This window comes from Acidovorax sp. KKS102, assembly GCF_000302535.1.
Taxonomy (GTDB): domain Bacteria; phylum Pseudomonadota; class Gammaproteobacteria; order Burkholderiales; family Burkholderiaceae_C; genus Acidovorax.
In genome coordinates this window covers 4983283-5097267 of the sequence record NC_018708.1, presented here as the reverse complement: position 1 = coordinate 5097267, position 113985 = coordinate 4983283, and the positions used below count along the sequence as shown (strand labels likewise).

General features: G+C 65.6%; 104 protein-coding genes and 1 pseudogene (2 of these 105 cut by a window edge). 55 read left to right on the top strand and 50 right to left on the bottom strand.

Features of this window, described 5'->3' with window-relative positions:
• A protein-coding gene (gene mnmA, locus C380_RS23445) for a tRNA 2-thiouridine(34) synthase MnmA (protein WP_015016330.1) crosses the window boundary here: on the top strand, positions 1 to 1008 show its 3' portion. Its footprint begins 162 nt before the window's first position; only the last 1008 of its 1170 coding nucleotides appear in the window; its start codon lies beyond the left edge, outside the window; the stop codon is at positions 1006 to 1008.
• A 136-nt stretch (positions 1009 to 1144) separates the two neighbouring features.
• On the opposite strand, the gene C380_RS23440 is transcribed toward mnmA, so the two are convergent.
• From C380_RS23440 to C380_RS23425, 4 genes are all read right to left on the bottom strand, one after another.
• Positions 1145 to 1858 (bottom strand): Bax inhibitor-1 family protein, encoded by a 714-nt coding sequence (locus tag C380_RS23440; RefSeq protein ID WP_015016329.1) that lies wholly within the window; start codon positions 1856 to 1858, stop codon positions 1145 to 1147.
• A 104-nt stretch (positions 1859 to 1962) separates the two neighbouring features.
• Positions 1963 to 2538, bottom strand: a complete 576-nt coding sequence (locus C380_RS23435; RefSeq protein ID WP_015016328.1) for a hypothetical protein — start codon at positions 2536 to 2538, stop codon at positions 1963 to 1965.
• Between the two features lie 379 nt (positions 2539 to 2917).
• A complete protein-coding gene (gene ssb, locus C380_RS23430) occupies positions 2918 to 3472 on the bottom strand; it encodes a single-stranded DNA-binding protein (protein ID WP_015016327.1) in 555 nt (184 codons plus the stop codon).
• 126 nt (positions 3473 to 3598) lie between these two features.
• Positions 3599 to 4777, bottom strand: coding sequence for an MFS transporter (locus tag C380_RS23425; protein ID WP_015016326.1), 1179 nt, complete (start codon positions 4775 to 4777; stop codon positions 3599 to 3601).
• Between the two features lie 217 nt (positions 4778 to 4994).
• On the opposite strand from C380_RS23425, the gene uvrA reads away from it, so the two are divergent.
• Positions 4995 to 8084 carry an excinuclease ABC subunit UvrA gene (gene uvrA / locus C380_RS23420; protein ID WP_015016325.1) on the top strand — a complete coding sequence of 1030 codons (3090 nt, stop codon included), beginning with the start codon at positions 4995 to 4997 and terminating at the stop codon, positions 8082 to 8084.
• 25 nt (positions 8085 to 8109) lie between these two features.
• On the opposite strand, the gene C380_RS23415 is transcribed toward uvrA, so the two are convergent.
• The 5 genes from C380_RS23415 to C380_RS23395 form a co-directional block, all read right to left on the bottom strand.
• A complete protein-coding gene (locus C380_RS23415) occupies positions 8110 to 8682 on the bottom strand; it encodes a hypothetical protein (RefSeq protein WP_015016324.1) in 573 nt (190 codons plus the stop codon).
• A gap of 69 nt (positions 8683 to 8751) precedes the next feature.
• Positions 8752 to 9003, bottom strand: a complete 252-nt coding sequence (locus tag C380_RS23410; RefSeq protein WP_015016323.1) for a hypothetical protein — start codon at positions 9001 to 9003, stop codon at positions 8752 to 8754.
• Between the two features lie 176 nt (positions 9004 to 9179).
• On the bottom strand, positions 9180 to 9659 hold the full coding sequence (locus C380_RS23405) for a GNAT family N-acetyltransferase (protein WP_015016322.1): 480 nt from the start codon (positions 9657 to 9659) through the stop codon (positions 9180 to 9182).
• Entirely contained in the window at positions 9656 to 10405 is a 750-nt protein-coding gene (locus C380_RS23400) for a tRNA-uridine aminocarboxypropyltransferase (RefSeq protein ID WP_015016321.1), read from the bottom strand. Before C380_RS23400 ends, C380_RS23405 begins: the two co-directional genes overlap by 4 nt.
• The gene (locus C380_RS23395; protein WP_015016320.1) at positions 10402 to 11010 is read right to left on the bottom strand and encodes a class I SAM-dependent methyltransferase; all 609 of its coding nucleotides are present in this window, start codon (positions 11008 to 11010) and stop codon (positions 10402 to 10404) included. Before C380_RS23395 ends, C380_RS23400 begins: the two co-directional genes overlap by 4 nt.
• A 159-nt stretch (positions 11011 to 11169) precedes the next feature.
• Between C380_RS23395 and C380_RS24155 the strand changes: the two genes are divergently transcribed.
• Complete coding sequence (locus tag C380_RS24155; protein ID WP_148280011.1) at positions 11170 to 11439, top strand: hypothetical protein; 270 nt, start codon at positions 11170 to 11172, stop codon at positions 11437 to 11439.
• Here C380_RS24155 and C380_RS23385 read toward each other — a convergent pair whose 3' ends face one another.
• The gene (locus C380_RS23385; protein ID WP_015016318.1) at positions 11440 to 11823 is read right to left on the bottom strand and encodes a VOC family protein; all 384 of its coding nucleotides are present in this window, start codon (positions 11821 to 11823) and stop codon (positions 11440 to 11442) included.
• A 326-nt stretch (positions 11824 to 12149) separates the two neighbouring features.
• On the opposite strand from C380_RS23385, the gene C380_RS23380 reads away from it, so the two are divergent.
• Complete coding sequence (locus tag C380_RS23380) at positions 12150 to 12746, top strand: flavin reductase family protein (protein WP_015016317.1); 597 nt, start codon at positions 12150 to 12152, stop codon at positions 12744 to 12746.
• A 132-nt stretch (positions 12747 to 12878) separates the two neighbouring features.
• Entirely contained in the window at positions 12879 to 14216 is a 1338-nt protein-coding gene (locus C380_RS23375; RefSeq protein ID WP_015016316.1) for an MFS transporter, read from the top strand.
• A gap of 36 nt (positions 14217 to 14252) precedes the next feature.
• On the opposite strand, the gene C380_RS23370 is transcribed toward C380_RS23375, so the two are convergent.
• On the bottom strand, positions 14253 to 15008 hold the full coding sequence (locus C380_RS23370; protein WP_015016315.1) for a tyrosine-protein phosphatase: 756 nt from the start codon (positions 15006 to 15008) through the stop codon (positions 14253 to 14255).
• A 131-nt stretch (positions 15009 to 15139) separates the two neighbouring features.
• Between C380_RS23370 and C380_RS24150 the strand changes: the two genes are divergently transcribed.
• The gene (locus C380_RS24150) at positions 15140 to 15973 is read left to right on the top strand and encodes a helix-turn-helix domain-containing protein (protein ID WP_015016314.1); all 834 of its coding nucleotides are present in this window, start codon (positions 15140 to 15142) and stop codon (positions 15971 to 15973) included.
• On the opposite strand, the gene C380_RS23360 is transcribed toward C380_RS24150, so the two are convergent.
• From C380_RS23360 to C380_RS23345, 4 genes are all read right to left on the bottom strand, one after another.
• Positions 15949 to 16272 carry a DUF2834 domain-containing protein gene (locus C380_RS23360; protein ID WP_015016313.1) on the bottom strand — a complete coding sequence of 108 codons (324 nt, stop codon included), beginning with the start codon at positions 16270 to 16272 and terminating at the stop codon, positions 15949 to 15951. The two genes, C380_RS24150 and C380_RS23360, sit on opposite strands and share 25 nt — an antisense overlap.
• 120 nt (positions 16273 to 16392) lie before the next feature.
• Complete coding sequence (locus tag C380_RS23355) at positions 16393 to 16737, bottom strand: DUF4124 domain-containing protein (protein ID WP_015016312.1); 345 nt, start codon at positions 16735 to 16737, stop codon at positions 16393 to 16395.
• Positions 16738 to 16769: 32 nt separating this feature from the next.
• A complete protein-coding gene (locus tag C380_RS23350; RefSeq protein ID WP_148280010.1) occupies positions 16770 to 16991 on the bottom strand; it encodes a hypothetical protein in 222 nt (73 codons plus the stop codon).
• Positions 16988 to 19897, bottom strand: a complete 2910-nt coding sequence (locus C380_RS23345; protein ID WP_015016310.1) for a DNA topoisomerase III — start codon at positions 19895 to 19897, stop codon at positions 16988 to 16990. Before C380_RS23345 ends, C380_RS23350 begins: the two co-directional genes overlap by 4 nt.
• A gap of 119 nt (positions 19898 to 20016) precedes the next feature.
• Here C380_RS23345 and C380_RS23340 point away from each other — a divergent pair, with 119 nt between their 5' ends.
• Genes C380_RS23340 through C380_RS23325 form a run of 4 tightly spaced genes read left to right on the top strand, consistent with a single transcriptional unit; the run spans position 20017 to position 23014 of the window.
• Positions 20017 to 20607 carry an SET domain-containing protein gene (locus tag C380_RS23340; RefSeq protein WP_015016309.1) on the top strand — a complete coding sequence of 197 codons (591 nt, stop codon included), beginning with the start codon at positions 20017 to 20019 and terminating at the stop codon, positions 20605 to 20607.
• A complete protein-coding gene (locus tag C380_RS23335; RefSeq protein WP_015016308.1) occupies positions 20604 to 21464 on the top strand; it encodes a biotin--[acetyl-CoA-carboxylase] ligase in 861 nt (286 codons plus the stop codon). The genes C380_RS23340 and C380_RS23335 overlap by 4 nt, the downstream gene beginning before the upstream one ends.
• A gap of 46 nt (positions 21465 to 21510) precedes the next feature.
• Positions 21511 to 22248 carry a hypothetical protein gene (locus C380_RS23330; RefSeq protein WP_015016307.1) on the top strand — a complete coding sequence of 246 codons (738 nt, stop codon included), beginning with the start codon at positions 21511 to 21513 and terminating at the stop codon, positions 22246 to 22248.
• Positions 22249 to 22270: 22 nt separating this feature from the next.
• Positions 22271 to 23014: a DUF6882 domain-containing protein gene (locus C380_RS23325; RefSeq protein ID WP_051022759.1), complete on the top strand. Its 744-nt coding sequence runs from the start codon at positions 22271 to 22273 to the stop codon at positions 23012 to 23014.
• A gap of 31 nt (positions 23015 to 23045) precedes the next feature.
• Here the strand turns inward: C380_RS23325 and C380_RS23320 are convergent, their stop codons facing one another.
• The 5 genes from C380_RS23320 to C380_RS23300 form a co-directional block, all read right to left on the bottom strand.
• Entirely contained in the window at positions 23046 to 24050 is a 1005-nt protein-coding gene (locus C380_RS23320; RefSeq protein WP_015016305.1) for an MBL fold metallo-hydrolase, read from the bottom strand.
• A gap of 127 nt (positions 24051 to 24177) precedes the next feature.
• Positions 24178 to 25629, bottom strand: coding sequence for a sensor histidine kinase (locus tag C380_RS23315; RefSeq protein ID WP_015016304.1), 1452 nt, complete (start codon positions 25627 to 25629; stop codon positions 24178 to 24180).
• 80 nt (positions 25630 to 25709) lie between these two features.
• On the bottom strand, positions 25710 to 26384 hold the full coding sequence (locus C380_RS23310; RefSeq protein WP_015016303.1) for a response regulator transcription factor: 675 nt from the start codon (positions 26382 to 26384) through the stop codon (positions 25710 to 25712).
• A gap of 127 nt (positions 26385 to 26511) precedes the next feature.
• A complete protein-coding gene (locus C380_RS23305) occupies positions 26512 to 27447 on the bottom strand; it encodes an N-formylglutamate amidohydrolase (RefSeq protein WP_015016302.1) in 936 nt (311 codons plus the stop codon).
• 142 nt (positions 27448 to 27589) lie between these two features.
• Complete coding sequence (locus C380_RS23300; protein ID WP_015016301.1) at positions 27590 to 28555, bottom strand: tripartite tricarboxylate transporter substrate binding protein; 966 nt, start codon at positions 28553 to 28555, stop codon at positions 27590 to 27592.
• 109 nt (positions 28556 to 28664) lie between these two features.
• Between C380_RS23300 and C380_RS23295 the strand changes: the two genes are divergently transcribed.
• Complete coding sequence (locus tag C380_RS23295; protein WP_043565806.1) at positions 28665 to 29612, top strand: LysR substrate-binding domain-containing protein; 948 nt, start codon at positions 28665 to 28667, stop codon at positions 29610 to 29612.
• On the opposite strand, the gene C380_RS23290 is transcribed toward C380_RS23295, so the two are convergent.
• Complete coding sequence (locus tag C380_RS23290) at positions 29585 to 30106, bottom strand: MarR family winged helix-turn-helix transcriptional regulator (RefSeq protein ID WP_015016299.1); 522 nt, start codon at positions 30104 to 30106, stop codon at positions 29585 to 29587. The two genes, C380_RS23295 and C380_RS23290, sit on opposite strands and share 28 nt — an antisense overlap.
• 139 nt (positions 30107 to 30245) lie before the next feature.
• Here C380_RS23290 and recA point away from each other — a divergent pair, with 139 nt between their 5' ends.
• Complete coding sequence (recA, locus tag C380_RS23285; RefSeq protein WP_015016298.1) at positions 30246 to 31322, top strand: recombinase RecA; 1077 nt, start codon at positions 30246 to 30248, stop codon at positions 31320 to 31322.
• An 84-nt stretch (positions 31323 to 31406) separates the two neighbouring features.
• On the top strand, positions 31407 to 31865 hold the full coding sequence (gene recX, locus C380_RS23280; RefSeq protein WP_015016297.1) for a recombination regulator RecX: 459 nt from the start codon (positions 31407 to 31409) through the stop codon (positions 31863 to 31865).
• 53 nt (positions 31866 to 31918) lie between these two features.
• On the opposite strand, the gene argC is transcribed toward recX, so the two are convergent.
• A complete protein-coding gene (gene argC / locus C380_RS23275) occupies positions 31919 to 32851 on the bottom strand; it encodes an N-acetyl-gamma-glutamyl-phosphate reductase (RefSeq protein ID WP_015016296.1) in 933 nt (310 codons plus the stop codon).
• 203 nt (positions 32852 to 33054) lie between these two features.
• Between argC and sucC the strand changes: the two genes are divergently transcribed.
• The 11 genes from sucC to tfpZ all read left to right on the top strand — a co-directional run bounded on the left by sucC (position 33055) and on the right by tfpZ (position 47003).
• Complete coding sequence (gene sucC, locus C380_RS23270) at positions 33055 to 34215, top strand: ADP-forming succinate--CoA ligase subunit beta (RefSeq protein ID WP_015016295.1); 1161 nt, start codon at positions 33055 to 33057, stop codon at positions 34213 to 34215.
• A 15-nt stretch (positions 34216 to 34230) separates the two neighbouring features.
• A complete protein-coding gene (gene sucD / locus C380_RS23265) occupies positions 34231 to 35127 on the top strand; it encodes a succinate--CoA ligase subunit alpha (protein WP_015016294.1) in 897 nt (298 codons plus the stop codon).
• A gap of 144 nt (positions 35128 to 35271) precedes the next feature.
• Positions 35272 to 35958, top strand: a complete 687-nt coding sequence (locus tag C380_RS23260) for a TerC family protein (RefSeq protein ID WP_015016293.1) — start codon at positions 35272 to 35274, stop codon at positions 35956 to 35958.
• A 269-nt stretch (positions 35959 to 36227) separates the two neighbouring features.
• On the top strand, positions 36228 to 38861 hold the full coding sequence (locus C380_RS23255) for a CHASE2 domain-containing serine/threonine-protein kinase (RefSeq protein ID WP_043565803.1): 2634 nt from the start codon (positions 36228 to 36230) through the stop codon (positions 38859 to 38861).
• Positions 38862 to 38878: 17 nt separating this feature from the next.
• Complete coding sequence (locus C380_RS23250) at positions 38879 to 39667, top strand: Stp1/IreP family PP2C-type Ser/Thr phosphatase (RefSeq protein ID WP_015016291.1); 789 nt, start codon at positions 38879 to 38881, stop codon at positions 39665 to 39667.
• A gap of 41 nt (positions 39668 to 39708) precedes the next feature.
• Positions 39709 to 40359: an FHA domain-containing protein gene (locus C380_RS23245; protein ID WP_015016290.1), complete on the top strand. Its 651-nt coding sequence runs from the start codon at positions 39709 to 39711 to the stop codon at positions 40357 to 40359.
• 72 nt (positions 40360 to 40431) lie between these two features.
• Positions 40432 to 42696 (top strand): CHASE2 domain-containing protein, encoded by a 2265-nt coding sequence (locus C380_RS23240; RefSeq protein ID WP_015016289.1) that lies wholly within the window; start codon positions 40432 to 40434, stop codon positions 42694 to 42696.
• A 10-nt stretch (positions 42697 to 42706) separates the two neighbouring features.
• A complete protein-coding gene (locus C380_RS23235; protein ID WP_015016288.1) occupies positions 42707 to 43495 on the top strand; it encodes a 3',5'-cyclic-nucleotide phosphodiesterase in 789 nt (262 codons plus the stop codon).
• Positions 43496 to 43811: 316 nt separating this feature from the next.
• Positions 43812 to 44351 carry a pilin gene (locus tag C380_RS24740; protein ID WP_015016287.1) on the top strand — a complete coding sequence of 180 codons (540 nt, stop codon included), beginning with the start codon at positions 43812 to 43814 and terminating at the stop codon, positions 44349 to 44351.
• Between the two features lie 77 nt (positions 44352 to 44428).
• Positions 44429 to 46090, top strand: a complete 1662-nt coding sequence (locus C380_RS24735; RefSeq protein WP_015016286.1) for a PglL family O-oligosaccharyltransferase — start codon at positions 44429 to 44431, stop codon at positions 46088 to 46090.
• A gap of 154 nt (positions 46091 to 46244) precedes the next feature.
• Positions 46245 to 47003 (top strand): TfpX/TfpZ family type IV pilin accessory protein, encoded by a 759-nt coding sequence (tfpZ, locus tag C380_RS23225; protein ID WP_015016285.1) that lies wholly within the window; start codon positions 46245 to 46247, stop codon positions 47001 to 47003.
• A gap of 43 nt (positions 47004 to 47046) precedes the next feature.
• On the opposite strand, the gene moaC is transcribed toward tfpZ, so the two are convergent.
• A complete protein-coding gene (moaC, locus tag C380_RS23220; RefSeq protein WP_015016284.1) occupies positions 47047 to 47538 on the bottom strand; it encodes a cyclic pyranopterin monophosphate synthase MoaC in 492 nt (163 codons plus the stop codon).
• 196 nt (positions 47539 to 47734) lie between these two features.
• On the opposite strand from moaC, the gene C380_RS23215 reads away from it, so the two are divergent.
• Positions 47735 to 49195, top strand: coding sequence for a M48 family metalloprotease (locus tag C380_RS23215; protein WP_015016283.1), 1461 nt, complete (start codon positions 47735 to 47737; stop codon positions 49193 to 49195).
• Here C380_RS23215 and C380_RS23210 read toward each other — a convergent pair.
• The 3 genes from C380_RS23210 to C380_RS23200 form a co-directional block, all read right to left on the bottom strand.
• Positions 49163 to 49516, bottom strand: coding sequence for a phage holin family protein (locus C380_RS23210; protein ID WP_015016282.1), 354 nt, complete (start codon positions 49514 to 49516; stop codon positions 49163 to 49165). The genes C380_RS23215 and C380_RS23210 overlap by 33 nt on opposite strands.
• Before the next feature lie 74 nt (positions 49517 to 49590).
• Positions 49591 to 50049: a hypothetical protein gene (locus C380_RS23205; RefSeq protein WP_015016281.1), complete on the bottom strand. Its 459-nt coding sequence runs from the start codon at positions 50047 to 50049 to the stop codon at positions 49591 to 49593.
• A 91-nt stretch (positions 50050 to 50140) separates the two neighbouring features.
• Positions 50141 to 50896 (bottom strand): TerC family protein, encoded by a 756-nt coding sequence (locus tag C380_RS23200; RefSeq protein ID WP_015016280.1) that lies wholly within the window; start codon positions 50894 to 50896, stop codon positions 50141 to 50143.
• A 523-nt stretch (positions 50897 to 51419) separates the two neighbouring features.
• Between C380_RS23200 and C380_RS23195 the strand changes: the two genes are divergently transcribed.
• Positions 51420 to 51866 (top strand): DUF3717 domain-containing protein, encoded by a 447-nt coding sequence (locus C380_RS23195; RefSeq protein WP_015016279.1) that lies wholly within the window; start codon positions 51420 to 51422, stop codon positions 51864 to 51866.
• A gap of 47 nt (positions 51867 to 51913) precedes the next feature.
• Complete coding sequence (locus C380_RS23190; protein WP_015016278.1) at positions 51914 to 52219, top strand: putative signal transducing protein; 306 nt, start codon at positions 51914 to 51916, stop codon at positions 52217 to 52219.
• Positions 52220 to 52304: 85 nt separating this feature from the next.
• On the opposite strand, the gene C380_RS23185 is transcribed toward C380_RS23190, so the two are convergent.
• Positions 52305 to 52865 carry a YaeQ family protein gene (locus C380_RS23185; RefSeq protein ID WP_015016277.1) on the bottom strand — a complete coding sequence of 187 codons (561 nt, stop codon included), beginning with the start codon at positions 52863 to 52865 and terminating at the stop codon, positions 52305 to 52307.
• 101 nt (positions 52866 to 52966) lie between these two features.
• Positions 52967 to 54346 carry an adenylosuccinate lyase gene (purB, locus tag C380_RS23180; protein ID WP_015016276.1) on the bottom strand — a complete coding sequence of 460 codons (1380 nt, stop codon included), beginning with the start codon at positions 54344 to 54346 and terminating at the stop codon, positions 52967 to 52969.
• A 131-nt stretch (positions 54347 to 54477) separates the two neighbouring features.
• Between purB and C380_RS23175 the strand changes: the two genes are divergently transcribed.
• The 8 genes from C380_RS23175 to C380_RS23140 all read left to right on the top strand — a co-directional run bounded on the left by C380_RS23175 (position 54478) and on the right by C380_RS23140 (position 61928).
• Positions 54478 to 55092 (top strand): glutathione S-transferase N-terminal domain-containing protein, encoded by a 615-nt coding sequence (locus tag C380_RS23175; protein WP_015016275.1) that lies wholly within the window; start codon positions 54478 to 54480, stop codon positions 55090 to 55092.
• A 105-nt stretch (positions 55093 to 55197) separates the two neighbouring features.
• Complete coding sequence (locus tag C380_RS23170; protein WP_015016274.1) at positions 55198 to 55914, top strand: TetR/AcrR family transcriptional regulator; 717 nt, start codon at positions 55198 to 55200, stop codon at positions 55912 to 55914.
• A 213-nt stretch (positions 55915 to 56127) separates the two neighbouring features.
• Positions 56128 to 56712, top strand: a complete 585-nt coding sequence (locus tag C380_RS23165) for a TRAP transporter small permease (RefSeq protein ID WP_015016273.1) — start codon at positions 56128 to 56130, stop codon at positions 56710 to 56712.
• 27 nt (positions 56713 to 56739) lie between these two features.
• Entirely contained in the window at positions 56740 to 58020 is a 1281-nt protein-coding gene (locus C380_RS23160; RefSeq protein ID WP_015016272.1) for a TRAP transporter large permease, read from the top strand.
• A gap of 55 nt (positions 58021 to 58075) precedes the next feature.
• Positions 58076 to 59080 carry a TRAP transporter substrate-binding protein gene (locus C380_RS23155; RefSeq protein WP_015016271.1) on the top strand — a complete coding sequence of 335 codons (1005 nt, stop codon included), beginning with the start codon at positions 58076 to 58078 and terminating at the stop codon, positions 59078 to 59080.
• Between the two features lie 129 nt (positions 59081 to 59209).
• Positions 59210 to 60070: a shikimate dehydrogenase gene (locus tag C380_RS23150; protein WP_043567043.1), complete on the top strand. Its 861-nt coding sequence runs from the start codon at positions 59210 to 59212 to the stop codon at positions 60068 to 60070.
• A gap of 37 nt (positions 60071 to 60107) precedes the next feature.
• Positions 60108 to 61007 (top strand): VOC family protein, encoded by a 900-nt coding sequence (locus C380_RS23145; protein WP_015016269.1) that lies wholly within the window; start codon positions 60108 to 60110, stop codon positions 61005 to 61007.
• Between the two features lie 15 nt (positions 61008 to 61022).
• Complete coding sequence (locus tag C380_RS23140) at positions 61023 to 61928, top strand: sugar phosphate isomerase/epimerase (protein WP_015016268.1); 906 nt, start codon at positions 61023 to 61025, stop codon at positions 61926 to 61928.
• Between the two features lie 15 nt (positions 61929 to 61943).
• Here the strand turns inward: C380_RS23140 and C380_RS23135 are convergent, their stop codons facing one another.
• From C380_RS23135 to glnE, 15 genes are all read right to left on the bottom strand, one after another.
• On the bottom strand, positions 61944 to 62399 hold the full coding sequence (locus C380_RS23135) for a nuclear transport factor 2 family protein (RefSeq protein ID WP_015016267.1): 456 nt from the start codon (positions 62397 to 62399) through the stop codon (positions 61944 to 61946).
• Between the two features lie 6 nt (positions 62400 to 62405).
• Complete coding sequence (locus C380_RS23130) at positions 62406 to 63188, bottom strand: SDR family oxidoreductase (RefSeq protein WP_015016266.1); 783 nt, start codon at positions 63186 to 63188, stop codon at positions 62406 to 62408.
• Positions 63185 to 63724 (bottom strand): DUF3833 domain-containing protein, encoded by a 540-nt coding sequence (locus C380_RS23125; protein WP_015016265.1) that lies wholly within the window; start codon positions 63722 to 63724, stop codon positions 63185 to 63187. The genes C380_RS23130 and C380_RS23125 overlap by 4 nt, the downstream gene beginning before the upstream one ends.
• A 20-nt stretch (positions 63725 to 63744) precedes the next feature.
• Positions 63745 to 65037 (bottom strand): MFS transporter, encoded by a 1293-nt coding sequence (locus C380_RS23120; protein ID WP_015016264.1) that lies wholly within the window; start codon positions 65035 to 65037, stop codon positions 63745 to 63747.
• Positions 65034 to 65567, bottom strand: a complete 534-nt coding sequence (locus tag C380_RS23115; RefSeq protein ID WP_015016263.1) for a chalcone isomerase family protein — start codon at positions 65565 to 65567, stop codon at positions 65034 to 65036. Before C380_RS23115 ends, C380_RS23120 begins: the two co-directional genes overlap by 4 nt.
• A gap of 61 nt (positions 65568 to 65628) precedes the next feature.
• On the bottom strand, positions 65629 to 66852 hold the full coding sequence (locus tag C380_RS23110; protein ID WP_043567039.1) for a cyclopropane-fatty-acyl-phospholipid synthase family protein: 1224 nt from the start codon (positions 66850 to 66852) through the stop codon (positions 65629 to 65631).
• A 23-nt stretch (positions 66853 to 66875) separates the two neighbouring features.
• Positions 66876 to 67679: a DUF1365 domain-containing protein gene (locus C380_RS23105; protein ID WP_015016261.1), complete on the bottom strand. Its 804-nt coding sequence runs from the start codon at positions 67677 to 67679 to the stop codon at positions 66876 to 66878.
• Positions 67676 to 68986, bottom strand: a complete 1311-nt coding sequence (locus C380_RS23100; protein ID WP_015016260.1) for an NAD(P)/FAD-dependent oxidoreductase — start codon at positions 68984 to 68986, stop codon at positions 67676 to 67678. Before C380_RS23100 ends, C380_RS23105 begins: the two co-directional genes overlap by 4 nt.
• Before the next feature lie 244 nt (positions 68987 to 69230).
• Positions 69231 to 69815 (bottom strand): glutathione peroxidase, encoded by a 585-nt coding sequence (locus C380_RS23095; RefSeq protein ID WP_043565794.1) that lies wholly within the window; start codon positions 69813 to 69815, stop codon positions 69231 to 69233.
• A 343-nt stretch (positions 69816 to 70158) separates the two neighbouring features.
• Entirely contained in the window at positions 70159 to 71370 is a 1212-nt protein-coding gene (locus C380_RS23090; protein ID WP_015016258.1) for an HD-GYP domain-containing protein, read from the bottom strand.
• A gap of 108 nt (positions 71371 to 71478) precedes the next feature.
• Entirely contained in the window at positions 71479 to 74613 is a 3135-nt protein-coding gene (locus C380_RS23085; protein WP_015016257.1) for an efflux RND transporter permease subunit, read from the bottom strand.
• Positions 74614 to 74625: 12 nt separating this feature from the next.
• The gene (locus C380_RS23080; RefSeq protein WP_015016256.1) at positions 74626 to 75840 is read right to left on the bottom strand and encodes an efflux RND transporter periplasmic adaptor subunit; all 1215 of its coding nucleotides are present in this window, start codon (positions 75838 to 75840) and stop codon (positions 74626 to 74628) included.
• A gap of 111 nt (positions 75841 to 75951) precedes the next feature.
• A complete protein-coding gene (locus C380_RS23075) occupies positions 75952 to 77337 on the bottom strand; it encodes an efflux transporter outer membrane subunit (RefSeq protein ID WP_015016255.1) in 1386 nt (461 codons plus the stop codon).
• Positions 77334 to 78065: a TetR/AcrR family transcriptional regulator gene (locus C380_RS23070; RefSeq protein WP_015016254.1), complete on the bottom strand. Its 732-nt coding sequence runs from the start codon at positions 78063 to 78065 to the stop codon at positions 77334 to 77336. Before C380_RS23070 ends, C380_RS23075 begins: the two co-directional genes overlap by 4 nt.
• Positions 78066 to 78179: 114 nt before the next feature.
• Positions 78180 to 80936, bottom strand: coding sequence for a bifunctional [glutamate--ammonia ligase]-adenylyl-L-tyrosine phosphorylase/[glutamate--ammonia-ligase] adenylyltransferase (glnE, locus tag C380_RS23065; RefSeq protein WP_051022604.1), 2757 nt, complete (start codon positions 80934 to 80936; stop codon positions 78180 to 78182).
• Positions 80937 to 81079: 143 nt separating this feature from the next.
• Here glnE and C380_RS23060 point away from each other — a divergent pair, with 143 nt between their 5' ends.
• The 4 genes and pseudogenes from C380_RS23060 (at position 81080) to C380_RS23045 (ending at position 88828) form a co-directional block, all read left to right on the top strand.
• The gene (locus C380_RS23060) at positions 81080 to 85237 is read left to right on the top strand and encodes a YhdP family protein (RefSeq protein WP_015016252.1); all 4158 of its coding nucleotides are present in this window, start codon (positions 81080 to 81082) and stop codon (positions 85235 to 85237) included.
• Positions 85234 to 86049 carry a carbon-nitrogen hydrolase family protein gene (locus C380_RS23055; RefSeq protein ID WP_015016251.1) on the top strand — a complete coding sequence of 272 codons (816 nt, stop codon included), beginning with the start codon at positions 85234 to 85236 and terminating at the stop codon, positions 86047 to 86049. Before C380_RS23060 ends, C380_RS23055 begins: the two co-directional genes overlap by 4 nt.
• Positions 86028 to 88113: pseudogene (locus C380_RS23050) on the top strand (nitrogen regulation protein NR(II)). Before C380_RS23055 ends, C380_RS23050 begins: the two are co-directional and overlap by 22 nt.
• A gap of 85 nt (positions 88114 to 88198) precedes the next feature.
• Entirely contained in the window at positions 88199 to 88828 is a 630-nt protein-coding gene (locus C380_RS23045) for a response regulator transcription factor (RefSeq protein WP_015016249.1), read from the top strand.
• 35 nt (positions 88829 to 88863) lie between these two features.
• On the opposite strand, the gene C380_RS23040 is transcribed toward C380_RS23045, so the two are convergent.
• Both C380_RS23040 and C380_RS25385 read right to left on the bottom strand, forming a co-directional pair.
• On the bottom strand, positions 88864 to 89514 hold the full coding sequence (locus tag C380_RS23040; RefSeq protein ID WP_015016248.1) for an OmpA family protein: 651 nt from the start codon (positions 89512 to 89514) through the stop codon (positions 88864 to 88866).
• A gap of 204 nt (positions 89515 to 89718) precedes the next feature.
• Complete coding sequence (locus C380_RS25385; RefSeq protein WP_015016247.1) at positions 89719 to 89865, bottom strand: hypothetical protein; 147 nt, start codon at positions 89863 to 89865, stop codon at positions 89719 to 89721.
• Here C380_RS25385 and C380_RS23035 point away from each other — a divergent pair.
• On the top strand, positions 89798 to 91021 hold the full coding sequence (locus C380_RS23035) for a murein transglycosylase A (RefSeq protein WP_015016246.1): 1224 nt from the start codon (positions 89798 to 89800) through the stop codon (positions 91019 to 91021). The two genes, C380_RS25385 and C380_RS23035, sit on opposite strands and share 68 nt — an antisense overlap.
• A gap of 80 nt (positions 91022 to 91101) precedes the next feature.
• Here C380_RS23035 and C380_RS23030 read toward each other — a convergent pair whose 3' ends face one another.
• Positions 91102 to 91584, bottom strand: a complete 483-nt coding sequence (locus tag C380_RS23030) for an Lrp/AsnC family transcriptional regulator (RefSeq protein WP_015016245.1) — start codon at positions 91582 to 91584, stop codon at positions 91102 to 91104.
• Positions 91585 to 91772: 188 nt separating this feature from the next.
• On the opposite strand from C380_RS23030, the gene C380_RS23025 reads away from it, so the two are divergent.
• The 5 genes from C380_RS23025 (at position 91773) to C380_RS23005 (ending at position 101427) form a co-directional block, all read left to right on the top strand.
• Complete coding sequence (locus C380_RS23025; protein WP_015016244.1) at positions 91773 to 95342, top strand: indolepyruvate ferredoxin oxidoreductase family protein; 3570 nt, start codon at positions 91773 to 91775, stop codon at positions 95340 to 95342.
• Between the two features lie 300 nt (positions 95343 to 95642).
• Positions 95643 to 95978 carry a preprotein translocase subunit YajC gene (gene yajC / locus C380_RS23020; protein ID WP_015016243.1) on the top strand — a complete coding sequence of 112 codons (336 nt, stop codon included), beginning with the start codon at positions 95643 to 95645 and terminating at the stop codon, positions 95976 to 95978.
• 105 nt (positions 95979 to 96083) lie between these two features.
• Positions 96084 to 97967 (top strand): protein translocase subunit SecD, encoded by a 1884-nt coding sequence (gene secD / locus C380_RS23015; protein WP_015016242.1) that lies wholly within the window; start codon positions 96084 to 96086, stop codon positions 97965 to 97967.
• A gap of 92 nt (positions 97968 to 98059) precedes the next feature.
• Positions 98060 to 99010, top strand: a complete 951-nt coding sequence (gene secF, locus C380_RS23010) for a protein translocase subunit SecF (protein WP_015016241.1) — start codon at positions 98060 to 98062, stop codon at positions 99008 to 99010.
• Positions 99011 to 99027: 17 nt separating this feature from the next.
• Entirely contained in the window at positions 99028 to 101427 is a 2400-nt protein-coding gene (locus C380_RS23005; protein WP_015016240.1) for a DUF1631 domain-containing protein, read from the top strand.
• Between the two features lie 124 nt (positions 101428 to 101551).
• Here the strand turns inward: C380_RS23005 and dprA are convergent, their stop codons facing one another.
• Together dprA and C380_RS22995 are read right to left on the bottom strand one after the other, a co-directional pair.
• Complete coding sequence (dprA, locus tag C380_RS23000) at positions 101552 to 102718, bottom strand: DNA-processing protein DprA (RefSeq protein WP_015016239.1); 1167 nt, start codon at positions 102716 to 102718, stop codon at positions 101552 to 101554.
• 79 nt (positions 102719 to 102797) lie between these two features.
• Entirely contained in the window at positions 102798 to 104000 is a 1203-nt protein-coding gene (locus tag C380_RS22995; RefSeq protein WP_015016238.1) for a LysM peptidoglycan-binding domain-containing protein, read from the bottom strand.
• A gap of 199 nt (positions 104001 to 104199) precedes the next feature.
• Between C380_RS22995 and def the strand changes: the two genes are divergently transcribed.
• From def to C380_RS22945, 10 genes are all read left to right on the top strand, one after another.
• Complete coding sequence (def, locus tag C380_RS22990; protein WP_015016237.1) at positions 104200 to 104709, top strand: peptide deformylase; 510 nt, start codon at positions 104200 to 104202, stop codon at positions 104707 to 104709.
• On the top strand, positions 104706 to 105215 hold the full coding sequence (locus C380_RS22985) for a hypothetical protein (protein WP_015016236.1): 510 nt from the start codon (positions 104706 to 104708) through the stop codon (positions 105213 to 105215). Before def ends, C380_RS22985 begins: the two co-directional genes overlap by 4 nt.
• Before the next feature lie 63 nt (positions 105216 to 105278).
• Positions 105279 to 106253 carry a methionyl-tRNA formyltransferase gene (gene fmt, locus C380_RS22980; protein WP_015016235.1) on the top strand — a complete coding sequence of 325 codons (975 nt, stop codon included), beginning with the start codon at positions 105279 to 105281 and terminating at the stop codon, positions 106251 to 106253.
• The gene (locus C380_RS22975) at positions 106250 to 107074 is read left to right on the top strand and encodes an AzlC family ABC transporter permease (protein ID WP_015016234.1); all 825 of its coding nucleotides are present in this window, start codon (positions 106250 to 106252) and stop codon (positions 107072 to 107074) included. The genes fmt and C380_RS22975 overlap by 4 nt, the downstream gene beginning before the upstream one ends.
• Complete coding sequence (locus C380_RS22970) at positions 107071 to 107406, top strand: AzlD domain-containing protein (protein WP_015016233.1); 336 nt, start codon at positions 107071 to 107073, stop codon at positions 107404 to 107406. Before C380_RS22975 ends, C380_RS22970 begins: the two co-directional genes overlap by 4 nt.
• Before the next feature lie 83 nt (positions 107407 to 107489).
• Positions 107490 to 108686, top strand: a complete 1197-nt coding sequence (locus C380_RS22965) for a phosphoglycerate kinase (protein ID WP_015016232.1) — start codon at positions 107490 to 107492, stop codon at positions 108684 to 108686.
• A 116-nt stretch (positions 108687 to 108802) separates the two neighbouring features.
• Positions 108803 to 109627 carry an orotidine-5'-phosphate decarboxylase gene (pyrF, locus tag C380_RS22960; protein ID WP_015016231.1) on the top strand — a complete coding sequence of 275 codons (825 nt, stop codon included), beginning with the start codon at positions 108803 to 108805 and terminating at the stop codon, positions 109625 to 109627.
• Positions 109628 to 109734: 107 nt separating this feature from the next.
• A complete protein-coding gene (locus C380_RS22955; protein ID WP_015016230.1) occupies positions 109735 to 110631 on the top strand; it encodes a LysR family transcriptional regulator in 897 nt (298 codons plus the stop codon).
• A gap of 166 nt (positions 110632 to 110797) precedes the next feature.
• Positions 110798 to 111772: a tripartite tricarboxylate transporter substrate binding protein gene (locus C380_RS22950; RefSeq protein WP_015016229.1), complete on the top strand. Its 975-nt coding sequence runs from the start codon at positions 110798 to 110800 to the stop codon at positions 111770 to 111772.
• Entirely contained in the window at positions 111769 to 112761 is a 993-nt protein-coding gene (locus C380_RS22945; protein ID WP_015016228.1) for a succinylglutamate desuccinylase/aspartoacylase family protein, read from the top strand. The genes C380_RS22950 and C380_RS22945 overlap by 4 nt, the downstream gene beginning before the upstream one ends.
• A gap of 48 nt (positions 112762 to 112809) precedes the next feature.
• Here C380_RS22945 and C380_RS22940 read toward each other — a convergent pair whose 3' ends face one another.
• The gene (locus tag C380_RS22940) at positions 112810 to 113781 is read right to left on the bottom strand and encodes an EamA family transporter (protein WP_015016227.1); all 972 of its coding nucleotides are present in this window, start codon (positions 113779 to 113781) and stop codon (positions 112810 to 112812) included.
• Positions 113778 to 113985: the 3' end of an acyl-CoA thioesterase gene (locus tag C380_RS22935; protein ID WP_015016226.1), read on the bottom strand. 233 nt of this gene lie beyond the right edge of the window; 208 of the gene's 441 nt are visible here — the last part of the coding sequence; its start codon lies beyond the right edge, outside the window; its stop codon occupies positions 113778 to 113780. The genes C380_RS22940 and C380_RS22935 overlap by 4 nt, the downstream gene beginning before the upstream one ends.

Genomic DNA, 113985 nt, shown 5'->3' with positions numbered 1-113985 from the left:
GACTTTGTGGATGCCGCCGCTGTGGCCGATGTGATCGGCATCGAGATCGAGCACGTCAACTTCGCGGCCGACTACAAGGACCGGGTGTTTGCCGAGTTCCTGCGCGAGTACCAGGCAGGGCGCACGCCCAACCCCGACGTGCTGTGCAATGCCGAGATCAAGTTCAAGGCATTTCTCGACCATGCCATGCGTCTGGGGGCGGAGAAGATCGCCACCGGCCACTATGCGCGCGTGCGCCACAACCCGGCCACGGGCCTGCACGAGCTGCTCAAGGGGCTGGACCCAAGCAAGGACCAGAGCTACTTTTTGCACCGTCTGAACCAGGCGCAGCTGTCCAAGACGCTGTTCCCTGTGGGCGAGCTGCACAAGACCGAGGTACGCCGCATCGCCGAAGAAATCGGCCTGCCCAATGCCAAGAAGAAGGACTCCACCGGCATCTGCTTCATCGGTGAGCGGCCCTTCCGCGAGTTTTTGAACCGCTACATCAGCCATGCACCCGGCCTCATCCTGGACGACCGGGGACGCAAGCTGGGCCAGCATGTGGGCCTGAGTTTCTACACCCTGGGCCAACGCCAGGGCCTGGGCATTGGCGGCGTGAAAGAAAAGGGCGCGCAGCGCGGTGGCGGCGCGCACGAGCCTTGGTTCGTGGCCCGCAAGGACCTGGAGAAGAACACGCTGCGGGTGGTGCAGGGGCATGACCACCCCTGGCTGCTATCGCACCGCCTGGTGGCGCAGGACGTGAGCTGGTGCGCTGGCCAGGCCCCGGCACCTGGCACCTATGCCGCCAAGACGCGCTACCGCCAGCAGGACGCCGCGTGCGCGCTGGAGGCTGTGCCCGACGGCTTTGCGCTGCAGTTCCCGGACGCCCAGTGGGCCGTGACGCCGGGGCAGAGCGCGGTGCTGTACGACGGCGATGTCTGCCTGGGCGGTGGCGTGATTGCGGCCGTGGAAGGGCTGCCGCAGCCCACCGGCAATGCGCCTGCTGTGCAGCCGGCCATGGCCCGTTGATACTTCAAAATTGATAGCTGTTAGGGCAATGGAATCTAGCGCTTGCGCCTGATTTGTCTTGAAACTCTCTTTCCAGATGCAAAAAAGCCGGGGCGGTGATCGCTCCGGCTTTTTTGTGGGGCGGTGCCCTGGCGTGTCAGTCGTCGTTCATGGCCAGGCTGATCAGGATGCGCAGCACGTACCAGAGCATGAGCGCAATCGATGCGAACAGGTGCAGCGCTGCGCCGGCGGGGCGGTCTGCAGGGTAGTCATGGATGATGCGCGAGGTGTCGTACAGCACACAGGCGCCCGCAAACAGCACCATGAGTCCGGAGAACCAGATGCCCAGCTTGAAGCCGAAGATGGCGCCCGCGATGATGGTGCCCAGTGCCACCAGGCCCGCCACCTTCAGGATGCCGCCCAGGAACGAAAAGTCGGTCTTGCTGCTGAACGCCGTCCAGGTGAGCGCTGCCACCAGCAGCAGCGTGATGAAGGCGGCAGCGCCAATGGCGCCGGGCACCAAAAGCTGGGCAATGCCGAACATCGGGGCAAAGATGAGCCCTTCCGCCAGCACGTAGAGGCCCAGGCCCATCAGCTGTGTCTGAGGGTTGTCCGAGTTGTCGGCCAGGTGCGATGCCAGCCAGCCCACGAGCATGAAAGCGCCCATGACCCCCAGCCACAAGAATTTGCTGCCGCTGGCCATGAGCATCTTGGCCGCGGCGGTGGAAAGTCCGCTCACCATCAGCACCGCCGACAGCACGACAAAGGCCAGAATGGCCACGCCCAGGTGCTTGTAGGTGGAGACGATGAAATCGCGCCGCTCCATCGGAGCGCCCGCAGGGGTTTGTGGCGAAAGTGCGTTGGGGTTCATGGTGTGGTCCTCCGTAGTGAGCGCTCAGGTTGGCGCAAACGATGGGAGGAGCGCGCCCCGGGCGCTGCCCCTCCCTCCCTCTCTCTTTTTATGGGGTATGGCCGTCAGGCGGCGGCCAGCTGGTGTGCTTCGTCGGCGGCGCGCAGCTTGCGGTTGGACCACACGCCGGCAGCCCCTACCAGGGTCAGCAGGATGGCGAAGATCCAGGTGCCTGCGCCGCTGAAGGATTGCGCGGAGGAGGTGGCTTCGGCCTGCAGGCGCTGCTTGGTGGTGTCGTAGCTGATGACGGTCGCGCCACCGGTCGAGACTTCATAGACTAGGTCATGGTCGCTGCCGTCCACCAAAGCGGTTACTTTTTCATCGATCAGGTTGCCCACCAGCTGCTGTGGTGTGCTGTAGTCGATGCGCAGCTTGCGTGCCTCGGCGCCTGCGGTGTCGGGCTGGACCGTGATTTCGTAGTATTTCTTGGTCGCGCGGCGCTTGCGCTTGACGGTGACTTCAGAGGCCTGGGTCACCGTGCCGGACACGGTTTTCAGGCTTTCGCGTGCCACATAGGCGTGGCCGTCTTCCGCCTTCCAACCGCTGTACACCGACAGTGCGATCAGCCCGGGGCCAGCCAGTAGCAGCAGCCACGCATAGCCAGTGACAAATATCAAAATCTTGCGCACGAACCCAGGCATCACGACCCTCTCTCTCTTTGGAATATTGGTTTTTGGTAATTGCTGGCCGCCGGGCTTTGCACCTCTTTGGCGCGCCAGGCAGCGATGATCTTTGATATTTCCGTATCGGATGTAAGGAATTGTTGGTGTGTGGCGCCTGCGCCGAACTGGACAAAACTGAGAAGCGGCGCGCACCAGCGCCGTTGTAAAAGTCATCACCTCCAGGCGCTGGTTAGCCTTGGTAAGTTGGGTTGACTCCAGCACCTCTTGTTGCGAGTTGCTACGTTTTGACGCCCACAAGCGACGGTTTCTAGGGGGTTACCGGTGCGTGGCGCACAGGCAAAAAAAAGCCCGCACCTTGCGGATGCGGGCTTTGGATTGAATCCGGTGCCGGAGGCTGTCAGAACGGGATGTCGTCGTCCATGTCGTCGAAGCCGGAGGCCGCGCGCGGTGCCTGTGCCACAGGGGCGGGCGCCGGGCGCTGTGCGGGGGCGGCCATGGGGCGTGGCGCGGGCGCGGCACGGCGCGGTGCCTGATCGTAGCCGCCCTGGTCGCCACCGTAACCGTCGTCGTATCCGCCACCTTGTTGTCCGCCGCCCTGGCCGCCACCGCCCATGCCCTGGCGGCTGCCCAGCATCTGCATCTGGTCGGCGCGGATTTCGGTGCTGTACTTTTCGACGCCGCTCTGGTCGGTCCACTTGCGGGTGCGCAGGCTGCCTTCCACATACACCTGCGAACCCTTGCGCAGGTACTGGCCGGCGATTTCTGCCAAGCGGCCGTTGAAAACCACGCGGTGCCACTCGGTGGCTTCCTTCATTTCGCCGGTCTGCTTGTCTTTCCACTTGTCGGTGGTGGCAATCGTCACGTTGGCCACCTGGTCGCCACTGGGGAAGGTGCGCATTTCAGGGTCGCGGCCCAGGTTGCCGACGATGATGACTTTGTTTACGGATGCCATGGTGCTGTCTATGCCTTTAAGGGAGGAAAGCGCCGGATTTGGAGAGAGATTCCAGGCGCCAAACGCGTCATTGTGCCGCAACCCCGGGGGCAATGGCAGCCCGTGCGGGACGGCAGGGTCTGCCGTTCAGTGCCCGCCGCGCCCCACGGGCCGCAGCGGCCAGGTCAGCACCAGCCACAGGGCTGTGAGCGCCGTGGTCACCGCAAACAGGCCCGGAGCACCTGCCCACTTGACCAGCGCACCACCCAACGCACCGCCCGCAAACAGGCCCAGCGACTGCAGGGTGTTGTAACTGCCCAGCGCCGCGCCGCGCAGATGAGCCGGCGCCATGCGCGATACCAAGCTGGGCTGGCTGGCCTCCAGCGCATTGAATCCGCAGAAAAAGACGAACAGCAGCGGCCCCAGCACCCACAGCGTGGCCGCCATGCCGCTGGCTGCCAACAGGCCCAGCCCGGCCTGTACCACCAGCACCAGGGCGATGGCACCGAGCAGGGCAGCGCGCAGGCGGCCCGCGCGTTCCAGCCCAAACAGCCCCCCCATGGCGGCAAACGACAGCACCACGGCGGGCAGGTACACCTGCCAGTGGTGGTCCTTCGTGAGTCCCGCCTGCACCAGCATGGCCGGCACAGCCACCCACATGGACAACTGCACGGTGTGCAGCACAAACACGCCCAGGTTCAGGCGCAGCAGATCGGGGTGGCCCCACACATCGGCCAGGCGGCCCCGGGGGGCGTTTTGGTGCTGCAGCGGCTCCGGCGGCACCCACCACACCACCACCGCCACACCGGCCAGGGCCAGCGCACAGGTCAGGCCAAACAGCCCCGACAGGCCGATATGGGCGGCCAACACCGGGGCAGCCACCAACGCCACAGCAAACATCAGCCCGATGCTGCCGCCCACCAGCGCCATGGCCTTGGTGCGCACGCTGTCGCGGGTCTGGTCGGCCAGCAGCGCCGTCACAGCAGCCGAGACTGCGCCGGCACCCTGCAGCGCCCGGCCCACCAGCAGCCCGGTCAAAGAGTCCGCCAGCGCGGCCAGCAGGCTGCCGCCCGCAAAAACAAGCAGACCGAGCACGATCACCCGCTTGCGCCCGAAGCGGTCAGACGCGATGCCCAGCGGCAGCTGCAGGACCGCCTGCGTGAGGCCATAGATGCCCATGGCCAGCCCCACCAAAGCCGGGTCGTCCCCGCCGGGGTACTTGCGCGCCTCCAGGGCAAACACGGGCAGCACCAGGAACAGGCCCAGCATGCGCAGCGCAAAGATCAGCGCCAGGCTGACGCTGGAGCGGCGCTCCAGTGGGGTCATCTGGCTACTGGGGGTGGTTGGCCGGGAGGCGGCGGTGGCTGACAGGGAAGAAGAATCCGGCACGGTGGTGCGCTAAGGCCCGAAGAAGCAAAACCAGGATTTTCGCCGATTGGCTGGGCGGCTGCTCAGAGGCCATCAAAGCGTGGCCTGCAGTGAGTCGGTGCCACCGTGGAGGGTAATGCAGGAGGGCTGCGCGAGAAAGCTTGGGTGTCCTATCATGGTGGGTTTTCCTGCACAGAGCCCGCCCGTGACCCCTCCCCCTGTTGCCGACGACCGATCCGCCGATGGTGTCTACCTCGCCCGCGCCCTGCGCGAGCAGTGCATCAGCATCCGTGGCGCGCGCACGCACAACCTCAAGAACATCGACCTGGACATCCCGCGCAACCAGCTGGTGGTGATCACGGGGCTGTCGGGTTCGGGCAAGTCGAGCCTGGCGTTTGACACGCTGTATGCCGAGGGGCAGCGGCGGTATGTGGAGAGCCTGTCTGCCTATGCGCGGCAGTTTCTAGGGCGGCTGGACAAGCCCGATGTGGACCTGATCGAGGGCCTGTCGCCGGCGATTTCCATCGAGCAAAAGGCCACCAGCCACAACCCGCGCTCCACCGTGGGCACGGTGACGGAGATTCACGACTACCTGCGCCTGCTCTATGCCCGCGCAGGCACGCCGTTTTGCCCCGACCACGGCCTGCCGCTGGCAGCGCAGACGGTGAGCCAGATGGTGGACGCCGTGCTGGCGCTGCCCGAGGACACCAAGCTGATGATCCTCGCGCCCGTGGCGCGCGAGAAGAAGGGCGAGTTCACCGAACTGTTTGCGCAGATGCAGGCGCTGGGCTACATCCGCTTTCGCTTGGACGGGCAGATTTACGAACACGAGAACCTGCCGCAGCTCAAGAAAACCGAGAAGCACGACATTGACGTGGTGATCGACCGCGTGAAGGTGCGGGCCGACCTGCAGCAGCGCCTGGCCGAGAGCATTGAGGCGGCCTTGCGCGTAGGTGGCAACGAGGGCAATGGCCGCGTTCTGGCACTGGAGATGGACACGGGGCAGGAGCATCTGTTCAGCAGCAAATTCGCGTGCCCGGTGTGCAGCTATTCGTTGGCCGAGCTGGAGCCGCGCCTGTTCTCGTTCAACTCGCCGATGGGCGCCTGCCCGGCGTGCGACGGCATTGGCCAGCGCGAGGTGTTCGACCCGGCGCGTGTTGTGGCCTTCCCGTCCCTCAGCCTGGCCAGCGGGGCCATCAAGGGCTGGGACCGGCGCAATGGCTACTACTTTGCGATGCTGGAGAGCCTGGCGCGGCACTACACCTTCGATATCGAGGCGCCGTTTGAGTCACTGCCCGCGCCGGTGCAGCACGCCATCCTGCATGGCTCGGGCGAGGAGGAGATTGCCTTCAGCTACATCCTCGACAGTGGTGCGCAAAAGGGCAAGACGGTCACCAAGAAGCACCCCTTCGAGGGCATCATCCCCAACATGGCCCGCCGCTACCGCGAGACCGATTCGGTGGTGGTGCGCGAAGACCTGGCGCGCTTTCGCAGCACCCAGCCCTGCCCCGAATGCCACGGTGTGCGCCTGCGCCGCGAGGCCCGCCATGTGAAGGTGGGCGAAGGCGAGCAAGCCCGCGCCATCTACGAGGTGAGCCATGCCACGCTGAGCGATGCCCATGCGTGGTTCCACGCGCTGAAGCTCACCGGCGCCAAGGCCGAGATTGCTGACAAGGTGGTGCGCGAGATCGCCACGCGCTTGCAGTTCTTGAACGATGTGGGCCTGAGCTACCTGAGCCTGGACCGCAGCGCCGAAACGCTCTCGGGCGGGGAGGCGCAGCGCATTCGCCTCGCGTCGCAAATCGGCTCGGGCCTGACGGGGGTGATGTACGTGCTCGACGAGCCCAGCATCGGCCTGCACCAGCGCGACAACGACCGGCTGATTGCCACGCTGCAGCACCTGCGCGACATCGGCAACAGCGTGATCGTGGTGGAGCACGACGAGGACATGATGCGCGCCGCCGACCATGTGATCGACATGGGCCCCGGCGCGGGCGTGCACGGCGGGCGGGTGATGGCGCAGGGCACGTACGACGAAGTGCTTGCCAATGCGCAGTCGCTCACCGGCCAGTACCTGTCGGGCACGCGCACGATTGCCGTGCCCAAGCGCCGCACGCCCTGGCTGCCGGTGCTGGACCAGCCTGCGCCCGTGGTGGAGGCCAAGGCCAAGTCGCGCTTTCCGCAGACCGAAGCCAGCAAGCGCCGTGCCGAACGCATGGCCGAGCACCATGCGCGCCAGGGCGCCGTGCAGGCGCTGCGCGTGGTGGGCGCCACGGGCAACAACCTCAAGGGGGTGACGGTGGACTTCCCCGTGGGCCTGCTCACCTGCGTGACGGGCGTCTCAGGCTCGGGCAAGAGCACGCTGGTCAACGACACGCTGTATGCCGCCGTTGCACGGCAGGTACACCGTGCGCACGAAGAGCCGGCCGAGCACGAAGAGATCGTGGGCATCGAGTATTTCGACAAGGTCATCAACGTAGACCAGAGCCCCATTGGCCGCACGCCGCGCAGCAACCCCGCCACCTACACAGGCCTGTTCACCCCCATCCGCGAGCTGATGGCCGAGACCAATACCGCCAAGGAGCGCGGCTATGGGCCGGGGCGCTTTTCCTTCAACGTGTCGCAGTCTTCGGGCGGCGGCCGCTGCGAGGCCTGCCAGGGCGACGGGGTGGTAAAGGTGGAGATGCATTTCTTGCCCGACGTGTACGTGCCCTGCGACATCTGCCACGGCCAGCGCTACAACCGCGAGACGCTGGAAGTGCTGTGGAAGGGCAAGAACATTGCGCAGATTCTGGAGCTGACGGTGGAAGACGCTGCGGCCTTCTTCCAGGACGTGCCCACCATCGCGCGCAAGCTGCAGACCTTGCTGGATGTGGGCCTGAGCTACATCCGCCTGGGCCAGGCGGCCACCACGCTGTCGGGCGGGGAGGCGCAGCGCGTGAAGCTGGCGCAGGAGCTGAGCAAGCGCGACACCGGCCGCACGCTTTACATCCTGGACGAGCCCACCACCGGGCTGCACTTTGCGGACATCGACCTGCTGCTGAAGGTGCTGCACCAGTTGCGCGATGCGGGTAACACCATCGTGATCATCGAGCACAACCTTGACGTGATCAAAACGGCAGACTGGCTCATCGACATGGGGCCGGAAGGCGGCGCGGGCGGTGGCACCGTGGTGGGTGTGGGTACCCCAGAAGAGCTGGCTGCCAACCCTGCCAGCCACACGGGGCGGTATCTGGCGCCGTATCTGAACAAATCGCCCGCCTGAGCGCGCGGGCGCCCAGGGCAGGCGCTCAGGGCGCCTTGCTCACAAACGCCACGGTCAGCCCCTTGGCCGTCACGGTGATGGGCCCGGGCTGCAGGCCCAAGCCGTCGAACACCGCCGTGTCTTGCGGGCGCAGCTGGTGCAGCGTGACCTCGCGCAGCGACTGCTCGGCCAGCTGTGGGCCGTAGGCATTGAGCAGCTCGTTCACCGCCGGGCGCAGGCCGGGAAACTCCATGCGGCCCAGCTGGATCTGGTGGGCGCGCAACGTGCGGTCGCTGGCCTCGTAGCGCAGCGCAAATTCCACATCCAGGCTGCCTGGGTAGCTGCGCCGCAAAGCCGGGCCTGCCACGTCGAGCGCCATGGCCGCGCCCAAGCGGTTCACCTCGGGCAGCAGGCGCAAGTGCGGCGTCTGCACGGTCAGGTTGAACAGGCCCTGCACCGGCACGCTGCGGGGAAATTTGGGGTCCACCATGGACTGCAGCTGCGCCAGGGGCACGGTGTAGCTGGGCTGGGCCTGTGCGCCCCGCGCCGCCAGCACTGCCGCGCCGCCCAGGGCGAGGCCACGGGTCGTAGCGGTCAGGAATCGTCTGCGATGCAGCATGGGCGTTCTCCGGCAAAAAAACCGGTGTGACTTCGAGGCCGCGAAAAGGTGCCCCGGCGCAGATTGCGCTCAGCGCCCCACCACCGACCAGCCCGCCCGCTGGTTGTTCTTGTCGTTCTCGTACTCCCACGCGGTGCCGCAGCGGTCGCACACGTAGCGGGTGATGGTGACGGTGCCGTCGTCACGGTCTTCCTTGCGGTTGCCGCGCTGCACCAGCTCGGCGTGGCCGGGCGCCTTGCGCCAGTTGCGCTGGATGCCCTGGCAGGGCTCGCACAGGGCCATGGGTTGCAGTTCGCGTTGGCGGGCCAGGTCTTTGGTCATGGTGTGGGGCGGCCGGGCTGGCCGTGAAGAGGGTCTGTGGGAGGGGGCGGTGGGGCGGCTACTGTAAGGCAATAGCGGTCTGTTGGGGTGTGCTCTGGGTGCGATGGACAGCAGAATTGCTAGCAAGCGCAGAGAGAATAAGCACAAATAGCTATCAAATGCGTAGCAAATTGCCGCTAGCTCAGCGACTTGCCCATGCGCGCGTTGTGCAGCACGATGCCTGCGCGCTCTACCGCCTGGCGTTCTTCCACGACAAAACCCTGGGCAGTAAAGAAGGGTTCGGCCGCTAGGCTCACATAGGCCTTCAGGTGCAGCAACCCCTGCTGTGATGCCTGGGCATGCAGGCGGTCCATCAGCGCCCTGGCGACTCCTTGGCGCGCAAAGGCAGGAGCCACAAAAAACATGTCGATGGTGCCGTCCGACTGCAGGTCTGCAAAGCCCGCGATGGCACCGTCGGCAGTCTCTGCGACCCAGGGCCGGTTGGTGCGCATGCGCTCGGACCAGGCCTGGATGTCGTAGTCGGCAGGTGCCCAGGCCTGCAGCTGCGCGGGCGTGTAAAAGGGGTGTGCCAACCCGTGCACCGAAGCATGGAACACCTTGCGCAGGGCCGCCTCGTCACCCACACAAAAAGGGCGGATCTGCCATGCCTGCGTCATGTCGCCTCCCCCTGCAGAACGCTACGCAGCCGCAGGTGCGTCGTATCGTCCGCCGCCACCGGCAACTGGTGCTTGGCCTGCAGATAGTGGTGCGTGAACACGTCCAGGTACGCCTCCAGCGCCTGTGCGGCTTGCAGCTCGCCCGCCAGCTCCAGGCACAGCGCGCCGACCTCGGAGGTGCAGAAGTGGTCCATGCGCGTGGACCGGCGCAGGTGGTAGCGCGAGAGCTGCTCGGGCTGCAGGCTCAGCACGGGCAGGTGGTTGAGGTAAGGGCTCTTGCGGAACATCTTGCGCGCCTCGGGCCAGGTGGCGTCGAGCAGCACGAACAGCGGGCGTTTGCCCTCGACCATCGCCACCTGCGTGACCACGCGCTCGGGCGCCACGAACTCGCCGGGGAACACCACATACGGCTGCCATTGCGGGTCGGACAGCAGTGCCAGCAGGTCGGGGTGCACCTCGGTGCGCGCCCAGCCAAAGGCATAGGTGTCGGCCACCACATCGGCAATCAGCCAGCCGGTGTTGCTGGGCTTGAGGGGCTCGATGTCCGCCATCAGCAGGCACATGCCCGCGCGGGTGGGCAGCTTGGGGCGCAGCGCACAGATGCAGTGGCTGGGCACCAGGCGGCAGCCCGCGCAGCGCTCACCCTTGGGGCCGCCGCGGGCCAGAAAGGGCTTGGCACTGCGGGCCAGGCGCTCGGCGCGCAGGCGGGCTACCGCATGGGGGGCCGGGGGCGTGGAGTCGTTCACTGGCCGCCTGCCTGCTCCAGCGCAAACAGCGGCACCTCCGCCTTGCGGCTGAGCCACACGCCGCCGCCCAGCTCGATGGCGCCCTCTTGCAGCCCGCGCCGGTAGAGGTCGGCTCGGTGGCGGAACACGCGGTTGTCGGTGATGTCTTCGTCGATGATGTCGCGCTCGTAGTCCTCGCGCGAGACAGCTTCGATGTACAGCGCGCCCCGGCTCAGGCGGCCCAGGTTGTGCAGGGCGGCCTTCAGGTCGGGCGGGCTCAGGTAGGGCAGCACCCCCTGGCAGATCACAAAGTCGAACGGCTCCCTTGCCGCATAGTCCACCACCGAGCCCTGCTGCCAGCCAAAGCGCTCGCACAGGTAGGGACTGAACTCCACGCCCTGGTAACTGGCGGCGGGAAAGTGCTGCGCCATGATGTCCCTCCACAGCCCGATGCCGCAGCCCACGTCCAGTACGCGATTCACCGGCACACGCAGGTATTTGAGGTAGCTGCACACGAAGGTGCCCAGGCGCTCCATGTGCTGCGGGTCCACCACGCTGGTTTTCTTGTCGAAATAGAAGCGCTGGTAATAGGCCTCGTCGAAGGTAGTGGCACTGGCGGATTTCAATGGACGGTCCTTGTGGCGGAGAAAGCAGCAAAGCGCCAGAGTATCCCGCACCCGGCCGGGTGCCTGGCATGGTGGTGCTCGCTCGCGCGCATTTGCTGGCGGCGGTGTGGCATCGCCTGCGCAAGCCGGCCGGGCCCGTGGGCATGGCAGCCTGGTCCTTTGGGGTGGCCATGGTGCACGGTGCCGGGCTGGCGCTGGTGCCTGCGCTGGCACCGCTGTGCGGGGGCGATGGCGCAGCCGGTGGGGCGGCTCCAGCGGGTGGCGGGGCTCTCCACCCCCTTGCTGCTGGCGTTGGCTGCGCTGGGTGTTCACATCCTGGTCATGCTGGCCGTCACCGGGGCCATGGCCGCTGCGGCCTGCCAAGCTGTGCAGGCCGCCCAGCGCTGGCTGCAGCGCCACCGGCGTTGCTGTGGCGGCCCTTCCCGCTGATCAGGCCTTGGCCGGGCGGTGCAGGGCGCAGATCTTGTTGCCGTCCGGGTCGCGCAGGTACGCCAGGTACAGCTTGCCGCCGGGGCCTTCGCGCCAGCCGGGTGGGTCTTCGCAGGTAACGCCGCCGTTGGCCACGCCAGCGGCATGAAAGGCGTCGGCCTGCTCGGGCGACTGCATGGCAAAACCGATGGTGCCGCCGTTGGCAAAGGTGGCGGGCTCGCCGTTGATGGGGGTGGTGATGCCGAAGGTACCGGTGGGGCCGCGATAGAAGTAGCGGTTCTTGTTGGCCACCCCGGGCGGTACACCCAGCGTGCCCAGCAGCGCGTCATAAAACTTCTTGGACCGCTCCAGGTCGTTCACACCGACCATCACATGACTGAACATTCATCGTCTCCTGTAAGCCCCTCAAGGGGCGGGTTGTGGCCAACGGTTGGCGGTGGCATGTTAGCGGGTGGCTATCGCCATCACAGGGGCGTGCCACAAGCCCCTGTGCGGCACTCTGGCTGGGGCGCCTTTTGGCGGCAGCCTCTGTGGCCCCCGGGCGTCCACACAGGCTGCATGGAAGCCGTTTTGAGGCAAAAATGCGCCATAGCGCTAGTACAACATGCCTGAATAGCTATCTAATTTATAGCAAACATCCTCAGCGCCAATAGCTTCCGCGCTCCATCTCATACCCCTCGTATCGCCCTTTGAACAAGCCATCACACCCCATGCTGCCCACTGCCTCCCCGCCCCACTTCACCCCGGTGCCCCTCGACAAGGCCTACCGCCTGCTCAACCACGGCCCCGTCGTGCTGGTGTCGGCCACCCATGCAGGCCAGCACAACGTCATGGCCGCATCGTGGGCCTGCGCACTGGACTTTGCGCCGCCCAAGGTCACCGTGGTGCTCGACAAGGCGACGCGCACGCGCGAGCTGGTGGAGGCCAGCGGCTTCTTTGCACTGCAGCTGCCCACCGTGCCCCTGGCAGCGCTGACCGTTGCCCTGGGCACCGACACCGCCAAGACCACGCCCGACAAGCTGCAGCGCCATGGCGTGGCGTTTTTTGAAGCCCCCGGTCAACCTGCGCAGACCACACCCCCGCTGGTGCAAGGCTGCGCCGCCTGGCTGCTGTGCCGCGTGGTCCCCGAGCCCCACAACCAGCAGGCCTACGACCTCTTCATCAGCGAAGTGGTGGCCGCCTGGGCCGACGACCGTGTGTTCCGTAACGGGCACTGGGAGTTCGACACCGCGCCGGATGACTTGCGCACGTTGCACTACGTGGCGGGTGGGCAGTTTTATGCGACGGGGAAGTCGGTGCGGGTGTGAGGTCCGGCGTCCTCTGCTTGTTCCAGGCCCGGCCGGGTGCCCGGCAACCCGTGGGGTCGGCGCAGAACGGTGCCTGTCTGCAGAAGCGTACGTCGTGCCCAGGCCGGACACTGGTTCGGGTAAATTGCTTCAATGCCCCACCCCTCCCCAGCCACAACCGCCGCCGCTAGCGCAGCGGCACCTGCTTCCCTCATCGACTCCCGCCAGGCCGCGTGGCGCCTGCTGACCACGCTGGGCCTGGTGGTGCTGGGCAACAGCAGTATGTATGTGGTGTCGGTGGTGCTGCCCGCCGTGCAGGCTGAGTTTGGCGTGGGCCGTGCCGATGCGTCGCTGCCCTACACGCTGATGATGGTGTGCCTGGGGCTGGGCGGCATCTGGACGGGGCGCATGGCCGACCGGCATGGGCTGATGCCGGTGCTGTGCGTGGGCGCGGTGGCCGTGTGTGGCGGGTTTGTGTGGGCTGGGCTGTCGGGCAGCATCTGGGGGTTTGGGCTGGCGCACGGACTGATGGGGCTGATTGGCAGCTCGGCCACATTTGCGCCGCTGATGGCCGACACCGCGCTGTGGTGGAACAAGCGGCGCGGCATTGCGGTGGCGATCTGCGCCAGCGGCAACTACATTGCGGGCGCGCTGTGGCCGCCCATCGTGCAGCACGGCATCGAGCTGATCGGCTGGCGCCACACCTATGTGCTGCTGGGCCTGGTGTGTGGCGTGGGCATGCTGCTGCTGGCACTGCGCATGCGCCAGCGCGCACCCATGGTGCAGATGGATGCAGTCCCTGCACCGGCTGCACCCGCTGCATCGACGCAGGGTGCGTCAGCCGGTGTGGCGCCTGCAGCGCTGTCGCTCGACCGCAGCCGCCCGTTTGGCCTGCGTCCATTGCATGCGCAGCTGCTGCTGTGTGTGGCGGGTGTGGCCTGCTGCGTGGCCATGGCGATGCCGCAGGTGCACATCGTGGCGTATTGCACCGACCTGGGTTTTGGTGCGGCGCGCGGGGCCGAGATGCTGTCGCTGATGCTGGCGTGCGGCATCGTCAGCCGCCTGGTGTCGGGCGTGATCTGCGACCGCATTGGCGGCGTGCGCACGCTGCTGCTGGGCTCGGCGTTGCAGGGCGTGGGGCTGGCGCTGTTTTTGCCATTTGACGGGCTGGTGCCGCTGTATGTCATCTCGGCCATGTTCGGGCTGTTCCAAGGCGGCATCGTGCCCGCCTACGCCATCATCATCCGCGAGTATTTCGCGCCGCAAGAGGCGGGCGCGCGGGTGGGCGCGGTGATCATGGCCACGCTGATCGGCATGGCGCTGGGGGGCTGGATGTCGGGCTGGATCTTTGACCTGACGGGCAGCTACCGCGCGGCATTTTTGAACGGCATGGCGTGGAACCTGCTGAACCTGTCGATCGTGGGCTGGCTGTTCTGGCACGTGCGCCAACAGCGCTCTGTGACAGTGCGGCCGCAGCACAGCGCGGGGTAAGCCGGGCAGGCGCCGCCGGCGGGCACCATCAGCGATTTAGGCCGTCTGCAGATACCGCCCTGCCAGTTCCTTCTGCGCGGCAGCGTCAACACCCAGCACGTCCACCAGATACGCCTGCAGCCCGCCAAAGTCGTTGTCCACCATGTGCAGGGCGGCGTCCAGAAACTCTTCCTGCACACGCCACAGCACGCGCAGCACTTCTTCCGGCGCGTGGCTGCCCATGCCGGGTGGGCGCTGGTACAGCGCGTTGGTCAGCAGGTAGTCGTGCATCACCACATCGCGCGGCACGCCCAGCGTCAGCAGGATGAGGGCGGCGGCAAAGCCGGTGCGGTCCTTGCCTGCGGTGCAGTGAAACACCGTGGGCGCATCGCTGGCCAGCAGCAGGCGGAACAGCTCGGCAAAACGCGGGGCGTTGTCGTGCACAAAACCCCGGTAGGTGTCCTGCATCAGGCCCACGGCGTCTTGGGCGGTGAGCTGGCGGCCGGTGCGCTGTAGCTCCAGCGCACGCTGCACCACCGTGGGTTCGATGTGCAGCGGGTGGTACTGCACACCGGGCAGCGTGTAGGCATAGGCGGCGCTTTCGGCCTGGCCGCGAAAGTCCACCGCGCGGGCGACGCCCAGGTCGGCCAGCAGGGCCTGGTCTTCGGGCGTCAGGCCTGCCAGGTGGTCGGAGCGGAAGATGCGGCGCCATTTCACGGCCTGCCCACCATGGCCCACATAGCCGCCGAGATCACGGAAGTTGGTGGCGCCTGCGAGAGGGAGGGATCGGGTGGGAGTGTGCGCTTGCTGCATGGTGCGTGGTACGGAGATGCGATGGGTGGGTGGGGTGCTGAGCCACCAAGGATAGACCGGCGGTGCGTCAGGCACATGTCGCACGGGTGGCTGGTTCGGCCACTGGCTGTCGCAGTGTGCAGAATCTGGCCATGCAGCGTTTCGTGCCCGTTCCCCCTGATCTGCAACCGTGGCTGATGGCTGCGGTGGTGGTTGATACCCCTGCGACGCTGGCGCAGTCGCATTTCCCGGCGATGGTGTCGAGCATGCTGGTGGTGCGGTTGGCGGGGCAGGTGCATTGCCGGGGCGCGCTGGTGCCACCTTCGGCATGGATCAGCGCCAGCACCACGCCCACCGTGTACGAGCACGGCGGGCCTGTGCAAGCAGTGGTGCTGGTGCTGCAACCCGGGGCCGCGGCGGCGCTGTTTGCCGCCGCGCTCGGGCAGGTCAACACTTTGCGCCCGATGGCGGATTTGGCAGGCCCGAGGTGGGCCGAAGTCGTATGCGCTGTGAGGGGCGCGGCGGATGATGGCGCGCGGCTGGAGGTGTTGTGCCAGTTTGTCCGGCAAAACTTTGCACCGCCGTCGCCCTGTGAATCGCGACGGCTGCAGGGGCTGGCCTTGCTGGCTGCGATGGGCCATCGCATGGGCCTGGGCCAGCGGCAATTCGCACGGCGCTTTGTGGCGCACTGGGGCATGGCGCCCAAGCAATTTGAGGTGATTGCGCGCATGAACAGCGCGCTGGGGCATGCGCTTGACACGCCAGGCAGTGCTGTTTCAGTGGCAGAGCTAGCGGCCGACGAAGGCTATTACGACCAGTCGCACATGGGGCGCGATGTGCGCAGGCTGGCGGGCCATCCGTTGCAGGCTTTGGTGCAAGGCGCGCGCACCCCTGTCAGTGCGCAATGGCCCTTGAAGGTGGGTGTGCAGGCGCAGCAGGCGCTGGCACACCTCCAAAGCGATCAGGAATCTGCCCGCAGGCGCTGAGCCAAGTACAGCGGCATGGCGAACGCCAGGCCCAGGCCCCAGCAGGCGGCGATGCAGGCCCAGCGCCACGCGCCCAGGGCTCGGTCTGCGGCAACCCAGGCGGTGAAGGCCCCAGCCGCCAAGTACACATCCAGGGTGATGGCCGTGGTCAGCGGGTTGGCAAAGGCATCGCGCCAGAAAACGCCTGGCATCACGCTGCCCCCCGCCAGGAAATACACCGCATTGAAATACCAGGGGACGGCGAGGCCGACAAGAGCCAGCAGAAGAAAAAAGGTGCGAAGGTACCGGTGGTCGTGCATCGTTGCGGTCGACCTCTCACAGAGAAAGGCCTTGGAAGGTGATCAATGCACTGATTGAATCCCAGCGCCCTGTGGAGAGCTAGGAAAAAAGCGACATGCCCGCAGGCGCCCGCCGTGAAACTATTGCGCGCTGGGGAGCGAGGTGACGGCGCCGTCCACCGGCTGCTCCTGGGCCCCCTTGGGGCAAGGCTGGTCGGTGTAGGTAGTGCGGCCGTGTTGCACGCACTTGCGTGGCTGCGGCGCGGCGGGCGTGGACGTGCCGCTGCGCGCGGGCTGCGCCTGGGCGGGCCGCTTGTCGGGCGGCAGGGTGTCGGGGCCCGGGCGGGTGATCTTTTTCCACATCTGCTCGGACCACGGCCCTGCGTGGGGCAGCCAGCTATCGCGCGTCCACCACGCAGCGGCGGCGGCAGCAACCACCACGACCGCGATGGCGGTGAGGACGGTGCGTTCAGTGCGGCTGCGCATACGGATGCGGTGAGAGCGCTGGAAAAGGCTTGTCAGCGTGTGCGCTCGCGCGTCACGTTCACGTCGATGTCACCAAACACGGTCACGCCGCTCGCGCCCTGGGGCTGCTGCTGGCTGGCCGGGTCGCTGGAGCGCGCGGAGCCTGTGGTGGTGCAACCCCCCAGCGCAGCGGCAACCGCGATGGCCACCAGCGAAGTGCGGCAGACGCTGCCTGCCATCGACGCGGTAGGTGCCCTGTTCAGCGGCTTCATCATTCGCCGCCCAGGTGGTTGCCCAGAATGCCGGCCAGCTCGAACATGCCTGCGCTGTCCTTGCCGAACACGGCGCGCAGCTTGTCGTCGGCGACGATGGTGCGCTTGTCCTTGGGGTCCTGCAGGTTGTGGGCCTTGATGTATTCCCACATCTTCTTGACGGCCTCGGGGCGCGCCACCGGCTCGTTGCCAATCACTGCGGCCAGGGCGGCGCTGGGGGCCTTGCCTGCGGCGGCCTTGCGCGGGGCTTTGGCGGCAGCGGTTTTGGTTGCGGCCTTCTTTGCAGGGGCTTTTTTGGCAGTAGCGCTAGTGGCTTTTGCCTTGGCTGCTATTGTTTTTGCAGCGGCTCCTGGGCGAGGTGGGAACTTGCTGGGCGCAAATTCAAAGTTGACCTTGCCCGCCTCCTTGTCCCACGCCAGGTGGGCCTTGAAGTTGCGGCGCGTGCGCATGCTGACGAACTTGTCGAGCAGGTCGGTCTTGCCTGTCTCCAGCAGCTTGTGCATCTGCTCGCGTTCCACGGGCTGCTGCAGGATGATCTTTCCGCTCTTGAAGGTGCAGCTGGGCGTGGGCTGGGCGGCCGTGGGCACGGCCTTGCTGCACACGTAGTTGCTGCCGTGCTCGTGCACTTCCGATCCGCAGATGGGGCAGGCACCCAGCGATGCGTCTTCAAACTCCACCAGCTCGCCGGATTCCTCGGCGTTCTTGTCATCGCCAAAGTCGAATTCGAGCTTGTAGTTGTGCGCCTCGTCGTCGTACTTGATGACGATTTCGGACGTGAACGGCCAGCCCGCCTTGGAGCGGAAGCCCTCCAGCGGGCCGATCTTCTTGTCGCGCAGCAGCTGTTCGGCCTCGGCCGTTTCAAACGTGCGGCCGGCGGGCGACTTGCCAAAGCTGAAGCCACAACCTTCTGCGCCCGGCTTGCCCACGCAGGCATACCTGCGGTAGTTTTCCTTCACCACGCCACCGCAGTTGGGGCAAGGGGATTCAAGCGTGGCGTAGTCGCCGGGGATGGTGTCGCGGTCGTATTCCTTGGCCTTCTTCACCATGCGCTCGGTCATGGCGGCAATCTCTTGCATGAAGGCTTCGCGGCTGAGTTGGCCCTTCTCCATCTGCGAGAGCTTGTACTCCCACTCGCCCGTGAGTTCGGCACGGCAGAGCTCTTCCACCTCCAGCCCGCGCAGCAGCGTCATGAGCTGGAAGGCCTTGGCCGTGGGGATGATCTCGCGGCCTTCGCGCAGCATGTACTTTTCAGTCAGCAAGCCTTCGATGATGGCCGCGCGCGTGGCAGGCGTGCCCAGGCCCTTTTCCTGCATGGCTTCGCGCAGCTCGTCGTCGTCGATCTGCTTGCCGGCGCTTTCCATGGCGCCGAGCAGCGTGGCTTCGGAGTAGCGGGCGGGCGGCTTGGTCTTGAGGCCCTTGGGATCGACCTGCAGGGTGTTGACCATTTCACCGGGCTTCACAGGCACCAAGTTCTGGCCCTTGTCGCCGTCCTTGCCGCCTTCGACTTCGTCGGCGGCTTCCTTGCCGTAGATGGCCAGCCAGCCCGGCTTGACCAGCACCTTGCCTTCGGTCTTGAAGCTGTGCGGGGCCACGGTGCTGATGCGGGTGGTGACGGTGTATTCGGCACTCGGGAAGAACACGGCCATGAAGCGGCGCACGACCAGGTCGTACAGCTTTTGCTCAGCCTCGCTCAAGCCCGACGGGGCTTGCGTGGTGGGGATGATCGCAAAGTGGTCACTCACCTTGCTGTTGTCGAAGATGCGCTTGGATGGGCGGATGTAGTTGTTGTTCAGCGCGGTGAGCGCGTGCGGCGCCAGGTGGCGCATGCCGCTGTCGGCCAGCATTTCAAAAGTTTGCTTGGCCACGGGCAAATAGTCTTCGGGCAGCGCGCGCGAATCGGTACGCGGGTAGGTCAGGGCCTTGTGGCGCTCGTACAGGCTTTGCGCCAGGGCGAGCGTGGTCTTGGCAGAAAAGCCGAACTTGCCGTTGGCCTCGCGCTGCAGGCTGGTCAGGTCAAACAGCAGGGGCGATGCCTGGGTGGTGGGCTTGCTCTCTTCGGTGACGGTGGCCTGTTTGCCGCGCACGGCGTTGGCAATGGCTTGCGCTTCAGCGGCCGACCATACGCGGTCGGCGCGGGCTTCCACGTCCTCGCCTTTTTTCCACTTGGGGTCGAACCACTTGGCGGGGTACTCGCCCGCCTGGGCGCCGAAGGTGGCGTGGATTTCCCAGTAGTCGCGGCTGATGAACTTGCGGATCTTTTCCTCGCGCTCCACCACCAGCGACAGCGTGGGCGTCTGCACCCGGCCCACGGTGGTCAAGAAGAAGCCACCGTCGCGCGAGTTGAACGCCGTCATGGCGCGCGTGCCGTTGATGCCCACCAGCCAGTCGGCCTCGGAGCGGCTGCGGGCCGCACTGGCGAGGCCTGCCATCTGCTGCTCGCTGCGCAGCGCATCAAAGCCGTCGCGGATGGCCTGGGGCGTCATGGACTGCAGCCACAGGCGTTTGACGGGTTTGCCCAACGGTTTGCTGCCTCCAGCGTACTGCTCGATCAGGCGGAAGATCAGTTCCCCCTCACGGCCCGCGTCACAGGCGTTGATGAGTTCGGTCACGTCCTTGCGCTTGGCCTGCTTGACCACCGCGTTCAGGCGGCTCTTGGTCTTGTCCACGGGCTTCAGGTCAAAGTACGGCGGGATCACGGGCAGGTGCGCAAAGCTCCACTTGCCGCGCTTGACGTCAAACTGCTCGGGGGCCTGGATCTCCACCAGGTGGCCCACGGCGCTGGTGACGACATAGCGGTCGTTCTCGAAGTGGTCTTCGTGCTTCTCGAACTTGCCCGCCACGGGGGTCAGTGCGCGCACGATGTCTTGCGCCACCGAGGGTTTTTCTGCAATTACCAGGGTCTTGGTCATTTTTTGGTTTCTCGCCAGTCTGGCTGTCCGGCATCCGGCCGGTCGCTTCTACAATCCGTTGCCTCACGCGTACACGCGCACGCGCATGTGTGCATATTCAAGTTAACAGAGTTTTTGCCATGCCCCGCACCGCACCGCCTGCAACCCCGACCCCTGCGCAGGGGCGTCGCATCCAGACCCGGCGCTCGGGCGTGCACGGCAAGGGCGTTTTTGCCGTGCAGGATATTGCAGAGGGCGAAGTCCTTGTTGAATACACGGGTGAAGTGATCGGCTGGCAGGAAGCGCAGGACCGGCACCCGCACGACCCCTTGCAGCCCAACCACACGTTCTACTTCCATGTGGATGAAGACCATGTGATCGACGCAAAGTTCGGCGGCAATTCGTCGCGCTGGATCAACCACAGCTGCAACCCCAACTGCTACGCCGACGAGCGCGACGGCCGCATTTTCATCACCGCGCTGCGCAACATCAAGGCGGGCGAAGAGCTGAACTACGACTACGGCCTAATCATCGAAGAGCGCTACACCCCCAAGCTCAAGGCCGAGTACCCCTGCTGGTGCGGCAGCCCCAACTGCCGGGGCACGCTGCTGGCGCCCAAGCGCGGCTGGGCACCGCCGGTGCCGCTGCCACAGTCCAAGCCGTCTTCTGCCAAGGCGAAGAAGGCCGCCAAGGCTCCCCAGAAGGCCAAGCCGCGAGGCCGCAGCCAGTGAGCGCCACATCCCCGATCCGCTGGCCCGCCGAGGCCATCTGGGAGGCGGTATCCCCGCTGCTGCCGGGCTTCACTGTGGAGGTGCTGCCCACCATCGACTCCACCAACACCGAGCTGATGCGCCGTGCGCGCAACGGCCAGTGCGAGCCCACCCTGCTGGTGGCCGAGCAGCAGACCGCCGGGCGCGGGCGGCTGGGGCGGGTATGGCAAAGCGATGTGGGGGCTTCTCTGATGATGTCCTTGGGCTTGCCGCTGGCACCCCAGGATTGGTCTGGCCTGTCGCTCGCCGTGGGGGTGAGCGTGGCCGAGAGCCTGCAGCCCGTGCTGCCACCGCTGGGCGCGAACCAGCCGGCTCGCGTGGGACTCAAGTGGCCCAACGACCTCTGGCTGGGCGGTGCGGCGGGCGACCGCAAGCTGGGCGGCATTCTGGTGGAGACCGCGAGTTTTGTGGCGCCCCAGGCCGTTGCCCCGCAGACGAACACCAGCACCGCGCGCTATGTGGTGGTAGGCATCGGCATCAACGTGCTGCCCCGCAGCCCCGAGGGCATGAGCATGCCCCCCGGCAGCCTGCAGGAGGTGGAACCGGGCCTGGACGCGCCCACCGCGCTGCAACGCATCGTGCCGCCGCTGGTGGCCATGCTGCAGTCGTTTGCGGGCTATGGCTTTGCGCCCATGCAGCCCCGCTTTGCGGCGCGCGATGTGCTGCAGGGCCGCGCCGTGACGCTGAGCGACGGCCACACGGGCACCGCGCATGGCGTGGGTGATGACGGGGCGCTGCTGGTGCACACGGCGGGTGGCATGCAGGCCATCACCAGCTCCGAAATCAGCGTGCGGCCGACAGCGGTGCCACCGGTGTGAGCCCGCTTTTCCTTCCGATGCGAGTGTTCTTGAAAGGCCGCGCCCCATGCTCCGTCTTGCCGTGATCGTGCTGCTCCTGGCCAACGCGGGCTATTACGCGTGGTCACAGGGCCTGCTGCGCCAGTTGGGCTACGCGCCGCAGGAGCAGTCGGAACCCCAGCGCATGAACCAGCAGATCCGGCCCGAGACGCTGCAGATCCTAAAGGTCAACCCCAGCAAGACCTCCTCCGCTGCGCCTCCCGGTTCCACGTCCACCCCCACTTCCCCCTCCCAGGCCACCGCCGCCAACGACTCCCCCGCCCCCCCCACCACACCGGCCGCCTCGGCCCCGGCAGACTCTGCGGAGTGCCTGCAGGCCGGCGTGTTTGACGACCGCCAGGCCGAGGCGCTGCGCACAGCGGCTGCCGGGTTGCCCGCCGGCAGCTGGATGCTGGAGCCCACGCCCATCCCAGGCCGCTGGATGGTCTACATGGGGCGGTTTGACGATATCGAAACCCTGGACCGCAAACGCGCCGAGCTGCGCGCCCGCAAGGTGGACCATGACCGCGCCGGGGGCACGCTTGAACTGGGCCTGTCGCTGGGCCGTTTTGCCTCCAAGGAGGCGGCCGAGCGCGAGCTGACCAACCTGGGCACCAAGGGCGTGCGCACCGCCCGCGTGATCCAGGAGCGCGCCGAAGCCCCCGGCTTCACGCTGCGCCTGCCCGCCGTGAACGACGCCTTGCGTGCCCAGCTGGATGTGCTGCGCACGGCCATGGCGGGCAAGACGCTGCGTGCCTGCGGCTGACGCCCTTTTGCACATGGCCACCATGAATGAAGAGCCAACGTCCATCCATTGCGGCGAGCACGGCGACGCCGCGCCCACCTACGTGTGTGGTCATCTGTGCCGCCACCCGGTGCAGCGCTGGTTTTGCGATGCGCCCTCGCCCGACACCCCCTACCCGGACGCATGGTGCGCCAGCTGCAATGCCGAGCTGCTCAAGACGGGCGGCGAGTGGAACGAACACAACGCGGACTGCCTGGACCTCCAGATCCTGTGCCACCACTGCTACCAGGACGCCATGGCGCGCAGTGTGGAGGCGCTGGATGGCGACACCCAAGCCGCCTGGATCGAGGCGGTGACGCAGGGCCACCACGCGCTGCGGGACAAGCAGCGCGCGCTGGAGCAGGACTACGGCATCGCCAGCTTTGAGCGCTGGGACTACGACCAGTCCGCCGGCACTTTGACCTTTTCGGCCGGAGGGGTGCCCCGGGTGGTGGCCGACATCGAGTTCATCGGATCGGTGTCGGAGGCCAGTGGCACCTGGCTGTGGGCCTGGGCCAATTTCCACAACGAAACCCCGGTGGTGTCGCGCATCGCGGCCGTGCGGGAGTGGGGCGAAGCCCAGGGCTTTCTGCACCTCACGGTGCCGCTGTGGAAGGGCGATGCCGTCGATGGCTGGGAGCTGTCGGGCGTGGCCGCGCAGGTGCTGGGCGCCCAGGGGGTGTACCGAGTGCCCATGGACCGGGGCTTTTTGTACATGGCCCTGATGTCGGTGCAACGCGTGGCGTGAGCACGGTTGCTGCGCCCACCCGGGTGCAGCGCTATGGCAACGGGATGGCGCGCGTCTCGCCCTGCCGCAGGAGCCAGACGCGGTCCAGCGGCAGGCCCCGCTGCGCCAGTGCGGTGGCCAGGTCGCGCGGCGGGTGGTCGAAGGCCTCCTGCGTCAGCATGAACGTGCCCCAGTGCACGCCCATGGCTTGCCTGGCCTCCACATCCAGCATCAGCTGCACGGCGTCCTCGGGGTTCACGTGCATGGGCTTCATGAAGTCGCGGGGCAGGTAGGCGCCGATGGGCAGGGCCAGAAAGTCCACCGGCCCCAGGCGCTGGCGGATGGCCTTGAAGTCGTCGCTGTAGCCCGTGTCGCCCGGGAACAGAAAGCGCCAGGGCGCAGCCGCCTGCGGGCGCGCCCATTCCAGCAGGTACCCACCCCACAGCGAGGCATTCGTATCCCACGGGGTGCGGCGGCTCCAGTGCTGCGACGGTGTGAACACCACGCGCACGCCGGGGGCGATGTCGGCGTGCTCCCACCAGTTCAGCGCGGTGACGGGGCCCATGCCCCGCTGTGTGAACCAGTCGGCCAGCCCCAGCGGCACCACAAAGCGGGGCGACTGGCCCGCGTCGCGCAGGCGGCGCAAGGTGCCGTAGCACAGGTGGTCGTAGTGGTTGTGCGAGATCAGCACCACATCGATGGGCGGCAGGTCCTCGGGCGCCAGGGGCACGGGCACCCGGCGCGGGGCGCCAAAGCGGCCCAGGGGGCCCGCAAAACCGCACAGCGTGGGGTCGATCAGCACGTTGAGGCCCGCCACCTGCAGCAGCATGGAGACATGGCCCAGCCAGGTGATCACGGGCGCCTGCTGGCGCTGCGCTAGGCGGGCAGGGTCCACGGGCTGCGTCCATTGCCGGGCAAAGGCCGCGTAGCCACCCGCCGGTTCGCTGCGGGGCTTGAAATCGCCGCGCAGCGAGCGCCAGACCATTTCGTACCAGGGGAAGTTGCCGATCACCACGTCAGGGTGCGTATTGGCAAAGCGGCGGGGTGGTGAGGTCATGGGGGCTGCGTCCGTGCAAAAAGATCGGGCCAAGCGACGAGGCCGCATGATGCCGGATGCCCGGTGCTGTGGCGGGCTGCCGGCGCATCAACCCTGCGGCGTGCCGGCCTTGTCTTCTGCCACAGGGTCAGCTGCCCGCCACCACGTCCCGCGCCGCAAACCGCACGCTGAAGCGCGCGCCGGGCGGGGTCTGGCCAGGGCGCGCGTCTTCGAGCGTGACCTCGGCATCGTGCTTGCTGGCAATCTCCAGCACGATGGGCAGGCCCAGCCCGGAGCCATCGGCCTCGCTGCCCAGGGCGCGGTAGAACGGCTGGAACACCAGCTCGCGCTCGGCCTCGGGCACGCCGGGGCCGGAGTCTTCGACCTGCAGCAGCAGCACATGGCCGAAGGTGTCGGCCAGCACGCGGGCGGTGACCACGCCGGGTTTGTCCGGCGTGGAGGGGGTGTAGTTGATGGCGTTGTCCACCAGGTTGCGCACCAGCTCCTTGAGCAGCGTGGGGTTGCCGTCGATCAGCACGCCCGGCGATCCCGGTTCAGCGCCGTCGTAGCCCAGGTCGATGTGCTTGTCGAGCGCGCGGGGCACCGAGTCGCGCACCACCTCGATCACCAGGCGTGCCAGGTCGCAGGGCTGGCGGGCAATGCCCACGCCGCTGCCTTCGGCGCGCGCCAGCGCCAGCAGCTGGTTGACGGTGTGTGTGGCGCGGATGCTGGAGCGGCCGATCTGCTGCAGCGAGCGCTTGAGCTCTTCCGTGCTGGTGCCTTCGCGCTGGGCCAGGTCGGCCTGCATGCGCAGGCCCGCCAGCGGGGTCTTGAGCTGGTGGGCGGCGTCGGCCAGAAAGCGCTTTTGGGTGGCCAGCGAATCGTTCAGGCGCGTGAGCAAGTCGTTCACGGACGACACCAGCGGCGCCACTTCGAGGGGCACGGTGCGGTCGTCCAGGGGCGAGAGGTCGTCGGGGTTGCGCGCGCGGATGCGCTGCTCCAGCTGGTTGAGCGGCTGGATGCCGCGCGCCAGCGCCAGCCACACCAGCAGCACCGCCAGCGGCAGGATGACGAACTGCGGCAGCATCACGCCCTTGATGATTTCGGTGGCCAGCACGCTGCGCTTTTCGCGCGTCTCGGCCACCTGGACCAGCGCCACCGGCGTGTCCTTGAGCGGCAGGCGCACCCAGATATAGGCCACGCGGATGTCAATGCCGCGCATCTCGGCATCGCGCAGCCGCACCTCGCCCGACAGGGGCACCTCGTCGCTCGGGGGCTCGGGCAGCTCGCGCTCGCCCGAGAGGAACTCGCCGCCCGGGCCGATGACCTGGTAGTACACGATGTCGGAGTCGTCGGCCCGCAGGATCTCGCTGGCGGGCTGGGGCAGGTTGAACTGGGCCTTGTCGCCCACCACGCTCACCAGCTGCGCGAGTGCGTGGGCGTTGTATTCCAGCGCCCGGTCAAACGGCTTGTTGGCCAGGCCCTGGGCCACCAGCCAGGTCAGCGCCAGGCTCACCGGCCACAGCAGCAGCAGCGGCGTGAGCATCCAGTCGAGGATTTCGCCGAACAGGGAGCGCTGCTCGCGCTGGAAGATCTTCACAGCGCCCGCCGAGGCAGTTTAGAAGCCAAAACACCCGATAGCGCTGGATTCATATGCGCGAGCAGCTATCGTTTTGATAGTTAACTGGGGATCTTCTCAAGGCAGTAGCCCAGGCCGCGCACGGTGGCGATGCGGATGGGCCCGCCCTCGATCTTCTTGCGCAGGCGGTGGATGTAGACCTCGATGGCGTTGTTGCTCACCTCTTCGCCCCACTCGCACAGGCGCTCCACCAGCTGCTCCTTGCTCACCAGGCGGCCGGCGCGCTGCAGCAGTACTTCCAGCAGGCCCAGCTCGCGGGCGGAAAGTTCGATCATCTTGCCGTCGATGGTGGCCACGCGGCCGGCCTGGTCGTACACCAGCGGGCCGTGCTTGATGGCGCTGCTGGTGCCGCCCATGCCCCGGCGCGTGAGGGCGCGCACGCGGGCTTCCAGCTCCTGCAGGCTGAAGGGCTTGGCCATGTAGTCGTCGGCGCCAAAGTCCAGCCCCTTCACGCGCTCTTCCACGCTGTCGGCGGCGGTGAGGATCAGCACCGGCAGGGCAGAGCCCCGGCCGCGCAGCTTTTTCAGCACTTCCAGCCCATGCATCTTGGGCAGGCCCAAGTCCAGGATGAGCAGGTCGAACTCGTTGTTGGTCATGAGCGCCGCGTCGGCCTCGCTGCCGCTGGCGACATGGTCCACCACGGCGCCCGAGGCACGCAGCGTGCGCAGCAGGCCATCGGCCAGCACCTGGTCGTCTTCGGCAATGAGGATGCGCATGCGGGTGTCTCCTGGTGGGTGGCAGCGGTCTGGCGCCGCGCCTGTGCGTCGATTTTAGGCGGCGCCGCGCCCCGCTGCGCCGAGAAAACGGCGCCCTTTGCGCGCGCAGCGCCCAGGCCCGGGGCTGTCAGCGCGGGTCGTGCGCCAGCAGCTTGTGTACCAGGGCTTGCAGGTCGGCCTGCAGGCGGGCCATGCCCTCGGGGTGCTGGGCGAGCGTCTGCTCGTCCATGTAGAGCTTGCGGTTGATCTCGACCTGGATGCTGTGGCGCTGCTGCGCGGGGTGGCCGTAGCGGCGCACCAGTTCCACGCCCTTGTAGGGGTGGTTGTATTCGACGCTGTAGCCGCACGCGCGCAGGTGCTCGCAGATCAGCGCCGACAGCGCCGGGCTGGCCGTGGTGCCGTCGCGGTCGCCGATCACAAAGTCCGCATGCTCCAGCCCTGGAAACTCGGTGGCAAAGCGCCCGGCCACGGCGGGCATGGAGTGGCAGTTGAGGTGGATGCTGTAGCCATGGCGCGCGTGGGCGGCATCGATGGCTTGTGCCACGGCGGCGTGGTACGGGCGCCAGCAGCGGTCGATGCGCGCACGCACCTCGACCACAGTGAGCTGGCGCTGGTAGATGGGTTCGCCCTGGTCGGTGAACTTCCAGATCAGCCCCTTGCCCAGGCGCACCTTGCTGAGCACCTTGGGATCGGTGGAGATGGGGTCGGGCCAGTCGCCGTCCAGCAGGCTGGTGTCCAGCTCGGTCGTATCGCGGTTGGCGTCCAGGTAGATGCGGGGGAAGTGGGCCTCGACCCAGGCCACGCCGAGCGCGGGGGCAAAGTCGTAGATCTTTTCGACGTGGGTGTCTTCGGCCCGGCGCAGCGTGGCCAGGTCTAGGGCGGAACCAAAGTCGTCGGGGTACCGGGTGCCGCTGTGGGGGGAGTCGAGGACCAGTGGTGTGCTGCCGGGCACCGCAGTGACGGTGGCGGTGCTGGAGGGTTGTGTGGCAAGCCCCGGCGAGCCGGTGACGCCGGGCTGGGCCTGCTGGAAGCGGTGGTGGATCAGTTTCAAGGCTGCATGCATAGGCAGAGTGTGCGCAAAGGAGGGCGGCTGGCCTAGCCGCCCAGACCGGGATGTGACTATGGTTATCCCTGAGGGGCATCCGCGTCGTTTCGTCATCCCGGCTGTGGCCGTCCCCGGGCCCAGGGCCCGGGGGGGAATCAGGTCAGTCGAGCACCACCTTGGCGTAGGCGGCAACGCCCTTCATTTTCTCGATCTCGTGGGCGATCTGCGCGGTGAACTCTTTGGACGTTGTGCCCGATGGGTACAGGCCCTGCCCCGCGAGGCGCTCCCGCACGGTGGGTTCCTTCAGGGCCTGGGCCACGGCCTGCTGGATGCGTTCCACCACGGCGGTGGGTGTGCCCGTGGGGGCGACCATGCCAAACCACGAGGGTTCGTTGGCCTGCTTGTAGCCCAGCGCGGCGTAGGTGGGCACGTCGGGCAGCACGTCCAGCCGCACGGGCCAGGAAACGGCCAGCGCCCTGAGCTTGCCCGCCTTGATGTACGGCAGCGATGAGGCCACCTGGTCAAAGTACACCCCTACCTGGCCCGCCAGCACATCGTTGATGGCCGGGCCCGCGCCGCGGTAGGCGATGTGGACCATGGAGGTGCCCGATGCGCGCTTGAACAGCTCGCCCCACATGTGGCCGATGGTGCCGTTGCCGGGGGTGGCGTACGACACCTTGCCGGGGTTGGCCTTGAGGTATTTCACCAGCTCGGCGAGGTCTTTGACGGGCAGTACCGTCGGATTCACCACGATCACGCCAGGCGCCTTGACGATTTCGGTCACGCCCACAAAGTCCTTGGTGGGGTCGTACGGCAGCTTGCTGTAGACGGCGGGGTTCACCCCATGGGTGGACAGCGTGGCCACCCCCAGGGTCAGGCCGTCTGCGGGAGCCCGCGCTACTTCGGCCATGCCGATGGAGCCGCCTGCGCCGCCCCGGTTCTCCAGCACCACGGGCTGCTTGAGGATGCGCGCCAGCGGCTCTTGCAGGCTGCGGGCCGTGATGTCGGTCGCTCCGCCCGGGGGGAAGGGCACGATGATGCGCAGGGGCTTGCCCTCTTGCGCCAAGGATATTCCAGGAACGAAAGATACAGCGGCCAGCGCTGAGAGCATATGACGGCGTTGCATGGAGGATTCTCCTATTGGGGAGACTCAAGGTTACGGAGGCTGCTCCCAATCAACAAGCAATGGTTGGGCCTGATAACATTCCATACTGGAATGTTCAAGCGCTGAGCCCATGTCCTCCCTCCGCCGGTTGTCGCCCCCTTTGCACCTGTTGCGCGCGTTCTCTATGGTCACGCGGTTTGGCAGCGTCTCCCGCGCGGCCGACGCCCTGCACCTCACCCAAAGCGCGGTCAGCAAGCAGGTCAAGGAACTGGAGGGCTGGGTGGGCGTACCGTTGTTCGAGCGCAGCCGCAAGCGCCTGGCGCTGACCCCCGCGGGCGAGCGCTACGAGAAGGCCGTGCGCGGCGTGCTGGCGCAGCTGGAGGCGGCCACACTGGAGCTGATCACCAGCGATGACGGCGGCGGCGCGCTGCACCTGTCCAGCCTGCCCACGTTTGCCGCCAAGTGGCTCATCCCGCGCCTGCCCCAGTTCCAGCAGCAGCATCCGCAAATCACGCTGCACTTTGTGCCCTATGTGCACAGCTACGACTTCACCCGGCCCGAGCTGGACTGCGCCATTCTGTTCGGCGACGGCCACTGGCCCGGCGCGCACGCCCACCACATCACTGGCAACGAGGTGGCGCTGATTGCCCCCCGCACCAAGGTGGCCGACTGGCCCATCCACACCCCGCGCGATGTGGCCCGCTACACCCTGCTGCGCCACGTGACCGTGCCTGAGGCGTGGCTGCGCTGGAGCGAGACACACGGGGTGGAGGGCCTCATCGACCCGCTGGCCGGGCCGCAGTTCGACCAGTTCCAGACCATGATCCGCGCCGTGATGGCGGGCATGGGCCTGGCGCTGGTGCCGCGTTGCCTGGTGCAGGACGAAATCACAGCGGGCCTGGTGCGCGAGCCCCTGCCCGATGCCGACCTGCGCGGCGGCTACCGCAGCGATGTGGGCTACTGGTTCTGCTACCCCGAAGGCCGCACGCAACTGCACGCGCTGCAGTGCTTCAAGGAATGGTTGCTGGCGTGCGCCGAGCCGGTGGGGGCTCAGACACCCGTATCTCCGCCCGCATAGGCTTCCAGCCCGATCGCCACCACAGTGGCTACGTCTTGGCCCACCTCGGCGCGGAACTCTGCCTCGGCCTGCGCCACTGCATCCCGGAACGCTTGCAGCCACGCCAGGCCGGTGGGCGTGAAGCACACGCGGCGCGCCCGCGCATCCAGCGGGTCTACCTGCCGTGTGACCAGCCCCCAGGCCTCGCACTGGTCCACCAGGTTGGCCATGGCCTGCTTGGTCATGCCCGCGCGCTGGGCCAGGTCGGTCAGCCGGTCGCCCTGCAAGGCCAGGTGGCGCGTGATGTGCACATGGGCGGCCGTCACCTGGTCGCGCGCCGCGAGGTTGGACAAGGCTAGAGGCACCTCCACGTTGCGCGCCATCAGCTGCAGCACCCGCGCGTCGAAGCGGCGCAATGCACTGCCCATCAGGCGGCCTAGGTGGGTTTGGCGCCAGCGGTCGTCCGCTCCCGGGGTGGGCGTGGCGGAGACGGTGGCAGGAGAAAAATCGGCCATGCGATATTGTCAGGCAAACTGACTAAAAATCGCTTTATCTGGATTTCATTGCTCGCATAAACTACTGTTCAAGCATCCAGCCTGTGATTAACCGCAGAGCGATGCAAGCATCCAACCTGTTGTTTTCAAGGAGTTTCTCATGGACGTCGCAGTCAAAGGCACCAACCCCGCATTGCCAGTGAACACCGAAAAGGCCAAGGCCCTGGCCGCCGCGCTCGCCCAGATCGAGAAGCAATTTGGCAAGGGCACGATCATGCGCCTGGGTGAAGGCGAGGTGATCGAGGACATCCAGGTGGTCTCCACCGGCTCCTTGGGCCTGGACATTGCCCTGGGCGTGGGCGGCCTGCCCCGCGGCCGTGTGGTCGAGATCTACGGCCCGGAATCGTCGGGCAAGACCACGCTCACGCTGCAGGTGGTGGCCGAGATGCAAAAGCAAGGCGGCACCTGCGCGTTTGTCGATGCCGAGCACGCCCTCGACGTGCAATACGCCCAGAAGCTGGGCGTGCAGCTGTCCGACCTGCTCATCAGCCAGCCCGACACCGGCGAACAAGCCCTGGAAATCGTGGATAGCCTCGTTCGTTCCGGGGCCGTGGACCTGATCATCGTGGACTCGGTGGCCGCACTCACGCCCAAGGCCGAAATCGAAGGCGAAATGGGCGATGCCCTGCCCGGCCTGCAGGCCCGCCTGATGAGCCAGGCGCTGCGCAAACTCACCGCCACGATCAAGAAGACCAACTGCATGGTCATCTTCATCAACCAGATCCGCATGAAGATCGGCGTGATGTTCGGCTCGCCCGAAACGACGACCGGCGGCAATGCGCTGAAGTTCTATGCCTCGGTGCGCCTGGATATCCGCCGCACCGGCACCATCAAGAAGGGCGACGAAGCCATCGGCAACGAGACCAAGGTCAAGGTGGTCAAGAACAAGGTGAGCCCGCCCTTCAAGACGGCCGAGTTCGACATCCTGTTTGGCGAAGGCATCAGCCGCGAAGGCGAGATCATCGACATGGGCGTGAACGCCAAGGTCATCGAAAAGAGCGGCGCCTGGTACGCCTACAACGGCGAGAAGATCGGTCAGGGCCGTGACAACGCCCGCGAGTTTTTGCGTGAAAACCCCGACCTGGCCCGCGAGATCGAGAACAAGGTGCGCGAAGGGCTGGGCATTGCGCTGCTGCCTGGCGCACTGCAGGCTCCAGCAGCGGCTGCCGACGAGTGATTGACGGTTTTTGAAGCCAAATGGCCTGCAGGCGCACATTCCATATGCGCCTGCAGCTATTGAAAATATAGCGTTTGGTCAGCCATGGGATTCATTGCGCTCTCGCTCAAAGGCCGTGCACTGCGGCTGCTGAGCCAGCGCGAACATTCGCGGGCCGAGCTGCAGCGCAAGCTCAGCCCCCATGTGCAAGAGGGCGAAGACCTGGAGGCCGTGCTGGACGACCTGCAGGCCCGGGACTTCATCAGCGAGGCGCGGGTCGTGGAGTCGGTGCTGAACCGGCGCGCCGGTCGCCTGGGTGCATCGCGCATCCGGCAAGAGCTGCAATCCAAAGGGCTGGGCGCAGAGGCCGTGCAGCAGGCCGTGGCCCAGCTGCAGGGCAGCGAACTGGAGCGTGCCCGCGAGGTGTGGCGCCGCAAGTTTGGCGAGCCCGCCGCAGACCCACAAACCCGCGCCAAACAGATGCGCTTCTTGCTGACGCGGGGGTTCTCAGGCGATGTGGTGCGGCGCGCCGTGCAGGGCGCCGACGATTCCGACGAGGGGTGAGCGCACTGCTCACAAGCAGGGCTTTCGCCCCCTTCTGAAGCGCTGGGGTATGGTTACACGCCCAGCATCAACTGCAGGTTCTGCACGGCGGCACCGCTGGCGCCCTTGCCCAGGTTGTCCAGGCGCGCAATGACCACGGCTTGCCGGTATTGCTCGTTGGCAAACACGCGCAGTTCCAGCTTGTTGGTGTCGGTCAGCGTGTCGGCCGCCAGCTTCAAATCGCCGGTGGGCGGCAGCACGCTCACCCATTGTTCGGGCGTGTTGGTGCGGCTGTAGTGGGCAGCCAGCGCGTCGTGCAGGTCGCTGGCCTTGGGGGCGCCGGGCAGCAGGTCCAGGTGTAGCGGCAACTGCACCAGCATGCCCTGGCGGAAGTTGCCCACGGCGGGGATGAACACCGGGCGGCGCGTGAGCCCGGTGTAGCGCAGGATCTCTGGGATGTGCTTGTGCGACAGGCCCAGTGCATACGCTTCATAAGGTGCTGCCGTACCTGCCTCGTACGCTTCGATCATCGTGCGGCCACCGCCGGAGTAGCCCGACACCGAGGGCAGGCTCAAGGGGTAGTCCGCAGGGATCAGGCCCGCATCGACCAGCGGGCGCAAGATGGCAATGGCCCCCGTGGCGTAGCAGCCGGGGTTGGAGACGCGGCTGGCTTCGCGCACTGCCTGTGCCTGCGATGCGGCGAGTTCTGGAAACCCGTACACCCAGCCATCGGCCGTGCGGTGCGCGGTGCTGGCATCGATGACCTTGACTTTGCGGCCCGAACTGCGCTCGATCTCGTCCACCATGGCCACGGTGTCGCGCGCGGCGTCGTCGTGCAGGCACAGCACCACCAGATCCACCCCCGCGATCAGGTCGCGCTTGGCGGCAGGATCTTTGCGCAGCTCGGGCGCAATGCTGACCAGCTCGATCTGCGGCATGGCCTGCAGACGCTCGCGGATCTGCAGGCCTGTGGTGCCGGCTTCGCCATCAATAAAGACTTTGGACATGGAGGTGCTCCTGCAAAAAAGGACGGCAGCGTCTGCCGGCAAAAGGAATGGGAAAGGCTGCGACGCCAACCCTGGATGTAAGCCAGGCACAAGGATGGTGCGTTGCAGCATGATACAGTCGCGGGTTGCCATGTCCCAAGCCCGCGGCCAGACAACTGTTCATGGTAAACGGGTAACTACCACCCTTCCCTGAGAGAGACCTCATGAAGATTCACGAATACCAAGGCAAGGAAATCTTGCGCAATTTTGGTGTGCCCGTTCCGCGTGGCATTCCCGCATTCACGGTGCAAGAAGCCGTGGAAGCAGCCCAGAAGCTCGGCGGCCCCGTGTGGGTGGTCAAGGCCCAGATCCACGCCGGTGGCCGTGGCAAGGGCGGCGGCGTGAAGGTTGCCAAGACCATTGACGACGTGAAGGCTCGCGCCAGCGAAATCCTGGGCATGCAACTGGTCACGCACCAGACCGGCCCTGAAGGCCAGAAGGTCCGCCGCCTGTACATCGAAGACGGCGCCGACATCAAGAACGAACTGTACGTTTCGCTGGTCACCGACCGCGCCACGCAGAAGGTCGCCCTGATCGCTTCGAGCGAAGGCGGCATGGACATTGAGGAAGTGGCCCACTCCACGCCCGAGAAGATCGTCACCGAGATGATCGACCCGCTGACCGGCATCACCGAAGCGCAGAGCCGCAAGGTGGCAGCCGCCATCGGCCTGACCGGCGCTTCCATCGATCAGGCTGTGGACATCTTCGCCAAGATCTACAAGTGCTACATGGACACCGATGCGTCGCTGGTGGAAATCAACCCGCTGAACTGCGACTCCAAGGGCAACCTGATGGCCCTGGACGCGAAGTTCAACTTTGACGCCAACGCCCTGTTCCGCCACCCCGAAATCGTCGCCTTCCGCGATCTGGACGAAGAAGATCCCGCCGAAGTGGAAGCCTCCAAGTTCGACCTGGCCTACATCAGCCTGGACGGCAACATCGGCTGCCTGGTGAACGGCGCTGGCCTGGCCATGGCCACCATGGACACCATCAAGCTGTTCGGCGGCGAGCCCGCCAACTTCCTGGACGTGGGCGGCGGCGCCACCCCCGAGAAGGTGACCGAAGCCTTCAAGATCATGCTCAAAAACCCCAAGGTCAAGGGCATTCTGGTCAACATCTTCGGCGGCATCATGAAGTGCGACACCATCGCCACCGGCGTGATCACCGCCTGCAAGGCCGTGAACCTGAACGTGCCGCTGGTCGTGCGCATGAAGGGTACGAACGAAGAGCTGGGCAAGAAGATGCTGGCCGAGTCCGGCCTGCCCATCATCGCTGCAGACACCATGGCCGAAGCTGCGACCAAGATCGTTGCTGCCGTCAAGTAAGCCCGGAGAACACACATGTCGATCTACATCAACAAAGACACCAAGGTCATCACCCAGGGCATCACGGGCAAGACGGGCCAGTTCCACACCGAGAAGTGCCAGGAATACGCGAACGGCAAGAATGCCTTCGTGGCAGGCGTGAACCCCAAGAAGGCTGGCGAGTCCATCTTCAACATCCCGATCTATGCCTCCGTCAAGGAAGCTGCCCAGCAGACCGGCGCTACCGTGTCGGTGATCTATGTGCCTCCAGCAGGTGCTGCGGACGCCATCTGGGAAGCCGTGGAAGCCGACCTGGACTTGGCCATCTGCATCACCGAAGGCATTCCCGTCAAGGACATGCTGATGGTGCGCAACAAGATGAAGGCCAAGGAAGCTGCTGGCGGCAAGAAGACGCTGCTGCTGGGCCCCAACTGCCCCGGCCTGATCACGCCTGACGAAATCAAGATCGGCATCATGCCCGGCCACATCCACCGCAAGGGCCGTATCGGCGTGGTGTCCCGCTCGGGCACGCTGACGTACGAAGCCGTGGCCATGCTGACCGAAGTCGGCCTGGGCCAGTCGAGCGCCGTGGGCATTGGTGGCGACCCCATCAATGGCCTCAAGCACATCGACGTGATGAAGGCCTTCAACGACGATCCAGACACCGATGCCGTGATCATGATTGGCGAAATCGGCGGTCCTGACGAAGCCGAAGCCGCCCAGTGGTGCAAGGCCAACATGAAGAAGCCCGTGGTGGGCTTCATCGCTGGCGTGACCGCTCCTCCCGGCAAGCGCATGGGCCACGCAGGCGCCCTGATCTCCGGCGGTGCTGACACGGCCGACGCCAAGCTCGCCATCATGGAAGAGTCGGGCTTCGTCATCACGCGCAACCCGTCTGAACTGGGCAAGCTGCTCAAGGCCCAGCTGAAGTAAGTTGCCTGGCCCCGCCGCGACCGTAAGCACAATTACGGACGCGGCGCTCGGCACAGACCGCTAGACTGGCGGCTCCAACAAAAAGAGAAGCGCTCGGAACCCCGGTTCCGGGCGCTTCTTGCATTCATAACAGTGGAGTCAGTCATGGAGTTTCTGCAAAGCGCCGATTTCTGGATCGGCCTGGTGAAGATCGTCTGGATCAACATCATTCTTTCGGGCGATAACGCAGTGGTCATCGCGCTGGCCGCCCGGTCCCTTCCCCCCCATCAGCAAAAGAAAGCCGTGTTCTGGGGCTCCGGCGCTGCCGTGGTCCTGCGGATCTTACTGACGGTGGTGGCGGCCAAGCTGCTGGAGCTTTCGTTCCTGCAGATCGTGGGCGGTTGCCTGTTGCTGTGGATTGGTTTTCAGCTGCTCAGCGACGACGAGGAGGAAGAGGGCGAGTCCAAGACCTATGGCAGCCTGATGGCCGCCGTTCGCACCATCCTCATTGCCGACCTGGTGATGAGCCTCGACAACGTGATCGCCGTGGCGGCTGCGGCGCAGGGCAACGTGGTGCTGCTGGTGCTGGGCTTGGCCATCAGCATTCCGCTGGTCATCTTTGGCAGCACCCTCATGATCAAGCTCATGGAGCGTTTCCCCATCATCGTGGTGCTGGGGGCTGCCCTGATTGGTTGGGTGGGTGGTGAAACCATCGCCAGCGATGCCATCTTGCACGACTATGCGGTGGCGCATCCCGCACTGCACTATGTGGCGGCCGCACTCGGCGCAGCGCTGGTCGTGGGCGTCGGCAAGTTCTGGCGCAAGGGGTCGAACAGCGCCTCCGCCACTTGACGGCTGGAGCTGCGGCCGGGGCTTGCGCGCAGGCCTCGGCCGTTGCGTCAGATACAAAGTGTGACAAAAATGGCACGGCAGTCACTTCCTATGGAAAGGCTGCGTGACAAGAACGGCACCTGGCGCTGCCCCGGGGAGCGATTCGCCGCCCATCCCCTTGTCTCTGCTGTCCCGACTGCCTGTGTTTGCCTGGGCGCGGTTATTGCTTGAAATCCACCCAATACTGAGTGGAAAAACAGCAAGTGGGACGAAAAACCTCGGCGCGGCGGATGGGTGGATGGCGTACCGATGGCTTGTGGGGCGGATTGGTGGCATTGGCTGTTGCAGGCCTGTGCGCAGTGACGGGCGCATCGCTCACGCTTGAACACAAGCTCTACGACGCAGCCATCCGCACTGCGTCACCCGCCCCGCTGGCCGACGTGGTGATTGTGGGCATCGACGATGCCAGCCTGGCTGCACTAGGCCCGTGGCCCTGGTCGCGCGACATCCATGCCCGATTGATTGATCGCCTGTCCGCAGCCGGCGCCCAAACCGTTGTTTACACCCCCGCATTCACGCAGCCCCAGAGTGACAGGGGGCTGGCCTATCTGCGCAAAATCCGCGACACCCTGTCAGCTTCGACAGAAACAACCCCGCTGACAGCCGAACTGGGCCGCGTGGTGGGAGAGGCAGAAGCCGCACTGGACGGAGATGCGCGTCTGACGGCATCCATCCAGCGGGCGGGCAATGTGTTCCTGGCCTCGCGGTATGAAAATGCGGGTGCTGCAGCCCCTCTGCCCGCGTACGTACGCCGCAGCACGGCACCCGACCCGGGTACGACTGCCACCACGCTGCAATCCGCGCAGCACCCCATCCCGTCGTTGGGAACGGTGGCTGCGGGAGTGGGGCATGTGTATGCAGAGCCCGACAACGACGGCCGTGTGCGCCAGATTCCTCTGCTGCTTCGCTACGACAGCGTCGGGGTGCCGTCCTTGGCGTTGCTGGCGGTACAACACAGCCTACACCTGGGCCTGGATGACCTTCGTGCGCTGGATGCGTCGGAGGGCTTGCGCCTGGGCGGGTTGAATATTCCCACCAATGCAGGAGTCATGCTGCGCCCTCGCTGGCAGGTGTCCGGTGACGGTGCAGGTACATTCCCAACGCTCTCAGCTGCAAGTGTGCTCGATGGAACGGCTCCCGCCGGCAGCCTCAAGGGCAAGATCGTGCTGGTGGGCGAAATGACAGATGCGCCGGGCGCTGCCGCAGTCAGGGGGGGAGAGCGCCTCGTCCATCCCGTGGAGGTGATTGCGCAAGCCGTGTCATCCATGCGTCTCGGATTGGGGGTGGTCGAACCAAGCTGGGCCATGCCGGTCACCTGGCTGGTGTTAGCGCTGGCGTTGCTCTATGTGGTGCTGGTGGCGCCCCGTTTGGCGCGCCCCTTGGTGGTGGCTGTGGGGGCTGGGCTCGTGCTTGCGGGTGTTGCCACGGAGTGGACTCTTTTGCGTTACGGCGGTTTGTGGCTTTCGTTGCTGTCGCCCGTTCTGGCCGTACTGACCGGTACCACCGTCGTAGCACTTTTGCACCAAGGGCAGCGCAGCGAAACCTCCGCGCGCTCTGCCGAAGCCGCCGAAGCCGACCGCATGATGGGCTTGGCCCTGCAAGGCCAAGGGCAGCTGGACATGGCCTTTGAGCGCTTGCGCAAGGTGCCTGCCAGCGGCGCGCTTCTGGACAATCTCTACCATTTGGCGGAGGACTTCGAACGCAAGCGCCACTTCGGCAAGGCGCAGGCGGTATACGAACATATCCTGCGCCACGACCGACACTACAAGGACGCTCGCAGCCGCTACAAGCGTGCCAAGGCACAGGCCCAAGGGGGGGCGCAAGCTTCGTTAGGCGCTGCAGACTCTTTGCCAAGCGCCTCCGCCGGAGCACCCCGCCTGCCCGGTGACGCGAGCGTGGGCGTGCCCATGCTGGGGCGCTACCAGATTGACCGCGAAATTGGCAAAGGTGCCATGGGGGTGGTGTATCTGGGGCGTGATCCCAAGATCGGCCGCGTCGTGGCCATCAAGACGCTGGCCTTGGGACAAGAATTTGAAGGCGATGCCTTGATTGATGCGCGCGCGCGGTTTTTCCGCGAAGCCGAAACTGCGGGGCGATTGCAGCATCCGAACATCGTCACCATTTTTGATGCCGGCGAGGAGCATGACTTGGCCTACATCGCCATGGAGTTCCTCAAAGGCCAGGACCTGACCCATGCTTGCGGCCAGGACCGGCTGCTGCCAGTCCCCACCGTGCTCTCCATTGCGGCCAGGGTAGCCGATGCGCTGGACTATGCCCATGCCCACAACGTGGTGCACCGCGATATCAAGCCGGCCAACATCATGTTTGACCGCGGCACCGACGCGGTGAAGGTGACGGACTTCGGCATTGCGCGCATCACGGATTCGAGCAAGACCCGCACGGGGCTCGTTCTGGGAACGCCCAGCTTCATGTCCCCGGAGCAATTGGCCGGAAAGAAGGTCGACGGGCGTTCGGATCTTTATTCGCTGGGCATCACCCTCTTCCAGTTGCTGACGGGTACGCTGCCGCTGCGGGGTGCGTCCATGACCGAGCTGATGCACAAGATTGCGAGCGTGGAGGCTCCCGATGTGCGGCAGCTGCGTCCTGAACTTTCAGCGGCTGTGGCCAAGGTGGTGGCGCTGTCCTTGCAAAAGCGCCCGGAGGCACGCTATCAGACCGGGCGGCAGTTTGCGGCGGACCTGCGGCAGGCCTTGGCGGGCGACGCGCAATCCAGCCCTGAGGCAGTCGTCTATGATGCGGACCGCGATGCAACAGGGCAAGAAATGGCGGATTTTCAGGAAACCGTGATGGAGCCCCCCGCCGTGCGGGGTGCGGCAGCCCCGCCGATTTCGGGCGCCCCATGACGCACGCCTCCACATCCATGACCTACGAATTCACTGCGCGGACCGATAAGGGCCGCGTGCGTTCCAACAACGAAGACGCGGTCGCCGTTGACCGCGATGCGCAGGTCGCGATACTGGCCGATGGCATGGGCGGTTATAACGCGGGTGAGGTGGCCAGCGGCATGGCCACCACCTTCATTCGTACCGAGATGGCCCGCTGGCTGGCCCAAGCGGGCGCAAGTCCCCAGTCCACGGACGTGCGCCGGGCGCTGGAAATCTGTGTCGAGAATGCCAACCACGCCATTTTGGGGGCGTCGCTCTCCAATCCGCAGTACGCGGGTATGGGTACGACGCTGGTGGTGGCGGTGTTCCATGGCAGCCGCCTGATCCTGGGGCATATCGGCGATTCGCGCTGCTACCGCCTGCGCGATGGTGCTTTGCAGCAAATCACGCGCGACCATTCCTGGTTGCAGGAGCAGGTCGATGCAGGTCTGCTGACGGCACAGCAGGCGGCCCTGTCTTCCAATCGCAATCTGGTGACGCGGGCCTTGGGTGTGGAGCCCAATGTGCTGATGGAAGTCAACGAGTTCCAGGTGGCGCCGAATGACCTGTTCCTGCTGTGCTCCGACGGGCTCACCGACATGGTGTCCGATTCGGATCTGGCGGAGCTGGTACGGGCGCCCATGCCTTTGGAAGAAAAAGCGACACTGCTCATTGACACCGCCAATGCCAACGGTGGTCGTGATAACGTGAGCGTGCTGCTGGTGCAGGCTGCCGCAGGAGGCAAGAAGCGCGGCCTCATGTCCCGATTGCTAGGGGCCTCTTGAACGGCCCGAACTACAACAATTCATCACATCAGGAGTGGATCATGCCGAGAATGATCGTTTCAATCGACGGCGTTGTTATCAAGGAAGTGCAGCTGACCAAGGAGCGGACTACGCTGGGTCGGCGCCCATACAACGACATCGTGATCGACAACCTTGCGGTGAGCGGCGAACATGCGGTGCTCCACATGGTGGGACACGATGTGGAGATTGAGGATCTGGGCAGCACGAACGGTACCTACGTGAATGCCAAGGCCGTCAAGCGCCAGGAGCTGCGCAATGGCGACACGGTCGAGGTGGGCAAGTACAAGATTCGCTTTTTGCAGGATGCCGAAGGTCAGAATTTCGAAAAGACCATGATCTTCAAGCCCGGCATGGTGCCGCCTGCAGTGGCCGCCGCCAGGCCCGCGCCAGCCGCCCCTGCGCCCGCTCCGATTTCAGCGGTAATTCGTGTCATGTCGGGCGCAGCAGCGGGGCGCGAGGTGTCCTTGCAGAAGGTCGTGACCACCATTGGCAAGCCTGGCGTGGCTGTGGCATCCATCACCAAGCGGCACCAGGGTTTTGTCTTGGCTCACGTGGAGGGGCCTGAAATGCCCCTGCTCAACGGTGCGGCCATTGGTGCTTCGCCCGTTCCTCTCAAGCACGGCGATCGCCTGGAACTGGCTGGCACCGAGATGCAGTTCGAACAGACTTGACCTCTGGCATGGGCCCGCGTCATGGCTGCGGGCCTCTGCTGACCTGAACCTTCTCTCCTTGCGCGCGGACCCATGCTGCAGTCCCTGTCGCACCTGTTCCGCCGACGCTGGCGGCGCATTGCAGTCACGCTGATACCGCTGGTTTTTGCACTGCTGCATGTTGCCGATGTGCTCCACCTGCAGGTGTTGGAACGACTGGACAACATCATCTACGACACCCGCCTGCGGGTGACTATGCCTCGAACGCTGGACGAGCGCATCGTCATTGTCGATATCGACGAGAAAAGTCTGGGGCGTGTGGGCCAATGGCCCTGGCGCAGGGACAAAATGGCAGCGCTGGTGCGCGAACTGTTTGAGCGCCAGCAAGTGTCGGTCGTCGGATTTGACGTTCTGTTTGCCGAGGCCGACGAGAGTTCAGGTCTCTCTACGTTGCAAGAGCTGGCCCAAGGCCCTTTGCGCAGCCAGCCGGCCTTCCAGGAGCAACTGAAAAGACTGGCACCGTCGCTGGACTATGACGCGCTTTTTGCGCAGTCCTTGCGTGGGCAGCCCGTGGTGCTGGGTTACTACCTGTCGGGCGAAGACCGCGACGGCATCACGAAAGGCATGCTGCCGGACCCTGCGCTCCCGTTGGAGCGCTTACGGGGCCTGCCGCTGGGAGCAACCACCTGGCGCGGCTATAGCAGCAATATCGAGGCGCTGACCCGCGCAGCCCCTGCAGCGGGGTTCTTCAACTCCATCACGGACGAGGACGGGGTCGTTCGCTCCTTGCCTTTGTTGGCCGAGTACCAAGGGCAGTATTACGAGTCGCTGGCGTTGGCCATGTTCCGCACAGCCATCGGGCTGCCAGAAATCCATCCGGGCTTTGTGAATCCCACACCGGTTGGGACGCATGATTTGCTGCAAAGCATCGTGTTGCGACAGGACGGTCGCACTCTGGCGCTCCCTGTAGACCAGCAACTGGCCACCCTCATTCCTTATCGGGGACCGGGAGATGCCAAAGGGGGCTCCTTTCGGTACATCTCAGCGTCGGACGTTCTGGATGGCGTGCTCCCACCTGGCCAGCTCAAGGATCAATTGGTGCTGGTCGGGTCCACCGCGCCTGGCTTGCTCGATTTGCGTGTGACGCCAGTGGGCAGAACCTACCCTGGCGTAGAAACCCATGCCAACGTGTTGTCGGCATTCCTGGATGGCAAAAGCATCGTTCGGCCCGACTATGCCGCCGGGTTCGATGTGCTGCAGCTCCTCTGCGCAGGGCTACTTTTGGCGGTGGCATTGCCACTCTTGTCTGCATCTTCAGCGGTCTTGCTGAGCGCCGGCGTGGTTTCTGCGCTAGTGGGGCTGAACCTGTGGATGTACATTGCGCAAGGTTTGGCGTTGCCACTGGCTACGGCGGTGGTGATGTCCATGCTGGCCTTCGCGCTCAACATGGCCTACGGTTATTTTGTGGAGAGCCGGTCCAAGCGCGAACTCGCAGCGCTGTTCAGCGCCTATGTGCCTCCAGAGCTGGTGGCCGAAATGGTCAAGCAGCCAGAGCACTACAGCATGCAGGCCACCAACCGGGAGCTGACGGTGATGTTCTGCGACATGCGCGGCTTCACCGCCATGTCTGAGAGGATGGAGCCTTTGCAACTGCAAGGGTTGCTGAATGAAGTGTTCAGCAAGCTCACCCATATCATCCGCAGCCACCGCGGCACCATCGACAAATACATGGGCGACTGCGTCATGGCGTTTTGGGGTGCGCCCGTGGCGACGCCAGACCACGCGCAGCTGGCGGTGACTGCGGCCCTGGAAATGTCGCAGGCCATTGGGCAAATCAACGCCGATCATCGCCAGCGCGGCCTGCCTGAGATCGGAGTGGGCATTGGGCTCAATACGGGCGTCATGTGCGTGGGCGATATGGGCTCGGACATCCGGCGCAGCTACACGGTCATCGGGGATGCGGTCAACCTTGGCTCGCGGCTTGAGGGGTTGTCCAAACACTACGGCACGTCGATCGTGGTGAGTGAATCTGCCATGCAGCTCGCCCCTCAGTTTGTTTGGCAGGCCATGGATCGCGTTCGCGTCAAGGGCAAGGCGCAGGCCGTACCGATTTACCAGCCGCTGGCGCCCCGGGATCAGCTACACGCCGAACTCGCTGAAGAACTGGTGATATGGGAGGGTTTTTTGCGAGCCTATGCGGCGCAGGAATGGGCACAATGCGACAAGCTGATGGCTCAGTTGCGAGGCCTCAGACCTCGTTGCACTCTCTACGATTTGTATGCTGCACGGGTCGAAGGCCTGCGTGGGTTGCCTTTCAATCCTGACTGGGACAGCGCCACCAATTTCGATACCAAGTAGAGGGTTCTACATGAAGGTTCGCGTGCTGGGGTGTTCCGGCGCTATTGCCAAGGACTGTCGCACGACATCGTTCTTGATTGGTGACAGCATCTTGCTTGATGCCGGCACCGGCGTGGGCGACCTGACGCTGGAAGAGATGGGCAAGATTGACCATGTGTTGCTGACCCATTCCCACCTGGACCACATCGCCGCGCTGCCCCTGATGCTCGACGCGGTGTCGTCGCAGCGCCGGCACCCGGTGCAAGTGCATGCCCTGGCTGCCACCATCTCTGCGCTGCAGACGCATGTCTTTAACAACGTCATCTGGCCGGATTTCAGCGCGATACCGTCTGCTGCATCACCGTTTCTGCAGTATCAAGCTTTTGTATCGGGCGACGTATTGAGCATCGCAGGTGTTCAAATCGAGGTGCTACCGGCCCACCATACCGTTCCCGCCGTGGGGTTTGCGGTGCTGGGTGATACAGGCTGGTGGGTTTTCAGCGGGGACACCGAACGCAACCCGCCATTCTGGAATCGCATCAACACATTGAAGGTGACTTGTTTGGTGATCGAAACAGCCTTCAGCAATCGTGAAAGCGATCTAGCCCGACGGAGCCTGCACCTCTCCCCCGAGACCTTGGCGCAGGAACTGGCTCATATCCCGGCAGCTAACCATTACCCCATCTATATCACGCACACCAAGCCGTCGGAGACCTCGCTAATCATGGACGAGATCAGTCTGCTCGACTGTACTGCCCGCACCCACCTCAGCCCGCATGACATCCGCTGGTTGAGTGCAGGGGAGACGATGGAGGTATGAGGATTTGGCTGGCAGTAGTGACAATATTGGGCGACAAAAATGTAATTTCTGATGACTGCAAGGTTGTTGTGCGTGCGCGTATTCGCATCTGCGGTTGAGTGCATTGGGCGGGTTCTCCAACAAGGGCTAAAAAGTGATCTTTTCTGCCAAATTTTTGGTGGAGTTGCTTGACTTTTGATTGTGCAGTCTGAAATTGCCAAGCTTTTAGCTCGTCCATCGGGTTCACGATGGGTTCGCTTGATCGAGAACCGTTCTGGTAAGTGGGCACGCCGATTGCTTCAACACCATGCATTTGCAACTGTCCTAGGAGTTCTTCATGAAGCGTTCTCTCCAAAAGGGTTTTACCCTGATCGAATTGATGATCGTGGTCGCGATCATCGGTATCTTGGCTGCTGTGGCTCTGCCTGCTTATCAGGACTACACCATGCGAGCAAAGATGTCTGAGGCAGTCTTGGCGGCCTCCGGCTGCCGTACTTCCATTACTGAAACCGTTCAATCTGCTACTTCCACCTTGCCGGCCGCCAACGGATGGGGCTGCGAGGCTGGTATCACTGATGCCTCAGGTAACGTCTCCGGAAGTCCCTCGACGTATGTTCAGAAGATTGAAACCACAAACACTGGCAAGATTTTGGTTACTACCCAGGGTTTGAAAAATAGTAATGCCACCCCCCCGGCTGTTGGCGGAGTTGTTACCCTAGTTCCTTTGAAAAACACTAACACAGGGACTGGTGCTGCCACCCCTGCGGAGCTTACAAATACGGATACCGGTCTGACCATCTATTCATGGCGTTGCGGCTTGCCAGCTGACGGCACAACTGTTTCATCAAAGTTCCTGCCAGGTTCTTGCCGCGGCTAATGCGTGTGAATGCATAGATTATTCATCAATGCTATAAAAACGCCCCCTCGGGGGCGTTTTTATTTAGTTTTCACTGCATGAACTATGTACTTGGCTTGAGTTTGCTGATGTGCTGTTTTCTCCAAAGCTTTAGCGCGCTTCCGTGGAGATCCGCACACAGTGAACTCTTCGCATTCTTCGCCGTATTGGCATGGGCCTGGGGTGTCGCGCGTCGTATTGGAGTTTTTCAAGTTCGATTGAGCTCGCCGATTCTTGTATTGCTTGGCTTGAGTGTGTTGATTTCGATTCAATACGTCAGTGGACAAATTGAATTTGGTGGAGATGCAATAATTTTATTGCTTTACGTTTTTTTATGCATCAGTGCACTTCTTGTTGCCCAATGGCATGGCGATGATGCAGTGTGGCCCGTTGCCTTGGCATTGGCATTGCTTATAACAGCCCTGGCGTCTACCCTTATTGCACTTACACAGGCACTGGGCGTGTGGGGTGAGGCGGGCTGGATTGTTCAATATTCAGGATTCCGCAGGCCGGGAGCAAATCTAGGGCAACCAAACCATTTGGCCACGCTCTTGGTCATGGGCGCTGCCAGTTTGATTTATCTGAATCAACGCCTGTCTGTCAGTCGCCCCGTAACAATTTTGTTGAGCCTTGTGCTGTTCGTGGGCATGGGCGTTGCAGAGTCGCGCACTGGGCTGCTCAGCGGTCTCGCCTTGTGCTTTTGGTGGTTTGCACGTAGGCGGGTATTGGTCCGTGCCTTGTATTGGCCATGGATTGCGACGTGTGCGCTGGCGCTCATCGCCATCATGTGGGTATGGCCACCTTTGATTTCGCACATTCATGAGGCAGGCACACCGCAAAAAGGGGTGACGATAAACACTTCCGCCGGTATTCGTGTGGAGGTTTGGCAACAGCTATGGGACGCCATGTGGATCAAACCATGGCTGGGCTGGGGTTTGCGGGGTGTATCCACGGCGCTAAATGCAGTGCAACACAATTATGTTCATAGCTCACCATTTACCTATGCGCACAACATCATCTTGGACATGATGATTGGTATGGGTATCCCTTTGACTGCGCTTGTTGTGTGCGCCGCATCGGTGTGGATGTGGCAGCAGGTAAGAAATGTTGAGACGACACGATCCTGGTATGCAGTAGGCTTGCTGATTCCATTAGGTATTCATAGTCTATTCGAATACCCTTTTGCCTATGCTTACTTTTTGGTGCCTGCCATGCTGGCTATTGGAATGTTGGGGCAGCAAGTTGAACGTTCTATGACGAAAATTGTTTCATCAAGAATCTTATATGGGATGTTTTTCCTGTTTGGATTGGTATTGGTTTGGTTGAGTGTGGAGTATTTAAATATAGAGGAAGATTTTCGCATTGCTAGATTCGAGAGTATCAATTTGGGTCAGACACCAGCTGGCTACGAGCAGCCAAATACTCTGTTACTGACACAGCTTAAGGCAATGATCGCAGCAACCAGAACTGTGCCACGGCCGCTTATGGCTGCTGAGGAAATTGATCTGCTCCGCGCAGCTACACTGAGATTTCCTTGGGTGCCAGTGCAAAATACTTACGCGCTTTCTCTTGCACTGAATGGAAACTCACCAGAAGCCATCAGGCAACTAAAGGTTCTGCGGGCCGCACACGGAGAAAAGGTGTACGAAGGAGTCAAAGCAACTTGGGTGGAGCTGGCGCAAACCAAATTCCCCCAATTAAAGGTTCTTGCTTTGCCTTAGCATCCTCAGCGAGCTGCGACGGCCATGCAAGGGCTGGCCGCTTTCTGGCAACTACTTCAAGCATGCGGACTTGGTGTCGTGAATCAAAAAACAAGAATACAGACGCAGTCAAAAGGTGGTTTCTCACGCTCATTCAATGAAAGCAACTACGACTATGCAAAACTGGAAGAAGCGCCTGCGTGTAAGTGGTATCCATTTGTGTATCAGTCTTTGTTTTGCGACGCTGGCAGCTGCGCTGGTTTTTGGGCTGTGGTATCCCTTTCCTTATCGGGAAATTTCTGGTGGGCGTGAGTTATTTTTCTTGGTGGTTGCGGTAGACGTAGTCATAGGGCCCTTGATCACCCTGATCATTTTTAATCGTACCAAGCCTCGCCGCGAACTGCTGATGGACTTTGCGTTGGTGGGCTTGTTGCAACTAGCTGCCTTGGGCTATGGGTTGTGGACGGTCTTTGTGGCGAGGCCGGTGCATCTGGTTTTTGAGTACTCTCGCATGAGTGTGGTCCACGCCATCGAGGTGGACGCCGCCTTGCTCAGTAAAGCGCCGCCCGGCTTACAAAAGCTCCCCCTCACAGGACCGACAGCAATTGCCCTGCGTCCTTTCAAAAATTCTGTGGAAGAGTTTGAGTCCACAACGGCTGCGCTCAGGGGCTTTGCGCTCGCTGCCCGTAGCGACCTTTGGCAAACTTACGAAACGGCTAAGGGCGATGTTTTGAAGGAAGCGAAGCCCGCTGCGAATCTGTACACGCGTTTTCCTGGCCGAACCGTGCAAATCGATCAGGCCGTTACGGCCACGGGTCGGCCGGTCGCAAGTCTGCGCTACCTCCCCTTGTTGAGTAGAAAAATGGCTTGGACTGTGCTGTTGGATGCCAACAGCGCCGAGCCAGTTGGTTTTCTGCCACTGGACTCTTTCTGATAGCAAATCCTTTAACGCGCAACGGCGTCGCACTGACGGCGGTTCACCCCGCCGCCACAAAACTCCCCGATTTCCCCCCATGCTTCTCTATTACGCGAACCTCATGGATCGACATGCCCCGGTCCACGGCCTTGCACATGTCGTAGATGGTAAGCAGGGCCACTTGCACGGCAGTGAGGGCTTCCATCTCTACACCGGTCTGGCCAACGGTCTCTACCGTTGCTGAGCAAAATATGCCGACGGCGCCCAATTGTTGGGCGCTAGAAGCCTCGAATTCAATAGCGACGCGAGTCAATGCCAGCGGGTGGCACAGGGGAATCAAGTCGCTGGTTTTTTTTGCCGCCATGATGCCAGCGATGCGAGCAATACCCAGCACATCGCCTTTCTTCGCGGTGCCCGCTTCGATGACAGCCAAGGTGGCGGGCAGCATTTCTATGCGTCCACTGGCGACGGCAATACGGTGTGTGGTGGCCTTGGCGGCCACGTCAACCATGTGGGCCCGGCCTTGGGCATCGAAGTGAGTGAGTGCTGACATGGCGTGATAACCGGGTGAATCGATGGGAAACATTTGAGCGAGTGGGCATCATACGGGCATGTGGAACGCTAAACACACCCCCGAAGTACCAGGAACTAAGGTCTCCTTGGTTATTCAAAAAAAACAGCAAAAAGTGCCTATAACGCTTTCTGGTATTGCACTGAACGCTTCTCTATTAATAGCAATTGGTGTTGGTGTGGCACTTCCTGCCGTCGCACAATCTCCTCTCCCCACCCTTGGCGACTCCAGCGACCTCACCACCAGCGCCGAGCGCCGTCTGGGCGACCGCATCATCCGCGAGCTGTACAGGGACCCCGACTACGTCGATGACCCCGTTGTGGCCGACTATGTACAGGGAATCTGGCAGCCTCTCCTGTCTGCGGCCAAGTCACGTGGTGAACTCAGCGCCGAGCTTGATGAGCGCTTTGCCTGGGAAATCCTGCTGGGTCGAGACCGCACGGTGAATGCGTTTGCCCTGCCCGGCGGCTACCTAGGGGTGCATCTGGGTTTGATTGGTGTGGTGGCGACACGTGATGAACTGGCTTCCGTGTTAGCGCACGAACTGAGCCATGTGACTCAGCGCCATATCTCGCGGCTGATCACGCAGCAGAGCAAGCAGACGCCGCTACTGCTGGGGGCGATGGTGTTGGGGGCGCTTGCAGCCAGCAAAAACCCTGGCGCCACGCAGGCCCTGGTCGTAGGTGGTCAAGCCTTGGCCATTCAGAACCAGCTCAATTTCTCGCGGGACATGGAGCGCGAGGCGGACCGTATTGGCTATGGGCTGATGGCCCCGGCAGGCTTCGCGCCCCAGGGCTTTGTGAGCATGTTTGAAAAGCTGCAGCAGGCCAACCGGCTCAACGACAACGGATCGTGGCCCTATTTGCGCAGCCATCCGCTGACCACAGAGCGCATGGCAGACATGCAGTCGCGCATCCCTCCGGGAGCAGCGTCTGCGCCTGGGGGCCCAACGCAGACTTCCAGCGAACATGCCATGGTGGCCGCGCGGGCGCGCGTGTTGTCCAATCCTGGGGTGGACACTTTGCGTCAATGGATTGCGGAGCCCAAGGGCTCAGGGTTTCAGTCACAGCCGCTGCCGCGACGGGCCGCCGCGCTGTATGCGGCGGCGCTGGCAAGCAGCCAGCTGCGTGATGCAGCCAATGCGCGTCTGGTTGCCCGCCAGCTGGATGACCTGGTGCGGCAGGACCCCGCCGCTCACCGCCTGTCACGCCTGTTGGCGGCGGAGATCGAGCTGGCAGCGGGCGATGCCTCTGCAGCCCTTGCGTCCATGCCAGAGGGCAACAACGCACGCAGGCCAGAGTTGGTGCTGCGTACTCAAGCCCTGTTGCGCGCCAACCGAGCAGCGGACGCCACGCAGGCGTTGCAAACCTGGGTGGCCACCCACCCCAAGGATGCGACCGTGTGGCAACTGCTCGCATCAAGCTGGCAAGCGCAAGGCCAGGCGTTGAGGGCGATTCGTGCAGAGGCCGAAGCGCAAGCCGCGCGGTATGACTATGCTGCTGCGGTAGACCGGTTCAAGGCCGGCCAAGAGATGGCCCGCCGAGGTGGACCTGCGGTGGACCACATTGAGGCTTCCATCATCGACACCCGTTTGCGCGCGATGGAGTCACTTCTTCGCGAACAGGCCGCCGAGCGCTGATTCGATGATCACGCCGAGCACCGAGTAGATCAGCGAGCCCAGCAACGCAGCCCCAAAACCGGCGACGTGGAAGCCGTCCAGCACGCTGGCCGCTGCCCAGAACATGAGTGCGTTGATGACGAAGAGAAACAGCCCGACCGTAACGATGGTGACGGGTAAGGTGAGTACGACCAGCACCGGTCGCAGCACCACATTGAACAGGCCGATCACGAAGGCCGCGATCAGCGCCGAGGTGAAGCTTTTCACCTCCACACCGCTGTAGACGTAAGCCACAAACAGCAGCGATGCAGCGCTGAGCAGCCATTTCAGAAGAAGTCGCATGGCCGGAGAATAGCACTGGCCTGCTGTACTGCAATCGCTGGATGTGGCTTGGCTGGCCACACACACCTACCGGCCTATTCGAGCGCCAGCACCCACAACACGCCAAAGCCGGTGAGCACGCTGCCCAGCGTGCCCGACAGTGACGACCAGCGCCCGTCCAGACGGCCGGCGGGCTGCACGGGCTCGGACTTGGGGCGACGTGCATCCACCACGGGGGCGGCCACTGCGCCACCGACCTCTGCCTGAATTTGGGCCGTGAGTTCGGCCAGCGGGCCCTTGGCCACCACCGTGGTCACCGCGCCCGAAGGTGCATGCAACGTCGGGACAATTTGTGCGAACAGCTTGTCCGCCCATTTGGTACGCCAGTTCTCACGGGTGCTGTGGCTCACCCATTTGCTGACGCGGTGGGTCATACGGGGTGCACACGCCACCAGCACCCAATGGGTGTGTGCGCTGGCGGGGCGCCCGCACAGGGGGGCGAGTACCTGCTGCGCGTACGCTGCGTCGTCCACATACACGATGACTTTGTCCATACCCACCTCCAGGTGTGCGGCAGGCCACAGGGGCGCGGTATGGCCCCCTGTGCTGCCTCAGATGCAATGCAATCCGCGTGAAACGGTCGGGTCAGTGCCCTGCCGGTGCAGAGCCGGCACTGGCGCGGCGAGCCAGGATGATCTTGCCTGCCAGCAAAACCAGCAGCGCGCCAGCCACGCTCGCCCCGTACTTCACGACATCGGTCACTTCGCCGGTCACGCTATCGACGGGCATCTTGAGCATCCACTGCCACTTGTCGGGGTTGGCGAGCGCCGGGTCGGTGACCAGCATGCCGCCCGCAATCCAGCCCAGCAACATACCGCCCAGCGTGATGATGAGAGGAAACCGCTCCATGAGCTTGATGACCAGCTGACTCCCCCAGACGATGATCGGGATAGAGATCAGCAGACCCAATACCACCAGCAAGAACGAGTGGTCGCCCGCATTCTGCGCTGCACCGGCAATGGCGATCACGTTGTCCACGCTCATGACCAGGTCGGCCACGATGATGGTCTTGATGGCGGCCAGCAGCTTGTCGCTGCCTTGCACGTCGCCATGGCCTTCTTCATCGGGGGCCAGCAGCTTCACGCCAATCCACACCAGCAGCAGCGCGCCCACAAACTTGAGGAAGGGCAGTGCCAGCAAGGTCATTGCGAAGGCGATCAGGATCACACGCAGCACGATGGCGCCGGCCGTGCCCCAGATGATGCCCTTGGTGCGCTGTGCGGGAGGCAGTTTGCGGCAAGCCAGGGCAATGACCACTGCGTTGTCGCCCCCCAGCAGGATGTCGATGATGATGATCTGGCCGAGTGCGAGCCAGAATTCGGGCGAAGCCAAAAAGTCCATAAATTCCTCAATGTCAGTGGCGCGAAACGAGGATCCTGGCGCCACTGTAGCGCCGAGTCCCCCGCAGGGATAGGGGGCTTTGGGTGACCTGGTCAAGGAAGGCTTGCCCCGGACAGGGGTGCGTTGGCAAGCGAAGGGACGGCCTTGATCAGCCCACGGTGGGCCCATCAAAGGTCTTGCTCAGTTCCACACAGGCTGGTTGTGTGTGAACCCGGATTGCCGGAAGCATGGCTTCGTATTGACGACAAATCCGATGCCTTGCGCTGGCTCGGCCCGAATGATGGCGGGTCGGCTTGCAAGGCGGGAGCTACTCCCCTTCGAGACAGCGATTGGAACATCCCCGGCGTGGCAGCGCAAGGGCTCGGGCGTTGTGGTTACTGCGTATGTCTGTGGGGCTTGTGAGGTGGATGGGGCGGGCAGACGATGGATACCACCACTGCCAGCGTCCCTTGTGGGGGACCGCTATGATCCAGCCCCCTTCTCCTGCTGTACCGCTGCGCTTCTGCCCTCTCGCCCCGTTCCCATGGCTGCCATCCACATCACCGACATCGAAGCCGCCATCAATTACTGGCGCCACCGCGCGCCTGCATCGGCCGAGGGGCTGGGCCTGGCGCCTGAGGTCCAGGCCCTGGGGGAGGTCTACGCGCTCATGGTCTATGGCCACACCACGGAAATCGACGAGGACAGCCTGCCTCCCGCCGCCATGGCCGCATGGCAGAGCTGGTACGACACGACACCCGACACGCCCTGCATCGCCATTTGTTCCACCAGCCAGGGCGACGATCTGTGCAAAGGCTGCGGACGCACGTTCGACGAGGTGCAATTCTGGCTCTCGTTCACGCCAGCAGAAAAGCGGGGGGTGTGGCGTCGCATCACCCTGGAGCACTCGGCCTGGCGGTTCAACCGGTATGCCGAGCGGGCGGCCGAGGGGGTGACGACCCCGGGCGCCGCCAGCAGCAAGGGGGTTTAGCGCGTGGCGGGCTATGCGCCGGCCTGGCAAACCGCTAAGGTGGTGCCATGCAGCGTCTGACCAAAGCCCCGAATATCGCCATCGCGACCCTGTGGGCGGACCTGCTATGCGAGGCAGGTATGACCGCCTCAGTTCAGCGCCAGTACCTGAGTGCCGCTGCGGGCCACCTGCCGCCCGACCAGTGCCTGCCCGAGATCTGGCTGGACCATGAAGAGCATGTTGCCCGCGCCCGGGCCTTGCTGCAGGAGCTGCAAGACCTGCCACAGCGCCACTGGGCCTGCCGCTGCGGCGAGATGGTGGAAGGCGGTTTTGAGCAGTGCTGGAATTGCGGCGCGTTCATGCCCCGCGACTGACGACACAGAACTCGTTTGCTATATATTCAATAGCTACTGAGGCATGTTGCACTAGCGCTAGTGGGCACTTTGGCTCAAAACCCCCTTACTTCCAGCGCACCGGCTCCACATGCACGCTGCCCTGCGTGCTGCTCAGGGTGATGGCCCCTTCCTGCACGGTGGCCTGCAGCTGCATGCTGCGTTCGGCCAGTTGCGCCAGCGCCTGGGAGGCTTCGGTCGGAATGCGCCACACCTGCAGCTTGTCCAGGCGCGAAAGCTTGCTCTCAATGCCTTTCCACCAGATTTCTGCGGCGTGGTTGAAGCAGTAGACGATCACGGAGTCCGCCTTGCTGCAGGCCTTGGTGAGCGGCTTGTCCTCGGGCTGGCCCACTTCGATCCACAGGCGTTTGCGGCCCGTGAAGTCGGTGAGGGACGCATCCGGGTCGTCCGGGTCCGACAGGCCCGCGCCAAACGCCAATGTGGCGTCGCCATTGCAAAGGTCGTTGAGCTGGTGCGCCTGCATGGCCAGGGCCGCCAGCCGCACCATCATGCGCTCGTCCGTCTCGCTGGGGTGGCGGGCCAGGGTGAGGGCATGGTCGGCGTAGTAGCCGTGGTCGATGTCGGCGATCTGGAGGTTCGCCTTGAAGATGGTGGATTTGATGGCCATGGATGTATCAAAAACAAGAGCTGCCAGTGCAAGTGGGTGCTTGCTTTGGCAGCTCCAGAGGTTTTAAGTGCCCACGCGATAAGCGCGGGCAGCTATCATTTTTATACGCGGCGTGCCAGCTCAGCCGCCTTGCCCACATAGCTACCGGGCGTCATAGCCAGCAAGCGGTCTTTTTCAGCCTGGGGAATTTCCAGCGACTGGATCAGCCCGTGCAGCGCCTCAGCCGTCACGGTCTTGCCGCGGGTCACTTCCTTGAGCTTTTCGTAGGCGCCCTGCACGCCAAAACGGCGCATCACGGTCTGGATGGGCTCGGCCAGCACTTCCCAGGCAGCGTCCAGGTCTTCGGCCAGGGCTTCTTCGTTGATTTCGAGTTTGTTCAGGCCCGTGAGCAGCGAGGCGTAGGCCAGCGTGGCGTAGCCCAGGGCCACGCCCATGTTGCGCAGCACGGTGCTGTCGGTCAGGTCGCGCTGCCAGCGGCTGATGGGCAGCTTTTCGGACAGGTGCTTGAGCAGTGCGTTGGCCAGGCCCAGGTTGCCTTCGGCGTTCTCGAAGTCGATGGGGTTGACCTTGTGCGGCATGGTGGACGAGCCAATTTCGCCTGCCTTCAGGCGCTGCTTGAAGTAGCCCAGGCTCACATAGCCCCAGATGTCGCGCGAGAGGTCGATCAGGATGGTGTTGGCACGGGCCACGGCGTCGAACAGCTCGGCCATGTAGTCGTGCGGCTCGATCTGGATGCTGTAAGGCTGGAAGGTCAGGCCCAGGCCCAGTGGTTCGGGGGTCTCAATAACCTTCTTGCTGAAGGCTTCCCAGTCAAAGTCGGGCCAGGCCGACAGGTGGGCGTTGTAGTTACCCACGGCGCCGTTCATCTTGCCCATGATCTTGACGGCGGCGATCTTCTCGCAGGCCGTTTGCAGGCGCATCAGTACGTTGGCCATTTCCTTGCCCACGGTGGTGGGGCTGGCCGTCTGGCCGTGCGTGCGGCTGAGCATGGGCACGTCGGCAAATGCGTGAGCCATTTCGCGCAGCTTGAGCATGATGCGGTCCAGGCCCGGCAGAATGACCTGGTCGCGGCCCGAGCGCAGCTGCAGTGCGTGGCTGGTGTTGTTGATGTCTTCGCTGGTGCAGGCAAAGTGCACGAATTCGGAGGCCTTTTCCAGCTCAGGACGGGCTTCGAACTTGCTCTTGATCCAATATTCGACCGCCTTCACGTCGTGGTTGGTGGTCTTTTCGATCTCCTTGATGGCGGCGGCGTCAGCCTCGGAGAAGTTCTTGACCAGGCCCAGCAAGTAAGCACGTGCTCCGGTAGTGAGGGGCTTGAACTCTGCAAAACCCGCATCCGACAGCGCAATGAACCAGGCCACTTCCACCTGCACGCGGCGGTGCATGTAGCCGTGTTCGCTCATGATCGGGCGCAGGGCGGCAAGTTTGGGGGCGTAACGGCCGTCAAGCGGCGACAGGGCGGTGATGGTGGACAGGCTCATGGCGCGCCATTGTAGGCGGGGCGGGTCGGCGGGGTGTGTGGGGGCGGCGCATCAGTCAGCCTCACGCCGGGTCGCTGTCGATAGAATCAAACCCGAATTGTTCAGCATCCCCGCGCACTGGAAGACACACCATGAAATTGATCGGAGCCACCACCAGCCCCTACGTGCGCAAGGTACGTATCGTGATGGCTGAGAAAAAGCTCGACTACCAGTTCGTGCAAGAAAACGTCTGGGCAGACGACACCCACATCTCCGCATCCAACCCCTTGGGCAAGGTGCCCTGCCTGGTGATGGAAGGCGGCGAGGCCGTGTTTGATTCGCGCGTCATCGTGGAATACCTCGACACCCTGTCGCCCGTGGGCAAGCTCATCCCATCGCAAGGGCGCGAGCGCGCAGAGGTCAAGACCTGGGAGGCCCTGGCCGACGGCGTGATGGACGCCGGCATACTGGCCCGCCTGGAAGCCACCTGGGTTCACCGCAAGGACAGCGAACGCAGCCAGGCCTGGATCGACCGCCAGTTGGTCAAGGTCAACGATGGCCTCAAGTCCATGAGCCAGGGCCTGGGCGACAAGCCCTATTGCAGCGGCATCCACCTGAGCCTGTCCGACATTGCGGTGGGCTGTGCGTTGGGCTGGCTGGAGTTCCGCTTTCCCGAGATCGCCTGGCGCAACGAATACCCCAACCTGGGCAAACTGCTCGACAAGCTGATGCAGCGCCCCAGTTTCGCGGACACCAAGCCTGCCTGACCTGTTCCCGGGGCCGCTTAGAGGCTCCGGCGAGCCCGTCCTGCCGCAGAGTGCGGCGGGTCTTTGTGCCGTTCGACCCTCCGCTTGCCGTATGCTCCCGGACGTATGAACGAAATGGTTCAAAACCCACCCCTAGTCGCTGGTACCAGGGCGACCCGCCAGCGCGCCGCACGCGAGGCCGCTGCCACCCCGGGCGCCGACCGAGTGCGCGTGAACGACCCGGACCGCACCATGGCCAACATCCTGCAGGTGGCCACGGCAGAGTTTGCCGACAAGGGCCTCGCCGGGGCGCGCATCGACGAGATCGCGGCGCTGACCAGCAGCAGCAAGCGCATGATCTACTACTACTTCGGTAGCAAGGAAGGTCTGTATGTGGCGGTGCTGGAGGATGCCTACCGGCGCATCCGCCGCATCGAGTCCGAACTGCACCTCGAAGACCTGGCACCCGAGCAGGCCCTGCGCACCCTGGTCGGCTTCACGGTGGACTACCAGCTCGCCAACCCCGACTTCATCCGTCTGGTGATGAACGAAAACATGCACCGGGGCGAGTACATCACCCAATCGGCCACGATCCAGGAACTGAACATCCCAGTCATCCATGCGGTGCGCGATGTGTACCAGCGCGGCGTGGCGGCGGGGGTTTTTCGTCCGGATGTGGACCCGGTCGATCTGCACATGTCGATCTCCGCCCTGTGCTTTTTCAACGTGGCCAACCGCCACACCTTTGGCGCGATCTTCAAGCGCTCGCTGGACACGCCTGCCGCCACGGCGCAACGCCGTGAATCGATCATTGAAATGATCGTGCGCTTTCTGCGGCCCTGATTCGCATTTCTCCGACGCATTGCGCGCCTTGACCGTGCGGTGCTCCCGGACATCGGAGCCGGGGGCGCTCTGCGTCTTGCGCCGTGCGCTCCCGCATTGCGGCCATTCCCGCACGGCCCGACCGCCGCCAACGAGCAGGGTTTGCACCTAGATCAAATACTAACCAGTTCGTACAAAATTTAAAAACAGCAACCGATAACGACTGGAGACACCATGCTTGCACTGGCCGACCGCTGGCTCGGGCGATACACCCGCGCACTCGACATGCTTTCCGGACTGTGCCTGGCCATCATGGTGGTGCTGGTGTTTGGCAATGTGGTGTTGCGCTACACCGCGAACTCGGGCATCACGGTGTCCGAAGAGCTGTCGCGATGGCTGTTTGTGTGGCTGACCTTCATGGGGGCCGTGGTGGCCTTGCGGGAGCACGGACACCTGGGCACCGACGTGCTGGTGTCCCGCCTGCCTGCGGCGGGCAAAAAGGTCTGTCTGGTGCTCGCACAGGTTGCCATGCTGTATGTCTCCTGGCTGCTGCTCAAGGGCAGCTGGGCGCAGATGGTGATCAATGTCGACACCGAGGCACCGGTCACGGGGGCATCGGTGGGCATCTTCTACGCCAGCGGTGTGCTCATGGGCGGGTCCGCCATTGCCATCCTGCTGCGTGACCTGCTGCGCACGCTCTTTGTGCCGCTGGGCGAAAACGACCTGGTCATGGTGCAGGAGAGCGAAGAACTCGCGGCCCTGCAACACCGCACGGAAGACGCCAGTGTCACCCCTCCCTCGGCAGGCTCGCGCCGCTGATCCCCCTTTTGCACTGGAACGCGCACCATGACCGTCACCATCTTCCTGGGCTCCCTGCTGCTTGCCATGGCGATCGGCGTCCCCATCGCCTACGCGCTGCTGATCTGCGGTGTGGCGCTCATGTGGCATCTGGACCTGTTCGACGCGCAGATCCTGGCGCAAAACGTGATCAATGGCGCCGACAGCTTTCCGCTGCTGGCCGTGCCTTTCTTCATGCTGGCGGGCGAGATCATGAATGTGGGTGGGCTGTCCAAGCGCATCGTGAAGCTGGCGCTCACCGTGGTGGGCCATGTCCCCGGCGGCCTGGGCTATGTGGCCATCATGGCGGCCGTGATTCTGGCGGCTGTCTCGGGCTCGGCCGTGGCGGATGCGGCGGCCTTAGCGTCCCTGCTGCTGCCGATGATGGTGGCGGCTGGGCACAACAAGGAGCGCTCGGCGGGCCTGATTGCCTCTGCCGGGATCATCGCGCCAGTGATCCCTCCCTCCATCGGTTTTGTGATCTTTGGCGTGGCCGCCAACGTGTCCATCAGCAAGCTGTTCCTGGCGGGCATTGTTCCTGGCGTGCTGCTGGGGCTCTCGCTGGCCGTGACGTGGTGGTGGCTGGTGCGGCGCGAGAACGTTGCGCCGCCCAAGCGCGCCACGCGCGCCGAGCTGCTGCTGGCGTTGCGTGAAGCCGTGTGGGCCCTGGGCCTGCCCATCATCATCCTGGTGGGTCTGCGCATGGGGGTGTTCACACCCACCGAGGCCGCCGTGGTGGCCGCCGTCTACTCGCTGTTTGTCGCGATGGTCGTGTACCGCGAGCTGACCCTGCGCCAGCTGGTGGATATCTTCCAGACCTCCGCACGCACCAGTGCCGTGGTCATGTTCCTGGTCGCAGCTGCCATGGTGTCGGCCTGGCTCATCACCGTGGCCGATCTTCCGTCCGCTGTCATCGGCATGCTGGAGCCTTTCATGGGCAACCAGACGCTGTTGCTGATCGCGATCATGGTGCTGGTCATGGTGGTGGGCACCGCGATGGACATGACGCCCACCATCCTCATCCTCACGCCCGTGCTGATGCCGGTGGTGAAGGCAGCCGGCATTGACCCGGTGTACTTCGGCGTGCTGTTCATCATCAACAACGCCATTGGCCTCATCACGCCACCCGTGGGCACCGTGCTCAACGTGGTAGCCGGGGTAGGCCGCATTTCCATGTCGCAGGTCACCCGGGGCGTCATGCCGTTCATGGTGGCGCAGTTCATCGTCATGTTCCTGCTGGTGCTGTTCCCGTCCATCGTTCTCGTGCCCTTGCGCCTGCTGGGGGGCTGACCCGCCCCTACTCGCCTACCGTTTCTGCCTGCCCAAAACCCAAGGAGACCATTCCATGAAGCTGCTCAAAACCCTGCTCGCCACGGCCCTCATCGCCGCATCGCTGCTGCCCGCCGCGCACGCGCAGGAGCGCACCATCAAGTTCGCCTTCCAGAACCAGAAGGACCACCCGCAGGCCCAGGGCGCGCAAAAGTTTGCAGACCTGGTGGCAGCCAAGACCAACGGTCGCATTGCGGTCAAGCTCTTCCCCGGCGGCACGCTCGGCGGCGACCTGCAGACGGTGTCGGCGCTGCAAGGTGGCACGGTGGAGATGACGGTGCTCAACGCAGGCATTCTCTCGGCCCAGGCCAAGGAATTCGGCATCTACGACTTCCCGTTCCTGTTCGCTACGCCCCAAGAGGCTGATGCCGTGACCGACGGCCCCTTCGGCAAGAAGCTGCTCGACAAGCTGCAGGCCAAGAACCTGATCGGCCTGGGCTACTGGGAGCTGGGCTTTCGCAACCTCACCAACAGCAAGCGTCCCATCACCAAGGCCGAGGACATTGCGGGCCTCAAGATCCGCGTGATCCAGTCGCCCATCTACATCGACATGTTCAACGCGCTGGGCGCCAACGCCGTTCCCATGCCGTTCCCCGAGCTGTACACCGCCATGGAGCAGAAGGCCGTGGACGGCCAGGAGAACCCGTTCTCCACCATCCTGTCGTCCAAGTTTGCGGAGGTGCAGAAGTACCTGACCGTCACGCGCCACATGTACAACCCCCAGGCCGTGATCGTGAGCAAGAAGTTCTGGGACAGCCTGAACCCTGCCGACCAGAAGGCGCTCACCGACGCCATGGCCGAGGCCACCACCTTCCAGCGCGGTGTGTCGCGCGTGCAGGCCAACGTGGCGTTGGAAGACCTCAAGAAGGCCGGCATGCAGGTGTCCGAGTTCTCGCCCGCCGAGCTGGACAAGCTGCGCGCCAAGGTCAAGCCCGTGGTCGAAAAGCACAGCGAAAAAGTCGGCGCCGAGACGGTGAAAGAGGTCTACGCCACGCTGGCCAAGCTGCGCGGCGGCAAGTAAGCCCCACGCTGTCCTCCTCGCACGGCCGCCCATGGCCTGGCCACGCCCGGCCGTGCATTCACCCCGCATTCCGCCCGCCCCATGAGCACCCAGCTGCTTGATCCCCCGGTCACCACACCCATGTCCACCATGTCCTCCACAAGCCCCCGCAAGGTGCTGATCGGGCTGATCGGTGCCGGCATCCAGAAGTCGCTGTCGCCCGCGCTGCACGAAGAAGAAGCACGCCACCACGGCATGCGCCTGCACTACCAGCTCATTGACCTGGACCGCTCGGCGTCCTCGGTGGAGCATCTGCCCACGCTGTTGTCAGCGGCGCGCATCATGGGCTATGCGGGCTGCAACGTGACCTACCCCTGCAAGCAGGCAGTGATCCCGCACCTCGACAGCCTGTCCGAAGAAGCGCGCGCTATGGGCGCCGTGAACACCGTGGTTATCCGTGATGGACAACTGGTGGGGCACAACACCGATGGATCGGGCTGGGCCTGGGGCTTTACCCGCGCGCTGCCCGGCGCCGACCTGCGCCGCGTGGTGCTGCTGGGCGCAGGCGGTGCGGGCGCTGCAATTGCACACGCCGTGTTGCGCCTGGGCGCCGAGCACCTGAGCATCGTCGATGCACAGCCCGAGCGCGCAGCGCAACTGGCGGCCGACGTGAATGCGCTCTACGGCGCCCGGGCCGAAGCGGCTGACATCCAAGCGGCCATGGCACAAGCCACCGGCCTGATCCACGCCACGCCCACGGGCATGGACAAACTGCCCGGCCTGCCGCTGGACGTGGCGCTGCTGCGGCCCGCGATGTGGGTGTCTGAGGTGGTGTATTTCCCGCTCGACACCGCGCTGGTGCAGGCCGCGCGCGCACTGGGCTGCCGCGTGTCGGACGGCGGCGGCATGGCCGTGGGCCAGGCTGTGGGCGCGTTCGAGCTGTTCACTGGCGAGGCGCCCGATGCCGCACGCATGGACGCGCATTTCCGCCGCCTGGTCAGTACCCGCTGATGCCAACGCCCGCAGCAAACCACAAGGAGCCAACCCCATGAGCACCCCGATGATGGCCGCCCGCGAAGCGCTGGGCGAACTGCCCAACCCCCTGGGCTTGCAGGGCGTGGAGTTCATCGAATACGCCACCAGCCGCCCGCAAGCGCTGGGCCAGGCGCTGGAGCGCATGGGCTTCCAGCCCGTGGCGCGCCACCGCTCGCGCGAGGTGCTGCTGTACCGCCAGGGCGACATGAACATCATCGTCAACGCACACCAGGATGCCGAGCGCACGGGCCTGCATGCACCGCCTACGCTCACCGAAGCCCCCGTGCTGGCCGCCGTCGCATTCCGTGTCGGCAATGCCGCCGCAGCGTTTCGCCGCGTGCTGGAGTTGGGCGCATGGGCCGTGCACACCGAGGTTGAGGTGATGGAGCTGAACATCCCCGCCATCCACGGTGTGGGCGCGAGCCGCATCTACTTCGTGGACCGCTGGAAAGAGTTCTCCATCTACGACGTGGACTTTGTGCCCATTCCCACCGTCCACCCGTGCCCGCCCGCACTGCAAGGCCTGCACTTGTTTGGCGTGGTGCAGTACATCGGCCTGGGGCGCGCGGCGGACTGGATCCACTTCTACAGCGAGCTGTTCGGCTTTGCCGAGCTGGCGCCCAACCAGTCGTTTGGCGTGCTCACCCATGGCCGCATCCTGTCCAGCCCGTGCGGCACATTGCACTGGCAACTGATTGAGCCGCAGGTCGATGCACTGGATGCCGACCCCGAGGAGCTGCTGCAGCGCGTGGCCTTTGGCACGCCCGACGTGCTGGCCACTGTGAATGCACTGCGTGCGCGCGGCGTGGAGTTTGTGGAGTCGCCCACGGGCGTGCACACCGGCACGCGCGGCGCCCTCACGCGTGCCGATGCAGCCTCGCCCAGCTTCGAGCTGGTGCTCGACGCGCGCTGAGCCTGGAGACTGCCCATGCGCCGATCCACCATGCAACGCAACGTCGCCGATTTCGGCATGGACACCATCAGCCTGGCCGGGCCGCTGGAGGCCAAGCTCGCCGCCGTCAAGGCGGCAGGCTTCGGTCAGATCATGCTGGCCGCGCGCGACATCGTGGGCCACCCTGCGGGCATCGAGGCCGCTGTGCACGCCGTGCGCAACAGCGGCCTGCGCGTGACGGGCTTTCAGGTGCTGCGCGATTTTGAAGGCCTCTCAGGCCACCTGCACAGCTACAAGGTGGACATTGCCAAGCAGATGATCCTGATGGCGCGCGACCTGGGTGCGCCCGTGCTGCTGGCCTGCAGCTCCACATCGTCACACGCCACGGCCGACGCCGACGCCATTGCGCGGGACCTGCGCAAGCTGGCCCTGCTGGCGCTGCCGCACGGCATCCGTGTGGCCTTTGAAGGCCTCTCGTGGGGCCGCCACATCAACGAGGTGCACCAGGCCTGGGCGGCCGTGGAGCAGGCCGACTGCCCCAACCTGGGCCTGGCCATCGACTCGTACCACCAGTTCGCCACCAGCACGCCACTCTCGGCGCTGGAGGATGTGGATCCGGCCAAGATCTACCTCGTGCAGCTGTCGGACTTCATGTGGCAGGAGACGCGCACGGTGCAGGAGCGCATCGAGACTGCGCGGCACTTTCGCGTGTTCCCCGGCGAGGGCGTGCACAGCCAGGCGCTGGCCGAGCTGGTGCGCACGCTGGATGGCATGGGCTACCAGGGCGACTACAGCTTTGAAGTCTTCAACGACGACTACCAGCAGCTGCCGCTGCCCTATGTCGCGCAGCGCGCATGGAACAGTGCACTGTGGCTGGCCGAAGGCGTGCTGCAGCGTGCGGTGCCGCTGCCGGGGCACCCACGCATCCGCGCGGTGGGGTGATGAAGGCCCGGACCGTCAGCTGTTGGCGCGCTTCTTGAGCCAGCGCATCAGCGCGCCCACCACGGGCAGCTTTTCGTACAGCTCCTCGGCGGCATCCCAGTAGTCGCGGTGCAAGGTCACCTGGCCCTGGGCGTCCAGCACCAGGTGCGAGGCGCCGCGCACTGTCTGCGTCACGCCCTTGTGGAAGTCCTTGAACGCGAACAGAAAGTCCCAGGTCAAGAAGCACTGCTGTCCCTGCACCACGCGGCCCGTAACCACAAAACGCGGCTGCTCCAGGGCCTCGAACATGTGGGCAAAGATGCCCTGGATGGCAGGCACGCCCACCACCTCGTTGAACGGGTCCTTGAAGCGCGCCTGGGGCGCATAGAACTGGCCGATGGTCGCCACATCGGCGGGCGACAGGTTTTCAAAAAACGCAATGACGCGCGTGACGGCTTCTTCGGTAGCGGGGGCGGTGTAAGGGGGTTGCATGGAAACTCAGAGTCCCGTGAACTTGCGGACGGCTGGAAAGTACCACCGGTAGGGCAGCAGCCGCAGCAGCTTCATCACGCGCGTAAAGCGCTTGGGGAAGTGAATATCGAACTGCCCGCGCGCCCAGCCCTGCAGGATGGCGTCGGCTGCCGCTTCGGGGGAGATGAGCGCAGGCATGGTGAAGTCGTTGCCCGCCGTGAGCGGCGTGGCCACAAAGCCGGGGTTAATCACGCTCACGCCCAGGCCCAGGTCGTGCAGGTCCAGGTACAGCGCCTCGGCCAGGTTGATGAGCGCGGCCTTGGTGGGCCCGTAGGCCAGGCTCTTGGGCAGGCCCCGGAACCCCGCCACGCTGCTGATCAGGCTCACATGCCCAGGGTGCCCCGTATGGGCCGCAGTGAGCATGGCGGGCAGCACGGCGGCCAGCACATGCAGTGCGCCGTTGTAGTTGATCTGCTCGTGGCGCAGCATCACGGTCAGGTCGAAGTCGGTCGCGCGCATGTCGCGGTAGTAGCCCGCGCAGTAGCACACCAGGTCGGGCACGCCGTCCGCCAGCACCTGCGCGGCGGCGGCTTGTACCTGGGCAGGTTCAGCCGTGTCAAAAGCCAGCGCGGTGCTGCCGGGGTGCTGCACCACAAAGGCGTTCAGCGCATCGCTGCTCCGGGCCGAGACGATGACTTGCGCGCCGCGCGCATGCAGCGCTGCCGCCGTGGCCCGGCCAATGCCGCTGCTGGCTCCGATGAGCCAGGCCCGGCGACCCTTCCAGTCGCGCAAGGGAGGGTTGAGTTTCATGGTGCGCGCTTGGTGAAGGACAAGGTGATCTCGCCAAGCCGCACGCCGAACTTGCTCATGGTGGCGCGGTTGAGCATCACGCGATCATCGATGAGGTACATCCAGTCGTCCAGGTCCACGTTGTAGACCTTGCCATCCACGGGCAGGGCCAGCGTGTAGTTCCAGCGGAAGGCGTTGCCGCGCGTCTGGCCGTTGGCCGTGCCCACCACATCGTCGGCGGTACCGGTGTAGCGGCCGTCGGAATGCTTCGTCAGGCGCCAGATGCGGCGCTGCGTGGTGCCGTCGGAATAGGTGAAGGCTTCGTCCAGCACGCCCTCGTTGCCCTTCCAGCTGCAGTCCATCACCACGGTGAAGCGTTTGACGATCTGCCCGCTGCGGTCCTGGAAGATGCCGTAGGCGTCGATCTTGCCGTTGAAGTACTGGGCCAGGTCCAGCACCGGTTTTTCGCTGGCGTAGCCATCGAGGTTCTGGCTGGCGCAGCCGGACAAGACCACAGGTGCGGCCACGGCGGCGGAGAGGAGAAGGCGTCTTTGCATGTTGGGCATCCCTTGAAAAATCAGGCACTGGCCGCGCCGCGCGCAGGCCGAAGCACCAGCCAATACAGCGCCGCCGCTGCCAGCAGCTTGAGCGCGCAGGGCAGCACGGCGTAGGCCAGCCCCAGGGTGTGCAGGCCGTCGTCGCTGCGTGTGCCTGGCGTGTAGCCCCACCAGCCTAGCAGCGGCAGCGCCAGGCCTGCGGCCAGCGCCAGGTTGAGCTTGGTGGCAAAGTTCCACCAGCCAAAGTAAGCGCCCTCGTGCTGGCCGCTGTCGCCCTCGGCGGCAATCACGCCCGCCAGCAGGGCGCTGGGCAGGGCCAGGTCGGTGCCCAGGGCCACGCCCGACAGCGCACAGACGATGAGGAATGGCACCACATCGCCCGCACCCAGGAACGCCGTCCACACAAACACCGCAATCGCCAGCAGCATGCCGGCCAGCCAGGTGCGCGCCAGACCCCAGCGCGCCACGGCGCGCAGCCACAGCGGGATGGACAGCGCCGCGCAGACGAAATAAGCGGCCAGGAACATCGGCTCCTGCGCGGGCGGGGCCTGCAGGCGGTCCTGAATGAAGAACAGTACCAGCGTGGCGGGGATGGCGCTGGCAATGCCGTTGAGCATGAACACCGCCAGCAAGCGGCGGAAGGCGGGCCGCCCCCAGGGCCGCCACAGGCTGGCACGTTGGGGCGGGCGGTACACGCCGGCCACGGCGCCCGCGTGGCCTGTGGGGCGCGGCGCGCGCGTCCACGCCCACCAGCCCAGCAGCAAGGTGAGTGCAAACACGCTGAGCATGACTGGCAGGCCCAGCAGTGCGGGCAGCACCGAGGCGGTGACTACTCCGACCAGCGCTGCGCCCTCGCGCCAGGCCACGATGCGGCCGCGCTGCAGCTCGTCGCCGCCCAGCCGCGCGCCCCAGGACTGGTGCGCAATGCCCAGCTGGCTGTAGGCGGTGTAGGTGATGAGCAGCGCCACCATCGCCCAGGCGATGAGCGCATCGGCCCCGCGCACCTGCGGGAAGAACAGGCTGGTCAGCCCCAGTGCCAGCACCACGGCAGACACCGCGCCCACCGCCAGAACGGCGCGCACCGAGCGGCCAAACAGGTAGTCCGACAGGCGGCCCAGCAGCGGGTCGGACACCGCATCCAACAGCCTTGCCGCCAGCAGCACCGACCCCAGCGTGGCCAGCGGCATGCCGAACTCGCGCGCGTAGTGGTTGGGCAGCAGCACGTACAGAGGCAGCGCCACAAACGCCAGCGGCAGGCCCAGCAGCCCATAGGCCAGGCCTTGGCCGGCGCGAATGGGCGGGGTGGTGGTCATTGCTGCCCTTGGCCCGCCGTGCGGGTGGCGGCGATCAGCTCTTGCCGCAGTCCGGGCTCGGAGGTCTGTGGCGACAGCCAGATGCCGAAGAACAGGCGCGAGAACTCGGCGTCGGGCACCTCGCCCACCACACGCCCGCCCATCTTGAACACGGCGCCCGCGCCGGGCTGGTACAGGCCCAGCAGCCGGTCGCCCGCCTTTACATCTGGCAAGGCGGCGGCCAGCGCCTGCTGCCAGCGCGCGGCCTGCTGGGGCGTGAAGCTGCCGACGCGGCGCATCTCCTCGATGGAGCGCTTGGCGATGGCGTCGGCCGAAAAATCGCGGTGGTAGGTCAGCTCCAGCGCCAAGGGGTGGGCCGCGTAGTTGTCGGCGTCAAAGCCGGGCTGCACCCACAGCCGCGCGCGGTAGATCTCAAACCCCAGAAAGCGCAGCACGCCCTGCCCCACCAGCCGCGCGCCCGACAGCGGGGCTGCAGCGGCGGCGCTGGCCTCTGCCACCTGCGCCAGCGCGGTTTGAGGTCCAAAAGCCATCAAAGCGCTAGTGAATATTGCGGTAATAGCTATGTTTTTCATAGCAATTCTCGGTTTTTGATCAGTCCTTGACCAGCGTGTACTGCACCAGGTCGATGTTGCTCATCGCAAACGCCGCTTCGCAGTACGCGAGGTAGAACTCCCAGATGTGCATGAAGCGCTGGTCAAAGCCCAACTGCAGGATCTGCGTGCGCTGCGCCAGAAAACGCTCGCGCCAGCGCTTGAGGGTTTCGGCGTAGTCCTGGCCGAACGCGAACTCGTCCACCACGCGCAGGCCCGCCGTCTCGGCCTCGCGGCGGAACTCGCGCGGGCAGGGCAGGCAGCCGCCGGGGAAAATGTATTGCTGGATGAAGTCGGTGGAACTGATGTAGCGGTCGAACAGGCTGTCGTCGATGACGATGCTCTGGATGCAGGCCTTGCCACCGGGCTTGAGCAGCCGGTTCACCGACTGGAAGTAGGTGGGCCAGTATTCGCGGCCCACGGCCTCGACCATCTCGATGGAGCAGATGGCGTCGTACGGGCCGTCCTGGATGTCGCGGTAGTCCTGCAGGCGCAGGTCGGCACGCTCGGCCACCCCCTGCTGCGCCATGCGCTTTTGCGCAAACGCGAGCTGCTCGGTGGACAGCGTCACCCCCGTCAGGCGGGCGCCGAATTCGACGGTTGCCATCTCGGCCAGCGCGCCCCAGCCGCAGCCGATCTCCAGCACGCGGTCGCCCGCCTGCACGCCGGCCATACGCAACGCGCGGCGCACTTTGGCGTGCTGGGCCTTGCGCATGTCGCCGCCCGCATCGCCCTCGAACCAAGCGGACGAATAGTTCATCGTGTCGTCCAGCCAGAGTTCGTAGAACGCATTGCCCAGGTCGTAGTGGGCGTGGATGTTCTTCTGGCTGTTGGCGCGGGTGTTGCGGTTGAGCAAATGCTTGATGCGGTACAGCAGGCGGCCCGCCCAGGTGCCGTAGATCACGCCTTCGACCTGTTGGCGGTTGGCGATGAAGAGCTTGAGCAGGTCGGTGAGGTGCGGCGTGGTCCAGTCGCCCGCGATGTAGCTCTCGGCAAAGCCGATGTCGCCCGACTTGAGTGCGGCGCTGCACACATTCCAGTTCTTGAGCGTGATCGCGGCCGAGGGACCGTTCCCGTGGCCGAAGTGCTGCAGGGTGCCGTCGGGCAGTTGCACCGTGAGGTGACCGTGCTGCAGCTTGTGCAGCAGCTTGAGCGCTGTGCGTGCGGCTGCGGGGGTGCCGGCGGGCAGGGTCTGGGCAGAGCGGGGGGCGGTGGTGGAGTTCATGGCGGTCTCGTTCGTCATGGAAATCAACGGGTCACGGCGGCGGCGGGCGCCTCGGGCTTGCGGTGGAAACGCACGCGCTTGAGCCACAGCTGCAGCGCGTGCCAGTGAATGCGGGCAATGATGGCCAGCGTCATGGCGGGGTAGCCCCACAGTGCCTGGCGCAGGGTCTCTGGGGTAATGGCCTGCAGGGTGCCGCTCACGCTGGTCTGGATGAGGGGGCCGGTGTCGTCGTCGTGGTCGATGCGCACCACGGTGCGGCCCGCATCCTGTGCACCGGCCTTGGTACTGGCCTCGGTGCGCATGAAGCGGAAGCGATAGCCGCCGCTCACCTCGCAAAAGGGAGACACATGGAACACCTTGCGCGCCCGCTGTTCCACGCCGTACTGCGGCGCGTCCAGCAGGTAGCAGTGGCGCTCGCCAAAGGTGTTGTTCACCTCGACCACGATGGCGCGCAGGTGGCCGTCCGCACGGTGGCAATACCAGAAGCTCACGGGCTTGAAGGTGTAGCCCAGCACGCGGGGGTAGCAGTGCAGCCAGACCTCCCCCGTGGCATCGGTGATGCCTTCGGTGTGCAGCAGCTCGTCCAGCCAGGCCAGCGCCCCGCCCTGCGCGGCACTGCGGCCGTCGCCGTGGTCCACATCATGGAAGCTGATGGCACCGCCGCGGTTCACCGCCAGCGGCGTGTGCGTGCCGCTCAGGCTGCGCATCGGCAGCATCAGGAAAAACGTGGGGTAGGCAAACGCGTGCCGCCGGGGCCGCAGCCGCGTGTGGCGCACCTGGCCGAAGCCAATGAGGGGCGCTGCGGATGGGGCCGGGGCGTGGCTCACGCGGCCTCCGCCAAGGGGGCTGGCAGGGCCGCCCGCAATTGCTCGGCCACGGCCAGGCCGGATTTCAGCCCGTCCTCGTGGAAGCCGTAGCCCGTCCAGGCGCCGCAGAACCAGGTGTGCTGCTGCCCCTGCAGCTTGCCCACCTGCTGCTGCGCGCGGATGGCGGCCATGTCGAACACCGGGTGGGCGTATTCGTAGCTGCCGATCACGTGCTCGGGCGCAATGTCACGCACCGGGTTGAGCGACACCACCACGGGCTGCGCGAACGGCACGGGCTGCAGCTGGTTGATGAGGTAGTGCAGGCACACGCGGGCCGACTCGCGGCTGCGCTGTTGGGCGCGCTCGTAGTTCCACGCGGCCCAGGCGGCGCGGCGCTGGGGCAGCACCGACGTATCGGTGTGCAGCACGGCGCGGTTGGCCTGGTAGCGGATGGCACCGAGTACGGCGCGCTCCTGCGTCGTGGGCTGGGCCAGCAGGGCGAGGGACTGGTCGGAGTGTGTGGCCAGCACCACCTTGTCGAAGTGTTCTGTGTGGCCTGCGGTCACCACGCGCACACCGGCGGCGTCGCGTTCGATGCGGCGCACGGGGGTGTTCAGGCGCTTGTCGGCAATGCCCGCCACGATCTTGTCCACATAGTGGCGCGCGCCGCCGGACACCGTCCACCACTGCGGCCGGTTGCTCACCTGGATCAGGCCGTGGTTGTGGCAGAACCGGATCATGGTGGCCACGGGGAACTTCAGCATCTGGTCCGTGGGGCAGCTCCAGATGCAGCCCAGCATGGGCAAGAAGTACCAGTCGCGGAACGCGTCGCCAAAGCGGTGCTCGCGCAGGAAGTCTCCCAGGGGCTGCATCAGCGCGGCCTCGGCCTGCTTTTCGGCGATGCGCGTGCACAGCCTGTTGAAGCGCAGCAGGTCGCGCAGCATGCCCAGAAAACGCGGGTTGACCAGGTTGGAGCGCTGGGCAAACACGGTGCTGAGGTTGGTGCCGCTCCATTCCAGCGCGCGGCCACCGCCCAGGGCTGCGGGCACCTGCACCGAAAACGACATGTCGGATTGGGCCGTCTCCACGCCCAGCTCGGCCAGCAGGCGGATGAGATGAGGGTAGGTGCGCTCGTTGAACACCAGAAACCCGGTGTCCACGCCGTGGGTGACGGGGGTGCCCGACGCATCGGGCAAGGTGACATCGACGGTGTGGGTGTGCCCACCGAAGTAGTCGCCCGCCTCAAACAGCGTGATGTTCGCCTGGCCGCGCAGCTGGTGCGCGACGGAGAGCCCGGAGATGCCGGAGCCGATGATGGCGATTTTCATGGCCGGCCCCCTCTGGCCGGCGCCTGGAATAAAAAGGTTGCGAAGCGTCCCGAAACGAATAAGAGAGGGAGGGAGGAGAAGCGCTCCAGGAGGTCAGTCGGAACCCAGGGGCCCGAAAGGCTTCGCAACGTTAAAACTGTACGCCGCGCAATCGTCTTGCGCAATGGATAGAGTGGGGCCGCTGCGGCGAAGTTCCAGAGGGCGCCTGTATTTTTTTTCAAGAAATGTAAAGAAGTCATGGCGCTTACCGGGGAGTAGGCAGGGCGAGCTGCTGTTCGATGGCACGCACCAGGCCCTTGTTGTCCGGCCCGGTCAGGCTGGAGTAGTTGTCCACCAGCTTGCCGTCGCGGCCCAGCAGGTACTTGTGGAAGTTCCAGCGGGGCGCCGTGCCCGACAGCTGGGCCAGCTGCTGGTACAGCGGCGAGGCCTCCGGTCCTTTCACGCTGCTCTTGGCAAACATCGGAAATTTCACGCCGAAGGTGTTTTCGCAGAAGTCGGCGATTTCCTTGTTGCTGCCTTTTTCCTGGGCAAAGTCGTTGGACGGGAAGCCCAGCACCACCAGCCCCTTGTCCTTGTAGCGGGCATACAGCTCTTCCAGCCCCTTGTACTGGCCGGTAAAGCCACAGAAGCTGGCTGTGTTGACCACCAGAACCACCTTGCCGCTGTATTGGCACAGCGACTGGGGCTTTTCGTCCTGCAGGCGCGGGAAGGTGTGCTGCAGCGTGGCCGGGCACCCGGCAGGCGCGTCGGCCGCCTGGGCGGCGGGCGCCAGCAACAGCCAGGCCCCCAGGGCGGCAGCGGTCGAGAGGAGTCTTGTGAGGCGATTCATAGGACTTTGGGCAGTGAGTGCAGCCAATTTAACCATTTCATCATTTTTTGTCCACATGAGTTTTTATTTGTACTGAATGGTTTACGTGGCGCGCACGCGTTTGGATTCAGATTTCGGCAGGAAACGGGACGCGGGGGGGGGGCAAAAAGCGGCCGCGCAGTGCCACCGGCGCCAGCCCATGGCTGGGCAGGGAAAGGAGGGGATACGGCGTCAGCCCCTGTGACGGACGGCAGGAGCCACGCATGGGGCGACGCTCCATGCACGTATCAGAGGGGAGGCGTAGCGCTCCGCAGACAGCGGCGGCGCGCGGAAACTGGGAGGGATTTCAGCGCCCTCCCAGGCGTCAGACCATCTGCAGCAGGCGGTCCAGCGACAGGTTGACGCGCACGTCCTTGAACGCCACCACGCCGGTGACCTTCCAGGGCGGCATGCCCGTGTCGCGGGGAATGGGTTCGCCCGTGGCCATGCCGTCGCGGTTGGTCACCACGGCCACGCGGGGGGTGGTGGCGGTGGTGCCCCGCCGGATGACCACGCCCACTTCACGGCTGGCCAGGCGCACAAAGGCACCCGGGGGGTAGACGCCCAGCGTCTTGACGAGGGCGGCCCCGGCCTCGTCCACCTGGTGTTCTTCGTCGTAGTAGCTGGCCTGCATGGCGGCGGTGACGGGCATGGGCAGCCGCGCCGCACGGGGGGCCAAGCGGGCGCCAAAAATGTCGGCGCGCTGCAGCAGGCGTGCCATCTGCTGGGCTTCGGTCTTCTTGGACAGCGGCCCGGGCGTGCGGTGGTGGTGGCAGCGCACGGCCTCCAGCCACACCGGGTCGGCCACGCCCAGGTGGCGCAGCAGCGCCTCGGACCGCGCCGCGTGGTCTTCCACGGCCGCGATCTGGGTCGCGGTGAGGGGTTGGGTCTGCAGCACCAGCTGGTCCTGCAGCTCGGTCATGGCGATGTTCATGCTCAGCGCCGCGTGCCCCAGTTGCTGCACGCGGCTGCCGGGCCAGCGCAGCATCTCGCGGGCGACCACCATGCACACGCAACTGACCAGCATGGAGTGGGTGGCGCTGTACATGCGTGTTTCCTGGGCCGACAGGTAAATCAGGCCCAGCAAGGTGGCGTCGGGGGTCTGTTCGCAATGGCGCGCCAGTTCGTCGTGCAGCGCCTGGAAGCGCCCGCCGAAGTCGCTGGGCGACGGAGAGCGCAGCAACTGCGTGGCGCGCAACTGCAGTTCGGGCCAGTCGGGCAGGGTCTTGCCTGCACGCGCGGCGGCTGCAGCGGCGGCCTGCTCGCCCGCCGTCATCTTCATGGCGGCGATTTCGCCCAGGTTGGTGTCGGCGATCAGCATGCGCTGCAGCTGCGCCAGGTAGGCGCGGTGGCTGCCGCCGGATTCGTCGGTGTCCACGCACAGCTCGCGGCCCCGTTCGACCAGCTTGGCCAGCTCGTCGCGGGTGCGGATCACATAGCCCTTTTGCGCCAGCAACACGCCATCGGCCCCCCGCAGCACAAAAGGCAAGGGGTGGCCCAGCTGGATGGATTCGATGTTGAGGCTGACGAGGTTCATGGTGCGCGTTGCATTATCCGACGGCTACCCCTCGCCAAAGCCCGCGCAACCCCCGTGATTGCCCTGCTTTTTGGGCTCACGCCGGGGGGGGCGCGCCAAGTGCGGGCGTCAGGGGGCGGAATGCGGCGTTGATGGCGCCGTGGCCGGGGCTGCGGGGGCCGCCGGTGCGCCCGGGGCATGGCGCCCCCCGCGCAGGCGGCGGACCAGCCGCCCGAACCCCTGTCCCAAGTCGTCCACCCCGGTGAACACTGCCGGAATCACCAAGAGGCTCAGCAGCGTGGAGGTGATGAGCCCGCCAATCACCGCCACCGCCATCGGCGAGCGAAAGCTCGCGTCCGCAGCCCCCAGGCCGATGGCGATGGGCAGCATGCCCGCGCCCATGGCCAGCGTGGTCATGATGATGGGCCGTGCGCGCTTGTGGCAGGCATCGATCAGCGCCTCAAAACGCGTCATGCCGTGTTCGCGCCGCGCCAGGATGGCGTATTCCACCAGCAGGATGGAGTTTTTGGTGGCAATGCCCATGAGCATGATCAGCCCGATGAGCGAGGGCATCGAGAAGCTCTTTTGTGCAATCAGCAGCCCCACAAACGCACCGCCCAGCGACAGCGGCAGCGCCGCCAGGATGGTCACCGGGTGCAGGAAGTCCTTGAACAACAGCACCAGCACGATGTAGATGCACAGCACGCCAGTGAGCATGGCCAGGCCGAAGCTGGCAAACAGCTCGCCCATCATTTCGGCGTCACCAATCGTGATCTGGCGCACGCCCGGCGGCAGGTTCTGTATGGAGGGCAGCGCCTCCACCGCCTTGGTCACGTCGCCCAGCGGCTGGCCCGAGAGTTCGATCTCGAAGTTCACATTGCGTGCGCGGTCATAGCGGTCCACCACGGCCGGGCCGCCGCTGAACTCCAGCGTGGCCACCTGGCCCAGCATCACCGGGCCCTTGGCGCCGGGCACCGGCAGCCGCTCCAGCAGCGACAGGTCCTTGCGTGCATCGTCCTGCAGCTTGACGACGATGGGCACCTGGCGCGCGGCCAGGTTGAGCTTGGGCAGCGATACGTCGTAGTCGCCCACGGTGGCGATGCGCAGGGTCTCGGCGATGGCGCTGCTGGTGACACCCAGGTCGGCGGCGCGGGCGAAGTCGGGGCGCACGGCGATCTCGGACCGCACCAGGCTGGCGGTGGACGAGATGCTACCGAGGCCGGGGATGGTGCGCAGGTCCTTCTCGACCGCCAAGGCGGCCGTGGTCAGCGCTTGCGGGTCGTCGCCCGTGAGCACCAGCACGTACTTCTCGCCCGATCCGCCCAGGCCCACCTTGCTGCGCACACCGGGCAGCGTCTCCAGCGCGGCGCGGATCTGGTTCTCGATGCCCTGCTTGCGCGGCCGGTCGCCGCGCGGGGACAGCAAGATGGTCAGCGTGGCCTTGCGCGTTTCGGTGCTGGCGCCGCCCATGAAGGGGTCAGTGCCGGCCGAGCCGCCGCCAATGGTGGTGTACACGCTTTGCACATGCTCCACCTGGGCGATGCGCTGGCGCGCGTCTTCGGCCACGGCACGCGTCTGCCCCAGCGTGGCGCCGGGCGGTAGCTCCAGGTACACCTGGGTCTGCGAGTTGTCGTCCGGCGGGATGAAGCCCGTGGGCAGCAGCGGGATCAGCGCCAGCGAGCCGATGAAGAACGCCGCTGTGGCGATGAAGGTCATCCACCGGTGCTTGATGCACCACGCGGCCCAGCGCAGGTACACCGTCATCCAGCGCGGCTCCTTGTGGTCTCCCACGATGGGCTTCAGGATGTAGGCCGCCATCATGGGCGTGAGCAGGCGGGCCACCACCAGACTGGCAAACACCGCGAGCGACGCCGTCCAGCCAAACTGCTTGAAGAACTTGCCCGCAATGCCGCTCATGAACGCCGTGGGCAAAAACACCGCGATCAGCGTGAAGGTGGTGGCGATCACGGCCAGGCCGATCTCGTCGGCCGCCTCCATGGCCGCCTGGTAGGGCGTCTTGCCCATGCGCAGGTGGCGCACGATGTTCTCGACCTCCACGATGGCGTCGTCTACCAGGATGCCTACCACCAGCGACAGCGCCAGCAGCGTGATCACGTTGATCGAGAAGCCCAGCCAGTACATGCCGATGAACGCCGGGATCACCGACAGCGGCAGCGCCACAGCCGACACAAACGTCGCGCGCCAGTCGCGCAGGAACAGCCACACCACCAGCACGGCCAGCAGGGCACCTTCGTACAGCAGGTGCATGGAGCCGTCGTATTCCTCCTGCACGGGCTGCACGAAGTTGAAGGCCTCGGTGATTTCCAGGTCGGGGTGCTGCGTACGCATCTCCTGCAGGGCCGCCTGCACGGCAGCACCCACTTCCACTTCGCTCGCGCCCTTGCTGCGCGCCACCTCAAAGCCCACCACCGGCTTGCCGTTGAGCAGCGCCAGCGCGCGGGGCTCGGCGATGGTGTCCGTCACTGTGGCCACCTGGTCCAGCCGCACATGGCGGCCATCGGACAGGGCCAGCGTCAGGCCCGCCAGCTCCTGCGCCGACTGCACCGTGGCCAGCGTGCGCACCGGCTGCTCGCTGCCGCCCAGGTCGGTGCGGCCGCCGGCGCTCTCAGTCTGCACCAGCCGCAGCTGGCGCGACACATCGGCCGCCGTGGCGCCCAGGGACTGCAGCTTGACCGGGTCGAGCGCCACATGCACCTCGCGCTGCACGCCACCCACGCGGTTGACGGCGCCCACGCCGCGCACGGTGAGCAGCTTCTTGGCCACGGCGTCGTCCACAAACCAGGACAGCGCCTCATCGTCCATGCGGGCCGACGCGATGGTAAAGGCCAGCACGGGCTGCGCGGCCAGGTCCATCTTGGTCACGATGGGGTCGCGCACGTCGCCCGGCAGGTCGCCGCGCACGCGGGCCACGGCCGAGCGCACATCGTCCAGCGCCTCCTGCGTGGGCTTCTCCAGCCGGAACTCGGCGGTGATGGTGGCGCCGCCGTCCTGCACCTTGGTGTAGATGTGCTTGAGGCCCTGCAGCGTGGCGATGCTGTTCTCGATCTTGCGCGCCACGTCGTTCTCCAGCTGCGCGGGCGAGGCGCCGGGCAGCGCCACCGTGACGGAGATCGTGGGCAGGTCGATGTCGGGAAAGTTCTGCACCTTCATCGCGTTGAAGGACAGCAGGCCGCCGAAGGTCAGCAGCACAAACAGCATCAGCGCCGGTATGGGGTTCTTGATGGACCAGGTGGATACATTCATCTGGAATGCTCCTCAATTGATAGCTGCTAGCGCATGATCCACTAGCGCTACAGGCACTTTTTGCATGAAATGTCCGCTGGAGGACTGCTTGCCCGCCGCTGGCGCCGCCGCAGGGGCTGCCACGCGCACGAGGTCGCCATCGTTCAAAAAGCCCGCACCGCGCACGGCGACGGAGGCTCCGGCGTCCAGGCCCGACAGCACCTCGACCCGGTCGGCCACGCGGCGGCCGGTCTGGACCTTGCGCATCTGCACGCGCTGGTCGCCGCCCACCACAAACACGTACGAGAACCCGTCGCGCACCACCAGCGCCTCCTGCGGCACGGTGAGCGCGTCGCTGCTGCCCAGCGCGAAGTCGCCCCGCGCAAACATCCCGGCTCGGAAGTCCGCATTGGCGGGCAGATCCACGTAGACCAGCGCATTGCGCGTCTGCGGGTCCACCGTGGGCGCGACCATGCGCACGGTGCCCTCGGCCACGGCGCCGCTTGCTGCGGTGACGCTGACTTTGGCGCCGGGCTGGATGCGCCGCAGCTCGGTGGACGTGACCTCGGCGCGCCACTCCAGGCGGCCCTTGCGCACCATGCGGAACAGCTCTGTGCCGGCACCCACCACCGCGCCCACCGTAGCGGTGCGCGCCGAGATCACGCCACTGTCAGGCGCCACCACCTGGGTGTATTTGAGGCGCAGCTGCTGCGCGTTCAACGCGGCCTGGGCAGCCTCCACGCGGGCCTTGGCGGTTTGCTCGGCGGTGGTGAACTGCTGGATCTGCTGCTGGCTGAGTGCGCCCGTGGCTTGCAACGAGCGGGCGCGGTCGGCATTGGCGGCGGCCTCGGCCGCATTGGCCTGGGCTTCGAGCAGGCTGGCGCGGCTCTGGGCCACATCGGCCAACACCGTGTCGGCCGAGAAGGTGGCCAGCACCTGCCCGGCCTTGACCACATCGCCCACGTTCACACGCACGTCGGTCAAGCGCAGGCCGTTGCTCTCGGCCCCAATGCTCGCCTCTTGCCAGGCCGCGATGTTGCCGTTGGCAGCCAGGCGCAGCGGCACCTGCATGCGCTGCGGTTGCGCCGTGCTGACGGTGAGCGCAGGCCGGGGCTGGCCCGCCTTGGGTTCATCGGCGGCACGCGATGCACCCGAGAAAACCAGCGCACCGCCCGTGGCCAGCACGCAGGCGGTGATCACGGCGAAGGCGGTGGGGGAAAACTTGAAGGAGAAGGAGGAGTGTTGCATGTGCATCTGTCCTGAAAAATTCATATCAGCTATGCATGGTGTTGGGCGTCGCCCACTGCGCTTGAAACCGGCGATGCGCAGGCGAGGCGCAAAGCGCCTTAGAGGGATGTCTCATAGCTTCCACCCGCCGCCAGCGGCGCGGTACAGCGCTATCCAGGCGGTCTGGCGCTCGTGTTGCAGCGCGATCAGCGCGTTCTCGGCGGCCAGTGCTGTGCGCCGGGCATCTTCCAGCTCCACCAGACTGGCCAGGCCACCACGCCAGCGCGCCTCGGTCGCGTCGAACGATGCGCGGTAGCCGTCGGCGGCAGTGCGCGCGCTGGCGCTGCGCTCGGCCGTGCTTTGCAGGCGCACCAGGGCTTGCTCGACCTCGCTCACGGCCTGGCGCACCTTGGCCCGGTACTGCGAGGCGGCCTCGTCGTAGCGGGCCTGCGCCGCATCGGTCTGCGCAGCGCGGCGGCCACCGTCAAAGAGGGGCACACTGAGCGCCAGCGGGCCGATGGTCCAGGTGTTCAGGTCGGTGGTTACGCCCCCCGTGCGCACCTGGGCTGCACCCACGCTGCCGCTGAGGGTCAGGCGTGGGTAGCGCTGGGCCTGGGCGCTGGCGACGTCGGCACTGGCGGCCGCCACTTCGCGCTCGGCGTTGTACACGTCGGGGCGCTGGGCCAGCACATGGGCGGGCAGTGCGTCCACGGTAAATAAGGTGTCCGGGGCCGCAGCCACCGGCTGGGCCAGCCGGGTGCGCAGCGTGGGTTCTTCCCAGCCGGTGAGCGCCACCAGGGCCTTGACTTCCACATCGCATTGCATGCGCTGCTGCGAGGCGCGGGCCTGGGCCTCGGCGGCGCTGGCACGGGCCAGTGCGGCCGTGGCGGGCGCCGTGAAGCCCGCGCGCTCACTCAGCTGGGACAGGCGGGACGTTTCACCACGGGACTGCGCGTCGCGCTCGGCCACCTGCTGCTGGGCCAGGCAGGTGCGGATGCTGCTGGTCTGCTGTGCTACTTCGGCCGCCACGCTCACACGCGCCTCGTGCCACAGGGCCTGTGCGCCCGCCAGCCGCTCATCGGCCGCAGTTTTGGCGGCGCGGTTGGCGCCAAACAGTTCCAGCTCCCAGCTGGCCTGCAGTCCGGCCTGCGATGTGGTGGCCACGCGGGCCAGTTGGTCATTGAAGCCCCGGCTGGCGCTGGCCTGAGCGTCAAGCGCGGGCAACAACGCCGCCCGGCTACCGACTTGCGTGGCGCGGGCCTGCGCAATGCGCGACTGGGCCTGCGCGATGCCGGGGCTCACGGCCTGGGCGGCGTCGATCAGCTCGACCAGCAGCGGATCTTGCAGCTGGGTCCACCAGCGGGCCATGTCCGTGAGGGAACCCTGGTGCGGCAAGGGAGCCTGCCAGGCCAGGGGGGGCGTCGCGGGCACCTGGGCGGGCGGCGCGGACACCGCGCAGGCACCCAGGGCCAGGGGCAGCAACGCGGCCCATGTGAAACGGGTTATGCGTAGGTTCATGCGTTGGATTCCTTCTTGTGTGAAGTCCTCAAAGTGCGACGCGCAGGCCGTTGTGTGGCCTGCCGTCGGGCGATCTCTCCTTGCACCATGCTCAGGGCGTAGCCGGTCAGCCGCTCCACCCATTGGTCCACCACCCCGGCTGTTGCCAGCTGGGGGGCAATGGCCACCAGGGGGTCGCGCTGCGTCCACAGCTGCATCACCAGGCCAGCCAGAGAGAAGGCCAGCCGGTGCATGTCGTCGTCCACCACCGGCACGCCCATGTGGCGGCACAGCACCTGAACCAGCGCCATGTGGGGGGCGCGGCACTCGCGTTCGATGAGTTCGGGCCAGACATGGGTAGGGTCCAGCAACTCGCGCACATGCAGGCGCAGTGACTGCGTCACCAGGTCGTCGTGCTTGAGCGGTTCCAGAAAGCCCGCGAAATAGTGATGCAGCGCGCCCTGCAGGTCCAGGGCCGGGTCGGCAAACACCGGGATCAGATCGCTGCCGCTGCCGAAAGGCTCGTAGAACGTGGCGGTGTACAGCTGGGCTTTGTCGCCAAAGTGGTAAGCAATGGCGGCCACATTGGTGCCCGCCGCCTGGGCGATGGCGCGCACTGACGTCTGGGCAAAGCCTTTTTCGGAGAACAGCTGCAGCGCGGCCTGCAGCAGGCGGGCACGCGTGTCTTCACCGTCGCTGCGGGCGGTGCGCTGGGCTGCAGCGGGAATGGGGTGGGCACCGGAACTCATGGCCCCGGATTACACCACCAGAATTCAAACAGTTGTTTGAATTAATGAATTTTTCAGAAACTGCCGCTGCATCAAAGTGCAACCGGTTGTCACTGCGCTTAAGGTCGTCGCATGCTACGGCGCAGTGCCAAACACGGCCTGCCACAGCGCCAGCACGGCATCGCGCTCGGCCTGCAGTGCGGGTGGCGTGACCTGGGTGGGCGCCTCGTCCAGCCGCGCCACGTGTTGTACCCGGCGCAGTTCGCGGTAGGCGTCGGCGGCTGCGTGGCCCACGCCTGGGGGCAGCAGGCCCACTTGCTCGGCCCGCTGCAGCAGTGCAATGTTGCCCAGGTTGCCACGCAATTCGGGGTGGGCGGCAGACTGCGAGAGCACCAGGTACTGCACGGCAAATTCGGCGTCCACCATGCCGCCCGGGCTGTGCTTCACGTCGAAGCGACCGGCGGGCGTGGGGTGGGCTGAGCGCACCCGCTCGCGCATGGTCACGATCTCGCCCCTCAACGCCAGCGGGTCGCGGGCAGACGTGATGACGGCCTCGCGCACAGCGTCAAAGCGCTCGCGCAAGGCCTCGCTGCCCATCACAAACCGCGCGCGTGTCATGGCCTGGTGCTCCCAGGTCCAGGCGGTGTTGCTGCCGCGTTGCTGCTGGTAATTGGCGTAGGCCTCGAAGCTCGTCACCAGCAGGCCCGAGTTGCCATTGGGCCGCAGGGCCGTGTCGATCTCGTACAGGTCGCCCTCGCCCGTCTTGACGGTCAGCCAGTTGATGAGCTTGCGCACAAAGGCCGCGTACACCTCGGGGGCGCGCTCATCGTCGTCGTCGAACACAAAGACGATGTCCAGGTCGCTGCCGTAGCCCAGCTCCTTGCCGCCTAGCTTGCCGTAGCCAATGATGGCGAACTGGGGTTCGTCGCGGTGGCGGTTCTTGAGGCGGCTCCAGCACCACTGGCTGGTGATGCGCAGCACGCTGTCGGCCAGCGCGCTGAGGTCGTCGGCCACTTGCTCGACCGTGATGCGGCGCTCCACGTCGCGCGCCAGGGTGCGGAAGGTTTCGGCATGCTGCGCACGGCGCAGCAGGTTGAGCAGGGTTTCGTCGTCGTCCTCACCGGTGGAGCGCAGCGACGCCAGGCGCATGCCCAACTCGCGTTCAAAGTCGGCCACCACAAAACGCTCGGACAGCAGTGCGTCGCCCACCAGCTCGTCGATCACGCCGGGGTGCTGCAGCAGGTACCTTGCGGGCCACTTGGCCGCGCCCAGCAGGTGCAGCAGCTGTTCGTGCACCGACGGCCGCTCCAGCAACAGCGCCAGATAGCTTTCGCGCCGCAGCAGCGGCTCGAGCCAGTTGGCCAGGCGCACGGTGGCCTCTTCGGTGACGCGTCCTTCCTTGAGCCACTGGGCCGTGCGCTGCACCAGGCGGAACAGGCGCGCGCGCGCTTCGTCACGCAGTCCGGCCACGCGCGGGTGGTTGCGCCACTCGGCCACACGCTCGCGAAAGCCCGGTGGCAGCTGCTCCAGCAGGCCTTCCAGTTCCGGGGGCGGCGGTGCCGCTGCCCGGGGGCCGCCACAGCCGCCGCCGCTGCATTGCTTTTTGCCGTTGCCTCCCAGCAGGGTGTCGAACTCCTGGGCCACCAGCTCACGGTGTGCGTCCAGCTCGTGCAGGAAGGCGCAGCAGTCCTTGTAGCCCAGGGTGCTGGCGATCCAGGCCAGGTCGTCATCGCGCGTGGGCAGCACGTGGGTCTGCTGGTCGTCCAGGTACTGGATGCGGTGCTCCACCCGGCGCAAAAACACATAGGCCCGGGCCAGCGCGTCGGCGGTCTCCTGGGGCATCAGGCCCGCGTGGGCCAGGCGCTGCAGCGCATCCAGCGTAGGGCGGCGGCGCAGCTCGGGGAACTGCCCGCCGCGCACCACCTGCAGCAGCTGCACGGTGAATTCGATCTCGCGGATGCCGCCGCGCGAGAGCTTGACGTCGTTGGCGCGCTCGGGGTGCCCGGCGCTGCGTTTGGACGCATGGTCCCGGATCTGGCTGTGCAGCGAACGCAGCGCGTCGAACACGCTGTAGTCCAGGTAGCGGCGGAACACAAACGGCAGGACCACGCCGCGCAGTGCTTGCACCTCGGGGCGGCCAATGCAGTCGCGCGGGGCCACTACACGGCTCTTGAGCCAGGCAAAACGTTCCCATTCGCGGCCCTGCACCTGCAGGTATTCCTCCAGCGCGGCCAGGGATACCGACGCGGGGCCCGAGTTGCCGTTGGGCCGCAGGGCAAGGTCCACCCGGAAGACAAAGCCATGCTCGGTGGTGTCGCCCACCAGGCTGTAGATGGCCTTGACGGCGCGCGCAAAGTATTCGTGGTTGGAGATGCGGCCCCGGCTATCGGGCATGCCAGCGGTTTCGCCATCGTGCTCATACACATAGATGAGGTCGATGTCGCTGGAGACATTGAGCTCGCGGGCACCCAGTTTGCCCATGCCGATGATCCACAGCTGCACGGGCTGGCCCTGCGGGCCGCGCGGTGCGCCATGGCGTTCGTCCAGCTCGCGGCGCGCCTGCTGGCAGGCGCGGTCCAGGGCCAGTTCGGCCAGTTCGGTCACGGCCCGGGTGATGTCGGCCAGGGGAGTCTGTGCCTCGCAGTCCAGTTGGATCAGGCGTTCCATGACCAGCTGGCGCAGCACGCGCAGCGCGGTGCCGGTATCGCAGCCGCGTGCGCACAGAGCGTCATAGGCCTGCTCCATGGTCGCAAGCACCGGAACACCGGGTGGCAGCAGCGGACGGTCGTTGGCGTAGCGGCGGTGCAGGCGCTGGTAGAAGCGGGAATGTTCGGCCAGGGGGCCCTCGGGCAGGGGCAGGTGGCAGCGGGGGTCAGACAGAGAGGGATGCATGGCAGCCACAGCCGGATGTTGGACGGGGAGCGGGGTGCTGGTGTGCGGGCCCGACGGCATACAAAAGCTCACTGGGCACTCGGGTCGCGAGTGAACCCACGCCAGGGCTGCGGGTCATAATTCCTGCCACTTTCCATCTCACCATGATCGATCCCACCTCGCACCCCTCACGCCTGCTGAAAATAGTTGCAGGTTTTGCGCGGTGGTCGCTGGGATTGTTGCTCGCGTTCTGGCTGCTGCTGACCATCGCATGGGGGGCTCTTCATGGCTGGATTGTGCCGCGAATCGGTGATTTCCGCCCACAGTTGCAGGCGCAGGCCGCACGGGTATTGGGGGTTCCCGTGCAGATCGGCGCCATCGTGGCCCGCACCGAGGGGCTGATCCCGTCCATCGAGCTGTCTGACGTCGCGCTGCTGGATGCAGCAGGCCGTACCGCGTTGCGCCTGCCGCGGGTGGTGGTGGCGCTGTCGCCCCGTTCGCTGCTGCAGTGGGGGTTCGAGCAGCTTTACATCGAAGGCCCGGACCTGGATGTGCGGCGCGCGAGCGACGGGCGCATCTATGTGGCGGGGTTGGAATTTGCCCAGAACCAGGGCGATAGCAGCGCGGCGGCCGACTGGTTGTTCTCGCAGGGCGAGGTCTACATCAAGGGTGGCACGGTGCGCTGGACCGACGAGCAGCGCGGCGCCCCCGAGCTGGCGCTGGAAAAGGTGGACCTGGTTTTGCGCAACGGTAACTGGCACCACAACCTTCGGGTGGATGCCACACCGCCGCCGGAATGGGGCGACCGTTTCAGTCTGGTCGGTCTGTTTCGCGCGCCGCTGCTGCGCGCCCGCGATGGCAACTGGAAGCACTGGAGCGGCCAGGTGTTTGCCCACTTCACGCGGGTCGATGTGTCGCACCTGCGGCACCACGCCGATGTGGGCATCGAGGTGGCGCAGGGCCGAGGCGCGCTGCGGGCCTGGGCCGATGTGCGCAGCGGGCAGGTGGTGGGCGGCACAGCCGACCTGGCGCTGGCCGATGTGAACACCACGCTTGCGGCCGATCTGCGCCCGCTGGTTCTGCCTTCCATCCAGGGCCGGCTGGGGGGGCGTCGGCTCACCGGCGGGTTTGAATTCTCGACGCAGGCGCTGCAGTTCCAGACCGACGACGGCCTGACCTGGCCCGGCGGCAACTTGCGGCTGGTGCACACCGATGCCAACGGCAAGGCCCCGGCGCAAGGCGAATTGCGGGCCGACCGGCTGGACTTGGCGGCGCTGGCGCAGGTTGCCAGCCGTCTGCCGCTCGGAGCGGCCGCCCACGACGCCTTGCGCACCTACACGCCCCAGGGGCTGGTGGACGAGATCCAGGCCACCTGGAAGGGGCCGCTGGATGCGCTGCAGCAGTACCAGGTCAAGGGGCGCATCCAGGGGCTGGCGCTGGCCGGTGCTACGGATGGCTCGGCCCCCGCCCATCTGGGTCTGCGTGGCGCCAATGTGGACATCGACATGACCCAGGCAGGGGGCAAGGCAGCGCTGACCATGGCGTCGGGGGCGCTGGTGCTGCCGGGGGTGTTCGAGGAACCCGTCCTGCCGCTCGACCGGCTCAGTGCCGATGTGCGCTGGCAGGTGGACGGTGGCCGCGTCGCCGTGCAGGCCAACGATGTGCAGTTTGCCAATGCCGATGCCCAGGGCGATGCCCGCGCCACCTGGCATACCAGCGACCCCTCTAAGGCGCCCCACCGGTCGCGTTTTCCGGGGGTGCTGGACCTCACCGGCACGCTGCACCGCGCTGACGGCACACGCGTGCACCGCTACCTGCCCCTGTCGATTCCCGCCGAATCCCGCCACTACGTGCGCGATGCGGTGGCCGCTGGCAGCGCCAGCAATGTGCAGTTCCGGGTCAAAGGGGACTTGCACGACCTGCCTTTCAATGACCCCAAGCAGGGCGAGTTCCGCATTGCGGCGCGCGTCAAGGACGTCACCTACGCCTACGTGCCCACCGCGCTGCAACCCGCAGGCACCCTGCCCTGGCCGGCGCTGACCGATCTGGGGGGGGAGCTGATTTTTGAACGCTCGTCCATGCAGGTGCGCGGCGCCAGCGGCGGCTTTGCGGGTAGCAAGGGCTTGCGCCTGTCCAAGGTCGAGGCGCGCATTCCAGACCTGGCGCATACCGTGGTCGGCGTGAGTGCCGATGCGCGCGGCCCGCTGGCCGAGCTGCTCACGCTCATGACCACCTCGCCGCTGGGCCGTATGACGGGCAATGCGCTGGAGCAGGCCAGCGGCACGGGCAACGCCGACTTCCAGCTGCGGTTGAGCCTGCCCATCAGCGACATCAACAAATCCAAGGTGCAGGGCAGCGTCACGTTGGCGGGTAACGAACTGCGCATCACCCCCGACACCCCTGCGCTCACCCGCGTGCGGGGCGCCGTGCAGTTCAGCGAGACCGGGTTTGCGCTGTCCAATGTGCAGGCCCAGGCGCTGGGTGGCCCCGTGCGGCTGGAAGGCGGTATGCGCGCGCTGGCGGCCAATGCCCTGGCCACCGAGTCGGCCGTGCAGATCCGTGCCCAGGGCACCGCCACGGCCGAGGGGCTGCAGCAAACCCCGCAGCTGGGCATGTTGTCGCAACTGGCGCGGCGGGCCACTGGTAGCGCACCGTACACCCTGGCCCTGTCGTTTCGCCGCGGGGTGCCTGAGCTGCAGGTGAACACCAGCTTGCAGGGCCTGGCCTTGGCCTTGCCGCCCCCGTTGGGCAAGGCTGCGGACAGCAGCCTGCCCTTGCGCTTCGACAACCAGGTGGCGCGCGAATCGTTGGCGGGCTTGGCGAACAACAACGGCAACGGGAGCAATGCCCCACCGCTGCGAGACCAGATCACGCTCGACCTGGGGCCGCTCGGATCGGCCACCTATGTGCGCGACCTGAGCGGCCCCCAGCCCCGCGTGCTGCGCGGCGCCATCGGTGTGGGCCTGAGCAATGGCGAGTTCGCCCCCATGCCTTCACAAGGTGTGGCCGCCAACATCAACCAGGGCAAGCTGGACGTGGATGCGTGGGACGATGTGCTCACCCGGGCCACTGCCGCCGAGTCCACCGCGCGCAGCGCTGGAGCGACCGCCGCACCGGTGGGGCAGGCCATGGCGCAGGACTATCTGCCCACCACGCTGGCGCTGCGTGCGCGGGAACTCACTCTGCAAGGCCGCACCTTGCACAACGTGGTGGCTGGCGTGCTGCGTGAGGGCACCACCTGGCGTGCCAACCTCGATGCCACCGAACTCAATGGCTATCTGGAATACCGCCAGCCCGGGTCGCCCGAGTTCAGCAACGGCCGCTTGTTTGCCCGCCTGTCGCGGGTGAACATGCCGCAAAGCGATGTGACCCAGGTCGAAGAGCTGCTCAACGAGCAACCGGGCAACTTGCCCGCGCTGGACATTGTGGTGGACGACTTTGAGCTGCGGGGCAAGCGGCTGGGGCGGGTGGAGATGGAGGCCCAGAACCGGGGCGGTGAGGGCGTGCTGCGTGAGTGGCGCCTGTCCAAGTTCAACATCACCGCGCCTGAGGCGGCATTCACCGCCAGCGGCAACTGGGCGGTGCTCAACGCCGCTGCGGCCGGCCCCCGCTCTGCCGAGCGGCGCACGGTGCTGAGCTTCAAGCTCGATATTCGCGATTCGGGCGACCTGCTGGCCCGCCTGGGCATGGCCAACGTGGTGCGGCGTGGCAAGGGCCGCATGGAAGGGCAGGTGGGCTGGATTGGCGCACCGTTCAGCCCCGACTACCGCAGCATGACGGGGCAGATCAACCTGAATGTCGAGTCCGGCCAGTTTCTCAAGGCCGATCCCGGGCTTGCCAAGCTGCTGGGCGTGCTCAGTTTGCAGTCGCTGCCGCGCCGGCTGACTCTCGATTTTCGGGATGTGTTCAGCGAAGGTTTTGCATTCGATTTTGTGCGGGGCGATGTGCGCATCGAGCGCGGCGTGGCCACCACCAACAACCTGCAGATGAAGGGCGTCAACGCAGCCGTGCTGATGGAAGGCAGCGCCAACATCGACCAGGAAACGCAGGACCTGCGTGTGGTCGTGGTGCCTGAGATCAATGCCATGACCGCCTCGCTCGTGGCCACGGCCATCAACCCGGTGATTGGCCTAGGCAGCTTTTTGGCCCAGGTGTTTTTGCGTGGCCCGCTCATTGAGGCGGCCACGCAGGAGTTCCGCATCGACGGTACCTGGACCGATCCCCGGGTGGTGCGCGTGGCGCGCCGCGCACGCGAAGCGAGCCCTGCCACCGAAGCGGCGCCCCGCGCCAGCCCACCCCCCAAGACCGGAGAACCTTCATGAAAGTCGCTGCCATCCAGATGGTGTCCAGCACCGCGCTGGACGACAACCTGCGGGTTGCGCGTGAGCTGCTGGAGCAGGCTGTGCTGGGCGGCGCCGAGCTGGCGGTGTTGCCAGAGTATTTTTGTCTGATGGGATACAAGGACACCGACAAGCTCGCCTTGCGCGAGACCGCAGGCTCCGGAGTGATCCAGCAGTTTCTGGCTGACACCGCACGCGCGCTGCAGATATGGATTGTGGGGGGCACCCTGCCTATGGCCACCGATGCGCCGGACCGGGTGCGGAATACCACGCTGGTCTTTGACCCGACGGGTGCCTGCGTTGCGCGCTACGACAAGATCCACCTCTTTCGCTTCAGCAACGGCGCTGAACAGTACGACGAAGGCCGGGTCATCGACGCTGGCGATACCCCGGTGCAGTTTGACTTGCAAGCGCGCAGTGGTCAGCGGTGGCGCGTGGGGCTGTCCGTGTGTTACGACCTGCGCTTTCCGGAGCTGTACCGCGCGCATGCCCGAGCGGGGGCCGACCTGCTACTGGTGCCCAGCGCCTTCACGCACACCACGGGCCAGGCGCACTGGGATGTGTTGCTGCGTGCCCGCGCGGTAGAAAACCTGGCCTATGTGCTGGCCCCCGCCCAAGGCGGGGTGCACGCCAACGGTCGCCACACCTGGGGCCACAGCATGCTGGTGGACCCCTGGGGCAGCATCCTCGCGCAGCGCGATCAGGGTGCTGGCGTGGTGGCCGGCGAGCTGGATGTGCAGCGCCTGAGTGCCGTGCGCGCGCAGCTGCCCGCATTGACCCACCGCGTGCTGTGAAACCCACTCCCGTCAAACGCACCCTGCTGCAACGCTGGCGCGGCGCCTGGCGGCGCTGGTCGTTGTGGACCGCGCTGGTGCTGCTCGTGGTGTCCATGCTGGCCACCATGGTGTGGCTGGCCGGGCGCTACGAAGCCAGCCAGGTGCAGACGCGCCTGGAGCGCGACACGGCCGATGCAGTCTCGGACATCCGCACAGCGTTGACGCACAACCTGCAAAGCCTGCAGGCGCTGCCCAGTGACAACCCGAGCCACCTGGCCTGGGAGGTCGAGGCGTCCGACCTGCTGCGCAACCGCCGCGAGCTGGTGCGCATCGAGCTGCGCGATGCCAACCTGCGCATGCGCACCCATGTGCAATCGCCCTACCGCCCGGTGGCCTGGGACATGCGGCTGCGTGACAGCGGCCAGTCGGACCTCACCATCGCCTGCGCCAACGCGCGTCGCCTGGGGGGGGCCGGCGTATTCCAGCAGCTACTTCCAGCCCCATGGCGACGGCCTGGGCTCGGAGATGATGGAGCTGTGTGTTCCGCTATCGGCAAGCGGCCGCCCCCTGGGGTATCTCGTCGCGACCTATGCGCTGCAGGACATCTTGGCGAATCTGGTGGGGCACAACCTCACGCGCAGCCAGGAAGCCTCCTTCACCGAGGCCGACGGCACCCGGCTGGCGGTGCTGGGCGCGGCGCGTCGGGGGTCACGCATGTTTTCCGCGCAGCACCTGCTGGACTTGCCGGGCAGCACGCTGGTGCTGCGCATGGACAGCTGGCACAGCGCTCCCAGCCTGTTCCCCAATGTGCTGACGGCCCTGGTGACGGCCATGTCGATTGCGCTGGTGACGGTGATGGTCGTGCTGGTGCGCGACAACCGCCGCCGCCTGCGCGCGGAGCGCGACCTGGCCGATGCGCTGGCTTTTCGCAAGGCTATGGAGGACTCGTTGGTGACCGGGCTGCGCGCGCGCGACCTGGAGGGGCGCATCACCTACGTCAACCCGGCCTTTTGCGAGATGGTGGGCTTCAGCCCTCAGGAGCTGCTGGGTCTGAGCATGTCGGCCCCCTACTGGCCGCCCGAGCGTGTGGAGGAATACCGCCAGCGTCAGGCCATCCGCTTTGCGGGCACGATGCCGCCGCGCGAGGGGTTTGAGTCCGAGTTCATGCGCAAGGACGGCACGCGGTTTCCCGTGCTGATCATCGAGGCGCCGCTCATCAACGCCCAAGGCCAGCACACGGGCTGGATGAGCGCGTTCCTGGACATCAGCGAGCAGCGCCGGGTCGAGGAGCTTTCCCGCGCCTCGCAGGAGCGTCTGCAGGCCACGGCACGGCTGGCCACGGTCGGCGAGATGGCCTCGTTGCTCAGCCACGAACTCAACCAGCCGCTGGCCGCCATCTCCAGTTACGCCAACGGCTCCATCAACCTGCTGGAACATGCCGCGCCCGCCAGTGTCAGCGCTGTTGCCGGTGCTTCCTCCCCCGAGCAGGATGCCCTGGAGGATGTGCGCATGGCCATGCGCCAGATCGCCCGCCAGGCCGAGCGCGCGGGCCGCGTGATCAAGAGCGTGCACGACTTTGTGCGGCGCCGCGACCAGGCCCGCGAGGCCGTGCATGCGCAGCAATTGCTCGATGCCATCCTGCCATTGGTGAGTCTGCAGGCCCGCAAGCTGGGGGTGCGCGTGAACACATCCATCGAGCCCGGCCTGGCGCCCGCGCTGTGCGACCGCACCATGGTGGAGCAGGTGCTTCTGAACCTGGCGCGCAATGCCATGCAGGCCATGGATGACCCTGGTGTGCGCAATCGTGTGCTGGATATCCGGGTGCGGCGTGCAGCCTCCAACCCGCACAATGGCTGGATTGAATTTGCCGTCACCGACGTGGGAACCGGGATTCCTCCCGAAGTCGCGGAAAAGCTGTTCACCCCGTTCTTCACCACCCGCCCCGAGGGCATGGGCCTGGGGCTGAGCATGTGCCGCACCGTCATCGAACAACACGGCGGTTTCCTCGGATTTGCGCCGAATGAACCCCGTGGTACGGTATTTACCTTCACGCTGCCTGTGAACAATGGCGCCACGTCCTGAGGCATATGGCATGAGCCTTTGCCGAGCCCTGGCGGTTTCATCGTGTGCGCGTGACAGATATTGCAATGGACCACTGAACTGATTTATGGAGCCCATCACCAACGCCACCGTGTACATCGTGGACGATGACGCCAGCGTGCGCGAGGCGCTGGCCTGGCTGCTGCGCTCGCGCAGGTTGCCCAGCGAGTCTTTTGATTCGGCCGAGGCCTTCGATGCCATGCTGCAAAAGCGGCCGCCCCAGCGCCAGCCCTGTTGCCTGCTGCTGGATGTGCGCATGCCTGGCATGAGTGGGCTGGCACTTTTTGACGTGCTGGCCGCGCGCGGCGACTTGGCCACCATGCCGGTGATCTTTCTCACCGGCCATGCGGACGTACCCACCGCCGTGGACACCGTCAAGCGGGGGGCGTTCGATTTTTGCGAGAAGCCGTTCTCCGACAACGCGCTGGTGGACCGCATTGAACAGGCGCTATCCCAATCGTCCGAGCGGCTGGCCCAGGTGCGCGAGCGCAGCGACCTGCAAGTGCGGCTGAGCGAGCTGACCGAGCGGGAGCGCGACGTGATGTACCTGGTGGTCGCCGGTCTTCCCAACAAGCTCATCGCTGACCAGCTCGATATCAGCGTGCGCACGGTCGAGGTTCACCGCTCACGGGTGTTCGACAAGATGCAGGTCAAGTCCGCCGTGGAACTGGCGAACCTGCTGCGTGCGGGGCAGTGAGCCCGTCCCTTTGGCGAGGTTTGGTACCGGGCTGATCAACCCCGTGGTCGCTCGCCCACAAAAATCTCGACCCGCCGGTTGCGCGCACGGCCTTCTGCAGTGTCGTTGGTGGCAATGGGGTAGCGCTCGCCCATGCCTTCGATCACGATGCGGCGGCCGTCCACGCCGCGTGCCGTGAGGTAGCTGCGGGTGCTAGCAGCGCGGTCCATCGACAGCGGGTTGTTGATGGCGTCGCTGCCGGTGCTGTCCGTGTGCCCCACGATGCGCACGTCGGTGTTGGGGTTGTTGCGCAGGCCGGCAGCAAACTGGTCCAGCACCGGCGCGAAGTTGGGCTGGATGTCCGAACGGCCCACAGCAAAAGAAATATCGCTGGGGATATTGAGCTTGAGCTGGTTGTCCGCCGTCTGCGTCACGGCGATGCCGGTGCCTTGGGTGGCTTGTTCCATTTCGCGCTTCTGGCGCTCCATGTTCTGAGACCAGATGTAGGTGCCCAGTGCCCCGACCCCGGCACCCACCACGGCGCCCGTCCCGGCACTGCCGCCAGTGGCCGAGCCGATCACCGCGCCCGCCAGGGCGCCGATGCCGGCGCCTGTGGCCGTGCGGCGTTGTGTGTCGTCCATGTTGGCGCATCCGGTGACGAGAACGATGGCGGCGGCCGCGCCGAGAAGTTGAATGTGTGTGCGCATGTGTGTGCTCCTTGAAGGTCGGTGACGCCGGGTGGGCGGGCTTCGCGCCCGCAGCCTTGTCGGGGTTTTGCCCTGTTCCGCGCATCGGCGCGGTGTCATCACCCGGCTCACGCTATCGTCGGGCCCAGGGTGCGCTTGCACCATCAGCCCGCTGGCCCATCGCTTGTAGGACGGGGCCGTCTTCGCTGGGGGCTCAGCGGCGGCTCAAGGCGATGGGGGCGGCTGCTTATCGTCGTCCGAGGGCTGCGGAGCCCGGAGTTCGCCCCCCTTGCGGCCCGAGAACATGGTCCACCACACGATGGCCACCAGGACCACCAGCGCCAGCAGCGCTTCAAGCAAAATCAGCCCCATGAAATTGACACTCCTGCGCGTTGCATTGACCGCGCTGATTGTAGGAACGCTGGCTGCCTGCTCCACGCCCCCTGCCCCCGTCCCCGCACGGCCTGGGGGCACTCCCGCGCCGCTGCCGCCCAGCGCGGTGGTCCTGCCGGGGGACACGGGCCCCCTGCCACCGCCCATGGCGCAGCCCAAAAGCCGATGGATTCCGGTGCGCTGGGCCGAGCTGCCGGGCTTTACCGCAGATGCGCTGCACGAAGCTTGGAACGCGTGGATCAAGAGCTGCGAGCGGCCGCAGCCTCCTTTCACGGCGCTGTGCAGTGAGGTGCGGCAACTCAGCATTGCCACGGCCGATGAGCAGCGCGCCTGGCTCATTGCGCGCCTGCAGCCCTACCGCGTCGAGGCCACCGATGGCAATCCGGATGGCCTGCTGACGGCGTATTACGAGCCCATGATGGATGCGGCCCGCCAGCCCGGCAATGGGTTCACGGTGCCGATCTACCGGGTGCCCGCCAGCCTCGGGGCGCGCAAGCCCTGGTACACGCGCCAGCAGATCGACACCCTGCCCGAGGCCCAGGCCGCGCTTGCGGGCCGGGCCATTGCGTGGCTGCGTGATCCCATCGAGTCCATGGTGCTGCACATCCAGGGATCGGGCCGTCTGCGCATCACCGAGCCCGATGGCTCGGTCTCGCTGGTGCGGGTAGCCTACGCAGGCACCAATGACCAGCCTTACCAGAGTGTGGGCCGCTGGCTGCTGGACCAGGGCCTGACGCGCGATGCGACGTGGCCCGGCATCCGCGCCTGGGTGGCTGCCAACCCCCAGCGCACCAATGAGCTGCTGTGGAGCAATCCCCGCTACGTGTTCTTCCGCGAAGAACCCCTGAACCCGCTGGACGCGGGTTTTGGCCCGCGCGGCGCGCAGGGCGTGCCCTTGACGCCGGGCCGATCGATTGCGGTGGACCGGCAGAGCATTCCCTACGGCACCCCCGTGTGGCTGGCCTCGTCCGGCCCGCAGGTGCAGCTCAACCGCCTGGTGCTGGCGCAGGATACGGGCAGTGCCATCCTCGGCGCGGTGCGTGCGGACTATTTCACCGGCTGGGGACCGGAGGCGGGCGACATCGCAGGTCGGCTCAAGCAGAACCTGCGCTTGTGGGCGTTGTGGCCGCGCTGACTGCGAGGCGGTTTCGGCGCGGCACCGCCGCTGCCATGGGCGTGTGCTGAGCGCGCCAGGTGATCCGGCGCGCAGGCCGCTCAGCGAGGGCGGCTCAGGTGCGTCAGCGGCAGCGCCCCGCTGGCCTTGACCTCGCCCAGTGAGAAGCTGGTGTGCATGTCTTTCACATTGGGCAGGTTCAGCAGCACGTCGCGCGCAAATTGCGAAAAGCTGTCCAGGTCGCGTGCCACCACCTGCAGCTCGAACGTGCCGGTGCCGCTGATGTAGTGGCAGGACACCACTTCCGGGATCTGGCGGATGGCTTCCTCCATCTTGCGCGTGAGGTTGCCGGTGCTGCGGTCCGCATCGAGCCGCACAAAGGCCAACACCCCGAGGCCGATCTTGTGCCGGTCGATCTCGGCGCGGTAGCCCTTGATGAAGCCCTGCTCCTCCAGCGCCCGCACGCGGCGCCAGCAGGGGGCGGCCGACAGTCCCACCCGCTGGGCCAACTCGGCATTCGTCAGTCGGGCGTCAGCCTGCAGCTCGTTGAGGATGGCGATATCGAATTTGTCGAGAGTGTTCACAAATCGGCTGAAAAGAGAAAGATCCTTTCTCAGAATAGCCTAAACACGGCACAGAACGCAAAGACATATCAGCGGCGCAGACATACACTTACCCGCAGATTAGTGCCGCAGCCCTAAACGGGCTGCATGGTGCTCCCCCAGCGTGCCCACAAGGCGCGGACCCCACAAAAGCCACTGGAGACATAGCCATGAACGCCCCCCTGCCCGAGTCCATCCGCAAAGCGCTAGAGACGGTCACTCTGGACGACAAATACACCCTGGGCGAAGGCCGCGCCTTCATGAGCGGTGTGCAAGCCCTGGTGCGCCTGCCCATGCTGCAGCGCCAGCGCGATGCGGCGGCGGGGCTCAACACGGCGGGTTTCATCAGCGGCTACCGGGGCTCGCCCCTGGGCACATATGACCAGGCGCTGTGGGCAGCCAAGAAGCACCTGGCGGGCAACAACATCGTCTTCCAGCCCGGCGTGAATGAAGAGCTGGGCGCCACGGCCGTCTGGGGCACGCAGCAGCTGGACCTGTACCCCCAAAGTAAGAAGTTCGATGGCGTGTTCGGCATCTGGTATGGCAAGGGCCCGGGTGTGGACCGCTGCTCCGACGTGTTCAAGCACGCCAACATGGCGGGTACCGCCAAGCATGGCGGCGTGATCGCCATTGCGGGCGACGACCACATCAGCAAGAGCAGCACGGCCGCGCACCAGAGCGACCACATCTTCAAGGCCTGCGGCACGCCGGTGTTCTTCCCGAGCAGCGTGCAGGAAATTTTGGACATGGGCCTGCACGCGTTTGCCATGAGCCGCTTCTCCGGCGTGTGGTCGGGCATGAAGACCATCCAGGAGGTGGTGGAGTCGTCCAGCAGCATCAATATCGACCCCGACCGGGTCAAGATCATCCTGCCCGACGACTTCGTGATGCCGCCCGGCGGCCTGCACATCCGCTGGCCCGACGCACCGCTGGAGCAGGAAGCGCGCCTCATGGACTACAAGTGGTACGCGGCCCTGGCGTACATCCGCGCCAACAAGCTCAACTACAACGTCATCGAAGGCAAACAAGATCGCTTCGGCATCATCGCCAGCGGCAAGGCCTACAACGACACCCGGCAGGCGCTGGTAGACCTGGGCTTGGATGACGACACCTGCCGCCAGCTGGGCATCCGCGTGCACAAGGTCAATGTGGTGTGGCCGCTCGAAGCCACCATCACCCGCGACTTTGCGCAAGGCCTGCAAGAGATTCTGGTGGTGGAAGAAAAACGCCAGGTCATCGAATACCAGCTCAAGGAAGAGCTGTACAACTGGCGCCCCGATGTGCGTCCCAACGTGCTGGGCAAGTTCGACGAGCCGGAGGGCGACGCCACGGGCGGCGAATGGAGCATGCCGAACCCCAGCCAGAACTGGCTGCTGCGCGCCAAGGCCGACCTCACGCCCGCCATCATCGCCAAGGCGATTGCCAAGCGCCTGAAGAAGCTGGGCGTTCCCTCTGACATCGTGGCCCGCATGGAAGCGCGCCTGGCCATCATCGAGGCCAGCGAGCGCGCGATGACGGAGCTGAAGGTGGACACGGGCGAACGCGCCCCGTGGTTCTGCAGCGGCTGCCCCCACAACACCAGCACCCGCGTGCCCGAAGGCTCGCGCGCTGTGGCGGGCATTGGCTGCCACTACATGGTCAACTGGATGCCCGACCGCCGCACCAGCACCTTCACGCAGATGGGTGGCGAGGGCGTGACCTGGGTCGGTCAGCAGCCCTTTACCACCGACGCGCACATCTTTGCCAACCTGGGCGACGGCACCTACTTCCACAGCGGCCTGCTGGCCATCCGCCAGAGCATTGCGGCGGGGGTGAACATCACCTACAAGGTGCTCTACAACGATGCGGTGGCCATGACCGGTGGCCAGCAGGTGGGCGAGCGGCCCGAGGGCCACAGCGTGCTGCAGATCATGAACAGCCTGAAGGCCGAAGGCGTGGCCAAGCTGGTGATCGTGACGGACGAGCCGCACAAGTACGACGGCGTCGCGCTGGCCGACGGCGTGACGGTGCACCACCGCGACGAGCTGGACACCATCCAGCGCCAGTTCCGCGAGATCAAGGGCTGCACGGCCATCATTTACGACCAGACCTGTGCGACGGAAAAACGCCGCCGTCGCAAGCGCGGCAAGCTGGCCACGCCCGACAAGACCGTGGTGATCAACGAGTTGGTGTGCGAGGGCTGCGGCGACTGCTCGACCAAGTCGAACTGCCTGAGCGTGGAGCCGGTGGAGACGGAATTCGGCCGCAAGCGCCGCATCAACCAGAGCACCTGCAACAAGGACTACTCGTGCGTCAACGGCTTCTGCCCCAGCTTTGTAACGGTGGAAGGCGGCCAGCTGAAAAAGCCCAAGAAGGAAAAGAAGGGCGACCTGTCGGCGCTGCCGTCCATTCCTGAGCCTGTGCTGCCTGTGGCCGAAACCGCCTGGGGCATCGTGGTGGGGGGCGTGGGCGGCACGGGCGTGATCACCATCGGCTCGCTGCTGGGCATGGCCGCGCACCTGGACGGCAAGGGCGTCATCACGCAGGACGCCGGCGGCCTGGCACAAAAGGGCGGCGCCACCTGGAGCCACATCCAGATCGCCAACCGGCCCGACGCCATCTACACCACCAAGGTCGATACCGCCAAGGCCGACCTGGTGATCGGCTGCGATTCCATCGTGGCTGCGCACAAGTACACCCTGGCCGTCATGCAGCCCGGCCGCACTTTTGTGGCGCTGAACACGCACGGCACGCCCACGGCGGCGTTTGTGAACAACCCCGACTGGCAGTTCCCCGGCGGCAACTGCGATGCGGCCATCAGCGCGGCCGTGGGCGCAGGCGGTGTGGGCAGCTTTGATGCCGAGCAGGTGGCCACCCAGTTGCTGGGCGACAGCATCTACACCAACCCGCTGATGCTGGGCTACGCCTGGCAAAAGGGCCGCGTGCCGCTCACCTACGCATCGCTGATGCGCGCCATGGAATTGAACGGCGTGCAGGTCGAGAACAACAAGGCCGCCTTTGAATGGGGCCGCCGCTGCGCGCACGACCTCGCGGCCGTGCAGGCGCTGTTCCAGGCCGCGCAAGTGATTCAGTTCGTCAAGAAGCCTTCGCTGGCCGAGATGGTGGCCAAGCGTGTGGAGTTCCTGACCGGTTACCAGAACGCGGCCTACGCCTCTGAGTACCAGGCCTTCGTCGAAAAGGTGAAGGCAGCGGAAGCGAAGCTGGGCACCAGCACGAAGTTGTCCGAGGCCGTGGCCCGCTACCTGTTCAAGCTCATGGCCTACAAGGACGAGTACGAGGTGGCGCGCCTGCATACCGACAAGGCCTTCACGGACAAGATCGCCAACATGTTTGAAGGCGACTACAAGCTGGTGCACCACCTGGCACCACCCTTGACCGCCAAGAAGAACGCCAAGGGCGAGCTGGTCAAGCAGCCGTTCGGCCCCTGGATGCGCAGCGCCTTCGGCGTGCTGGCCAAGATGAAGGGGCTGCGCGGCACGGCGCTGGACATTTTCGGCAAGACCGAGGAGCGCCGCATGGAGCGCGCACTGATCGCCGAATACCGCGCCTGCATCGACGAACTGCTGGCCCGCCTGAGCGCCGACAACCTGGCCCTGGCGGTGGAAATTGCCCGCATCCCCGAAGAGATCCGGGGTTATGGCCACGTGAAGGAGCGGCACCTGAAGGCAGCGCGTCCCAAGTGGGACGGCCTGATGGCCCAGTGGCGCGCAGGCGCCCCGGTCCAGCGTCAGGTCGCCTGATCGGTCCTTCTGCCGTCAGTATCTCCCACAAAAGCCCGCACCTGTGCGGGCTTTTGCTATTAATAGTGTAGCTATCGAGGCATGAATCCCTAGCGCATCAGCCGTTTTTGGCTTGTATTTCCGTGGGCGAGCCCTTGCGGGCCCTGCTGGCGGCAAACACCCGCTGCATGCTTGGGTCTTCCCCCTTGGGCGGCGCCCGAAGCGCCGCATACAATGCCCTGTTCTGCCCTCGGTGGGCGCTTTGGCGCTTGGTGTGGGCGGGTTGTGTGAATTTTGACCATCCGTTGTGGAGTCCAGTCCGTGTTTATTTCTTCCGCTTTCGCCCAAACCGCACCTGCCGCAGCCGCTGGCGGCGGTGACATCATGTCCTCCCTGACCGGCATGCTGCCCCTGGTGCTCATGTTTGTGGTGCTGTACTTCGTCATGATCCGCCCCCAGATGAAGCGCCAGAAAGAACACCGCGCCATGATCGACGCCATCGCCAAGGGCGATGAAGTGGCTACCGCCGGTGGCATCGTCGGCAAGGTCACGCGCCTGTCCGAAGGTTTCCTGCACATCGAGATCGCCAGCGGCGTGGAAGTGCAAATGCAGCGCAGCGCTGTGGTGCAGGTGTTGCCCAAGGGCTCCGTCAAGTAATCCGTGAACATCCCCTGAGGCGCTGCGCGCCCCGGCTGGGCCGGGCGCGGGGGCAGGGGGCGCTGGCGCGTAGGGCGTCAGCACAACCGAGGTGAGAGCGCGATCATGAACCGTTATCCGGTCTGGAAGTACGCGATCCTGGTGATCGTGCTGCTGGTAGGGGCCTTGTACACCCTGCCCAATTTCTTTGGCGAGGCGCCTGCCGTGCAGGTGTCGTCGGCCAAGGCCACCATCAAGGTGGACACCGCCGTGCAGCAGCGGGTGGAAGAAGCCCTCAAGGCCGCCGGCGTGACGCCCGACTTTGTGGCGCTGGAGGGCAACTCGGTGCGCGCGCGTTTTGACACGCCCGACACCCAGCTCAAGGCGAAGGACGCCATCCAGAAGGCGCTGGTGCCCGACGCCAACGACCCGTCCTACATCGTGGCCCTCAACCTGGTGTCGCGCTCGCCGTTGTGGCTCAAGGCCCTGCACGCCAATCCGATGTACCTGGGGCTGGACCTGCGCGGCGGCGTGCACTTCATGCTGCAGGTGGACATGCAGGCGGCGCTGACCAAGAAGGCGGAGTCCTATGCGGGTGACATCCGCACCGCACTGCGCGACAAGAACATCCGCCATGGCGGCATCAGCCGCGACGGCCAATCCATCGACATCAAGGTGCGCGATGAAGCCACGGCCACGGCCGCGCGCAACCTGATCGCCGACCAGTTCGCCGATCTGCAGGTCACTACCACGCCCGAAGGCACCGAATTCAAGCTGCGTGCATCGATCAAGCCCGAAGCCACGCGCCGGGTGCAGGAGCAGGCGCTCAAGCAGAACATGGTCACGCTGCACAATCGCATTAACGAGCTGGGCGTGGCCGAGCCCGTGATCCAGCAGCAGGGCCTGGACCGCATCGTGGTGCAGCTGCCCGGCGTGCAGGACACCGCCAAGGCCAAGGACATCCTGGGCCGCACGGCCACGCTGGAAGTGCGCATGGTGGACGAAGGCACCGAAGCTCGCTCGGCAGAGACAGGCCGTGGCCCCGTGCCCTTCGGCTCCGAGCGCTACCTGGAACGCAACGGCCAGCCCGTCATCGTCAAGAAGCAGGTCATCCTGACCGGCGAAAACCTGACCGATGCGCAGCCGGGCTTTGACGGCCAGACCCAAGAGCCCACCGTCAATCTGACGCTGGACGCCAAGGGCTCCCGCATCTTCAAGGACATCACGCGCGAAAACGTGGGCAAGCGCATGGCCATCGTGCTGTTCGAAAAGGGCAAGGGCGAGGTGGTTACGGCACCTGTGATCCGCTCCGAAATCGGTGGCGGCCGCGTGCAGATCTCGGGCCGCATGACCACGGCCGAGGCCAATGACACCGCCCTGCTGCTGCGCGCCGGCTCGCTGGCCGCGCCCATGGAAATCATCGAGGAATACACCATCGGCCCGAGCCTGGGCGCCGACAACATCGAGCGCGGCATCCACAGCGTGGTCTGGGGCATGGTGGCCATTGCAGTGTTCATGTGCATCTACTACGCACTGTTCGGCATTTTCTCCACCGTCTCGCTGGCGGTGAACGTGCTGCTGCTGCTGGCCATCTTGTCCATGCTGCAGGCCACGCTGACCTTGCCCGGCATTGCGGCCATGGCGCTGGCGCTGGGTGTGGCCATCGACTCCAACGTGCTGATCAACGAGCGCATCCGCGAGGAATTGCGCGCCGGGGTATCGCCCCAGGCAGCCATCCACGCGGGGTACGAGCGTGCCTGGGCCACCATCCTGGACTCGAACGTGACCACCCTGATTGCGGGCCTGGCGCTGCTGGCCTTCGGCTCTGGCCCGGTGCGCGGCTTTGCGGTGGTGCACTGCATCGGCATCCTGACCAGCATGTTCTCGGCCGTGTTCTTCTCACGGGGTCTCGTGAACCTGTGGTACGGCCGCAAGAAGAAGCTCAAGAGCGTCGCCATCGGTCAGGTGTGGAAGCCTGAGCCCGACAGCGCTGTGGCCAAGACGAACTGAAGGAGGAAGACCATGGAATTCGTAGTTCCAGCATCACGTGCGCGTTGCGCACATGAGCTTTCTCTGAAAACTCCAACGAAGGAATAGGAATCATGGAGTTTTTCCGTATCCGCAAAGACATCCCTTTCATGAAGCACGCGTTGGTCTTCAACGCGATCTCCTTCATCACCTTTGCCCTGGCGGTGTTCTTCCTGCTCACGCGTGGCCTGCACCTGTCGGTGGAGTTCACGGGCGGCACCGTGATGGAAGTGGCCTACAGCCAGCCCGCCGAACTGGCCAAGGTCCGCGACACCGTGTCTGCTCTGGGTTACCCCGACGTGCAGGTGCAGAACTTTGGCACCTCGCGCGACGTGATGATCCGCCTGCCCGTGCAAAAGGGCGTGACGTCCGCGCAGCAAAGCGAGCAGGTGCTGGGCGCCCTGAAAGCGGCAGACCCTGAAGTCACTCTGCGCCGTACCGAGTTTGTGGGCCCGCAGGTGGGCGAGGAACTGGTGCACGGCGGCCTGATGGCCCTGGCCATGGTGGTCGTGGGCATCGTGATTTACCTGGCCTTCCGCTTCGAGTGGAAGTTCGGCGTGGCGGCCATCATCGCCAACCTGCACGACGTGGTGATCATCCTGGGCTTCTTTGCGTTCTTCCAGTGGGAGTTCTCGCTGTCGGTGCTCGCGGGCGTGCTCGCGGTGCTGGGCTACTCGGTGAACGAATCGGTCGTGATCTTCGACCGGATCCGCGAGGCCTTCCGCAAGTACCGCAAGATGACCACCCACGAAGTCATCGACCACGCCATCACCAGCACGATGAGCCGCACGATCATCACCCACGCCTCCACCGAGGCCATGGTGCTGTCGATGTTCTTCTTCGGTGGCCCGAGCTTGCACTACTTTGCATTGGCGCTGACGATCGGTATCCTGTTCGGTATCTATTCCTCGGTGTTCGTGGCGGCGGCCATTGCCATGTGGCTGGGGGTCAAGCGCGAAGACCTTGTCAAGCCCGCCAAAAAGGAAGGGGATCCCAACGATCCCCAAGCCGGAGCTACCGTTTGACCCGCTAATATCTGTTCATGCACACCACGCCCCCTTCTGTTCCGCAACGTCGCCTGGCCCGCCAGGCGCGCCAGCGGTTCGTAGAGGGGATCTGTGGTGGGCTGGCGGACCTCGACAAGACGGTCCAGGACTTCCTTACCGCATTGATGAACCAGACGGGCACCGCCCGTGAAATGCAGTCTCGCCGGGATGCGTGGCTGCAGTACCAGCAAAAACATGCCGCGTGGACAGAGCGCACCGGCAAGGCCTGGCAAGAGGCCCTGGCTCCCCATGTGAGTTCTACACGCGGCCAGCTGGCAGCCGGCGGCGGCGGGGGGCTCAGTCAGTTTGAGCTGCTCAGCGACGATGTGGTGGAGAACAAGATCCTCGCCTCGCGCATGGCGCTCACTGTGAACGAGCAGGTCAGCCATCAGTTTGATACCTTGCGCCAGCGCACCCAGTCGCTGGAAGGGCAGGAGCTGGACAGCAGCGATATTCTCCGACCCGATACGGTATGCCTGCTGCTGGTGGAGCAATGGGTGGAGGCGGGCCTGCCCCGCACGGACCTGCAGACCGTGGTGGACCCCCTGCAGCGCGAACTGGCGAACCTGCTGCAAAAGCACTACCAGGCGGTCAACGTGTTCTACGTGGAGCAGGGCATCACGCCGCAGACCGATCTCAAATCCAAGGTGCGTCGCACCCAGGGCGGCACTGCCACGGGCAGTGGCGGGGGCGATTCGGGCTCAGGAGGACTTGCTTCGCAGGCCCTGGCGCAGACCCGCCAGGCCATGATGGCCGCGCGGGGAGGGATGCAACCGCCTGGCATGCCCGCCGCAGGCCGGCCGATGGGCCCTCCGGGCGCACAGATGCCGCCCCCCGGGTATGGCGGCTACCCCCGGCCACAACACGGAATGCCCACGGCCTTTGCCACAGGCATGACGCCCCTGGCCCGCGCACGCCAGCGCGCGCAGGGTGTGATGGGGCAGCTGCGGCGCCTGCTCACGCAGCCCGCCACGGGCTTTGACATGGTGAATGCGCCCCCTGCGTCGGCGGCACTGGCCCATGCACTCACGGCGCACCGCGTGAATGCGGACACCTACTACAGCGGCGTCGCCACCCTGATGGAAGACTACAGCCCTGCCGCCGTGGTCCAGTTGGTGGGCGCCGTGCGGGAGCGCTCCACCGAACTCAAGAAGAAAGCGACCACTTCCGGCGAAAAGGCCATCATTGAGGTGGTGGCCCTGATGTTCCAGAGCATCCTCGCCGAAGACCGGATACCGCCTGCCGTACGAGTGTGGTTTGCCCGGCTGCAGGTGCCGGTGTTGCGTGTGGCCTTGGCCGAGCCCGAATTCTTCAGCAACCTCGACCATCCTGCGCGCAAGCTGATCGACCGCATGGGGGCCTGTGTGCTTGGTTTTGACGCAACCACCATCAATGGAAGCGCGCTGGAGGCCGAGATTCGCCGCGTGGTGCAGGTGATCGAGCAGTACCCCGAGACCGGACGCCGCGTCTTTCAGCTGGTCTATGACGAGTTCGAGAAATTCCTCGCCAAGTTCCTGACCGAAAAGCAGGTGACCTCGCGCCTGGTGAGCGTCGCCCAGCAGGTCGAGCAGCGGGAAACGCTGGCGATCCAGTACACCATCGAGCTGCGCACCATGTTGCGCGACATGCCGGTGCGCGACGAGATCCGCGAGTTCCTGTTCAAGACCTGGGCCGAGGTGCTCGCGCTGTCGGCCGTGCGCGATGGCCCCCAACATGCCGACACGGTGGCCTTCAAGCGTACGGCAGCAGACCTCGTCTGGGCCGCCAGCGCCAAGCCCAACCGCAGCGATCGGGCCCAAGTCATCCAGAACCTTCCGGCGCTGCTGCAGCGCCTGCGGCAGGGCCTGTCCCTGCTGGGGGTGAATGGCGAGGCGCAGGATGCGCAGGTCAAGGTGTTGACGGACACCCTGGCCGATGCCTTCCTGTCCAAGACCGCATCCATCCCGCAGGCCCACATCGACGCCATGGCCAAGCGCCTGGCCAACCTGGAAGACTTCATCAGTGACGCCACGCTGGGCGACATGCCGCTCAACGCGGACAACATCGAGATGATGCTGGGCATCGACGCCTCGTCCATCCACGTGATTGCCGACAACGGCGCTCCGGTGGACGATGCGATGGTGGCCTGGGCGCAAGACCTGCAGCCGGGTACCTGGTACACCCTGGACCACAACGGTGCATCGGCTCAGGTGCAATACGCTTGGCAAAGTCAGCGCAAGCAGTTGCATCTTTTTGCCGCCGTGGATGGCAGCAGCTACCTGATTCAGTTGCGCCGCCTGGCCGCGTACCTGCAGGCCGGTCTGCTGGTGGCGCAGGATGAGGAAGGCCTCACCTTGCGCGCCACGCGCGATGCCCTGGCTAAGCTGGATGCCAACCCGGAACGATTGCTGGACTGAGCCCTGCAGGCAGGTGCTTGGAGCCTGCTGACGATCTCGCTGGGGATCGCGTGGGAGCGCAACCGGGATGTGCGCCGGCATCGTTTGCGCCGGTTTGGCTGCCGGTGATCCCGGGCCCGATCGGTTAGCCCCGGCCGACCCGCTGGAACAAGCCGCCGGGCAACCGTGCAATGCGACCGTCGAGCTCCAGTTCCAGCAGGGACACCTGCAACGTCGATGCGTCCATGCCCGTGCGGGCGATCAGAGCATCCAGCCCCATGGGGTCATAGCCCAAGGCGGCCAGCACGGGGTCTTCTGTCTCATCCGATGCGGCCGCTCCCGGGGCGTTTACGCCTTCGTGGGGTAGACCGGGCACGGTGGTGGCGGGGATTTTGAGCTCTTCCAGCACGTCCTGGGCCGACTCCACCAGCTTGGCGCCTTGACGGATCAGCGCATGGCAGCCGCGCGACTGTGGTGCGTGGATGGAGCCTGGGATGGCGAACACTTCGCGACCCTGTTCGGCGGCCATGCGGGCAGTGATCAGGGAGCCCGATGCCAGGGCGGCTTCCACCACCAGTGTGCCCTGCGAGAGGCCCGAAATGATGCGGTTGCGTTTGGGGAAATTGCCAGGCAGCGGTGGCGTGCCCAGGGGATACTCGCTAACGATCAGTCCGTGTGCGGCAATGCGATGGGCCAAGTCCAGGTTCTTGCGCGGATACACGCGGTCAAGCCCGGTGCCCACCACGGCGATGGTGGCCGCCATGGTGCCAGCGCTGGTCGCCGCTTCCAGTGCCCCTTCATGCGCCGCTGCATCCACCCCCAGGGCCAGCCCCGACACGATGGTCAAGCCGGCGCCACACAACGCGCGGGCGAAAAGGCGGGCGTTTTCTGCGCCCTGGGCCGTGGGGTTGCGGCTGCCAACCACAGAGAGGCAGCGGTCACTGGGAAAGGGCTGGTGCTGCAGCAGCGATGCCGGGCCCATGAGGTACAGCAGCAGCGGCGGGTCTTCCGTGTCCAGCAGGGCCTGAGGATAGCGCAGGTCGCCCAGGCTCACGATGGCGTGTGCCGGCCCTTGTGGCGCAGCGTTGGCAAGCCATTGGGCGGTGGTCTGCCACAGGGCTTCCCAACCCTTCGGAATCTCGCGCAACGCCTTGGCCTGCGCGGCGGGCACGCAGAGCTGCAGCGCGGCTTCAGTCTGCTGAAAGATGGATTGCGGTAATCCAAACCGTGCCAAGAGGCGCCGTGCAGCACCGTTGCCGATGCCCGGCGTCAAGGTCAGCCGCAGCCAGGCGCCGAGCTCGTCGTGGTCCATGGATGCCAGTACGGCGCGGCAACGTGACTACCGCAGCGCAGGAGCCCCGCGCGGCGATACGTGCTGCCGGCCCTCCGCGTTACTTGGGGTTGACCAAACGGTCGCCGACGCGCACGCCGTTGCGGATTTCCAGCAGCAGCACATAGGACACGCGCTCGAAGGTGCGGAACACCATGGCGGTGCCGTTGACTTCACTGGGCAGCTTGACCATCGCCTTGTTGCTGTCGGTCATGTCCTTGATACGGTCGCCCTTGGTGAGCAGGCTGAGCACATGGCCGGGCTCCAGTCCGTCCTGCGAACCCATGTTGATGGCCACTACCTGATTCTGGGCCGCGTAGGCCACCGCCGAGCTGCCATAGATGGACACCACTCGGGCATCCACTTCCATCTCGGGGGCGCGGGGGGTATAGCTCAGGAACGGACGAGCAGGTGCGGGCAGCAGGCGGTCGCCCGCGCGGACTTCCTCCTTGGTGGCTGACAGATCCACGGTGGCGGGGATGTATTCCGCTGTGTATCCACCCTTGCCGTTTGGAATTTCTTCGAACGACTCGCCACGCACCAGCTCCGCCTTGCCCAGGTACTGGGCTTCGTATCCCAGCACTTCGGCCGTGACGGGATCCTTGAGCGCCACGGCATTGCGGAACACACGGTAGTACCGGGGTTCGCCCGCCTCTGCCAGCATGGGCGACGCGGCGTCTCCGCGCACATAAACGCGGTCACCTGCCGCCATCAGCACGCGCTCTTCCGTGGTCGCGATCACGCGTGGGGCGCTCAGCAGCACTTGTTCGTCCACCACGAGCGGCTCGACCAGGAACGGCTCAATGAGGTGCTGCTTAAGTGTGGGCAGCGCGGAATCGGCCAGACTGTCGCTGCGCGTGCGGGGCGAGATGCGCACGGTTTCGGGTTCGTTCGAGCGGCTGGTGCTCAGGCGGGCGTAGCCGTCTTCCTTGATGAGGTAAAGGGTCTGGCCCGGGAAGATCAGGTGCGGGTTGGGGATGGCCTTGAGGTTCATGCCCCAGAGCTCGGGCCAACGCCAGGGGCGCTTGAGGTACATGCCCGAAATGCCCCAGAGCGTGTCGCCCCGCTTGACGGTGTAGGTGTCGGGGGCGTTGGGGGCCAGCTCTTCCAGGGGCACTCCCCGCTCGGACACCTGCTGCGCGGTGGCGCGCTGGCCGCTGGAGATGGGGTAGTTCTGCGCCTGGGCCGGCATGACCAGCAGGGCGCCAGCAATGATGGTGAGCGCGCCCAGGGCGGTCCGCCGCACGCTGGTGAATGCCGTCATGTTGTTCCTTTTCTCATGCATTGGGAAACGCCCCCTCGCTGGCACCTCGGCGCACAAAGCAGGCGTGCGGCCGGGCAAATACGTTACAAAGCTTCTTAGATTCTCTGCTCAAGCCCTTGATTCGGCAACGATTATTGGCTCGCAGGGCGGCAGTAGGCCGCAAAAGTGGCGAAAATAGCGACATCTCTTACCTGCAGCCATGGCAATCCTTCCCATTCTCTGTTACCCGGACCCCCGGCTTCACAAGGTCGCCCGCCCCGTCCAGGCGGTGGACGACCGCATCCGCACGCTGGTGGCCGACATGCTGGCCACGATGTACGACGCGCACGGCATTGGCCTGGCGGCCACCCAGGTGGACGTGCATGAGCGGCTGGTGGTCATCGACGTGTCGGAGGAGCGCGATCAGCCCCTGGTGCTGATCAACCCCGAGCTGGTCTGGACCAGCGCCGAAAAGCACCTGAACGAAGAAGGCTGCCTGTCGGTGCCTGGCATTTATGACGGGGTGGAGCGATTTAATGCCGTGCATGTGCGGGCGCTGGACGCCCAGGGCCAGTCCCGCGTGATCGAGGCCGATGGCCTGCTGGCGGTCTGTATCCAGCATGAGATGGACCACCTCATGGGCAAGGTGTTTGTGGAATACCTATCCCCCCTCAAGCGCAACCGCATCAAGACCAAGATGGTCAAGCAGCAGCGGGAGGCGCGCGGGTGAAGCGCGCAGCGCTCTGCGTCCGCCGGGGCGTCAGAGTGCTGGCGCTGGGTGCGCTGGTTGGTCTGTTGGTGGCCTGCGCGCTGCCGGCCCACGAGCAGCCGGGCGCATTGCGGGCCGAAGTGGTCGCCCGCCTGGGCGCGCCCACGGCCACGATTGCGCTGCCCTCTGGCGAGCGCTTGCTGTATTCGGAACTGCCCGCCGGGTTTGCTGCCTACAACCTCGACTTTGACGCCAGCGGCCGGCTGGTGCGCAACGAGCAGGTGCTCACGCAGCAGCGGTTCGAGAACCTGCCTATTGGCACCTGGACCCGCGCCGACCTGCAAAACACCTTCGGAATGCCCTTGCGGATCGAGCAGGTGGCGCGCTTTGATGGGGATATCTGGACCTACCGCTTCCGGCAGAACTCGGACCTGCGTCAGGCCCATGTGCACCTGGACCGCCAAGGGGTGGTGCGCCAGGTGCTGTTCACCGACGAGCTGCCGAATTTTGACAACGCGCGCGATTGACGGGATGGGCGCCCCGCCGGGCCACCGCGTCCCGCGCCCACCTGAGCCAACATCCGTTTTCCAATGAGAGTCATTTTTGCCGGAACCCCCGAATTTGCCCGTGTGGCCCTCGAGCGGCTGCTGTCCGCAGGCTTCACCGTTCCCTTGGTGCTGACGCAACCGGACCGCCCTGCAGGCCGTGGCATGAAGCTGCAGGCGTCGCCTGTCAAACAATGCGCGCTGGAGCATGGCATTGCCGTCGCCCAGCCCCGCAGCCTGCGCCTGGATGGCAAGTACCCCGACGATGCCGCCGCTGCGCGCGAAGCGCTGCTGGCCGCGCAGGCCGATGTGATGGTCGTGGCCGCCTACGGACTGATCCTGCCGGAGTGGACCCTGGATCTGCCCCGTCTGGGCTGCCTGAATATCCACGCGAGCCTGCTGCCGCGCTGGCGTGGCGCCGCCCCCATCCACCGCGCCATCGAGGCAGGCGATGCGGAAACGGGCGTCACCATCATGCAGATGGACGCCGGGCTGGACACGGGCGACATGCTGCTCACCGAGCGCCTGCCCATCGCCCCGAGCGACACCACGGCCACCTTGCACGACCGCTTGGCCACGCTGGGCGGACGCATGATCGTCGAGGCCCTGGAGCTGGCCGCCTGTGGGGGCCTCACTGCCGTGCCGCAACCGGCGGACGGTATCACTTATGCCCACAAGATCGAAAAGGCCGAGAGCACCATCGACTGGACACTGCCCGCCGCAGTCATTGGCCAGCGCATTCGCGCGTTCGATCCCTTCCCCGGGGCCAGTACCGAATGCAAGGGCGAGACGATCAAAATCTGGAGCTATGTAATTGATAGCATTCAAGGCATATCCGACCAGCGCCCCGGGCAGATTTTGGCTGCAGATGGCGCCGGAGTGACTGTCGCATGCGGTAGCGGCACGGCCTTGCGCCTGACCACGTTGCAGCGGGCGGGTGGCAAGCGGCTGGCGGCGGCTGATTTCTTGCGCGGCTTTGACCTGCAGCCGGGCATGGTGCTGGGCGCCAACCCTGCATGAGCGTGTCTGCTGCCCTGGGCCGGACACTGCGCCACCCCTCCTTCCGCATAGCTGCCATCGACATGGCGGGCACGTCGCTGGGCATCGCCGCCTGGGGGTTGGTCACCGGGGTGGCCATGGTCAAGAGTGGCATGTCGGTCGGCATGGCGGTGTTCATGTCGCTGCTGGTGTACGCCGGCAGCGCCCAGCTCGCTGTCATTCCGCTGCTCTCCGTGGGCGCGCCGCTGTGGGTGGTGTGGCTCACGGCCGCCTGCGTCAACCTGCGGTTTGTGATCTTCAGCAGCATGTGGCGCAGCTACTTTGCGCACCTGCCGCTGCGCCAGCGCCTAGCCGTGGGATATTTCAGCGGGGACGTGATCTACGTGGCGTTCATGAAGCGCTTCCCGGAACCCCGACCGGCGCCAGAGCAGGTGCCGTACTTCTGGGGCGCTGCCTCCACCAACTGGCTGGCATGGCAGGTGCCGTCCATCGCCGGCATCCTGCTGGCCAACGCCGTGCCCCTGTCCTGGGGGCTGGGATTTGCGGGGGTGCTGGCATTGCTGGGCGTGCTGCTGTCCCTGCTGTTTGACCGGGCCACCTGGCTCGCCACGGGCGTTGCCGCCACTGCCGCGATTGCCGCGTTTGCCTTGCCGCTCAAGCTCAACATCCTGGTGGCGCTGGCGGCCGCCGTGGCTGCGGGACTGCTGATGGAGGCGGTGGACCGCCGCCGTCGCCAGCCTGAGCTGTTGCTGGTGCCCGCCGACAGCGTCATGCCGCCGGAAGAGCGCGAGCATGTCGAGGCGGGCGACGTGGTGCCGCTGCGCGAGGAGCGCCATCCATGAGCTGGTCCTGGATCTATCCCGTGCTGGCCACTGTGGGTCTGGCAGTGATCACGGTGGTGTCGCGCTCTTTCTTCATGATCCCGGAGCGTGAGCTGCCCCTGCCCGACTGGCTCAAGCGGGGCCTTAAATATGCCCCGCTGGCCGCGCTCACCGCCGTCATCGCGCCCGAGATCCTCATGGTGCAGGGTGAGTTGATCGACACCTTCATGGACGCCCGCCTGCCGGCCGTGCTGTTCGCCAGCGCGTATTACTTCTGGCGCCGGGGCATTCTGGGCACCATTCTGGTGGGTATGGCGGTATACCTGCCACTGCACATCGGCTGGGGCTGGTAGGTACTGGTGGCGCCGGGCCGCGTCAGCATGGCCGCCTAAAATGGCGCCCCTGATCCACCGGCCCCTCCAGGAAACCTCCCTCCATGAACATCCTTCGCTTTTCCGATCTGTGCGCCCAGGGCAAGGCCCGCAACCAGCGCGTTTTCATCCGCGCCGACCTGAACGTGCCGCAAGACGATGCCGGCAACATCACCGAAGACACCCGCATCCGCGCCTCCATCCCCGCCATCCGCATGGCCCTGGACGCCGGTGCCGCTGTCATGGTGACCAGCCACCTGGGCCGCCCGACCGAAGGCGAGTTCAAGCCCGAAGATTCGTTGGCTCCCGTGGCAAAGCGCATGGCCGAGCTGATGGGCCGTGATGTTCCGCTGGTTGCCAACTGGGTGGACGGCGTGCAAGTGGCCCCCGGCCAGATCGTGCTGCTGGAAAACTGCCGCCTGAACGTGGGCGAGAAGAAGAACAAGGAAGAGCTGGCCCGCAAGATGGCCGCGCTGTGCGACATCTTCGTGAACGACGCATTTGGCACCGCCCACCGCGCCGAAGGCACCACCTATGGCATCGCCCAGTTTGCGCCCATCGCCTGCGCCGGCCCGTTGCTGTCGGCCGAGATTGATGCCCTGACCAAGGCGCTGGCCCAGCCCCAGCGCCCCCTGGCCGCCATCGTGGCGGGCTCCAAGGTGTCCACCAAGCTCACCATCCTGCAAAGCCTGGCCGACAAGGTGGACCAGCTCATCGTGGGGGGCGGCATTGCCAACACCTTCATGCTGGCGGCGGGTCTGCCCATCGGCAAGAGCCTGGCCGAGCCCGACCTGCTGGACGCCGCCAAGGCCGTGATGGCTGCCATGAAGGCGCGGGGCGCCGAGGTGCCGATTCCTACCGACGTGGTCGTGGCCAAGACCTTTGCCGCCGATGCGCCCGCTACCGTGAAGGCGGCCACCGATGTGGCGGCTGACGACATGATCCTGGACATCGGCCCCGAGACGGCGGCCCGTCTGGCCGCCCAGCTCAAGTCTGCAGGCACCATCGTCTGGAATGGCCCCGTGGGCGTGTTCGAGTTTGCCGCCTTTGAAAACGGTACCAAGCAACTCGCCAAGGCCATTGCCGAATCTTCTGCCTTCAGCATCGCGGGCGGCGGCGACACGCTGGCCGCCATTGCCAAGTACGGCATCGACAAACATGTGGGTTACATCTCCACCGGCGGCGGCGCCTTCCTGGAAGTGCTGGAAGGCAAAAAGCTGCCTGCTTTCGAGATTTTGGAAAAGCGCGCTGCGGAAGATTGAGGTACTCCATGCCTTGCTCAAGGTCACCCCAAAGGGGTGCCCTTTTTTTTGACTGCGAGAGCAACACACCGCTGCTCCACACGGTGTTTGATGCCACCCACCTAAAATCACGCCCCATGAACTTCACCGACATGCTGCGCGACGCCACGGCGCAGAACAACTCCCTGCTGTGCGTGGGCCTGGACCCCGAACCCACCCGCTTCCCTGCGGGCATGCAGGGCGACCCGCGCAAGATCTATGACTTTTGCGCCGCCATCGTGGACGCCACGGCCGACCTGGTGTGTGCCTTCAAGCCGCAGATCGCCTACTTTGCCGCGCACGGTGCCGAGGACCAGCTCGAACGCCTGATGCAGCACATGCGCGCCAACGCGCCGCAGGTGCCGGTGATCCTGGACGCCAAGCGCGGCGACATCGGCTCCACCGCCGAGCAGTACGCCAAGGAGGCCTTCGAGCGCTACGGCGCTGATGCCGTCACGCTGTCGCCCTTCATGGGCTTCGACTCCATCGAGCCCTATCTGGCGTACCACGGCAAGGGCGCGTTTTTGCTCTGCCGCACGTCCAACCCTGGTGGTGACGATCTGCAGACCCAGCGCCTGGCCAGCGTCGAGGGCCAGCCGCTCCTGTACGAACATGTGGCGCGCCTGGCGCAAGGCCCCTGGAACAAGAACGGCCAGCTCGGCCTGGTGGTGGGCGCCACCTACCCGCAAGAGATCGAGCGCGTGCGCGCCATCGCGCCCACGCTGCCGCTGCTGATCCCCGGTGTGGGCGCCCAGGGCGGTGACGCTGCCGCGACCGTGCGCGCCGGGCTGCGCAACGACGGGCCGATCATCGTGAACTCGTCGCGGGCCATTCTTTACGCGTCCAAAGGCGAGGACTTTGCTGCGGCTGCGCGTGCCGAAGCCACACGCACCCGGGGCGTGCTGGAAGCCGCACGGGGCTGAGTTCCCCATCACCCCCGACGGTCGTGCGCAGCCCCCTGACGGTGCTGGCGTGACCCTCGCGCTATAAATTGCCACCCGCCTGACAGCCGCCCCTCCAGGAGCCGACGATGCAGTTGAAATGGCTGGAAGACTTCATCGTGCTGGCGCAGGAGCGCAGCTTCACCCGTGCCGCCGAGCTGCGGCATGTCACCCACCCCGCGTTTGGCCGCCGCATCCGCGCGCTGGAGGCCTGGGCGGGCACGCCGCTGGTGGAGCGGGGCGGAGGCCCCGTCACCCTCACACCCGCCGGTCAAAGTTTTCTGGACACCGCCGGGCAAATGGTGCGCAACCTCACGCAGTCGCACGAAGAGCTGCAAAGTTTGGCCGGGCGCCAGGCCCGCACCGTGACCCTGGCCACGGGCCGCACCTTGGCGCGCACTGTGGTGGCCGACTGGCTGGTGCGCCTGCAGCCCATTTTGCAGGGCGGCGAGCTGTGCATTCGCACCCGGGCCCTGGCCGACACGGTCGGCATGCTGGAGCGCAACGAGGCCGACTTCTCGCTCGTGTACCACCACCCCACACTGGCCATCCGGCTCGATGCACGCCAGTTCACGCACCTGACGGTCGCCTCCGACCGGCTGGTGCCCGTGTCGCGTGCCACGGCACAGGGGCAGGCGCTGCACCGGTTCGGGCCCGACGCTACGCGGGTGCCCTACCTGGCCTACGCCCCCCAGCTGGCCCTGGGGCGGCTGGTGGAAGACCACCTGGCGCACAACCCCCATGCACCCCGGCTGCAGCGCGTGGTGGAGTGCGACTCGGCCGACGCCCACTACGAATACGTGCAAAAAGGTCTGGGCGTTGCCTGGCTGCCCTGGTCCATGGTGTTTGCCGACTGCAAGGCCCAGCGGCTGGCACTCGCGGGAGACGCCCGCATGGAGGTGCGTTTTGACGTGCGCCTGTACCGCCCCAAGCGCCGCTTGGGGCCGTTGGCCGAGGCGCTGTGGAAGGCACTGGCGCAGCGCTGATACGCCGACGCTGACTGAAAGTGGCCTGCGGGTTTCCCCGTGCCACGTATCTTGAATCGGCACGACATCGTGCTGTTTTAGCACCAACGCCCAGCGGCGGACTTTTCACAATCCAGTCCATACCCAACCCGCCCCACATAGTCCCTCTTTGCCAAGGAGTTCCGCCATGACCACCGTCCATCCCCTGCGCCGTGTTGCACTGCTGTGCGGCCTGGCCGTCCTTGCTGCCCCTGCCATCGCACAAGACGCCTACCCCAGCAAGCCCATCACCATCGTGGTGGGCTACCCGCCCGGCGGCAGCACTGACCTGACCGCACGCACCGTGGCCACCGAGCTGGGCAACAAGCTCGGCGTGCCAGTCGTGATCGAGAACCTGGGCGGTGCCGGTGGCGCGATCGGCGCGCAGAAGGTCGTCAACGCGGCACCCGACGGCTACACCCTGCTGGTGGGCGCCAACAACGAGATCGCCATCAACAAGCTCGTGACCAAAAAGGTCAAGTACGACATCAAGGACTTCACCGCCATCGGCCTCATTGCCTCCCAGCCGCTGGTGCTGGTGGCCTCCACCAGCGCGGGCGTCAAGAACATGGCGGAGTTCACGCAGAAGGTGTCCAAGAACCCGGGCAAGTTCAGCTACGGCAGCTCGGGCGTGGGCACGGCGCTGCACCTGGCGGGCGAGGCCGTGAAGGAGCAGGGCAAGCTGTTCATGACGCACATCCCCTACCGGGGCGTGGCACCGCTCACCAGCGACCTCATGGGCAACAACCTGGAGTACGGCGTGTTCGTGCTCTCCAGCGGCCTGCCGCACATCAAGAGCGGCAAGGTGATTGCGCTGGGCACCACCGAGGCCAAGCGCTCTGCCACCACGCCCGACATCCCCGCGCTGGCCGAGTCGCCGCAGTACAAGAACGTGGACATCAGCGTGTGGTTCGCGCTCATGGGCCCTGCCAACCTGCCCAAGCCGGTGACCGACAAGCTCAAGAAGGCGCTGTCCGACAGCCTGCAATCGCCAGACTTCCGCAAGAAGATGGAGGCCAGCGGCTCCACCGTGGCCTCGCCCACCGTGAACATCGACCAGTTCCTGGTCACGGAAGTGGCCAAGTACAAGAAGATTGTTGAATTCGCCAAGATCGAAGAATGAGCACCAGCCCCCTCTCTCCCACGTCCGTGCAACCCCTGGTGTTTGCGCTGCCTGCCCCCGACATCAGCGCCTGGCGTGCCGGCAACACCGGCACCGAAGGCGTATGGCACTTCGACTCGGGCCGGCCTGGCCGCCACGTGATGATCAGCGCCCTGGTGCATGGCAACGAGCTGTGCGGCGCCTGGGCGCTCAAAGGCCTGCTCGACGCCGGTGTGCGCCCGCAGCAGGGCACGCTCACGCTTGCGTTCTGCAACCTCGACGCCTTCGACCGGTTTGACCCCGGCAACCACGACGCCTCGCGCTTCACCGACGAAGACCTCAACCGCCAGTGGCTCGACGAGCGCATCGATGCGGCCGACACCAACGAGCGCCGCCGCGCCGCCGCGCTGCGCCCGTGGGTGGCGCAGGCCGACTGGCTGCTCGACATCCATTCCATGCACGAGCCCTCGGCGCCGCTGCTGCTCACCGGCATCCAGCCGCGCAACCTGGCGCTGGCGCGCGCCATGCGCTCGCCCGAGCACATCGTGGTGGACGCCGGCCACAAGGACGGCGTGCGCATGCGCGACTACGGCCGGTTTGGCGACCTGGACGACAACGGCACGCGCTCGCTGCTCATCGAATGTGGCTTCCATGGCGACCCGGCCAGCCGCGCTGTGGCGCAGGACCAGTGCGTGCGCTTCATCGAACAGTCTGGCGCCCTGAGCGCCGACGCACTGGCGCAGCAGCTACCCGGCTGGCGCCTGCCCGATGCACCGCGCCAGTGGGCGCTGGAGGTGACCGGCCCCGTGGTCGCCACCAGCAGCGCCTTCCGGTTTGTGGCGCCGTACACGGGCCTGGAAGTGTTCGAGAAGGCGGGCACGGTGATTGGCGACAACGACGGCGTGCCGGTGGTCACCCCGTACGACGACTGCGTGCTGGTCATGCCCTCGGTGCGCCAAGCACGTGCCGGAGTGACCGTGGTGCGCTTTGCGCGGCGCCGGTTGCTGTAGCCGATGCCGCGGCAGTTTGCTATCTAGTTGATAGCTGTTGGGGCATGTTCAACTAGCGCTACCGGCCATTTTGGCTTGTAGCCGGGGCCCCAGCACCACACAGGCCAGCGCGGCCACCACCAGCGCAATGCCTGCCCACTGCCAGGGCGCCACGCCCTCGTCCAGCAGCAGCCAGCCTGCGGTAAGGCCCACCACTGGCACCGCCAAACTAAAGGGCGCAACGCGGTTGGCGGGGTAGCGCTGCAGCAGGTTGGTCCACAGCGCGTAGCCCACGATGGTGGCGGCCCAGCCCAGGTAGGCCACCGCCGCCCATGACAGCAGCGGCACGTTGGCCAGCGTCTGCCACTGCAGCCAACGCGCGGCGTCAGGGTCGAACAGGGCGGACAGCGCCATGAACGGCAGCACCGGCACCAGGCTGCTCCAGATCACAAAGGCCAAGGGGTCAAACCCCGGGCTGTGCTGCTGCGCCAGCCGCGCCACGATGTTGGACGACGCCCACATCGCCGCGCCACACAGCGTGAGCAGCAGGCCCGCCAGCGTGGTGGCCGCCGCCACCCCCACGCCGGAGCCCGGGCCCACATAGTTCATCGCAAAACACACCAGCCCCAGTGCGGCCAGCCCCATGCCCACGCGCAGCGGCAGCCCCGGCCGCTCGCGCAACAGCGCAAAGCCCAGGAGCGCCGTGAAGAACACCTGGGTCTGCAGCAGCACGCTCGCCAGCCCGGCCGTCATGCCCACCTTGAGCCCCATGAACAAAAAGCCGAACTGCCCCACGCCCTGGAACAGCCCGAACAGCAGCACCCAGCGCCAGTGCATGCGCGGTGGGCGCACCAGCAGCACCAGCGGCAGGGCAGCGCACAGGTAGCGCGCGGCACCCAGCTGGAAGGGGCTGAAGCTGCGCAGTCCCCACTTCATCGCCACAAAGTTCACGCCCCAGAGGATCACCACCACCAGCGCCGCGAGCAGGTCGCGCGCACGCAGCGGGCTGGTGGCGGATGCGGCCTGTGCAGCGCCGCTCATTGCGCCGCGCGCGCTGCGTCGATGTGCGCCTTCACGCGCTGGGCCAGCGCAATGTCACCGGGGGTCTCGGGGCTCCACTTGTCCACGGTGCGCGGCTGGTCGCTGGCATCCACGGCGGTGTACACGGCCACGCAGTGCACCACGTCCTCCAGCGGTGCGCCGTGCACGGCGCCGCTGCGCACTTCCACGGCCAGGCACATGCTG

Coding starts and splice junctions, on each gene's coding strand:
- C380_RS23440 (WP_015016329.1), bottom strand. CDS start 1,858: ATGAACCCCAACGCACTTTCGCCACAAACCCCTGCGGGCGCTCCGATG.
- C380_RS23435 (WP_015016328.1), bottom strand. CDS start 2,538: ATGCCTGGGTTCGTGCGCAAGATTTTGATATTTGTCACTGGCTATGCG.
- ssb (WP_015016327.1), bottom strand. CDS start 3,472: ATGGCATCCGTAAACAAAGTCATCATCGTCGGCAACCTGGGCCGCGAC.
- C380_RS23425 (WP_015016326.1), bottom strand. CDS start 4,777: ATGACCCCACTGGAGCGCCGCTCCAGCGTCAGCCTGGCGCTGATCTTT.
- uvrA (WP_015016325.1), top strand. CDS start 4,995: ATGGTGGGTTTTCCTGCACAGAGCCCGCCCGTGACCCCTCCCCCTGTT.
- C380_RS23415 (WP_015016324.1), bottom strand. CDS start 8,682: ATGCTGCATCGCAGACGATTCCTGACCGCTACGACCCGTGGCCTCGCC.
- C380_RS23410 (WP_015016323.1), bottom strand. CDS start 9,003: ATGACCAAAGACCTGGCCCGCCAACGCGAACTGCAACCCATGGCCCTG.
- C380_RS23405 (WP_015016322.1), bottom strand. CDS start 9,659: ATGACGCAGGCATGGCAGATCCGCCCTTTTTGTGTGGGTGACGAGGCG.
- C380_RS23385 (WP_015016318.1), bottom strand. CDS start 11,823: ATGTTCAGTCATGTGATGGTCGGTGTGAACGACCTGGAGCGGTCCAAG.
- C380_RS23380 (WP_015016317.1), top strand. CDS start 12,150: ATGCTGCCCACTGCCTCCCCGCCCCACTTCACCCCGGTGCCCCTCGAC.
- C380_RS23375 (WP_015016316.1), top strand. CDS start 12,879: ATGCCCCACCCCTCCCCAGCCACAACCGCCGCCGCTAGCGCAGCGGCA.
- C380_RS23370 (WP_015016315.1), bottom strand. CDS start 15,008: ATGCAGCAAGCGCACACTCCCACCCGATCCCTCCCTCTCGCAGGCGCC.
- C380_RS24150 (WP_015016314.1), top strand. CDS start 15,140: ATGCAGCGTTTCGTGCCCGTTCCCCCTGATCTGCAACCGTGGCTGATG.
- C380_RS23360 (WP_015016313.1), bottom strand. CDS start 16,272: ATGCACGACCACCGGTACCTTCGCACCTTTTTTCTTCTGCTGGCTCTT.
- C380_RS23355 (WP_015016312.1), bottom strand. CDS start 16,737: ATGCGCAGCCGCACTGAACGCACCGTCCTCACCGCCATCGCGGTCGTG.
- C380_RS23350 (WP_148280010.1), bottom strand. CDS start 16,991: ATGATGAAGCCGCTGAACAGGGCACCTACCGCGTCGATGGCAGGCAGC.
- C380_RS23345 (WP_015016310.1), bottom strand. CDS start 19,897: ATGACCAAGACCCTGGTAATTGCAGAAAAACCCTCGGTGGCGCAAGAC.
- C380_RS23340 (WP_015016309.1), top strand. CDS start 20,017: ATGCCCCGCACCGCACCGCCTGCAACCCCGACCCCTGCGCAGGGGCGT.
- C380_RS23330 (WP_015016307.1), top strand. CDS start 21,511: ATGCTCCGTCTTGCCGTGATCGTGCTGCTCCTGGCCAACGCGGGCTAT.
- C380_RS23325 (WP_051022759.1), top strand. CDS start 22,271: ATGAATGAAGAGCCAACGTCCATCCATTGCGGCGAGCACGGCGACGCC.
- C380_RS23320 (WP_015016305.1), bottom strand. CDS start 24,050: ATGACCTCACCACCCCGCCGCTTTGCCAATACGCACCCTGACGTGGTG.
- C380_RS23310 (WP_015016303.1), bottom strand. CDS start 26,384: ATGCGCATCCTCATTGCCGAAGACGACCAGGTGCTGGCCGATGGCCTG.
- C380_RS23305 (WP_015016302.1), bottom strand. CDS start 27,447: ATGCATGCAGCCTTGAAACTGATCCACCACCGCTTCCAGCAGGCCCAG.
- C380_RS23300 (WP_015016301.1), bottom strand. CDS start 28,555: ATGCAACGCCGTCATATGCTCTCAGCGCTGGCCGCTGTATCTTTCGTT.
- C380_RS23295 (WP_043565806.1), top strand. CDS start 28,665: ATGTCCTCCCTCCGCCGGTTGTCGCCCCCTTTGCACCTGTTGCGCGCG.
- C380_RS23290 (WP_015016299.1), bottom strand. CDS start 30,106: ATGGCCGATTTTTCTCCTGCCACCGTCTCCGCCACGCCCACCCCGGGA.
- recA (WP_015016298.1), top strand. CDS start 30,246: ATGGACGTCGCAGTCAAAGGCACCAACCCCGCATTGCCAGTGAACACC.
- recX (WP_015016297.1), top strand. CDS start 31,407: ATGGGATTCATTGCGCTCTCGCTCAAAGGCCGTGCACTGCGGCTGCTG.
- argC (WP_015016296.1), bottom strand. CDS start 32,851: ATGTCCAAAGTCTTTATTGATGGCGAAGCCGGCACCACAGGCCTGCAG.
- sucC (WP_015016295.1), top strand. CDS start 33,055: ATGAAGATTCACGAATACCAAGGCAAGGAAATCTTGCGCAATTTTGGT.
- sucD (WP_015016294.1), top strand. CDS start 34,231: ATGTCGATCTACATCAACAAAGACACCAAGGTCATCACCCAGGGCATC.
- C380_RS23260 (WP_015016293.1), top strand. CDS start 35,272: ATGGAGTTTCTGCAAAGCGCCGATTTCTGGATCGGCCTGGTGAAGATC.
- C380_RS23255 (WP_043565803.1), top strand. CDS start 36,228: ATGGGTGGATGGCGTACCGATGGCTTGTGGGGCGGATTGGTGGCATTG.
- C380_RS23250 (WP_015016291.1), top strand. CDS start 38,879: ATGACCTACGAATTCACTGCGCGGACCGATAAGGGCCGCGTGCGTTCC.
- C380_RS23245 (WP_015016290.1), top strand. CDS start 39,709: ATGCCGAGAATGATCGTTTCAATCGACGGCGTTGTTATCAAGGAAGTG.
- C380_RS23240 (WP_015016289.1), top strand. CDS start 40,432: ATGCTGCAGTCCCTGTCGCACCTGTTCCGCCGACGCTGGCGGCGCATT.
- C380_RS23235 (WP_015016288.1), top strand. CDS start 42,707: ATGAAGGTTCGCGTGCTGGGGTGTTCCGGCGCTATTGCCAAGGACTGT.
- C380_RS24740 (WP_015016287.1), top strand. CDS start 43,812: ATGAAGCGTTCTCTCCAAAAGGGTTTTACCCTGATCGAATTGATGATC.
- C380_RS24735 (WP_015016286.1), top strand. CDS start 44,429: ATGAACTATGTACTTGGCTTGAGTTTGCTGATGTGCTGTTTTCTCCAA.
- tfpZ (WP_015016285.1), top strand. CDS start 46,245: ATGCAAAACTGGAAGAAGCGCCTGCGTGTAAGTGGTATCCATTTGTGT.
- moaC (WP_015016284.1), bottom strand. CDS start 47,538: ATGTCAGCACTCACTCACTTCGATGCCCAAGGCCGGGCCCACATGGTT.
- C380_RS23210 (WP_015016282.1), bottom strand. CDS start 49,516: ATGCGACTTCTTCTGAAATGGCTGCTCAGCGCTGCATCGCTGCTGTTT.
- C380_RS23205 (WP_015016281.1), bottom strand. CDS start 50,049: ATGGACAAAGTCATCGTGTATGTGGACGACGCAGCGTACGCGCAGCAG.
- C380_RS23200 (WP_015016280.1), bottom strand. CDS start 50,896: ATGGACTTTTTGGCTTCGCCCGAATTCTGGCTCGCACTCGGCCAGATC.
- C380_RS23195 (WP_015016279.1), top strand. CDS start 51,420: ATGGCTGCCATCCACATCACCGACATCGAAGCCGCCATCAATTACTGG.
- C380_RS23190 (WP_015016278.1), top strand. CDS start 51,914: ATGCAGCGTCTGACCAAAGCCCCGAATATCGCCATCGCGACCCTGTGG.
- C380_RS23185 (WP_015016277.1), bottom strand. CDS start 52,865: ATGGCCATCAAATCCACCATCTTCAAGGCGAACCTCCAGATCGCCGAC.
- purB (WP_015016276.1), bottom strand. CDS start 54,346: ATGAGCCTGTCCACCATCACCGCCCTGTCGCCGCTTGACGGCCGTTAC.
- C380_RS23175 (WP_015016275.1), top strand. CDS start 54,478: ATGAAATTGATCGGAGCCACCACCAGCCCCTACGTGCGCAAGGTACGT.
- C380_RS23170 (WP_015016274.1), top strand. CDS start 55,198: ATGAACGAAATGGTTCAAAACCCACCCCTAGTCGCTGGTACCAGGGCG.
- C380_RS23165 (WP_015016273.1), top strand. CDS start 56,128: ATGCTTGCACTGGCCGACCGCTGGCTCGGGCGATACACCCGCGCACTC.
- C380_RS23160 (WP_015016272.1), top strand. CDS start 56,740: ATGACCGTCACCATCTTCCTGGGCTCCCTGCTGCTTGCCATGGCGATC.
- C380_RS23155 (WP_015016271.1), top strand. CDS start 58,076: ATGAAGCTGCTCAAAACCCTGCTCGCCACGGCCCTCATCGCCGCATCG.
- C380_RS23150 (WP_043567043.1), top strand. CDS start 59,210: ATGTCCTCCACAAGCCCCCGCAAGGTGCTGATCGGGCTGATCGGTGCC.
- C380_RS23145 (WP_015016269.1), top strand. CDS start 60,108: ATGAGCACCCCGATGATGGCCGCCCGCGAAGCGCTGGGCGAACTGCCC.
- C380_RS23140 (WP_015016268.1), top strand. CDS start 61,023: ATGCGCCGATCCACCATGCAACGCAACGTCGCCGATTTCGGCATGGAC.
- C380_RS23135 (WP_015016267.1), bottom strand. CDS start 62,399: ATGCAACCCCCTTACACCGCCCCCGCTACCGAAGAAGCCGTCACGCGC.
- C380_RS23130 (WP_015016266.1), bottom strand. CDS start 63,188: ATGAAACTCAACCCTCCCTTGCGCGACTGGAAGGGTCGCCGGGCCTGG.
- C380_RS23125 (WP_015016265.1), bottom strand. CDS start 63,724: ATGCAAAGACGCCTTCTCCTCTCCGCCGCCGTGGCCGCACCTGTGGTC.
- C380_RS23120 (WP_015016264.1), bottom strand. CDS start 65,037: ATGACCACCACCCCGCCCATTCGCGCCGGCCAAGGCCTGGCCTATGGG.
- C380_RS23115 (WP_015016263.1), bottom strand. CDS start 65,567: ATGGCTTTTGGACCTCAAACCGCGCTGGCGCAGGTGGCAGAGGCCAGC.
- C380_RS23110 (WP_043567039.1), bottom strand. CDS start 66,852: ATGAACTCCACCACCGCCCCCCGCTCTGCCCAGACCCTGCCCGCCGGC.
- C380_RS23100 (WP_015016260.1), bottom strand. CDS start 68,986: ATGAAAATCGCCATCATCGGCTCCGGCATCTCCGGGCTCTCCGTCGCG.
- C380_RS23095 (WP_043565794.1), bottom strand. CDS start 69,815: ATGAATCGCCTCACAAGACTCCTCTCGACCGCTGCCGCCCTGGGGGCC.
- C380_RS23090 (WP_015016258.1), bottom strand. CDS start 71,370: ATGAACCTCGTCAGCCTCAACATCGAATCCATCCAGCTGGGCCACCCC.
- C380_RS23085 (WP_015016257.1), bottom strand. CDS start 74,613: ATGAATGTATCCACCTGGTCCATCAAGAACCCCATACCGGCGCTGATG.
- C380_RS23080 (WP_015016256.1), bottom strand. CDS start 75,840: ATGCAACACTCCTCCTTCTCCTTCAAGTTTTCCCCCACCGCCTTCGCC.
- C380_RS23075 (WP_015016255.1), bottom strand. CDS start 77,337: ATGAACCTACGCATAACCCGTTTCACATGGGCCGCGTTGCTGCCCCTG.
- C380_RS23070 (WP_015016254.1), bottom strand. CDS start 78,065: ATGAGTTCCGGTGCCCACCCCATTCCCGCTGCAGCCCAGCGCACCGCC.
- glnE (WP_051022604.1), bottom strand. CDS start 80,936: ATGCATCCCTCTCTGTCTGACCCCCGCTGCCACCTGCCCCTGCCCGAG.
- C380_RS23060 (WP_015016252.1), top strand. CDS start 81,080: ATGATCGATCCCACCTCGCACCCCTCACGCCTGCTGAAAATAGTTGCA.
- C380_RS23055 (WP_015016251.1), top strand. CDS start 85,234: ATGAAAGTCGCTGCCATCCAGATGGTGTCCAGCACCGCGCTGGACGAC.
- C380_RS23045 (WP_015016249.1), top strand. CDS start 88,199: ATGGAGCCCATCACCAACGCCACCGTGTACATCGTGGACGATGACGCC.
- C380_RS23040 (WP_015016248.1), bottom strand. CDS start 89,514: ATGCGCACACACATTCAACTTCTCGGCGCGGCCGCCGCCATCGTTCTC.
- C380_RS23035 (WP_015016246.1), top strand. CDS start 89,798: ATGGTCCACCACACGATGGCCACCAGGACCACCAGCGCCAGCAGCGCT.
- C380_RS25385 (WP_015016247.1), bottom strand. CDS start 89,865: ATGGGGCTGATTTTGCTTGAAGCGCTGCTGGCGCTGGTGGTCCTGGTG.
- C380_RS23025 (WP_015016244.1), top strand. CDS start 91,773: ATGAACGCCCCCCTGCCCGAGTCCATCCGCAAAGCGCTAGAGACGGTC.
- secD (WP_015016242.1), top strand. CDS start 96,084: ATGAACCGTTATCCGGTCTGGAAGTACGCGATCCTGGTGATCGTGCTG.
- secF (WP_015016241.1), top strand. CDS start 98,060: ATGGAGTTTTTCCGTATCCGCAAAGACATCCCTTTCATGAAGCACGCG.
- C380_RS23005 (WP_015016240.1), top strand. CDS start 99,028: ATGCACACCACGCCCCCTTCTGTTCCGCAACGTCGCCTGGCCCGCCAG.
- dprA (WP_015016239.1), bottom strand. CDS start 102,718: ATGGACCACGACGAGCTCGGCGCCTGGCTGCGGCTGACCTTGACGCCG.
- C380_RS22995 (WP_015016238.1), bottom strand. CDS start 104,000: ATGACGGCATTCACCAGCGTGCGGCGGACCGCCCTGGGCGCGCTCACC.
- def (WP_015016237.1), top strand. CDS start 104,200: ATGGCAATCCTTCCCATTCTCTGTTACCCGGACCCCCGGCTTCACAAG.
- fmt (WP_015016235.1), top strand. CDS start 105,279: ATGAGAGTCATTTTTGCCGGAACCCCCGAATTTGCCCGTGTGGCCCTC.
- C380_RS22975 (WP_015016234.1), top strand. CDS start 106,250: ATGAGCGTGTCTGCTGCCCTGGGCCGGACACTGCGCCACCCCTCCTTC.
- C380_RS22970 (WP_015016233.1), top strand. CDS start 107,071: ATGAGCTGGTCCTGGATCTATCCCGTGCTGGCCACTGTGGGTCTGGCA.
- C380_RS22965 (WP_015016232.1), top strand. CDS start 107,490: ATGAACATCCTTCGCTTTTCCGATCTGTGCGCCCAGGGCAAGGCCCGC.
- pyrF (WP_015016231.1), top strand. CDS start 108,803: ATGAACTTCACCGACATGCTGCGCGACGCCACGGCGCAGAACAACTCC.
- C380_RS22955 (WP_015016230.1), top strand. CDS start 109,735: ATGCAGTTGAAATGGCTGGAAGACTTCATCGTGCTGGCGCAGGAGCGC.
- C380_RS22950 (WP_015016229.1), top strand. CDS start 110,798: ATGACCACCGTCCATCCCCTGCGCCGTGTTGCACTGCTGTGCGGCCTG.
- C380_RS22945 (WP_015016228.1), top strand. CDS start 111,769: ATGAGCACCAGCCCCCTCTCTCCCACGTCCGTGCAACCCCTGGTGTTT.
- C380_RS22940 (WP_015016227.1), bottom strand. CDS start 113,781: ATGAGCGGCGCTGCACAGGCCGCATCCGCCACCAGCCCGCTGCGTGCG.